The 115,343-nt window shown below is 61.6% G+C and carries 94 protein-coding genes and 2 tRNA genes (2 of these 96 running past the window's edge); 67 read left to right on the forward strand and 29 right to left on the reverse strand.

The annotated features are described in order from the left end of the window. The 9 genes from VSP_RS06910 to VSP_RS06950 all read left to right on the forward strand — a co-directional run. Positions 1-795 carry the 3' portion of an adenylosuccinate synthase gene (locus VSP_RS06910; protein WP_009959631.1) on the forward strand. The gene continues 480 nt to the left of window position 1, outside the view, so the window shows 795 of its 1,275 coding nt (coding positions 481-1,275); the start codon falls outside the window, past its left edge; the stop codon is at positions 793-795. A gap of 158 nt (positions 796-953) precedes the next feature. After that, on the forward strand, positions 954-1,667 hold the full coding sequence (gene uppS / locus VSP_RS06915) for an undecaprenyl pyrophosphate synthase (protein ID WP_009959632.1): 714 nt from the start codon (positions 954-956) through the stop codon (positions 1,665-1,667). A gap of 131 nt (positions 1,668-1,798) precedes the next feature. Continuing rightward, a complete protein-coding gene (locus VSP_RS34245; RefSeq protein ID WP_009959633.1) occupies positions 1,799-3,280 on the forward strand; it encodes a sigma-54-dependent transcriptional regulator in 1,482 nt (493 codons plus the stop codon). A gap of 122 nt (positions 3,281-3,402) precedes the next feature. Next, positions 3,403-6,756 carry a transcription-repair coupling factor gene (mfd, locus tag VSP_RS06925; RefSeq protein WP_009959636.1) on the forward strand — a complete coding sequence of 1,118 codons (3,354 nt, stop codon included), beginning with the start codon at positions 3,403-3,405 and terminating at the stop codon, positions 6,754-6,756. 2 nt (positions 6,757-6,758) lie between these two features. Next, complete coding sequence (locus VSP_RS06930; protein WP_009959637.1) at positions 6,759-7,793, forward strand: peptidylprolyl isomerase; 1,035 nt, start codon at positions 6,759-6,761, stop codon at positions 7,791-7,793. Between the two features lie 507 nt (positions 7,794-8,300). Next, the gene (locus VSP_RS06935; RefSeq protein WP_009959638.1) at positions 8,301-9,374 is read left to right on the forward strand and encodes a sugar phosphate isomerase/epimerase family protein; all 1,074 of its coding nucleotides are present in this window, start codon (positions 8,301-8,303) and stop codon (positions 9,372-9,374) included. A gap of 24 nt (positions 9,375-9,398) precedes the next feature. Continuing rightward, positions 9,399-10,316, forward strand: coding sequence for a hypothetical protein (locus VSP_RS06940; protein WP_009959639.1), 918 nt, complete (start codon positions 9,399-9,401; stop codon positions 10,314-10,316). A 98-nt stretch (positions 10,317-10,414) separates the two neighbouring features. Beyond that, positions 10,415-11,380, forward strand: coding sequence for a CPBP family intramembrane glutamic endopeptidase (locus VSP_RS06945; protein WP_009959640.1), 966 nt, complete (start codon positions 10,415-10,417; stop codon positions 11,378-11,380). Between the two features lie 173 nt (positions 11,381-11,553). Next, positions 11,554-11,635 (forward strand) — tRNA-Leu (locus VSP_RS06950). A 56-nt stretch (positions 11,636-11,691) separates the two neighbouring features. Here the strand turns inward: VSP_RS06950 and VSP_RS39000 are convergent. The 3 genes from VSP_RS39000 to VSP_RS06965 all read right to left on the reverse strand — a co-directional run bounded on the left by VSP_RS39000 (position 11,692) and on the right by VSP_RS06965 (position 16,650). Further along, positions 11,692-12,108, reverse strand: a complete 417-nt coding sequence (locus tag VSP_RS39000; RefSeq protein ID WP_009959642.1) for a response regulator — start codon at positions 12,106-12,108, stop codon at positions 11,692-11,694. Positions 12,109-12,864: 756 nt separating this feature from the next. Then, entirely contained in the window at positions 12,865-15,696 is a 2,832-nt protein-coding gene (locus VSP_RS06960; RefSeq protein WP_009959643.1) for a hypothetical protein, read from the reverse strand. A gap of 336 nt (positions 15,697-16,032) precedes the next feature. Next, positions 16,033-16,650: a DUF2239 family protein gene (locus VSP_RS06965; RefSeq protein ID WP_009959645.1), complete on the reverse strand. Its 618-nt coding sequence runs from the start codon at positions 16,648-16,650 to the stop codon at positions 16,033-16,035. 140 nt (positions 16,651-16,790) lie between these two features. On the opposite strand from VSP_RS06965, the gene VSP_RS39005 reads away from it, so the two are divergent. After that, positions 16,791-17,987 carry an FIST signal transduction protein gene (locus VSP_RS39005; RefSeq protein WP_053332316.1) on the forward strand — a complete coding sequence of 399 codons (1,197 nt, stop codon included), beginning with the start codon at positions 16,791-16,793 and terminating at the stop codon, positions 17,985-17,987. Positions 17,988-18,142: 155 nt separating this feature from the next. Here VSP_RS39005 and VSP_RS06975 read toward each other — a convergent pair whose 3' ends face one another. Beyond that, positions 18,143-18,388 carry a hypothetical protein gene (locus tag VSP_RS06975; protein ID WP_075090347.1) on the reverse strand — a complete coding sequence of 82 codons (246 nt, stop codon included), beginning with the start codon at positions 18,386-18,388 and terminating at the stop codon, positions 18,143-18,145. A 405-nt stretch (positions 18,389-18,793) separates the two neighbouring features. Next, complete coding sequence (locus VSP_RS06980; protein ID WP_009959648.1) at positions 18,794-19,813, reverse strand: hypothetical protein; 1,020 nt, start codon at positions 19,811-19,813, stop codon at positions 18,794-18,796. A gap of 230 nt (positions 19,814-20,043) precedes the next feature. On the opposite strand from VSP_RS06980, the gene VSP_RS34260 reads away from it, so the two are divergent. The 3 genes from VSP_RS34260 (at position 20,044) to VSP_RS34265 (ending at position 21,954) form a co-directional block, all read left to right on the forward strand. Further along, positions 20,044-20,655, forward strand: a complete 612-nt coding sequence (locus VSP_RS34260; RefSeq protein ID WP_009959649.1) for a SixA phosphatase family protein — start codon at positions 20,044-20,046, stop codon at positions 20,653-20,655. A 290-nt stretch (positions 20,656-20,945) separates the two neighbouring features. Continuing rightward, positions 20,946-21,194, forward strand: a complete 249-nt coding sequence (gene rpsU / locus VSP_RS06990) for a 30S ribosomal protein S21 (RefSeq protein WP_009959650.1) — start codon at positions 20,946-20,948, stop codon at positions 21,192-21,194. A gap of 202 nt (positions 21,195-21,396) precedes the next feature. Continuing rightward, complete coding sequence (locus tag VSP_RS34265; RefSeq protein ID WP_009959652.1) at positions 21,397-21,954, forward strand: GNAT family N-acetyltransferase; 558 nt, start codon at positions 21,397-21,399, stop codon at positions 21,952-21,954. A 1,227-nt stretch (positions 21,955-23,181) separates the two neighbouring features. Here VSP_RS34265 and VSP_RS39010 read toward each other — a convergent pair. Next, positions 23,182-24,216, reverse strand: coding sequence for a hypothetical protein (locus VSP_RS39010; RefSeq protein ID WP_009959654.1), 1,035 nt, complete (start codon positions 24,214-24,216; stop codon positions 23,182-23,184). A 130-nt stretch (positions 24,217-24,346) separates the two neighbouring features. Here VSP_RS39010 and VSP_RS07005 point away from each other — a divergent pair, with 130 nt between their 5' ends. The 3 genes from VSP_RS07005 (at position 24,347) to VSP_RS07015 (ending at position 30,566) form a co-directional block, all read left to right on the forward strand. Beyond that, a complete protein-coding gene (locus tag VSP_RS07005) occupies positions 24,347-24,787 on the forward strand; it encodes a 23S rRNA (pseudouridine(1915)-N(3))-methyltransferase RlmH (protein WP_029190239.1) in 441 nt (146 codons plus the stop codon). 138 nt (positions 24,788-24,925) lie between these two features. Beyond that, positions 24,926-28,135, forward strand: a complete 3,210-nt coding sequence (locus tag VSP_RS07010; protein WP_198141338.1) for a PAS domain S-box protein — start codon at positions 24,926-24,928, stop codon at positions 28,133-28,135. Between the two features lie 121 nt (positions 28,136-28,256). Beyond that, a complete protein-coding gene (locus VSP_RS07015; protein WP_044133456.1) occupies positions 28,257-30,566 on the forward strand; it encodes a PAS domain-containing sensor histidine kinase in 2,310 nt (769 codons plus the stop codon). Between the two features lie 810 nt (positions 30,567-31,376). Here VSP_RS07015 and ruvB read toward each other — a convergent pair. Then, positions 31,377-32,411 (reverse strand): Holliday junction branch migration DNA helicase RuvB, encoded by a 1,035-nt coding sequence (gene ruvB, locus VSP_RS07020; protein WP_009959658.1) that lies wholly within the window; start codon positions 32,409-32,411, stop codon positions 31,377-31,379. A gap of 204 nt (positions 32,412-32,615) precedes the next feature. Here ruvB and bamA point away from each other — a divergent pair, with 204 nt between their 5' ends. The 9 genes from bamA (at position 32,616) to VSP_RS07070 (ending at position 43,147) form a co-directional block, all read left to right on the forward strand. Then, entirely contained in the window at positions 32,616-34,979 is a 2,364-nt protein-coding gene (gene bamA, locus VSP_RS07025) for an outer membrane protein assembly factor BamA (RefSeq protein ID WP_009959660.1), read from the forward strand. An 80-nt stretch (positions 34,980-35,059) separates the two neighbouring features. Then, a complete protein-coding gene (locus tag VSP_RS07030) occupies positions 35,060-35,704 on the forward strand; it encodes an OmpH/Skp family outer membrane protein (protein WP_009959661.1) in 645 nt (214 codons plus the stop codon). Between the two features lie 132 nt (positions 35,705-35,836). Then, positions 35,837-36,895 (forward strand): UDP-3-O-(3-hydroxymyristoyl)glucosamine N-acyltransferase, encoded by a 1,059-nt coding sequence (gene lpxD, locus VSP_RS07035; protein WP_009959662.1) that lies wholly within the window; start codon positions 35,837-35,839, stop codon positions 36,893-36,895. Between the two features lie 510 nt (positions 36,896-37,405). Next, positions 37,406-38,452, forward strand: a complete 1,047-nt coding sequence (hflK, locus tag VSP_RS07040; protein ID WP_009959663.1) for an FtsH protease activity modulator HflK — start codon at positions 37,406-37,408, stop codon at positions 38,450-38,452. A gap of 51 nt (positions 38,453-38,503) precedes the next feature. After that, positions 38,504-39,622 (forward strand): protease modulator HflC, encoded by a 1,119-nt coding sequence (gene hflC / locus VSP_RS34280; protein ID WP_009959664.1) that lies wholly within the window; start codon positions 38,504-38,506, stop codon positions 39,620-39,622. Positions 39,623-40,398: 776 nt separating this feature from the next. Continuing rightward, positions 40,399-41,118, forward strand: coding sequence for a hypothetical protein (locus VSP_RS42015; RefSeq protein WP_157210774.1), 720 nt, complete (start codon positions 40,399-40,401; stop codon positions 41,116-41,118). Between the two features lie 68 nt (positions 41,119-41,186). Next, positions 41,187-41,564 carry a DUF7079 family protein gene (locus VSP_RS34285; RefSeq protein ID WP_009959666.1) on the forward strand — a complete coding sequence of 126 codons (378 nt, stop codon included), beginning with the start codon at positions 41,187-41,189 and terminating at the stop codon, positions 41,562-41,564. 371 nt (positions 41,565-41,935) lie between these two features. Next, positions 41,936-42,643: a GNAT family N-acetyltransferase gene (locus tag VSP_RS07065; protein ID WP_009959669.1), complete on the forward strand. Its 708-nt coding sequence runs from the start codon at positions 41,936-41,938 to the stop codon at positions 42,641-42,643. A gap of 264 nt (positions 42,644-42,907) precedes the next feature. After that, positions 42,908-43,147 carry a hypothetical protein gene (locus VSP_RS07070; protein WP_009959670.1) on the forward strand — a complete coding sequence of 80 codons (240 nt, stop codon included), beginning with the start codon at positions 42,908-42,910 and terminating at the stop codon, positions 43,145-43,147. A gap of 25 nt (positions 43,148-43,172) precedes the next feature. On the opposite strand, the gene VSP_RS07075 is transcribed toward VSP_RS07070, so the two are convergent. Beyond that, on the reverse strand, positions 43,173-44,351 hold the full coding sequence (locus tag VSP_RS07075) for an ISAs1-like element ISVsp18 family transposase (protein WP_009959672.1): 1,179 nt from the start codon (positions 44,349-44,351) through the stop codon (positions 43,173-43,175). A gap of 155 nt (positions 44,352-44,506) precedes the next feature. Between VSP_RS07075 and VSP_RS07080 the strand changes: the two genes are divergently transcribed. The 7 genes from VSP_RS07080 to VSP_RS34300 all read left to right on the forward strand — a co-directional run bounded on the left by VSP_RS07080 (position 44,507) and on the right by VSP_RS34300 (position 47,998). Then, positions 44,507-44,950, forward strand: coding sequence for a hypothetical protein (locus VSP_RS07080; RefSeq protein WP_009959673.1), 444 nt, complete (start codon positions 44,507-44,509; stop codon positions 44,948-44,950). Continuing rightward, complete coding sequence (locus VSP_RS07085) at positions 44,947-45,276, forward strand: hypothetical protein (protein ID WP_009959674.1); 330 nt, start codon at positions 44,947-44,949, stop codon at positions 45,274-45,276. Before VSP_RS07080 ends, VSP_RS07085 begins: the two co-directional genes overlap by 4 nt. 98 nt (positions 45,277-45,374) lie before the next feature. Continuing rightward, positions 45,375-45,641 carry a hypothetical protein gene (locus VSP_RS42945; RefSeq protein WP_009959675.1) on the forward strand — a complete coding sequence of 89 codons (267 nt, stop codon included), beginning with the start codon at positions 45,375-45,377 and terminating at the stop codon, positions 45,639-45,641. Between the two features lie 57 nt (positions 45,642-45,698). After that, positions 45,699-46,385 carry a metallophosphatase domain-containing protein gene (locus VSP_RS34290; protein WP_009959676.1) on the forward strand — a complete coding sequence of 229 codons (687 nt, stop codon included), beginning with the start codon at positions 45,699-45,701 and terminating at the stop codon, positions 46,383-46,385. Next, positions 46,385-46,687, forward strand: a complete 303-nt coding sequence (locus VSP_RS07100) for a hypothetical protein (protein ID WP_029190245.1) — start codon at positions 46,385-46,387, stop codon at positions 46,685-46,687. Before VSP_RS34290 ends, VSP_RS07100 begins: the two co-directional genes overlap by 1 nt. A 530-nt stretch (positions 46,688-47,217) precedes the next feature. Continuing rightward, positions 47,218-47,667: a cupin domain-containing protein gene (locus VSP_RS39015; RefSeq protein ID WP_009959678.1), complete on the forward strand. Its 450-nt coding sequence runs from the start codon at positions 47,218-47,220 to the stop codon at positions 47,665-47,667. 97 nt (positions 47,668-47,764) lie between these two features. Further along, positions 47,765-47,998 carry a 7(1) septoil knot domain-containing protein gene (locus VSP_RS34300; RefSeq protein WP_009959679.1) on the forward strand — a complete coding sequence of 78 codons (234 nt, stop codon included), beginning with the start codon at positions 47,765-47,767 and terminating at the stop codon, positions 47,996-47,998. A 601-nt stretch (positions 47,999-48,599) separates the two neighbouring features. On the opposite strand, the gene VSP_RS34305 is transcribed toward VSP_RS34300, so the two are convergent. Both VSP_RS34305 and VSP_RS34310 read right to left on the reverse strand, forming a co-directional pair. Continuing rightward, the gene (locus tag VSP_RS34305) at positions 48,600-49,487 is read right to left on the reverse strand and encodes an FAD:protein FMN transferase (protein WP_009959680.1); all 888 of its coding nucleotides are present in this window, start codon (positions 49,485-49,487) and stop codon (positions 48,600-48,602) included. A gap of 44 nt (positions 49,488-49,531) precedes the next feature. After that, the gene (locus tag VSP_RS34310; protein WP_009959681.1) at positions 49,532-50,089 is read right to left on the reverse strand and encodes an FMN-binding protein; all 558 of its coding nucleotides are present in this window, start codon (positions 50,087-50,089) and stop codon (positions 49,532-49,534) included. A gap of 246 nt (positions 50,090-50,335) precedes the next feature. Between VSP_RS34310 and VSP_RS07130 the strand changes: the two genes are divergently transcribed. Further along, complete coding sequence (locus tag VSP_RS07130) at positions 50,336-50,992, forward strand: RNA polymerase sigma factor (RefSeq protein WP_009959682.1); 657 nt, start codon at positions 50,336-50,338, stop codon at positions 50,990-50,992. Continuing rightward, a complete protein-coding gene (locus VSP_RS07135) occupies positions 50,989-51,831 on the forward strand; it encodes an anti-sigma factor (RefSeq protein ID WP_009959683.1) in 843 nt (280 codons plus the stop codon). Before VSP_RS07130 ends, VSP_RS07135 begins: the two co-directional genes overlap by 4 nt. Before the next feature lie 421 nt (positions 51,832-52,252). Here VSP_RS07135 and VSP_RS07145 read toward each other — a convergent pair whose 3' ends face one another. Beyond that, positions 52,253-53,200, reverse strand: a complete 948-nt coding sequence (locus VSP_RS07145; protein WP_009959686.1) for a 2-dehydropantoate 2-reductase — start codon at positions 53,198-53,200, stop codon at positions 52,253-52,255. Positions 53,201-53,329: 129 nt separating this feature from the next. Between VSP_RS07145 and VSP_RS07150 the strand changes: the two genes are divergently transcribed. Further along, positions 53,330-54,817 (forward strand): hypothetical protein, encoded by a 1,488-nt coding sequence (locus VSP_RS07150; RefSeq protein ID WP_009959687.1) that lies wholly within the window; start codon positions 53,330-53,332, stop codon positions 54,815-54,817. Between the two features lie 170 nt (positions 54,818-54,987). Here the strand turns inward: VSP_RS07150 and VSP_RS07155 are convergent, their stop codons facing one another. Then, positions 54,988-55,926, reverse strand: coding sequence for a carbohydrate kinase family protein (locus VSP_RS07155; RefSeq protein WP_009959688.1), 939 nt, complete (start codon positions 55,924-55,926; stop codon positions 54,988-54,990). 109 nt (positions 55,927-56,035) lie between these two features. Here VSP_RS07155 and VSP_RS07160 point away from each other — a divergent pair, with 109 nt between their 5' ends. From VSP_RS07160 to VSP_RS39030, 21 genes are all read left to right on the forward strand, one after another. Next, entirely contained in the window at positions 56,036-57,415 is a 1,380-nt protein-coding gene (locus tag VSP_RS07160) for an MFS transporter (protein WP_029190248.1), read from the forward strand. 123 nt (positions 57,416-57,538) lie between these two features. Further along, on the forward strand, positions 57,539-57,835 hold the full coding sequence (locus VSP_RS07165) for a hypothetical protein (protein WP_009959690.1): 297 nt from the start codon (positions 57,539-57,541) through the stop codon (positions 57,833-57,835). Between the two features lie 26 nt (positions 57,836-57,861). Continuing rightward, positions 57,862-58,209, forward strand: coding sequence for a hypothetical protein (locus VSP_RS07170; protein WP_009959691.1), 348 nt, complete (start codon positions 57,862-57,864; stop codon positions 58,207-58,209). A gap of 34 nt (positions 58,210-58,243) precedes the next feature. Beyond that, the gene (locus VSP_RS07175) at positions 58,244-59,674 is read left to right on the forward strand and encodes a radical SAM protein (RefSeq protein WP_009959692.1); all 1,431 of its coding nucleotides are present in this window, start codon (positions 58,244-58,246) and stop codon (positions 59,672-59,674) included. A 772-nt stretch (positions 59,675-60,446) separates the two neighbouring features. After that, positions 60,447-61,862: a N,N-dimethylformamidase beta subunit family domain-containing protein gene (locus tag VSP_RS07180; protein ID WP_198141339.1), complete on the forward strand. Its 1,416-nt coding sequence runs from the start codon at positions 60,447-60,449 to the stop codon at positions 61,860-61,862. A gap of 14 nt (positions 61,863-61,876) precedes the next feature. Then, positions 61,877-64,297, forward strand: coding sequence for a PVC-type heme-binding CxxCH protein (locus tag VSP_RS07185; protein WP_009959696.1), 2,421 nt, complete (start codon positions 61,877-61,879; stop codon positions 64,295-64,297). Between the two features lie 444 nt (positions 64,298-64,741). Then, the gene (locus VSP_RS07190; RefSeq protein WP_009959697.1) at positions 64,742-65,470 is read left to right on the forward strand and encodes a prolipoprotein diacylglyceryl transferase; all 729 of its coding nucleotides are present in this window, start codon (positions 64,742-64,744) and stop codon (positions 65,468-65,470) included. 160 nt (positions 65,471-65,630) lie between these two features. Continuing rightward, positions 65,631-66,050 carry an ArsR/SmtB family transcription factor gene (locus VSP_RS39020; protein WP_157210775.1) on the forward strand — a complete coding sequence of 140 codons (420 nt, stop codon included), beginning with the start codon at positions 65,631-65,633 and terminating at the stop codon, positions 66,048-66,050. A gap of 49 nt (positions 66,051-66,099) precedes the next feature. Beyond that, positions 66,100-67,113 (forward strand): ArsJ-associated glyceraldehyde-3-phosphate dehydrogenase, encoded by a 1,014-nt coding sequence (locus VSP_RS07200; RefSeq protein ID WP_009959700.1) that lies wholly within the window; start codon positions 66,100-66,102, stop codon positions 67,111-67,113. A 16-nt stretch (positions 67,114-67,129) separates the two neighbouring features. Next, positions 67,130-68,395, forward strand: coding sequence for an organoarsenical effux MFS transporter ArsJ (arsJ, locus tag VSP_RS07205; protein WP_009959701.1), 1,266 nt, complete (start codon positions 67,130-67,132; stop codon positions 68,393-68,395). An 80-nt stretch (positions 68,396-68,475) separates the two neighbouring features. Next, positions 68,476-69,510, forward strand: a complete 1,035-nt coding sequence (pstS, locus tag VSP_RS07210) for a phosphate ABC transporter substrate-binding protein PstS (protein WP_029190251.1) — start codon at positions 68,476-68,478, stop codon at positions 69,508-69,510. 108 nt (positions 69,511-69,618) lie between these two features. Next, the gene (locus tag VSP_RS39025; protein ID WP_009959705.1) at positions 69,619-70,017 is read left to right on the forward strand and encodes an ArsR/SmtB family transcription factor; all 399 of its coding nucleotides are present in this window, start codon (positions 69,619-69,621) and stop codon (positions 70,015-70,017) included. 14 nt (positions 70,018-70,031) lie between these two features. Further along, entirely contained in the window at positions 70,032-70,499 is a 468-nt protein-coding gene (locus VSP_RS34325; protein WP_009959706.1) for a DUF6428 family protein, read from the forward strand. 87 nt (positions 70,500-70,586) lie between these two features. After that, positions 70,587-71,615, forward strand: coding sequence for an ACR3 family arsenite efflux transporter (gene arsB, locus VSP_RS07225; protein ID WP_269724126.1), 1,029 nt, complete (start codon positions 70,587-70,589; stop codon positions 71,613-71,615). 23 nt (positions 71,616-71,638) lie between these two features. Then, complete coding sequence (locus VSP_RS07230) at positions 71,639-72,082, forward strand: arsenate reductase ArsC (protein WP_029190252.1); 444 nt, start codon at positions 71,639-71,641, stop codon at positions 72,080-72,082. A gap of 630 nt (positions 72,083-72,712) precedes the next feature. After that, entirely contained in the window at positions 72,713-73,165 is a 453-nt protein-coding gene (locus tag VSP_RS07235) for a hypothetical protein (RefSeq protein WP_009959709.1), read from the forward strand. Positions 73,166-73,290: 125 nt separating this feature from the next. Continuing rightward, positions 73,291-74,871 (forward strand): efflux RND transporter periplasmic adaptor subunit, encoded by a 1,581-nt coding sequence (locus tag VSP_RS07240; protein ID WP_157210776.1) that lies wholly within the window; start codon positions 73,291-73,293, stop codon positions 74,869-74,871. 20 nt (positions 74,872-74,891) lie between these two features. Beyond that, on the forward strand, positions 74,892-75,596 hold the full coding sequence (locus VSP_RS07245) for an ABC transporter ATP-binding protein (protein ID WP_009959712.1): 705 nt from the start codon (positions 74,892-74,894) through the stop codon (positions 75,594-75,596). 14 nt (positions 75,597-75,610) lie between these two features. Beyond that, on the forward strand, positions 75,611-76,765 hold the full coding sequence (locus tag VSP_RS07250) for an ABC transporter permease (RefSeq protein WP_009959713.1): 1,155 nt from the start codon (positions 75,611-75,613) through the stop codon (positions 76,763-76,765). A 4-nt stretch (positions 76,766-76,769) separates the two neighbouring features. Beyond that, complete coding sequence (locus tag VSP_RS07255; RefSeq protein ID WP_009959714.1) at positions 76,770-77,924, forward strand: ABC transporter permease; 1,155 nt, start codon at positions 76,770-76,772, stop codon at positions 77,922-77,924. A 121-nt stretch (positions 77,925-78,045) separates the two neighbouring features. Continuing rightward, entirely contained in the window at positions 78,046-78,558 is a 513-nt protein-coding gene (locus VSP_RS39030) for a hypothetical protein (RefSeq protein WP_009959715.1), read from the forward strand. Positions 78,559-79,458: 900 nt separating this feature from the next. Here the strand turns inward: VSP_RS39030 and VSP_RS07275 are convergent. The 4 genes from VSP_RS07275 to VSP_RS07290 are packed head-to-tail and all read right to left on the reverse strand — an operon-like array spanning position 79,459 to position 85,073. Next, on the reverse strand, positions 79,459-80,760 hold the full coding sequence (locus VSP_RS07275; protein WP_009959719.1) for a DUF1552 domain-containing protein: 1,302 nt from the start codon (positions 80,758-80,760) through the stop codon (positions 79,459-79,461). Between the two features lie 22 nt (positions 80,761-80,782). Next, positions 80,783-83,503, reverse strand: coding sequence for a DUF1592 domain-containing protein (locus VSP_RS07280; protein ID WP_009959721.1), 2,721 nt, complete (start codon positions 83,501-83,503; stop codon positions 80,783-80,785). A gap of 20 nt (positions 83,504-83,523) precedes the next feature. Beyond that, entirely contained in the window at positions 83,524-84,519 is a 996-nt protein-coding gene (locus tag VSP_RS07285; RefSeq protein WP_009959722.1) for a hypothetical protein, read from the reverse strand. Continuing rightward, positions 84,516-85,073, reverse strand: a complete 558-nt coding sequence (locus VSP_RS07290) for a sigma-70 family RNA polymerase sigma factor (protein WP_009959723.1) — start codon at positions 85,071-85,073, stop codon at positions 84,516-84,518. Before VSP_RS07290 ends, VSP_RS07285 begins: the two co-directional genes overlap by 4 nt. 727 nt (positions 85,074-85,800) lie before the next feature. On the opposite strand from VSP_RS07290, the gene VSP_RS42020 reads away from it, so the two are divergent. After that, positions 85,801-86,817 (forward strand): chorismate-binding protein, encoded by a 1,017-nt coding sequence (locus VSP_RS42020; protein ID WP_009959724.1) that lies wholly within the window; start codon positions 85,801-85,803, stop codon positions 86,815-86,817. Between the two features lie 33 nt (positions 86,818-86,850). Continuing rightward, the gene (gene menD / locus VSP_RS07300) at positions 86,851-88,461 is read left to right on the forward strand and encodes a 2-succinyl-5-enolpyruvyl-6-hydroxy-3-cyclohexene-1-carboxylic-acid synthase (RefSeq protein WP_009959726.1); all 1,611 of its coding nucleotides are present in this window, start codon (positions 86,851-86,853) and stop codon (positions 88,459-88,461) included. A gap of 110 nt (positions 88,462-88,571) precedes the next feature. Here the strand turns inward: menD and VSP_RS07305 are convergent, their stop codons facing one another. The 4 genes from VSP_RS07305 to VSP_RS07320 form a co-directional block, all read right to left on the reverse strand. Next, positions 88,572-89,534: a CNNM domain-containing protein gene (locus tag VSP_RS07305; RefSeq protein WP_009959727.1), complete on the reverse strand. Its 963-nt coding sequence runs from the start codon at positions 89,532-89,534 to the stop codon at positions 88,572-88,574. Further along, positions 89,531-90,811 (reverse strand): transporter associated domain-containing protein, encoded by a 1,281-nt coding sequence (locus VSP_RS07310; RefSeq protein ID WP_009959728.1) that lies wholly within the window; start codon positions 90,809-90,811, stop codon positions 89,531-89,533. The genes VSP_RS07305 and VSP_RS07310 overlap by 4 nt, the downstream gene beginning before the upstream one ends. Before the next feature lie 115 nt (positions 90,812-90,926). Beyond that, on the reverse strand, positions 90,927-92,162 hold the full coding sequence (locus tag VSP_RS07315) for a DUF1015 domain-containing protein (RefSeq protein ID WP_009959729.1): 1,236 nt from the start codon (positions 92,160-92,162) through the stop codon (positions 90,927-90,929). A 156-nt stretch (positions 92,163-92,318) separates the two neighbouring features. Further along, positions 92,319-93,230 (reverse strand): ThuA domain-containing protein, encoded by a 912-nt coding sequence (locus tag VSP_RS07320; protein ID WP_009959730.1) that lies wholly within the window; start codon positions 93,228-93,230, stop codon positions 92,319-92,321. A 174-nt stretch (positions 93,231-93,404) separates the two neighbouring features. Here VSP_RS07320 and VSP_RS07325 point away from each other — a divergent pair, with 174 nt between their 5' ends. After that, a complete protein-coding gene (locus VSP_RS07325; protein ID WP_009959731.1) occupies positions 93,405-94,607 on the forward strand; it encodes a leucine-rich repeat domain-containing protein in 1,203 nt (400 codons plus the stop codon). Positions 94,608-95,121: 514 nt separating this feature from the next. Next, positions 95,122-95,739: an alpha-ketoglutarate-dependent dioxygenase AlkB family protein gene (locus tag VSP_RS07330; protein ID WP_009959732.1), complete on the forward strand. Its 618-nt coding sequence runs from the start codon at positions 95,122-95,124 to the stop codon at positions 95,737-95,739. A 109-nt stretch (positions 95,740-95,848) separates the two neighbouring features. Here VSP_RS07330 and ilvA read toward each other — a convergent pair whose 3' ends face one another. Then, positions 95,849-97,120 (reverse strand): threonine ammonia-lyase, encoded by a 1,272-nt coding sequence (ilvA, locus tag VSP_RS07335; RefSeq protein WP_009959733.1) that lies wholly within the window; start codon positions 97,118-97,120, stop codon positions 95,849-95,851. Between the two features lie 420 nt (positions 97,121-97,540). Between ilvA and VSP_RS07340 the strand changes: the two genes are divergently transcribed. From VSP_RS07340 to VSP_RS34335, 3 genes are all read left to right on the forward strand, one after another. Further along, positions 97,541-99,007, forward strand: a complete 1,467-nt coding sequence (locus VSP_RS07340; RefSeq protein WP_009959734.1) for a sulfatase-like hydrolase/transferase — start codon at positions 97,541-97,543, stop codon at positions 99,005-99,007. A gap of 22 nt (positions 99,008-99,029) precedes the next feature. Next, complete coding sequence (locus tag VSP_RS07345; RefSeq protein WP_009959735.1) at positions 99,030-99,389, forward strand: VOC family protein; 360 nt, start codon at positions 99,030-99,032, stop codon at positions 99,387-99,389. A 659-nt stretch (positions 99,390-100,048) separates the two neighbouring features. Beyond that, on the forward strand, positions 100,049-102,184 hold the full coding sequence (locus VSP_RS34335; RefSeq protein WP_198141340.1) for a DUF5722 domain-containing protein: 2,136 nt from the start codon (positions 100,049-100,051) through the stop codon (positions 102,182-102,184). Between the two features lie 170 nt (positions 102,185-102,354). Here the strand turns inward: VSP_RS34335 and VSP_RS07355 are convergent, their stop codons facing one another. After that, positions 102,355-103,257 (reverse strand): endonuclease/exonuclease/phosphatase family protein, encoded by a 903-nt coding sequence (locus VSP_RS07355; RefSeq protein WP_009959737.1) that lies wholly within the window; start codon positions 103,255-103,257, stop codon positions 102,355-102,357. Between the two features lie 503 nt (positions 103,258-103,760). Between VSP_RS07355 and VSP_RS34340 the strand changes: the two genes are divergently transcribed. After that, positions 103,761-104,918, forward strand: a complete 1,158-nt coding sequence (locus tag VSP_RS34340; protein WP_009959739.1) for an alpha/beta hydrolase fold domain-containing protein — start codon at positions 103,761-103,763, stop codon at positions 104,916-104,918. Positions 104,919-105,148: 230 nt separating this feature from the next. On the opposite strand, the gene VSP_RS07365 is transcribed toward VSP_RS34340, so the two are convergent. Continuing rightward, positions 105,149-106,258: a DNA alkylation repair protein gene (locus tag VSP_RS07365; protein ID WP_009959740.1), complete on the reverse strand. Its 1,110-nt coding sequence runs from the start codon at positions 106,256-106,258 to the stop codon at positions 105,149-105,151. Positions 106,259-106,599: 341 nt separating this feature from the next. Between VSP_RS07365 and VSP_RS07370 the strand changes: the two genes are divergently transcribed. The 3 genes from VSP_RS07370 to VSP_RS34345 all read left to right on the forward strand — a co-directional run bounded on the left by VSP_RS07370 (position 106,600) and on the right by VSP_RS34345 (position 109,033). Continuing rightward, a complete protein-coding gene (locus VSP_RS07370; protein WP_029190256.1) occupies positions 106,600-107,679 on the forward strand; it encodes a linear amide C-N hydrolase in 1,080 nt (359 codons plus the stop codon). Positions 107,680-107,748: 69 nt separating this feature from the next. Continuing rightward, positions 107,749-107,823, forward strand: a tRNA-Arg gene (locus tag VSP_RS07375). An 82-nt stretch (positions 107,824-107,905) separates the two neighbouring features. Continuing rightward, on the forward strand, positions 107,906-109,033 hold the full coding sequence (locus VSP_RS34345) for a glycosyltransferase family 2 protein (protein ID WP_009959742.1): 1,128 nt from the start codon (positions 107,906-107,908) through the stop codon (positions 109,031-109,033). 4 nt (positions 109,034-109,037) lie between these two features. Here VSP_RS34345 and VSP_RS07385 read toward each other — a convergent pair whose 3' ends face one another. The 6 genes from VSP_RS07385 to VSP_RS07410 form a co-directional block, all read right to left on the reverse strand. Then, a complete protein-coding gene (locus tag VSP_RS07385) occupies positions 109,038-109,940 on the reverse strand; it encodes a VanZ family protein (protein ID WP_029190257.1) in 903 nt (300 codons plus the stop codon). A gap of 22 nt (positions 109,941-109,962) precedes the next feature. Then, positions 109,963-110,850 (reverse strand): hypothetical protein, encoded by an 888-nt coding sequence (locus tag VSP_RS07390; protein ID WP_009959744.1) that lies wholly within the window; start codon positions 110,848-110,850, stop codon positions 109,963-109,965. 21 nt (positions 110,851-110,871) lie between these two features. Beyond that, positions 110,872-112,113, reverse strand: a complete 1,242-nt coding sequence (locus VSP_RS07395) for an acyltransferase family protein (protein ID WP_009959745.1) — start codon at positions 112,111-112,113, stop codon at positions 110,872-110,874. Next, positions 112,110-113,423 (reverse strand): glycosyltransferase, encoded by a 1,314-nt coding sequence (locus VSP_RS07400; protein ID WP_157210777.1) that lies wholly within the window; start codon positions 113,421-113,423, stop codon positions 112,110-112,112. Before VSP_RS07400 ends, VSP_RS07395 begins: the two co-directional genes overlap by 4 nt. Then, positions 113,414-114,505 carry a glycosyltransferase gene (locus VSP_RS07405; RefSeq protein ID WP_157210778.1) on the reverse strand — a complete coding sequence of 364 codons (1,092 nt, stop codon included), beginning with the start codon at positions 114,503-114,505 and terminating at the stop codon, positions 113,414-113,416. Before VSP_RS07405 ends, VSP_RS07400 begins: the two co-directional genes overlap by 10 nt. A 102-nt stretch (positions 114,506-114,607) precedes the next feature. Then, a protein-coding gene (locus VSP_RS07410) for an acyltransferase family protein (protein ID WP_081452441.1) crosses the window boundary here: on the reverse strand, positions 114,608-115,343 show its 3' portion. The gene runs 440 nt beyond the window's last position; the window shows 736 of its 1,176 coding nt (coding positions 441-1,176); its start codon lies off the right edge, out of view — the gene reads right to left on this strand; it ends in the stop codon at positions 114,608-114,610.

The following is a 115,343-nucleotide window of genomic DNA, read 5'->3' on the forward strand; positions in this document are numbered from 1 at the left end:
GAGATCACCTGGCGCGCCGCCCTGCACAATCAGGAACTGGAGTCCGCCGGATTTGAAAAGGTGAACGTGGAAGAGGTGGTGGCCCAGATCGTGGCCGCCGCAGAGCTGCTGCGCCCCCACATCGCCAACACGGTGGTTTACCTCAACGAGGCTCTTGCCGCTGGCAAGATGGTCCTCTTTGAGGGTGCCCAGGGGAGCTACCTCGACATCGACCACGGCACCTATCCCTTTGTCACCTCCTCCAACACCACCGCTGGCGGTGCCTGCACCGGCTCCGGCGTGTCCCCGCGCAAGATCGACAAAGTCATTGGCGTGGCCAAAGCCTACACCACCCGCGTCGGCGGCGGTCCGTTCGTCACGGAAAATGAAGCCATCTCCGACATGCTCCACAACATGGGGCGGGAGTACGGTGCCACCACGGGGCGCGCCCGCCGCTGCGGCTGGCTGGATGCCGTGCTGCTGAACTACGCCGTCATGGTGAACGGATGCGATGAAATCGCCATCACGAACCTCGATGGTCTGGATGGCCTGGACGAGATCAAGATCTGCCGTGCCTACCTCTTGGACGGCAAGGAGATCCATCATCCCCCGGCTACCATTCCTGAGCTGGAGCGTTGTGAGCCGGTTTATGAAACGCACCAGGGCTGGAAACAGGATCTCAGCGGCCTCACCAACGCCGCCGACCTGCCGCCTCTCGCCAAGACCTATCTCAACCGTCTGGCGGAACTCGCTGGCGCGCGGGTGAGCCTGCTCGGCATCGGCCCGGCACGTGAACAGACCCTTGTGGTCGATTGATCTGGCCGGGACCAAGGTCAAGCGACCGCCGATGCAAACCCTGAGCCGGGGGTGCTGGGAAACCAGTCGCCCCGGTACACAGGGGGTGTCGCCCGCCCCAAGCGGAATTTCAAATCGCTTGAACCCTCAGGGGTCGTCTATCAGAGTGCGTTCCTCCCATGCCGGAAGATCTCGTCATCCCCCGCCACGTTGCCATCATCATGGATGGCAACGGCCGTTGGGCCAAGGAGCGGGGCCTGCCGCGCACTGAGGGGCATCGCCGCGGTGCGGAGTCCGTGCAGGCAGCCGTCGAGTCCTGTGGCGATCTGGGCATTGAGTTTCTCACGCTGTACGCGTTTTCCACCGAGAACTGGAAACGGCCCAAGAGCGAGGTGGACTCGCTCATGAAAATGCTCGAGCGCTTCCTGAAACAGAAGACGCCGGACATGGTGAAGAAAAATGTGCGCCTTCAGGCCATCGGTCGGTTGCACGATCTTCCCCAGTCCTGCCAGGACCAGCTTCACAAGTCCATTGAGGTCACTTCCGGCAACACTGGCCTGACTTTGATTTTTGCCCTCAGCTATGGCTCCCGTGAGGAGATCATTGATGGCATCAAGAGCCTGATCGACAGCGTGGAGAAAGGCCACCTCGACAAGGGGATGATCGATGCGGAAGTGTTCAGCAAGCATCTGTACACCCGGTACTATCCTGATCCGGATCTGCTCATCCGCACCAGCGGGGAGATGCGTCTCTCCAACTTCCTTCTCTGGCAGCTTAGCTACACGGAGTTCTACATCACCCAGACGCTCTGGCCTGACTTCCGGCGGGAGCAGTTGGTGGAGGCGGTGAGGGACTTTGGCAGGCGGCAGCGGCGCTTTGGGGGAGTATCCTGACCGGCCAACTAGCCAATCGGCTAGTCATCATCAGGTCAGAGTCATTCTGCCTTCGCTTGACACTGCGTCTGCGTTGCAGAAAGGAACGTAACCTTTGCGCATCTCCTCAATTGTGTGAAAGTGCCTTTCCGATGCTGACCAACGACACTCCTCCCGAATCCACGCGGCTGTTCATCGTGGATCCGGACACAGACTTTCTTGCTTGGGCTGTATCACACCTCAAGTCCCCCAATGTGACGATCGAGAGTTTCGAGCGTGGGGAAGAGGCGCTCGCAGCCTATATGAAGCAGCGGGCGGATCTGGTGTTGAGCGAAGCCCGCCTGCCGCAGATGAGCGGCATTGAGTTGCTCAAGCGCCTGCGCCAGCAGGATCCCAATGCCATGGTGCTGCTCTTCAGCGGGCTGGCAGGGACGAGCGCCGTCATTGAATCCATGCGCCTCGGTGCGTATGATTTTTTGCGTAAGGAACAGATGCCTTACGACCTGCGCTCCATTGTGGAGAGCGCCCTGCGTGCGGTGGAGGCCAGAAAGGTCACGCTCGCCAGCGCCCAGCCGGTTTCCTCGGAGAGCATTCAGGAAACGATCATTGGGCGCAGCGGGCCCATGCAGGAGGTTTTCAAGCTCATCGGTCGCGTGTCCCGCTCGGATGCCGCGGTGATGATCACCGGCGAGAGCGGCTGCGGCAAGGAGCTGGTGGCGCGGGCCGTGCACAAGTTCAGTCCACGCACGCAAAAGGAGTTTGTGGCGATCAACGTCACCGCCATTCCTGACAACCTGCTGGAGAGCGAGCTTTTTGGTCACGAGAAGGGTTCCTTCACCGGAGCCGTCGCCCAGCGCATGGGACGCTTTGAGCAATGTGACGGCGGCACCCTTTTCCTGGATGAGATCGGTGACATGCCTCTGACCGTGCAGAGCAAGCTGCTGCGCGTGCTTCAGGAGGGCGAATTCAGCCGCGTGGGCGGCAACTCCACCCTGAAGACGGACGTCCGGGTGCTGGCTGCCACCAACAAAGATCTGGAAAAGGAAGTCACGGAAGGCAGCTTCCGTGAGGACCTCTTCTACCGCCTCAATGTGGTGCGCATCCACATTCCGCCGCTTCGTGAGCGCCGTGAAGACGTTCGGATTCTCGCAGAGTTCTTCCTTCAGAAGATGGCCGCGCGCAAGCGCACCCCGCAGATGCGGTTCAGTGAAGATGCCCTGGCATTGCTTGAGGCCTATGACTGGCCGGGCAACGTTCGTGAGCTGGAAAATACGCTTCAACGCGCCTGTGCCCTCTGCAACACAGACGTGCTCCTGCCCAGTGACATCCCGCTGGGGAGCAATACCCAGCGGATCGCGACACCCATCCACACGCTGATGCGCATGCAGGACGCCCTGCAGTCCCTGCTGCACGGTGCCCAGGCCCTGCCGGACTTTGAGCTGATCCCCTGGCTGGACCGCGAACTGAAGAAGATGGCGTTGCGCAACTGCCATCAGGATTTGGATGAGGCCGCCAAGCTGCTCGGCATCCCAGCGATCACGCTGGCCAAGTCCGACGTGAAGCTGGGGGACGAAAAGAAGCCGGATCTCAAGCCCGCTGACCCCAAAGCGGCCAAAGCCCGCAAGGCTTCCTAGCCGGGTGAAAGGAGTCTGGTCGGGCACGCCGGACGGTTGCAGTCGTTGCGCCTCAGGTTTATCGATTTAGCAGCAGAATCTGCGCGGCTTTCCCCGCCAGCAGGTTCTGCTCCATTGTGTTCATGGCCAAGGAAAAAGAGCTGCATGTGGACGAGCACCACCTGGCGGAAAGCCTGGTGAAGGTGGCCCATGGGGCCAAACCTTTCGGGACCGTTTGGAAGGCGCTGAAGAGTGGCGGGATCATTCTGGACCATGTGGCCAAAGAAGCCTGGCCCTTCGCCACGGCGCTCGCGGCCCAGGCTCTGCCCAAGCGGCGGTTGTGGGTGGTCTGCCCAGATGCCCGCGTGCAGGAGCAAGTTCAGGGGGAGTTGAGGGTCTGGGGTTTGCCAGCGTTGTTCTTCCCCAGGCTTTCCCAGATGGGAGATGCCGCAGGGTTGCCAGACCCCGATGCGCTGGCGGAGCGAATCACGGCCCTGACGCGCTTTTCCGAGTCCATGGCTGGAAAGGGGCATGGCAAGGGCAAAGCCCGGCCTGGCGACAGTGGGGAGGCCACGGGTGGCGACGAAGGTCAACCACGGGTGCTGGTGATATGCGCGGACAGTCTGGATGAGGAGGTGCCGGCGCTGCACGAGCTGGAGGCGGGCAAGATGTCCCTCCAGACCGGCATGAAGCTGGATGTGGAGGCCCTCCTGCAGGATCTGGGGAGCGCGGGGTACGAGAGGGTGCCAGTGGTGACTGAGCGTGGCCAGGTAGCCCGGCGCGGCGGCATTGTGGATGTCTTCTCCTGGCAGGCGGAGGAGCCGCTGCGGATGGAGTTTTTTGACGATGAGCTTGAGTCGCTCAGAAGTTTCGACATCCACACCCAGACCTCGGTGCAACGCTTTCAGCGCATGCAGTTGCTGTTGCACTCTGCGGACACGACTGGGGAGACGACCACGGTGCGGCAGTTCATTCAGGAGCAGGATGCGGTGATCGCCCTGGAGGTGGAGACGCTGTCACCCGCAACCGTTACCATCACCTCCGGGGCGCGTGCTGACCTGGCTGAGGAGGACTTTTCCACGGCCATCTTCGAGAATCCCCTGGGGGTCTTCCACGCGGGGGACTTCGTGGTGCAGGAGGCCCGTCGTGAGCAGTTCACCAGGCAGGTGGAGGACTGGCGCAAGCAGAAGTGGCGGGTGGTCATGTTCTTCCACAATCCCGGGGAGCGGGAGCGCTTTGAGGAGCTGGTGGGAGGGGAGTGGTTGCAGAAACACGACCTGGAGCTTGCCCTGGGCCTGCTGCACCGGGGGTTTGTCATCCCTGCCGCCAAGCTGGCTGTCTTGACCGGCGCAGAGGTCTTCGGTCGCTACCAGAACACGCGCCGTTTCCGCGGCTCCAAGCTGGATGAGGCCCAGGTGCTGAGGCAGGCGCGGGACCACCTGCGGGAGTTGCGGGAGGGGGATCTGGTAGTTCATCTGGACTACGGGATCGGGAAGTATGGCGGCATAGAAGTGCGTGAAGGCGCCCGCCGTGAGGAGGTGATGGTCATCCGGTACGCGGAGGATGCGAAGGTCTTCGTCCCCGTGTCCCAGGCTCATCTGGTTTCCCGTTATGTCGGGGTGGGGAGCAGGGCTCCCACGCTCAACAAGCTGGGAGACGCCCGCTGGGTGAAGACCCGGGCCCAGGCGGAGAAGAGCGTGGAAGAGTTTGCCGCCGGCATGCTCAGCATCGCGGCGCAGCGCCAGACGCTGAAGGGCCATGCCCACCCGCCCGATACCAAGTGGCAGGTGGAGTTCGAGCAATCCTTCCTCTACCGGGAGACGCCGGATCAGTTGAAATCCATCGCCGAGATCAAGCGCGACATGGAGCAGGAGAAGCCCATGGACCGCCTGCTCTGCGGGGATGTGGGCTTTGGCAAGACCGAGGTGGCGATCCGGGCGGCCTTCAAGGCGGTGATGGGGGGGAAGCAAGTGGCCGTGCTGGTGCCGACGACCGTGCTGGCCCAGCAGCACCTGGCCACCTTCAAGGAGCGCATGTCTGACTATCCCGTGACGGTGGAGATGCTCAGCCGCCTGACCCCGGCGAAACGGGAGAAGGAGATTCTCAAAGGAGTGAAGGACGGGACGGTGGACATCGTGGTGGGTACCCACCGCGTGATTTCCAAGGATGTGCAGTTCAAGCAGTTGGGGCTGGCGGTCATTGATGAGGAGCAGCGCTTCGGCGTGAAACACAAGGAGCGGTTCAAGCAGCTCTTCCGCTTGGTGGATGTGCTCACGCTCAGTGCGACCCCCATTCCCCGCACGCTGTACCTGGGTCTCGTGGGCATGCGGGACATGTCCACCCTGGACACCCCGCCGCCCAACCGGCACGCTGTGCAGACGAGCGTGTGCGGCTATGACGAGCGGATCATTCGTGATGCGATCAACAAGGAGATCGAGCGGGGCGGGCAGGTCTTCTTCCTCCACAACCGGGTGATGGACATGGAGAAGATGAAGGCCAAGCTGGAGGCCCTGTCGCCCAAGGCCCGGGTCGTCATCGGCCATGGCCAGATGGATGAGACCCTGCTGGAGGACGTGATGCGCCGCTTCATCGCCGGGGAGGCGGATGTGCTGCTCTGCACGACCATCATCGAGAGCGGGGTGGACATCCCCAACGCCAACACCATCATCATCGACCGCGCGGACCGGTTTGGCCTGGCGGACCTCTATCAGTTGCGCGGCCGGGTGGGACGCGGGGGCGAGCGGGCCCATGCCTACCTCATGCTGCCCCGCGACCTCATGACCGTGGGCGACGCGCGAAAACGGGTGACCGCCATCAAGCAGTACACCGCACTCGGCAGCGGGTTCAAAATCGCCATGCGGGATCTGGAAATTCGCGGAGCGGGCAATTTGCTCGGAACAGAGCAAAGTGGGCACATTTTTGCGATCGGCTTTGATCTATATTGCCAGATGTTGAAGTCCGCCACCGCCCGCCTCCAGGGCCGCCGCACCCCTCCGCCCATGGAGGTGAGCCTGCGTGTGGACTTCCTGTGCATGAGTGAGGCGCAGTGGCTCCAGGAGGCGGATGGCACTCCCCAAAAACGGGTGACCGCCGCCACGGCCCACCGGCCGCCTGATCGCCAGAAGCTGGTCACCGCCAACGAGTGGCGCATCCCCTGCTTCATTCCCCAGAGCTACATCGAGGACGCCCGCTCCCGCATCACCGCCTATCGCCTGCTGGGGGAGGTGTTGACCCGCAAGGAGCTGGATACCCTGGAGCGCAACTGGCGCGACCAGTACGGCCCGCCTCCTCCCGCTGTGGAGAACCTCCTCGTCTGCGCTGGCATCAAGCTTGCTGCTGCACATGCCAGCATTTCCGCAGTGGAGGTCAAAGAGGGCAAGCTCATGCTTACCCGAAATGGTCAATATGTCCTGCTGAGCGGCAAGTTTCCCCGTTTGACAGCGAATGACCCAACCCTACAATTGCGCGAGTCTTTCCACCTGCTGAGAAGTTTTTGATCATGAAGTACCGTCCCCTCTTATTGAGCCTGACCCTGGCGCTCACCCTGTCTGCCGTGAGCTCTGCCGTGGCCCAAAGCTCCAACGGCATCGCGGTGGTGGTGAACGGCAAGGTCGTCACCAAATCTGAAGTGAAGGAGGCGGTGGAAGCTCAGGAGCAGCTCATCCGCATGACCGTGCGTGACCCCAATGAGCAGACCGCCCGGCTTGCCCAGCTCCGTGAAGGCGCGCTCTACGCGCTGATCGAGCGCCAGCTGGTCCTCTCAGAGTTCGACAAACTCGGTGGCTCCATCAAGCCCCAGTACATCGATGACGACATCAACGGCATCGTGCGCGACAACTTCGAAGGCAACCGCGAGAAGTTCCTCATGGAGCTGGCCAAAACCGGCATGACGCTCAAGAAGTTCCGCGAACAGCGCCAGAAGATGATGGTCGTCTCCGTGTTGCGTGCCCGCCAGACCAAGGATCTGGCTCCCCCCACACCCGCGCAGGTGGAGGAGTTCTACCGCAAGAACGCCGACAAGTTCCGCGACAAGGACTACATCAAGTTCAGCACCATCACGATCCCCAAGTATCCGATCGGCAATGTCGGTGCCTCTCCTGAATCCCAGAAGAAACTCGCCGAAGAGATCCGCGGCAAAGTGACAAACGGTTCGGACTTTGCGAATCTGGCCAAGACCTACTCCCAGGACAGCCGTGCCGAGTCCGGCGGTGACTGGGGCCTGCAGGAGCGTGCCACGCTGAGCCGCGAGATCGCGGAGGTGGCCTTTGCCCTCAAAGTGGGCGGAGTCAGCCGCGTGGTGGAGATCGGCGGCAACTACATGATCATCTACTGCGAAGCCAAGCAGCCCGGCAACATGGAGCCGCTGGAAAAGGTCCGCCCGCAGATCGAAAAATTCATCCAGAGCGAACAGGGCCGCAACGCCGTCAACCGTTGGTTGTCCGGTCTGGCCAGCAAGGCCATCATCCAGCCAGACTCCGTGCGCAAAGGCTTCCTGGCCTGGTTGAGCAAGCAGTCCGATCTGGTGCAGCCCTAAGCTGACCCAAAAGGGCCCTGCCTCCCGCAAGTTTATTTTTCAGAGCCTCGTTCCGCTTGGGACGAGGCTCTTTTTTGTGGTGGAGTGAGCGAGCCGGAGCAATGACGAGAGCGCCGTATGAAACAACTCTTTGAAGTTCGCGGCGAGGTGGATGTCGCCGGGAGGGTGCACCCCTGCTATGCGGAGCGGATGGGTGTCCCGGAGTGGATGCCAGCGACGTCCATCAGCCGGCTCCCGTTGCTGTCACTCCTCCGGGGTGAATCCCTACTATGGCCCCCCCGGGGGTATCGCTGCGCTCAACCCCCGGCTCATAGCTGGGATGCCTCCGGCATCCAACTTCCCCACCGCGCTGTCCACACTTGTTCGGTTCTTGCCGCTGTAGGGAGCCTCACTACCTGCCACGAGCGCCCCCGGGTCTTTTGTCTTGAGTCTTTCAGTCTTCTGTCTCCCGCAGAGCGGGCGGAATTCAGTTGCCAAAGCGGGGCAGTTCCGGTGAGATGTGCGGCCATGAACCGCCGCTGCTTCCTTCAAACCTCCGCTGCTGCTGCCGCCACGCTGCCTGGCGTATCCACCTTCGCTCAAGGTGGGCCGCTCAAGGTCCGGATCGGCCTGGACCACTTTGCGGTGCGGTCAACCGGGTGGAAGGCTCCTCAGTTCATCGAGTATGCCGGATCTCAGAAGGTGGACACCCTGTTCCTCTCGGAACTCCTGCCGTTTGAGAGCTTCGAGGACGCGTATCTGAAAGGGCTGAAGGAGCAGGCAGACCGCGCAGGATTGGCCTTGTACGTGGGGACCTCAAGCGTCTGCCCCACCTCCGCACGATTCAAGGACACCTTTGGCACCGCGGAGGAGCATCTCGCCCTCTGCATTCGCGTGGCCAAAGCGTTGGGCTCTCCGGTGGCGCGCTGCTACCTGGGCAGCAATGACGACCGCAAGGGGGATGGCGGCATTCAGCGGCATATCGAATCGCTGCTGAAGGTGTTCCAGGCCTGCAAGAGCCGGGCTCATGAAGCGGGCATCCGCATCTCGATCGAAAACCATGCGGGAGACATGCAGTCCCACGAACTGAAGGCGCTGATCGAGGCCGCCGGGAAAGACTGGGTGGGGGCCAATATTGACCCCGGCAACGCCACCTGGGTGATGGAGGATCCGCTGCGGCACCTGGAGGTGCTCGGGCCCTATGTGAACTGCTCCAGCGTGCGCGATTCCATGATCTGGGAGAGCGAAAATGGCGCGACGGTGCAGTGGACGGCCATCGGTGAAGGCATCGTGGACTTCAAAGCGTACACCAAACGGTTTGCCGAGCTTTGCCCGGGCGTCCCGCTCAACATCGAGACCATCTCCGGCTTTGCCAAACCACTGCCCTTCAAGAAGCCAGAGTTCCTGAAAGAGCTGGGCTATGAGAAAATGCCGTCAGAAGATCTGGCGGCGTTTGAAGCCCTGGCCAGGAAAGGGAAGCCCATCCCCCCCTTCAAGGCCCCCAACAAGGAAGCAGACATCGCCTACCAGAAGGGCGAGTTCGAGCGCAGTGTGGCGGCTCTGCGCACCTATGGAGCCGGTGTGAACGGCGGTGCCCGCTAGCCGTCAAAGGCAACCCTACCCCGCATGAAGACCACCCGCCCCCACCTTTCCTGGAGTGCCGCTCTGGTGGCGGCTGTCGTATGTCTGGGATCGCTGAATCTCGCCGCTGCCCCCATCCCGGCCAAGGGGGGCGTGGTGGTCATTGGCAGTTCCGCCAGCAGCGGGGACGAGTTTGCCACGGCGCACGAGTTTGTGTCTGTGGAGACGTTTGGCATGACCAGCACCTTCACTTTTGCAGATGGTTCGTCTAAACAACTCCAGCCACCGGTGCTGCGCAAGATGGTGCCGTACCCGAGCTACGGTCAACTGACCCTGGTGAGTGAGGAGGACTGGCAGGGGCTGGAGAAAATCGCAGCGGACGCCCGGGAGACCGCCCGGCGGTATCCCAAAGCGGTGGCCCTGATGCAGCCGCTCATCGGCCAGATCGTTGCAGCCTTGGACAAGCACCGCCAGGGCAATGTGGTGGTGGCCGGTCGTTGGATGCCGCTGCAGGAGTTTCAGCGCCAGCATGCGAATGCCAGGGCGGACTATGTGCAGGTGCTGGAAATCGCGGGCAAGACCTACAAGAACGTGCGGATGTCTGCTGTGAAAGACCAGGAGATCAAGCTCATGCATGACGGAGGCTTCTCCACCGTGCCACTGGACGATCTGAAAAAACTCCCCGACGCCCCGCGCAGGGAACTGGCCCGGACGAATCCCCGCATGGCCCCCTTGTTGGGCTTCAAGGCGGAGGACCTGGGGGCATCCGCCGGATCCATCGCCGCCGCGGCCGTCAGTGATGCGAGCCGCCCCACCACTTTTTCCTTCTCCATCAGCGGCAAGAACGTCATCATCAACCGCATTGGCGGGCAGGAGACGTATGCGCTGGACAAGGTGCCCCAGGAGTTGCTGGAGGCCAATGTGGATCTGGCCCGGGCGGTGAAGGCGGCGGGCGCGCGGTGATGCGGTGCTTCAGCAGGGCGGTGTCGCCCCCCCCCACGCGGGACCACCGATCCCGGCCAGAGCCTTGCGCCGACCGCAACTCCGGGCTACCAGCACAGATGCCCTCTTCCTCGAAGCATCGTGACCTTCTCATCATCAGCGGCTTTGTGTTGCTGGTGCTGCTGCTGGGTGCCCTGCTCACGCCCGCGTTGTTTTTTCCCGCCCAGGCCGTCATCTCCGCCGACCCGCAGGGTGGGGTGGCCCAGCTCTTGGGGGAGAAGGAGTTCCCCAGCTATTTCAATCGAGCCGCACTGCTGGCGGCCCTGATCGGGCTGCCCTTCTTGCTCAAAGCGTTGCACATGCCGTTCCGCGAGATCGTGGGCAATGTGCCCTTTGCCCGCGGCATCAGGCAGTTTGGCACCACCTTCCTGGTCGCGCTCCTCTCCGTGGGCGTGCTGGCCTGGGTGTGTCTCACCTTCGGAGTCTCCCGGCTCAAGCCAGCGCCAGACTATCTGGACTTTGGCTCCGCCCTTGCCTCCGGGCTCACGGTCGGCATTCTGGAGGAGTTCCTCTTTCGCGGGGTCATCCTGGTCATTCTCTGCCGCTCCTTGGGGAGCCGTTCCGGCCTGTTCTGGACCACCGCCTTCTTTTCCATCCTGCACTTCCTCAAGCCTCCGCTGGATGGAGCGCTGCCCAATGATCAGGTCACCTGGTTCAGCGGCTTCTGGGTCATCACCCAGCTCTTCCGGGGCTTTGGCCTCTGGCAGAATGTCGTGGGCGAGTTCCTGGTGCTGGCCGCCGTCGGCTGGGCCCTGGGGCGCGCCCGGCTCGGCAGTGGCGGGCTCTGGTACAGCATCGGCCTTCACGCCGGCTGGGTCTTTGGCATGAAGTACTTCAGCAGCCTGGTCTTCACCACCCGGATCCTCCGCAACGGGGAACTCGACCCCTGGCTGGTGCGGAACACCTGCCGCGCCATCGTCAGCCCCGTAGTGGGCATCGTACCGCTCCTCATCATCTTCTCCACCGGCATGGTGGCCGTCTGGATCGCCTCGCGGAAGAAGGAGGAGAAGGTGCTTGGTGCTTAGTGCTTGGTTCGGCGGGGTCGTCTCCAGTGGCGGAACGGCAAGCCACTGGCGGCTCAGGTCTTGTGTCTTTCGTCTTCCCGTCTTGTGTCTCCGCCGCAGGCGGCAAAAGATCCGCAAAAACCCGTTGCCACATCCGCAGGTAGCCCCTTAAATCGCCGCTCTTATTCCCGTACGCCAGAGTGGCGGAATTGGTAGACGCGCCAGACTTAGGATCTGGTTTGGAAACAAGTGCAGGTTCGAGTCCTGTCTCTGGTACGGGGTTGAGGTTCGGTCTCTTGAGGGCAGTCGAGAAGTGGTCCCTTTTGTCAGCCTCAATGGTCCCCTGCCGGGGCCGCAGCATGACCCGCCCGATGGAAGATGGCGGCTTCCAGAATGGAGTCGAGTTGTTCAAGCCCAAAGGGCTTGGGCAGGTGGTGACATCCGTCGATGAGGGCGCTTTCGACATCGCGATCCGTGGCGGCCCCGCTCATGGCCACGCGATACGGTGGGGCAGGGGCGTGTGGGCCCACGAAGAGCAGGTCCCATCCGTCTCCGTCAGGGAGATGTTTGTCGCAGATCAGCAGGTCCCATTTACCTTCAGGGAAGGTCCTCCGGGCATGGTCCATGTCACAGGCCGAAACCACGGTGTGACCCTTGGCCCTCAAGTAAAACGACAAGAGCCTGAGGATGGCTTCTTGGTCCTCCACAATAAAAATGCGAAGGCTATCCTCGGGGGTGACAGGCTTCATGATACCCTATCGTAGGCCCCTGTTGGATCTGCACAACCCCTTCATTGCCACTCAATTGAGGGGAAGGAAAGTGCTTAGTGCTTGGTTCTTGGTTCTTGGTTCTTGGTTCTTGGTTCTTGGGGCGGCGCAGGCGCGGGCGATAGGGCTGTGTCCTGGATTCAGCCCAATGCCATCAGGGAAAAGCTGGTGAGGTCGATGATTCGCCTTTGGCGAACGAGCTGAGGGCTGAAAGCCCGGCATGATAGCAGCCTTGGGCAACGCCCAAGGTTGGCGTTGGTTTTAGAGGTTGAGGGCTGTAGGCCCGGGGTCATTCAGGGATGCTCGTCGTGGGCAGGATGGATGAGGCCGGGCCTTCAGCCCTCCGATTCTCTTTCAACCCCTAACCTGGGGCGCTGCCCCAGGCTGGTATGACACCGGACCGTTGGTCCTCAGTTTCATCATGCAACGGCGTTGATCGCTCTGCCCAACCTTTTTCCCTGATGGCATTGGGCTTCAGCCAGTGAGAAGCTTTTCTGAGCCGTCTCGCATACGGGACCTCTGCCATCAGGGAAGCAAGTCGTCGCTCGTCCTCGTAGCACCTCCTTGGGGTGCAAGTGGAGGGCTGAAAGCCCGAAACAACTCCAGACGCTTGGGCAGTCGCCCATGGCTGCAACGAGTCCGGACCTTCGGTCCTTTTGGAACCTGTGATCTCACCAACTGGAACCTCAATGAGCCAGCCATGCACCCCGCACCCCTCGCCGCACCAAGCACTAAGCACTAAGCCCCCACCCTCACCACGACCACGATTTCCTCCGTGAGCCGCACCACGACGGGGTGCCCTGGTGCGGGGAGGGTCCCTTCTTTCGTGAGGACCTTGAAGATGGGCCGTTGCACGGAGACAGCGGTGCGTTTGGTAGTTTCCTCTTCCTGCCAGGGGAACTCGTAGCGCACGTTTTGAAAGGTGTCGGTCACCACTTGGGGAGGGGACAGGTCGCGGGTGAGCGTCCACTTTTCCTCGTTCACTTCGAGGCGGGTGCCCACGATCCGGTTCTGCAGGTTGATCTGATCGTCGTACTCGGAGTCCGGTGGCATCACGGCTGGGGCGTTGATGAGGGCGGCTTGATCCTCCGTGTAGGGATGGGTGCGGCCGTTGGTGAAGTAGTAGTCGGTGCCGGAGGTGAGGGTCGCGGTGTAGTCCCGGGTGCCCAGTCGCAGCACGGTGGACACATCCAGCACGGCCCGGGTGCCGGCGGCGGCCTCCGCCAGCAGTCGCTCCGCCAGGGCCCTGCTGTCACCGGGGATGGTTTCCGATTTGGGCAGGGGCAGGATCACGGCCTGGACCAGGGAACTGCGGGCGGGTGCCGGGGGCTCGACGGGCTGCACGAGAGCGGGCTGATCCTCCTTGTTCACTCCTATGACCCACCAGCGCAGACGGGATCCCGTTGCACCCGGAGTGGTGGCATCCGGCGCTGTGGACACGGCGACCACCTGCGGCTGCCTGGGCGGGAGCTTTGCGCTCAGGTGGAGCAGATCGGTGGGGAAGGCTGGGCGCCTGATTCCGGAATTGGCGGCGTTGGTTCCTGAAACTGAGGGCTGCCAGATGCCCCAGTGTCGCCAGGCGGGCGTCCCGATGGCGATCAGCTCGGCATTCACCACCGCCAGACCTGACTGCGCATCCACGGTGATGTCCATCCGTTCCTTTGCCCCCGTCGCCATCTGCTCCAGGTGGCGCATGTTGAAGTAGATGCCTTTGGCATGCGGGGCGGTGTTCACATAGGGACCGCCGTAAAAGTTCACGGGTTGGGTCGCATTCCATCGTGAGGTGTTGTCTGCGATCTGGCGGCGCGTGTTCATTGCCACCACCGTGGCCTGACCCTGTTGGGTGGCGCCCAGGAGTTGGTTGGCCAGGCTGCCGGCCTGATCGGGGGCCAGGGCCAGGGCTTTCACCATCCAGTCCAGCGGCGTGTCGATCTGCCAGACGGTGGTGTGAAGAAGAGGCGGGGCTGCTGCGGGGCCATTGTCGGGACCAAAGGGATCGCGAATCACGGGTGTCCGCGGCGGTTCTGTCGCGGGCGATTGCGGTGCCTGAGGCGGTGGGGTGCCGTCCATCACCCGCGCAAACGTGGCCAGCATCCGCTTCCCCTGTTGGCTGGTGCTGAGGAGCACCGCTTTCCCAGGCGGGAATGCCGACAGAGTCTCCAGCGAGAAGCCCTCCTCCTCGCGGTAGGGGGCGTCGGCCAGCTCCAGGTTGCCTTCGTCCTGCTCCGTTCCTTCCATCGCGTGCTTCCACCGCCTCCACACCAGGGGAGCAGAGGGCTGGGAATGGCCCAACAGGGCGAGTTGCCAAGGGATGCCGCCACCGGGAGGGAGGACTATGCCGGAGGTTTGCAAGTTTAACTCGTAGCGGCGGCTGAACTCGTCGTCCTCCGCCTCACAGGGACGGAAAATGCGGTCATTGTGTGTGGGCTCGAACCCGGTGGAGTCATTCCATTTCACCACACTCCGGACAAAGAGATCGTTGTTGTCTGTGAGGCGGCTGGATTTGCCCAGAGTGGAGGACCCGCTCATCACTGATCGGAGCCGGACTTCGCCTCCGGGTTGTGCCTTGGCCAGCCACTGCCGCAGCCTCAGGCCGTCGTCCGCATCAGAACGGCGGGTCCGCAGCCAGCCCTGAGCGGCCTGTGCTGGCAGGTCCAAGGACCAGGCTTGCCAGGCTCCTGCCGCTGTTTCCAGCGGAGGGGCGTCTCCAGTCCGCTCTGCCACATCGGGTGACAGCGTCAGTTTGCCAAACAAGACCCACACGTGCGTTGGGCTCGTCTCGGTATCCGGCTCACCCGCAGTGGCGAGCGGTTCCATCTGGGCGGCCAGCAGAAAGGGCTCGCTCAAGGGGGCAAGCAGGTGGCCCTGAAACTCCCAAGTGGGAAAGAGGAGTTTGGGCGCGGGGAAATGGGGGTGCACCCAGGCTGGCGACGGCCGCTTCACGGGCCGGGCGGCGCAGGTGACGTTGAGTTTGATCTCAACGCCGCCTTGATCGGGCTCCAAGGTCATTTCGCCCGTGGCGATTGAGCCCACCGGGGATTGGTCCAGGTTGTCCAGCATCCTGTCCCAGATCTCCGGATTGAGCTGGGGGGCATTCTCCTGCATGATCCGCGACCAAAGTTGAGAAGACTCTCCTTGGCGGATGTAGTGCTGGGGACGCTGATAGCCGGACTTGAAGGCCTCCCGCGGCCCGGCCTCCGCCCGGAAGCTCTCCACTAGCACGAGCTTCCCCGCAGCCTTCGCCTGAAGGAGCCAGCGATGCCACGAGAGGCTGCCTGCCTCATGATCCTGCTCCAGCGCTTTGGCGAACTCCACCGCTGGCACCCGCAGCATCGCCATACTCAGGCGCATCTTCTTTTCATCCACCGGGTCTCCGGGCAGGAGAAATTCCAGCGGATCCGGCACGGGCGCTCCGGGGTAGGAACGAGACAGCAGGTGACCCTGCGCCTGAGCCTCCGTCACCCAGGGAGCATGCGGAACGGCCAGGCACGCCGCCAGGGCCACGGGGATGGTCCAGCTGGGCAGATGCGAGAGCAGAAAGCGGGCAGCGTGAGCCGGTTGAGGGGTCATGCTGGCGAAGCGTATGGATTTATTCGATGGCTGTCAAGGAGTGATGGAGTGATGGAGTGATGGAGTGATGGAGTGATGGAGTGATGGAGTGATGGAGTGATGGAGCGATGGAGCGATGGAGCGATGGAGCGATGGAGCGATGGATGGGGGGCGCGGTGATGCCATTGGTTAAAGGTAAGTACTTCGCCAGGTGAGAGGGGCGTGCTGGGAGGTTTGGCCGGTGAGCCGACTAAAGTCGGTACTCCAACCCGCTTCGTTGGAGCTCAAAGGCGGGGAGTGATCAACAAAGCTTGCGCTTTGCAGGTCCCCCGCGCCCGAAACTTCAAGCACCAAGCACTAATCCCCCCCCCTCCCCACCAACCGTTCCACATGCTCCCTCACGCCCTCCGGCCAGTCGGCCATGAGTTCCGTCATGCGGGAGATGTCGCCGGCATGGAAGGCGCGTGTCACTTCCTCGAACTGGGGCAGGTCGCCGGCCAGCGCATGGAGGAAGCGGTGCACGGCCTCGGCGGCCTGGCGTTTCCGGTCGCGGTCGGCGTGGGTCTTGCGGGCGTCTTCCACCAGTTTCCGCAGGGCCACGGAGGCTCCGCCGGACTGTTGATTGAGCCATTCCCAGTGGCGGGGCAGGAGGGTCACCTCGCGGGCCACGACCCCCATCTTGGGCCGGCCGGGGCCGCGTTTCTCAGCGGTGCTTTCCTCTCCCGCAACTTCGGAGGGAGTTTCGGGAGATACACTGGCCGGGAGGAGACGGTTGGCGGCATCGGCGGCACTGCCGCGAAAGTCCACCTCCACGATCTGGCTCGTGACATCGTCGAACACCAAAACGGGGCCGACATCGAGACGCGAGGTCCAGGGGTGGGCTTCCAGGACAACTTCGGAAAGCGGGCCGGTGGCGATGCGTTGATGGCCGGCAAAGGCGATGACGGGTGATTGGGAGTGGAAGCGAGGATCCATGATGCTTATTTAACCCGGGTGAAATGGGTGTCAATAATTTATCCGGGTAAAATTGCGAGAGTAAAACCAGGCCCTGCCTCCCCCGGTTGCGGGATGCTTCCTCACTTGCCTTTGTGCCCCCATCTCTTAAGCTCCCGCACATGCCGATGGATAGCGCGATGGATGAAGCCCTTAACAGCACGGCTTTTGCAGAGTTGGTGTTGGGTGGTTTTGACGAAAAAGCCGTCCAAGCCGCGGGGGAGCGTGGCCGGGAGCGACTGGGAGGGAACGCCACGCTCGCCTTTATTTTTTGTACCTGCGATTATGCCGGTTCGCTGAAGGATCTCATTGAGCTCGTCCAGATCCATGCGCGGTGCCCCCACGTGGTGGGCATGTCGGCGAGCGGACTGGTGGGGGTGGGTCGGGAAGAGGAGGGGGAGCAGGGCTTTTCCCTGCTGCTGCTACGTCTGCCTCATGCAGAGGTCATGACCGCCTCCCTGGACTCTGATGAAGACTCCAGCGGCGAATGGTTGAGGACACGGCAGTGGAATGAGGGCGGCTGCACGGGCTGGGTGGTGCTGGGAAACCCGCTGAGCCTGGGGGAGGACTGGATGAGCGAGTGGAACACTCACGTGGGCCGCACCGCCACCTATGGCGGGCTGGCCAGTGGCAGCTTCCGTGCCGAGGATCTCTTTGTGTTCAACGAGCACGGTATTCAGAATGCGACTGCCGTGGCCGTGGGGTTTCGAGGAAACGTACGCCTCAGCGGGCTCGTCAGCCAGGGCTGTCGCCCCATTGGGGAGCCCCTCACCATCACGCGGGCCGAGCAGAACCTCATTCATCAACTGGCGTCCAAGAGCGCGTATGACCAGCTCCAGGCCGCCTTTCACAGCCTGCCGGAGACAGATCGTGAACATGCCCAGGGCAACATTCTCGTCGGTCTGGCCATGACGGAGTATCGGGAGGATTTTCACACAGGTGATTTCCTCGTACGCTCCATCCTCGGTGGCGATCCGAACCTGGGTATTCTTGCCGTGGGTGCCACTCCGCGCACCGGGCAGACGCTGCAGTTTCAACTGCGCGACCATGAGGCCGCAGACACCGAGTTGCGCGAGCTCCTGCTGCTCAAGCGGCGCGAGCTGGCCCAATCTCCCTTTGCCGGCCTGCTCTTCACCTGCGGCGGCCGCGGCGAGCAGCTCTTTGGGAAACCGCATCACGATGCCGGTCTCTTCCGCGACGCCTTTGGCTCCGTCCCCATGGCTGGGCTCTTCTGCAACGGTGAAATCGGGACCGTTGGTGAACGCGCCTATCTGCATGGCTTCACCGCCGCAGGCGTGATGTTGGTGGAGGGGGGGTAGTGAAGGGGAAGGGGTTGGGTTCTAAGGATTAACCACAGAGGCACCGAGAACACAGAGGAATGACTTTTAGACGGGTTTTCAGAATTGGGATTTGCGCCTTGAGCCTTCCTTGAAGTTTGGCGTTTGATATTTGAAGTTTGGATCCCCCAGTGGCACTACTGGACCTTGGCGTGGCGGACTTTGTGTTTGGAGAGTTCGTCTGGAGTCAGGGCTGGAGCGGTGACTTCCACCGTTTCCCATTGCAAGATTTCCAACGGCTGTTCGCCATATCTCACCTGTGGCCAGGGGCGGCCGTATCTGCTTTCTACTGCTCCGGTGATGCCGTTGACGAAGTGCCGGGCGATGGAGGATTCAGGTTCGTCCCATGAGGTATCGCCGAAATCATACCAGTCGCCGATCACGGACTGAACTCTTTCGCCCCGTTGGCCAAGGCTCTTCAGGCGCCTTTCTGCCGCAATCCCTCGCAGTCGAGGTTCATGAGCCTTCGCGGAGACGGGATGCTGACACTCGAACCCGGAGGGTTCACCATGCATAGCCACGGGTCGACCGAGTGGAGCGAGGGCTACCCGTGGTTGGCAACGGTTCACATTCTACCGCGGAGCGGTAGGCCCATCGTATTGCGAAACCCCAGACGCCAATCCCGCGAAGCATCCCATTCGCCGTTTGGCCCCGATTGGCCTACCGCTCCGCGGTAGAATTCCTGCCTCGTCTTCCATGGGTAGTCCTCGCTCCGCTCGGCCGACCCATGGCTACTCGTGGCGAACCCTCCGGGTTCATGACGTAACACGCCAACCAAGAGCCAGGCACTAGGCACCAAGCACTAAAACAACCATCGGCAACGCCACAGCGACATCCGCCAGGACATGGCTCAGTTCGGGGGAAAACTTTCTAGCCAGGTAGTGCACGACGCCCAGAAGGGCGAGGCTGGAGAGGACGGCCAGAATGTAGGGCAGCATGCCCTGGGGAGCGTCGCGGGAGACGCCGAGAGCGAGGGCGACGAAGAACCCCACGAGCAAGGCGGGATAGAGTTGCACCATCACAGGCCAGGTGTGGGTGATCGCGTTTTTGTCCCCCAGGCGGTCGGGTTCTTTCTCGTAGGAGGCGATGGCCACGCAGTTCAGCATGCAGAGCAGCCCGAGCAGCAGCGTCTCCATGGAGAGCGGGCCGGCCAGACGGTCCAGACTGTAGAAGTGGACGCTAAGTGACACCCCCAGCGCAAAGAGGTAGCCGCAGATGGCCTCCTTGGGCAGGAGCCGCAGTCCTTGGTTCGAGCGACCTACCACGGTGAGCACCGCCAGCCCCACCAGCAGAACGGTGAAGAAGAAGCGAAACAAGGGAGGGATCGGCAGCGTCCATAGGAAGAAGCTGCCCACCGCACTGGCGACGAGATTCCCCAACAGATAGATCGTGGAGTGCCCGCGTGCCGCATAGTGCAGCAGATACATACCCACAATGAAGGCCAGGCCCACCCCGCGCCACAAGATGCCCTCCGGCACTGCGGTGAGTGCCGTCCAGCCCAGCGCGGCCGTGGCGGCGGGGATCACCCCCACCAGAAAGAGCACCCGGTGCCGACGGTAGAAGGCGTGCCGCACCGTGGTCACCGATTGCGCGGCGTTGGAGAAGCTGTCCAGCACCCGGTCCAGCATGTAGATGATCCACACTGCCAGCCCCAGGGCCCAGTAGCAGCCCTCAGGCAGGATGAGCCGGCACACCCGTGCCAGAGCTGCCTGCCACAGCACCGCCACCAGAGGAGCGTCCAGGCTCAGGACATTGAGCCACAACCACCAGGGGATGCGGGGAGAGGTCGAAGAAGGCGGCTGCGGCATCGGGGAATCTGCCCTACCTAAGACGGCACCCCCCCTTCCTGTCCAGCGCTTTGCGTTATTGGACGCCACCACTCAGCGGTGGTTATCCGATGTTGCCGTGTGGGGTACGGATTCACGCTAGATTGTTTGACCTGGGCACGGTCGTTGCTTAAATCGCGCGCGAATTTGAATCCCCGGATCTGCTCATCAGATGTTCTGATCTGTCCGCACGTGCCTCTTCAGAGCCAACAATGATGAAGTATCTCACCCTGATCCGTCACGCCAAGTCAAGTTGGGATCAAGCCGGTCTCGCCGATCACGACCGCCCGCTGAATGAGCGGGGGGTGCGCAATGCTCCCGTGGTGGCGCGGTTTCTGGCGCGCACGTATCTGGGTGCCAACGGCATCCCGGCGATCATCCCGCAGCCGGATCGTCTGGTGAGCAGCACCGCCTTGCGGGCCCGGTCCACGGCCGAGCTAATGCTGACGGACTTGGGAGTGGATGCAGGCCGCCTACTGCTGGACGGCCGGGTGTACCATGCCGAGCCCCGGGCGCTGCTCCAGGTGGTGCGCGAGTTCGACGACGCCTGGAATCACGTCATCATGTTCGGGCACAATCCAGGCATGAGCGACTTTGCCGACCAGCTTCTACGGCGTCGGGCCATTGATGAGATGCCGACCTGCGCCGCCGCCGTGATCGAGCTGCCCTGGGAGACCTGGGGGGCTGCCACGTGGAATCAGGCCCGCCTCATCGGCTACGTCACCCCCAAGCTCATCGAGAAGCGCTTTCCGGATGGCCATGAGCCCCGCCCGATGGAGCCACCGCCGGATTTTCGCGTCAACGATCCCCGGGAGGGCTTGTAACCAGTGCGTCGGTGCGTCAGGGGGCAGTGCCTCAAGGTATTGGGGCTGAAACTGTAAGGAGTAGAGGCTTCAACCTGAGGGAGTTGGTTCTCGGCGCGATTCGGTCGCGCGACTCCCGATGCCTGGAACTCAGGATCATGTCTGGTGTCTGGTGTCTGGTGTCTTAAAGTCGTCTGTCTCCGGCGAAGCCGGGTGCAATTTCGTTTGACGCTTGCGCCAATGGGACTAAGTTCCATGCTCGTTTTCCAGAAATCCGTAATCCCCGCAATCCCAAACCAAGTCAGAGTCCCATGCCAGAAATTCAGGTCAAAAAAGGTGAACCCGTTGATCGCGCCCTGAAGCGCCTCAAGACCAAGCTCGAATCTGAAGGGATTCTGGACGAAGTGCGCCGCCTTCGTGCTTTCGAAACGCCGAAGGAAAAGACCCGCCGCAAAGCTCGCGCCGCCGCGAAGCGTGGCAAGATCCGTTTCCGCTTCTCCATGCACAAGCCTGCTGACAAGGCCGCTGCTGCTGCTGAAGCTTCTGCTCCTGCTGCCTAAGGAATCTCCGGATTCGTTTCGAATTCTCCGATTCCCAGTGACTGGCCCTGTGCTGTCCTGGGGGGGGAGTTCTGAAACTCTTTGATTTCAAGACCTCTCTGCCCTGTGCGGAGGGGTCTTTTTTGTGGGTCGATAAATGGGGGGGGGTAGGCGGCGCGTGCGAGATGGGTGTGGATCGACTCGTAACGACCTTTCGTCCGCCATGTCACACTCTGATGCCGTGATCTCCGCAGCCACATTCACCTCACAAACAGCCGACGCGTCCTTCCGGCTCCGTTCCGCCGTTTGCGGGGATGAAGCCGCAGTGCAGGCTCTCGTGTTTGGCGTCCTGCGATCTTACGGGCTGAGTCCTGATCCTGAACTGACGGATGCGGACCTGGCCGATCTTGAAGCTGCGTATGCCCTCCAAGGGGGCAGGTTTACCGTGTTGGAAGCTGCCTTCGGAGGGGCAGGTCAGAACGGCTGGCAGATCATTGGCACTGTCGGCTTGCTGCCTCTGCCCGGGCACCCGGCTGTGGGTGAACTACGCAAGATGTATCTGCATCCTGATTGGCGGGGGCGTGGACTGGGGAAAAGGCTGCTGGAGCGGGCGCTGGCAGATGCGCCGGAGCTTGGGTTTCAGGAAATCGTTTTGGAGACCGCCTCCGTCCTGGCTGAGGCGGTGGCCCTGTACCGGCGCTACGGCTTTGAGCCCCTTGATGTCTTGCCTGGCCATGCCCCGGCGGCGCGATGTGACATGGTGTTGGGGAGGAAGGTCTAGGGCGGGGTCCGGTGACCTTGTTTCCTTTACCCCATGGCGGGACCGGAGCGGGTTGGAGTAGCGGTCTCAAGCCTGCCCTGGGGCAACGTCCAAGGAATAGATGACTCCTTGAACCTTGAGAGCTGAAGATCCGGCCTCATCAAATCTGCCCACGACGAGCCTCCCTGAATGGCCCCGGGCCTACAGCCCTCAACATCTAAAACCAATGCCCACCTTGGGCGTTGCCCAAGGCTGCCATCACTCCGGGCTTTCAGCCCTCAGCCCCTGCGTTGCAGAGAGATCATCGGCCTCACCAGCTTTTCCCTGATGATTGGTCCCGCATGCGGGACAATGCATCAGGAAAACGCATCGTCTTGCTGTTTTGCCTTGGCGCGCCTCGGAGCCGCGATGGTGCAACCGCCACGACTGTAACTGGTGAGCGCCTTTCAGAAGGGCCGAAGGTCCGGGTTCATACCAGCCTGGGCAACGCCCCAGGGATAGATGGCCAAACTACCCATGAGGGCTGTAGGCCCGGTGTCATCAAGTCTGCCTATGACGAGCATCCACGAATGACGTCGGCCTACAGCCCTCAACCTCTAAAACGAGCGCCTACCTTGGCGTTGCCCAAGGCTGCAATGATGGCGGACCTTCGGCCCTCAATACTTTCACAAAAGGGAGATGCTCGACCTCTCCACTTTTCCCTGATGGCATTGGCCTTTAGGCGGCTCAGTCGCCGGAGGAAAAACGCCCTTCCACGAACAGCGCACACACGGCCCCATTACAACCTCCGCCTTAAGGCCAATGACATCAGGGAAACGGAGAGTCCTGCCGCTGAGTCCTGGAGTCCCTGAATCGCGATGTTGTCTCCTCGTTCTGTAGGAGGCAGCCATGCCACTTCAGGAGCGCCGAAGGTCCGGCCTCATCAAATCTGCCCACGACGAGCCTCCCTGAATGGCCCCGGGCTTTCCCTTCAGCCCGAACGCTGCAGGGAGATCATCGGCCTCACCAGCTTTCCCCCGATGGCCTTGGCCCAAAAAGCGGCCCTCCAACCCTGTGGCGGGGCATGAGGAGTAGTCCGACGGTCCCCGTCGGTTGCGGGAGCGAAGAGTGAAGCGCAATTCAAGCGCTGATTGTTCTCGCCCCTTGCGGTGTCAGTCGGCTCAAGTCACAGCGCACCCATCGGGTTCAAGCCCCTCACCATGGCCCCCCCCGAGCCCACTGAATTACTGGGTTACCGAATTACCGAATTCACCGGCTTTCCGGCGCAGGGGCGGGCTTGCTGGAGGCCATGTCTTGTGGGGGCACGCGGAAGAGCTTGCCGGTGTATGGGCATTTCACTTCCATGCCTACAGGCAGGCCGGTCACATCCACGAGCTGGTGGGCGGCGGCGTAGGGGCTGTTCACATAGCCCGGGCGGCCTTGAATGGGGCTGCCATAGGGAATCTCAGGCGCTGATGCGGGGGCGGCTGTCGCTGATGCCGGTGCTGGTGAAGTCGGGCTGGCCGGCGCAGAGGGATTGGCTGGCCCGCCTGCGGTGGATTGAGGAGAGGGGCCCTTGTTCGTGCTGGTGCCAGAAGCCTGGTTCGAGGCGGAAACGGAGTTCGAGGAAGGACCGCTGGCGGGGCCGGCCATGTCCTTCAGCGGGAGAGGGGCGGGTTTGGCGTCTTCTGTTTTGGCAGGGCTGGGCTTTGGGCGTGCCAGCGGGGGCTCTGGAGTCGCGGGAGCATTGCGGGTGCGATCCACCAGTTCCGTTTCCGGGGTGGCCTTGGGCTCGATACCAGCACCGGCGGGGATGATGAAGGGTTTGTTCGTGTACGGGCAGACCATGGTGCTGCCCGGAGTGCTGCGCTTCACATCGATGAGCCGCGGCGGATTGGTATAGGGGGAGCGCACATAACCCGGCAGCCCCGGCACCGCATGAGCGGTCAAAATGCCTTCGGGCGGAGCTGTGAGGGTGTTGGCGGACCCACGGCCTTCCGGCCGTGTGGTGCTTGTCTTCTGGGAGTTCGCCGCCGCTTCCGGCGTCTGGGCCATGAGCGGGCGCGGTTGGGAAGGCGTGTTGACGATCGGCTTGGACGCCGGGCCCAGGGGTTTCACCGGCCCGGGTGCATCCAGCGGACGACGCGGAGTGCGCATTTCATACGAGATATAGGCGAACAGACCGTCGTGGCGGATCTTCTGCCACGCCTGCTTGGGCGGCAGCGCGCAGGAGGAGAGGGTCAACAGGGCGGTGATGGCGCACCCGACTGGGGCCATGTTGCGAAGGCGGTGGGCGCTGCTCATGATGACGCGATTGACTCGATGGCGGTGCTAGGCAACTGATTGTAAAAACCCGGCACCCTATTTGCAAGCCCGGCAGTTGAGAGTAATTCAAGTTTTTTTTAAAAATTGCAGTGAGCGGGTCTTTTTGTGGATGAAATGGCAAATCATATCAGTGGGCAAGCCAGCTCTTCCCTGGGCCAGGGCGGGTGTGGAAGAATATTCCAAGCGTTTACGGCGCATGGCGCAGGTGGACATGGTCACGCTCAAGGAGGGGACGCCGGAACAGGTGGGGGATCGTGCGCTGGAAGCGGCCAAGGACAGCTGGTGCATCGTGCTGGATGAAAAAGGTCGTCATCTCACGAGCATGGAGCTCGCCAAGTGGATCGAGAAACAGGAGCTCTCCGGCAGGAAGCGGGTGTCCTTTCTCATCGGGGGGGCGGACGGACATGCGCCCAAGGTCAAGGCGGCTGCCAATGAGCTGTGGTGCCTCTCTGCCATGACCCTGCAACACGAAGTAGCACTCGTCTTGCTTTTGGAACAAATTTATCGTGGTTATTCGATCCTCAGGGGGGATCCTTATCACCGGGAATGAAGCGGTGGATTTTTAAAATTTTCTCACGGTCTGGCCAATTAGATCTTGCTTGAGAAGGTTCGCAAAATTACTATCCGGGGCTGAACTTTCAGGTGGCGTTAATTTATGGGGAATCCGCAAGCATCCATTCTTCGGCAGGTGATCGAAGGTCACTCTCAGCTCACGTCGGATGCCCCAGAATCATTCCGCGAGGCCGCTCCGGGGGCGGAGGCCAGCCCCTCTGCCGCTGTGAGTGCCGCGTCTGGATCGGCAACACCTCCCGCGGGCAAGGCCCCGGCTGTGCATGCGGGGCACATGAAGCTCCTTTTTGAAAATGCGCCGGTGGCCATGGCGATGTTTGATCAGCAGATGCGCTATCTCCTGGCCAACCGCCGCTGGCTGGAGGACTTCAAGCTTACTCAGGTGGATGTGGTGGGGAGGAGCCAGTATGAGTTGTTTCCCGCGCTTCATGCGGGCTGGCGTCACGTGTATGAGCGGGCTCTGGGCGGGCAGGTGGTGCGCAGTGACCGGGACGCGATGACCCAGGACGGCCGCCCCGTGGTGTACCGCTGGGAGGTGCGGCCCTGGCGGCACATCGACACCAGCATTGGCGGTGTGATGATCAGCTGTGAGCATCTCTACGCCAGCCCTGGCGGTGGCGAGAGGAGCACCCAGGAGGATGCCGCGCGTGTTGACTCCTCAGACCCAGGGGCCGCGCTCTGGCAGGCCAGTCTGCCGCTCATGGCCCTGGACGCCGAGGGGCGCATCCTGCGCATGAGCCGAGGTATTTCCAGCCAGCTGCTCTCTGAGGGCGTCGTGGCCGGGCGGACTCCCATGTGGGAGGCCTTTGGCGAAAAGATGGAGCGCGGGCCGCTGCAGCAGCATGTGCTGGCCACCATCAGATCTGTGCTGGAGGGCGATCATCCGCACGCGGTGATCAATGTCTATGGCGATGCTCCCGGCGCGCCGCAGAACGACGATGCGCCGCCGGATCGGTGGCTGGTGTCCCGTGCCCCGGGCGGTCCCCTCGGCATGGAGGGGGATGCTGTGCTGGCCGTCGGGCTGGCTGGTCTGTCGGGCCTGGAGCCCCGTGGGTTGCAATCCTCTGTTGTGCCGCCTCCCGCCTCCGTGATCTTTGGCGAGACCAAGTTGCCTCCCCGTCCTGCGGCGGTGGTGCCAGCCGTGGCTCCCGCTCCGCCTGCGCCCACCCCACCGCCGCAGAGCCAGGTGGTGGCTGCGGTGGATGAGGCCGTGCAACGCCGCCTCGCGGAGGAAGTGGCCCGCATGCGCATGGCCCTGAAAGAGGCTACCGATTCCGAAGGCGTGTCCCGCCAGCGCGAGGCCCGCCTGCGTGCCGTGCTGGAACTCGCCCCGTGCGGTCTTCTCGTGCTCGACGAGCGCGCCCGTCCCCTCTACTGCAACGCCCATCTTCACCTGCTGCTGGGCCGCCCCCTGGCGGACGGTCGCACCATGGAGGAGTGGCTGGCTGAGGCCTGCCGGGATGAGGCCCACCGTGAGCAGGTGCTGCGACAGTGGCGCGAGGGCATCTGGCGCAAGCAGCTCACGCTCGCCATGGCTCTGGTCAGTGCCGAGGGCGTGGTCAAGGACATCGAGATCCGGCCCGTTTCCCTGCCGGGCGGTGGGTTGCTGGCCATGCTACAGGATGTGACGGATACCCGGAGGAGTGAGGAAATGCTGCGCTCCACGGAGGCCAAGTTCCGCACGCTCGTGCACGAAAATCCCCTGCCGGTACTGCTGGCGGACCGCTTGGGTGCGGTGTTCGATGCCAACCCTGCTGTGGAGTCTCTGCTGGGCTACACCCGTGCGGAGCTGCGGCGCATGCGGCTGGATCGCTGGCTGGATTCCGAAAGCCTCACCCGTCGCGCCTCCACCCTGCGGGATCTGCTGGAGCGCGGGGAGCGCTCTGCCTGGACCACGGTCACCGTGGTGCCGCGGGAGGGGGATGCTCAGAAGGTGGACCTGCGTCTCGCCATTGTGCCGGATGCGCTCGGCCAGCCTCTTTTCACCATCCATTTCTTCCAGCCCAAAGTGGAGCCGCCCGCCGCGCTGGACCCGGTCCCTGCCATGGACTGGACGCACCCGCTTTTCATCAACGCCCTGTCGGCTCCTGCCGCCCCCGGTGTCCAGCCAGAGTACGCCCCGGCCCCGCCCGCTCCGGTGGAGTATCGCCCGCTGGTGCTGCTTACCACAGACCTGCATGGGCGTATCTCGGACTGGAGCCCAGAGGCTGTGGAACAGTTCGGATTCGAGGAGACGGAAATCACCGGGCGAGGCCTGCACTGCCTCTTCCGCCCCTCAGACGCCACCGGTTTCTATGGCGAACTCGCTGGCCTGCCCAGTGATCCTGATGGGGAAGGGCACCTCTGGGCCTTCTACCATCGCGACCGTGGCCGCCAGGAAGGAGTGTTCAAGATCCAGAAGCATCCGGAGGACGGTGACCTTGCCGTCTCTCTCCTGAAGGACCTGCCTGTTCCTGCGCCAGGGGTGGCCAGTGCCGCCGGGCTCTTCACGGCTCATCCCGGGCATGCCGGTGCCTTGGGGGATGGCAGCATCACCACGACGGCATCCCCCGGAGACCGTGTTCATGGGCAGGCGGGGACTGCCGGCGTGGCCATTCCCAAGGTCCGCATCCCCGCCTCGGCCTTTACCCCGCGGGCGGAATCGCCGCCGGAACCTCCTGCACCTCCCGCCGCTCCGGCGAAGCCCAATGCAGCGGAGTTGAAGCGGGAACGCATCATCCTTGGGGAATCCTACCGGCGGGTGAAAAACCACCTGCAGATCATCACCTCCATGCTCAACCTCCAGTTGAGCACCTTGCGCAATGAAGAAGCCCGCGTTGCCCTGCGCTCCAGTCAGAACCGCGTGCGCTCTCTTGCCGCCCTGCACCAGCACCTCTATGCCCTGGCCAGTGGTGAATCCAGCGGCTTCCACGCTTTTGCGGAGGGGCTCATCTCCCACCTCCGGGACTGTTACGAGGTGACGGTGGAGCAGGTGCGGCTGAATTTGCGCGTGCAGGATGAGCTCCTGCCGGAAGACTGGCTCATGCCTCTGGCCCTCTCACTTAATGAGATGGTCTCCAACGCCTTCCAGCATGCCTATGGCGATGGACGGAGCGGACAGATGACGGTCGAGCTCTACTGGGATGAGCAAAAGGCTCATCTTCTGGTGAAAGACGACGGGGCCGGTATGTCGCCTGACTTTGACGATCATCGTGGCAATGGGTTGGGTATGAAGATCTTGCGCGTCTTTGCCGGCCAGCTCGGCGGCGAGGTGAAGGTGCAGGGACAACCGGGTGAGGGGGTTAGTTTTCACTTGGAGTTTCCGGTGTCAGACGCGCGCGGTTCCTAGTGCCAAGCGGCACGGAAGTGCTCAGGGGGGTGCGTTTTCAGTTGCAACAGGGGACAAATTACAGTGATATTAACTATCGCTGGAAACTATGGTCCCCTCTGCCCCTATCCGTGTTCTTCTCTTGGACGAAAGACTCCAGTCCGGTGGCGGTGTGGCGGGGGAACTTCGCGCCCTTGGGCATGAAGTCGTGGGAGTGACGTCGGCCGAGACGGCGGTAGGTCCCGAGCCCATGAAGCTGGCGGAGGAAACCTCACCCGATGCGGTGGTGGCCTCGCTTTCGGCCGCGACGGCAGAGCGCACGCTCCAGGTGACCGGTGATCTGGCGCTGAGCCGCCGACTGGCCGTGGTGCTGGTGGTCGCGCCGGAAGTAGATGTTAGCCTGCTCGTGGCGGCTCAGGATTTACCCTTCTGCCAGATCGCCTGGGAGCCGCTCCGCACGGGTGAGCTGCGTACCGCGCTGGATCTGGCTGTGGCCCGGCAGCAGAGGGCTCTGCTCAATGAGCGGCGGGAGCACCTCGTGGTGCAGGCGTTTGAGAGTTTGAACGAAGCCGTCATCGGCACTGACTTTACCGGCCGCATCCGGTTTATGAATGACGAGGCCGAGCGCCTCACGGGTTGGGAGGAGGCGGCTGCCTGGGGCTGCGCTCTGGATGAAGTTTACCAGGCCACCGTGAAGACAGGTGGGGAAGTGCCTTCACCCCTGATGCGCCGTGTCGATCTCCGTCACCGCAGAGGCGGGGCCACACTCTGTGAAGAGCGCATGTCCCCAGTGCGGGATGAGCACGGCAGCATCAATGGCATGATCATCACCCTGCGCCAGCTCAGCGCCCGCAGCTCCGCTGTGACAGGCGTGGGTGAGGGAGCGGGCAAGGGCCGCCCGGCGGGCCCGGTCACCGGCGGGGAGCAGCCCGCTCCGCTGGCGGACATTGTCGAGAGCATCTCCGATCCCCTCGCGGCTCTGGACGGCCGCTGGACCTTCACCTACGTGAACAGCAGCGCCGCCCGTCTCTTTGGCCGGGAGAAAGCGCAGCTCGTGGGCCAGAGCCTCTGGGAAGTGCTGCCGCCCAGTGTGAAGGCCGCTCATGAGGAGGAGCTGGACAAGTCCCTGCACCAACGGGTGACCGCCACCCGGGAGATCTTTCTGGAGGAGACCCAGACGTGGTTTGAGGCTCGAACTTACCCCTTCGGCAGTGGATCCCTGCTGCTGCTCAAGGACATCACCTCCCGCAAGCTGGAACTGGAGCGCAACCACCGCATGGACCGGCTCGAGTCCCTTGGCCTGCTGGCCCGCGGGTTTGCGCACGATTTCAACAATCTGCTCACCGTGCTGCTGGGCAATCTCTCCCTGGCGGAGATGCGCTTTGCCTCCTCTGGCGAGAAGCTCATGGAGCTGGCCACGGCCAAGCAGGCCACCTTCCAAGCCCAGAGCCTGGTGCAGCAGCTTCTCACCTTTGCCCGCGGCGGGGCACCCATCAAGCGCATGGTCTCCCTGGCAGATCTGGTGCGCGCTTTCTTCTACAACCACCAGCGGGTGGATCGCGTGAACTACTTCGTGGAAGTGCAGGAGGACATGCCTGAGGTGGCCCTGGATCCCAACCAGTTCCGCCGTTTGCTCTCGAACTTGGTGCGGAACTCGGAGCAGGCTGTGCGCGCCACCGGAGGCGACATTCGCGTGCGCTGTGAGGCGGCGGATGCCGCACGCATGTTCCCCAAGGAAACGCTTTCCGATGAGCCTGGCTCCCTGGCAGGTGTGACGCTGGAGATTCACGACAATGGCGAGGGCATCCCTGCCAAGAATCTGGGCCGCATCTTTGAGCCGTATTTCACCACCCGCACGGACGAGAACGCCACCGGCCTGGGACTGACCGTTTGTGAATCCATCGCCAAGGCTCACGGTGGGGCGATCTCCGTGAGCTCGCATGTGAACACCGGCACGATGGTGCGTTTCTTCCTGCCGGTGGATTCCGAGGCCGAGGTGGAGGAGAACGAGGCCGTGGACCTCACCGCCTGCTTCCTGCCCGGCCCGCCCGCCACACCGCGTATCCTGCTGCTGGAGGATGATCACCTGGTCCGCACGCTGATTCTGCGCGGCCTCGAGCGTGAAGGGTATCAGGTTGAGGAAACGCTCGATGGCAATGAGACCGTGCGGCTGTACCAGCAGGCGCTCTCGGATGGCAAGCCCTTCGACCTCGTGGTGTTGGACCTCAGCATTCCCAATGGGATGGGGGGCCTCCGCACCATGGAGAAACTACGCGCCCTGGACCCTGGCGTGCTCGCCATCGTCAGCAGCGGGTATTCGGATGACCCCGTCATGGCCCAGCCCGCCTCCGCCGGTTTCGCCGCCGTGCTGCCCAAGCCCTATGAACCCCTCGAACTGCTCCGGATCGTGAGGTCTGTACTCTCCACGCGACAGGGCGGGATGGGACGGTAGGTCGGTAAATTAGTAATTCGGTGATTCGGTAAATCAGTGGGGCTGCGTGCGGTGGTCCGGTATCGAGGTGGAAGTCTCTCGAATCGCCCATCAACCGTGCGATGGGAAGCCAGCTGCACCGCTTGAAAGCGGAATTCACACCCTCTCCGTTCCACATGCGGGACGGTCAGGGCACAAATTCCCAGCGCGTCCCTCTCGCGATGGGCTTCAGTGTTGGAGTTCCGTCCCGCATGCGGGACCAATGCCATCAGGGAAAACGCATCGTCTTGCTGTTTTGCCTTGGCGCGCCTCGGAGCCGCGATGGTGCAACCGCCACGACTGTAACTGGTGAGCCCCATTCAGAAGGGCCGAAGGTCCGGGTTCATACCAGCGTGGGGCAACGCCCCAGGGATAGATGGCCAAACTACCCATGAGGGCTGTAGGCCCGGTGTCATCAAGTCTGCCTATGACGAGCATCCCTGAATGACCCCGGGCCTACAGCCCTCAACATTTAAAACGAGCGCCTACCTTGGGCGTTGCCCAAGGCTGCAATGATGCCGGACCTTCGGCCCTCAATGCTTTCACAAAAGGGAGATGCTCGACCTCTCCACTTTTCCCTGATGGCATTGGCCTTTAGGCGGTCAGGGCACAAATTCCCAGCGCGTCCCTCTCGCGATGGACTTCAGTGTTGGAGTACCGACTTCAGTCGGCCGAAGCTCCTCAATCGCGCCCTGAGCCGACTGGAGATACTCCAACCCCGGTGCGGAGCGGAGGCGCGCCATCCCACCACCCACTGGTACCGAATCACTGAACCACTGAATTACCGGATCACTAAAAGAGATCTCCTTGCGTATCCCGCGTGGCAGACAGCGGTACGGGCAGTCCCAGCTTCTTGTAAGCGCTGGGCATGGCCACGCGGCCGCGCGGGGTCCGTTTCACATAGCCCTGCATGACCAGATAGGGCTCATGCACATCTTCCAGGGTGCTGGCGTCTTCATGCACAGCCACGGCGATGGAGTTCAACCCGACGGGGCCGCCGGCGAACTTGTTGATGAGCGCGTCGAGGATGCGCTTGTCCATTTCATCCAGGCCGTCTTCATCGATGTCCAGCATGGAGAGGGCGGCGGCAGCGACCTGGCCGCTCACGGCCTGATTGGCGGCGCGGACCTGCGCGTAGTCCCGCACCCAGCGCAGGAGGTGGTTGGCCACGCGAGGGGTGCCGCGGGAGCGCTTGGCCACCTCCCGGGCACCGTCCGACTCCATCTGCACCTGAATGAGGCCGGCGGAGCGCAGCAGGATCTTTTGCAACTCATCCACGGTGTAGTAGTCCAGGCGGTTGGGGATGCCGAAACGGCCTCGCATGGGCGCGGTGAGCATGCCCGCACGGGTGGTGGCCCCCACGAGGGTGAAAGGGGGGAGGTCGATTCGGATGGTGCGGGCCTTTGGCCCCTGGTCAATGATGATGTCCAGCCGGAAGTCCTCCATGGCCGGGTAGAGGTACTCCTCAATACTGGGATGCAGACGGTGGATCTCATCGATGAAGAGGATGTCACGCTCTTGCAGGTTCGTCAGGATGCCAGCCAGGTCCCCGGCGCGCTCAATCTGCGGGCCGCTCGTGGAGTGGAGCTTGGAGCCCACGGCCGTGGCCACGATGTTTGCCAGGGTCGTCTTTCCCAGACCGGGCGGTCCGCAGAGCAGCACATGGTCCAGCGTGTCCCCGCGTTGCCGTGCCGCCTCCACCATCAGTACCAGCCGTTCTTTCACCCGCTCTTGCCCCGTAAATTCGGAAAAGTCCGGTGGGCGCAGGGCCACATCGTACGGAGATTCCGGTGCCGTGGTGGTCTGGTCGTAAAAGGTCTGGCTCAAGCGGCGGGCAAGTTGATGGGACGGGGCTCGGGCACGGGAAGTGCTGTCAGGTACAGGAATAGGGCAAAACCGGGCCAGGCACGAAGCTGGTTCCGCGTGACGAAGACTTAACCGACAACCCTCCCATTTTCCACCATCAATAGTTTAAAGCAGCCTTCTGATTCCTGCATTTCCGGCTTGACGACGCGGGCTCTTCTAAGCGATATGCGAGTCTCTCTCAACATCCTCAAAGGCAACCTCCCGTCTGGTATGACACTCAACAAGTTGATTCGATGCACGCACACCGCAGTTTTGGCGGGTGCTCTCTCCGCGATTCCGGCGTACGCGCAAGTCCCGGGGGCTGGTCCTAAGAAGCTGGTCAAGGAGGTGCAGATCATCTCGGTGGGAGGCGCCAAGATTGATTCCAGCCGTATCATCGCCAACATGGCCACCCGCGAAGGCACGACCTTCGAAGAGGAAGCCGTGGATCGCGACATCAAAAACCTCTACACGACAGGTCTGGTTGAGAGCGTGGATATCTCCACGGTGGACGTGGGTGGTGGGGTAAAGGTTGTCGTCAAAGTGACTGGCCGCGGTGCGATCGGTGAAGTGGCCTTCGTGGGCAACTCCGTGATCGACAGCGAGAAGCTGCGCAAGTCCGTCGAAGTGAAGGTCAACGAGCCCGTGGACGAAGCCAAGCTCTTCGCCGGTGCCACGAAGATCCGTGAGAGCTACGCCAAGAAAGGCTTCGCTGATGTGGGCGTGGAGTACAAGATCGAGTCTCTGCCCACCGCAGGCTTTGTGCGTGTGGTGTACAGCATTGCTGAAGGCCAGCGCGGCATCATCAATGACATCCGTTTCGAAGGCCTGACCGCGGTGAAGGAGAGCACCCTGCGCTCCAAGCTGCAACTCAAGGAAAAGCGCCCCTGGCACCTCTGGGGCAAGAGCGGCAAGCTCAACAACGACGGTCTGCAGGAAGACATCCGCACCGTGGAGCGTGCTGTGCAGGACGAAGGCTATGTTTACGCCAAGGTGGTGCAGGTCCGCCGCGAGCCCGTCAAGGATGACCGCGTGGACCTCGTTTTCGTCCTCGACGAAGGCAAGCAGTACAATGTTTCCGAAGTGGCCATTGAGGGGAACACCGTCTTCACCCACGACGAGTTGACCCCGGCACTCACCCTTGAGACCGGAGCGGCCTACTCCGCCACGGACATCTCCAACGACGAGAAAATGCTCGGCGAGTACTACGGCTCCCGTGGCTACGCTGACGCTCGCATCGACACCAGCGTGGTGCCTGCCGGCCCCTCCTCGGTGAAGATCCTCTACCGCATCGCGGAAGGGGAGAAGTCCTACATCAACAAGATCAACATCGAAGGCAATACCAAGACGAAGGACAACGTCATCCGTCGTGAGCTTGCCTTCGCTCCGGGCGAAGAGTTCAACACCGTCCGCATCGAGAAGAGCCGCAGCCGTCTGTCCAACATGGGCTACTTCAGCCAGGTGGACTTCCGCAACAACCCGACGGGCACCCCCGGCTACAAGGACATTGACATCAGCGTCACGGAGCAGTCCACCGGTTCCATCAACATCGGTGCGGGCTTCAGCTCCATCGACAGCCTGGTCGGCTTCTTCTCCCTCACTCAGACGAACTTCGACATCACCAACTGGCCGAACTTCACCGGTGGTGGCCAGCGCTTCAACCTGGACGTCCGTTACGGTGACAAGCGCCGTGACTTCAGCTTGAGCGTGGTGGAGCCCTGGTTCCTCGGCCAGCGCCTCTCGCTCGGTGGTGAAATCTTCTACCGCGACCTCTACTACCTCAGCGACGAGTATGATCAGCAGAACTACGGTGCTGCGATCAACCTCCGCAAACCGCTGGGTGAGCACGCCTACGCTGAAATCTCCTACACGATTCAGAACGTCACGATCGACAACATCGACGAAGAAGCTTCCCAGGCGATCAAGGATGAAGAAGGGGAGTACCTCCAGAGCAAGATCGACCTTTCCCTGGTCCATGACACCCGTGACTCGGTGTACATCACCCGCAAAGGTCACAAGATCTCCGGTGGTGCCCTTGTATCCGGTGACTTCCTCGGTGGAGATGTCGGCGTGTATGGCCTCAGCTTGGAAGCTGCGCAGTACGTCAGCCTCCCGATGGACATGATCTTCAGCGTGGAAGGTGCTGTGCGCACGGTTGACACCCTCGGTGGTGGCGAAGACGGCGTGCCGATCTTCGAGCGTCTCTTCCTGGGTGGTGCCAACAACTTGCGCGGCTTTGACTACCGCGATGTGGGTCCGAAGGACGAGAACGGTGAGCCCCTGGGCGGCAAGACCTCCGCTTATGCCACGTTTGAACTCAGCTTCCCCATCATTGAGAAGGTCCGCGGTGCGGTCTTCTATGATGTGGGTGTCGTCAGCGGCGACAGCTACGACTGGGGTGGCGATGTGAACTCCGACGTGGGTGTCGGTCTCCGTCTTTTCTTCCTGCCTACCGGCCCAATCCGCCTCGACTTCGGTGTGCCCATGCAGGCTGACGAAGAGAACGACTCCGGCGGCAAGTTCAACTTCAACCTCGGCTACCGCTTCTAAGAAACACTTATCACTGATGAAGGGGCCGCTGCGCAGGCGGCCCCTTTTGCTCTCCGCCTCCACACTTGCCAGCTAGTATCATGAAATACCTCCGTATCATTGCCGTCATCTGTTCCCTTGCCGCCCTGGCTCCCGCCGCCGAACTCAAAATCGGTGTGGTGGACCTCAGCAAGGCCTTCGCTGAATACTACAAGACCAAGGGTGCCCAGTCCCAGCTCAAGGAAAATGCCGACAAGGCCAAAGAGCAACTGGCTGACCGTTTCGCCACGCTGAAGAAGCTGGCTGACGACATCGAGAAGATCAAAAAGGAAGCCCAGGACCCCGTTCTCAGCGAATCCATCCGCGCCAAAAAGCGCTCTGAGTTCGAGAGCAAAGCTCAGGAGATCCGCTCCCTGGAGCGCGACATCAATGAGTTCCGCCAGCTCCGCGAGCAGCAGCTTCAGACGGAAGGCATGCAGCAGCGCAAGGGCCTCTATGAAGAGATCCTGAAGGTGGTGAACGACAAGGCCAAGGCCGACCAGTATGACCTCGTGTTTGACAAGAGTGGCATGGGTGCCATGGGTCTGCCCTTCCTCATCCACGCCAAAGAGGGTACCACCCAGGATTTCACCGCCGAGGTGATTGTGGAGCTCAACAAGGATGCCCCTGCTGGCGGTGCCGCAGCTCCTGCTGCAGAAGAGAAGCCCGCCGCGGCTCCGACCAAACCCAGCACCAAGAAGAAGTAATCTACCGCGCCTCCCGCAGGCAGGAGAGCTTCTCCGGTAAAACCTACTTCCGCCCTGCTTTGAACTTGCGTTCAAAGCAGGGTTTTGCTTTTTAAGCGCATCGTTACCCCAAACCGTTTGTCTTCCCTCCCCATGAACATTTCGCTCCAGGAACTGGCCACGCTGCTCGAAGGCAAGATCACCCACGGCGATCCCTATCTGCTGGTGACTGGCTTTGGCTCGATCCAGGAAGCGGAGCCGGGGCACATCACCTTTCTGGGTAATCCGCGGTACGCTCCGGCGCTCAAAAAATCCCGTGCCAGCGTGCTGCTGACGGGCGAGGATTTTCAGGACATTCCGGAATCCATGGCCGTTATCCGCGTGGCGAACCCGACGTTGCAGTTCTCCATTGTGATCCAGAAGTTTGGCCCGCCCAAGCGGGAGATCCAGACCGGCGTTCACCCCACAGCAGTCATCAGCGAGACAGCAAAGCTCAACCCTGAGCGAGTTTACATCGGCCCCCATGTAGTGATCGAGGACGATGTGGAGATCGGCGATGGAACGGCCATCTACGCGGGTTCCTTTATCGGCCACGGTTCCCGTCTAGGGGAGGGGTGCTTGCTTCATGCCCATGCCGTGATCAAGGACCGCTGCATCCTCGGTGACAGGGTCATTATTCACAGCGGGGCCATGATTGGTACGGACGGTTTCGGTTACGAGTTCAGCAATGGCCGTCACCTCAAGATCGACCAGGTGGGCATTGTGCAGCTGGATGACGACGTGGAAGTCGGATCCTGCACCACCATTGACCGTGCGCGCTTCGGTCGCACCTGGATCGGTGAGGGGAGCAAGATCGACAACCTGGTCCAGATCGCCCACAACGTGATTACGGGGAAGCATTGCCTTATTGTCTCCCAGGTCGGCATCTCCGGGAGCACCCGCCTGGGCGACTATGTCACCATGGCGGGACAGGTGGGAGTGGCCGGGCATCTGAAAATTGGCGACAAGATCACGGTGATGGCCAAGTCAGGGATCACCAAGGATCTCTCGGAGTCCGGCGTCTATACGGGATACCCCGCCAAGCCTCTCATGGAGGGGCGTCGTGCTCTCACCTACCCCGGCCGCGTGCCGGAGATCCTGGACCGCCTGAAAGCGATGGAAAAAAGAGTCCAGGAGCTTGAGGCCAGACTGGGGGCTGGCCAGGAGGCGTGATCTTGGAAGGTGGAAGTGAGTTTTCGGAAATAGCGAACTGTCTTTGACCTCACACAAAGGCACGACGGCACAAAGAAAGGGCAGCCAAGGAACGTCCGCAGTGCAGATGCTCGGTCGAAGCTCTTCCTTGAAGAGGATCGGGCTATGAGCCCTGCCTTGACGAGGCTCAAGCGAGTCAACCCTGGGTGCCTCCGCAGAGGAGGATCAGGTGGGAAAGCTGACAATATCCGCTCTCTCCATCGCTACCTCCATGTCTGCAAGTTTCGCCTGCCCAGCTGATTTCACTCAATTTCGACAGTCTCCGGTTATCCCCGGGTTCGCCGCGACATTCTGCCGCAGTGCGGCTTGTGAGGTGGCGCCGTTCTGTTCTCTCCTGTACCGCAGATCGGCTCCCGGCAGCCTTCCTCCGCTGTTTCCCCATCCTTTGTGCCATCCTGCTCGGCTGGGAGAAAACGGCCCTCCCTGCCTCTTGCCCTTACTTTTTACCGTTTCCTGCGCTAAACTCCCACTATGACTCGATCCAACCAACCTCCCCAGCTGCCGCAGTTCCCGCAGATGCCCCAGATAAAGGTCAGTCTTCGCACCCTTGGTCTTGGGGCGGTAGGGCTGTTCCTCGTGATCGGCGTGCTGACCAGCTTCTACACGGTGCCGGCGGAGTCCGTGGGCGTGGTGCAACGGTTCGGCCGCTACCTGGAAACGAGCGGTCCCGGCCTGCGCTTCCGCATACCCTTCGGCGTCGATCGCGTCACGGAGGTGCCGGTTCAGCGCCAGCTCAAGATGGAGTTTGGTTTTTCCACTGGCTACACCACGAATGAGTACCAGAGCTCCAGGGAGTCCGAGGCGGAGAAGAACATGGTCACGGGTGACCTGAACGCCGCAGAGGTGGAGTGGGTGGTGCAGTACGGTGTGACTGACGCGCGCGCCTACCTCTTCCATCTCCGTACGCCGGAGGCCACCCTTCGTGATGTGGCGGAGAGCGTGATGCGTGAGGTGGTGGGGGATCGCACGGTGGATGAGGTGCTCACCTTCGGACGTGAGGACATCCAGATGGAGGTGCGCAAGCAGCTGGTGACCGTGGTGGACCGCCTGGGCATGGGCCTGCGCGTGGAGCAGGTGCAACTGACCAACGTGCGCCCCCCGCGCCCGGTGCAGCGCTCGTTTGATGAAGTGAGCCGTGCCCAGCAGGAGCGGGAGCAGTTGATCAACCAGGCCAATGGGGAATACAACAAGGTGGTGCCCCGGGCTCGTGGCGAGGCCGAGCAGAAGGTCAGCGAGGCAGAGGGCTACGCCGTGAAACGCGTGAACGAAGCCGAGGGCGACGTCGCCCGCTTCAATGCCCTGCTGACCCAGTATGAAAAGGCTCCTGAGGTGACCCGTCAGCGCATCTACCTGGAAACCATGGCCGAAGTCATTCCCAAGTTGGGCGGCAAGATCATCCTGGATGACGCGGCCAAACAGTTCCTGCCCCTCATGCACCTCCAGCAGCCGCAACCCCAGGTGCCGGTGCCTTACCAGCAGCCCGCTCCCCAGCGTCAGGTCACCCAGCCGGTGCGTTGATCCTGAAACCTCCGGCAACTTTTCATCCGTTTTGTCCCCCATCTTTTTCTCATGAAAGCTTCCATTTACCTCCTGTCCCTGGCAGGTGCCGTGCTGCTGCTCTTTCTCTTCTCCGTCAGCGCCTACACCGTGGGTGAGACCGAGCAAATCATCATCACCCAGTTCGGCGAGCCCGTGGGTGGTGCCATCAACAACCGGCTTGAGAAGAATGAGGCCGGTCTTCACTTCAAGGCACCTTTCATTCAGCAGGTACACCGTTTCGAGAAGCGCATCCTCGAGTGGGACGGTCCTTCTGACTCCATGTCCACCCGTGAGAAGCTCACCGTCGTGGTGAATGCCTTCGCCCGATGGCGCATCGCCGATCCCCTCCGCTACTACCAGAGCCTTCGTGACGAGCGCAGCGCGCTTTCCCGCATCACCGACATCGTCGGCAGCGCCACCCGCGGTGTCGTGGCCAAGCACGACCTTGTAGAGGTGGTGCGCAGCGACAAGACGCGCAAGGTGGAGGTGGAGAAACTCTCGGTGCAGGGCATCGCTGTGGTGACGCAGCTCCCGGCCATCCAGTACGGTCGCTCTGTTCTGGAGAAGGAAGTCCTGGCTGCCGCCGCGGAGAGCGCCAAGGCCTGGGGCATCGAGATCCTGGAGGTGCAGTTCAAGCGCATCAACTACAACCCGGCCGTGAGCGACAAGATCTATGACCGCATGACCTCTGAGCGCATGCAGATTGCCGAACGTTTTCGCTCTGAAGGCGAGGGTGAGGCCGCCAAGATCATTGGTCGCAAGGAGAAGGACCTCCGCGAGATCGAATCCAGCGCCTACCGCAAGGTTCAGGAAATTCAGGGTGAGGCCGACGCCAAAGCCACCGAGATCTACGCCCAGGCTTACAACACCAGCACCTCCGCCGCCCAGCTCTACCAGTTCGTCAAGACCCTGGAGACCTACAAAACCACCCTCGGCCGCGACAGCACCCTCATCCTCACGACGGACAGCGACTTCTTCAAGTACCTGAAGTCCATGAACCCGGAAGGGAAGACGGAACCGGTGGTGACACCCGCAGCGAAGCCAACGCAAGCCAAAGCGTCGCCTGCACCCGCCGTAATGCCAGCACCTGCCCCAGTGCCAACCCCTGCGCCTGCGTCAGCGCCTGTGCCGACTCCGGTGGCGCAGTGATTTGGTGAAACAGCTCCTGGTGGTCTTTGAACCACCGGGGGCAGTGGAGGAACGGGGGGTGTTGTGTATTTCATGGAACCCACGAAGTTGTTTCTTGGCGAGCGCCGGAGCCCCGCTGGCGCATCCACAAACCGGTGGCGGGAGTGCCACTTCAGGAGGGCCGAAGGTCCGGCGTGATACCAGCCTTGGGCAACGCCCAAGGAAAAGATGCCTAACCAACCCCATGAGGGCTGAAGGCCCGGCCTCATCAAACCTGCCCACGACGAGCATCCCTGAATGACCCCGGGCCTACAGCCCTCAACATCTAAAGCTAACGCCAACCTTGGGCGTTGCCCAAGGCTGGGTATCACCCCGGGCTTTCAGCCCTCAGCTCGTTCGCAAAAAGGAGATCATCGGCCCCGCCGCATTTTCCCTTATGGCATTCGCCTTCAGGCGGGACGGCTCAGTGACCAGGAGATCTATGAACACCTGCTGGCCAAAGCCCCAGCCTGGGAAATGGAGTCGCCCGCACTGACCCTTCGCATTGTCCGATTCATGTGGATGTATGTCGATGCCTATACGGAGTAGTCAGGTTCCTCAAACACGACCTGCGCCACTGAAGTGACACAGCCGTCCCGGCTGTGCGTGCTACCGGCGTCCCGCCGGTTTTGTCCGCCGCTCCCGCTAGCACATTTCATGAGCGAGCTGAATTAGTTAGTAGTGCAAGCTTCCGCGTGATTCAGGTGGGCCTATAAGTAAAAAAGGGATTTTGAGTGGCTAGGGTAAAGAGTCAATTCGTGGATAAACCTCTTCAGGGTTTGGGAGGTCTTATCTACAGGGTTGCAATATCAATATGCTACAAAAAAACTAAACAGCGCAAAAAGTGTTCGTTTTCCTCATGCGTAAAAAAGTTCTGCGACAAGTTGAAAAAAGACAATCTTACGCTAGCGATTCACAAAGGAACCTTAGATATGGCGAGGACAAAAAGAGCGCAGAATAGGTGTAAGGATTGCGGTTACACCTGGTACCCCAAAGGCAAGAATCTCTCTCGTCGATGCCCAAGTTGTGGTGGTAGCAACGTTACGTATGCTGGATGTGGATGTCTGGGGCTTGTCGTTGTCGGCATTGGTATCGCATTTTTTGCTTCTATGCTTTCAGGCCCCCGTGAGAGTGCTCCCCCGGCTCAACTTCCGGAATCTCTGTCTCCCTCAAATCCAAGTACTGCTGTTCCAACATCTGGTCATGATTTTGCAGTTGGTACAAAGACTATGGGAACGACAGGAAGCTCGACGGCGACCGCCTTGCAGGCGACATTGGCAGTTCCGACTGACACGCGTACCTGGCGCAGCATCGATGGGCGCGAATTGATCGGAAAGGTTACAGGAATCGACCTTGAGAAAGGGGAAATTACCATCGTCCGTGCAGATGGTCAGGTGTACTCATCCTATCCATTGTCTAAATTGCATCCGGATGATGTTCAATTGATCGCTCCACAATACAGTGTTCCGAAGAAATAGTGGGAACGGTCTATTTATAAGCCCCTTCCTCGGCTTGCCTGTATCAGGCAATTCGCCTACAATAGGAAATGCCCACGGAGAATCAGATACTCGAGTGCATGCCCGTATGGGAAGCGTTGTCAGAGCTCTTCCTGGATGACGAACTGTCTCAGGAGGATTGCCAACGCACGGCGTCGGTTCTTGCGGGGAGCAGATACAGCGTCAAAGAGCTTCAGGAAATACTCCTGCATGAGGTCTATCCGGCCTGCGCTCTGAATTTGATTTGCGTGGCGGGCGCCTGGGGAGCTTGGGGTGAAGATTGGATTCGGGAGCACATCGCTCCGCGATACAACCAGCGGCCCCTTGTTCATCTTCCAGCTTTCCAATGGGGTGCCATTGAAGGGCCGTGGGGCGTCGTGAAAACCCTGCTGAGCGAGCAACGCCAAGAAACAATTTGCGCCAGTTGACGCCCCCAAGCCTCTTGCCTGAAAACGATGCCCCAGCAAGTTCGCCCACATCAGCTCTCCACTTCGTCTCCAGCTTCATCGTGGGAGCTGATAGTGTGGCTGGTTGCCGGAGGCTTCTGCCTGTTGGGCTTTTGCCTGGGTGCGCTCATGTTGTACGTGGCTTGGGATCACAACCCTCAGGGAGAGTTTCGCGACGAAACAGGTGTTCACTGGCTGGCCTGGCTCGGCATCGGTTTCAGCTGGTTCATTGCCGTCGCGGGTATTCCCTGTCTCATGCCCGCTTCCGTTTCGTGCATCTTGTTTCTGGTCAGACGGAGATGATCTGAGTTTGACGAGATGCCGAAGCTGCACCAAGGGCGGTGATTGAAGCAATGCTGAACCCATCCGTCGTCACCATCGCCAATGCCTACTTGGCTTCTCATCTGGGTTGCTCGCCGCACAGTCTGTTTGCTGCTCCATTGAGTATCCAGATCCACGGTGGTGACCTTGCAGACTACTGGGGTGCCTTTGCCATGTTCCGGCATGGGGCGGCGATCGTCTCGTTGCCATCGACCTGTGCGGACAAACTCAAAGGGCTGCTGGCAAAGGTGGTTTCCGATTGCTCACCCGCGAGCTTTGCCAAGGCGCTCGCATCCGTCGCTTCGGTGGTCATCGGTCCTGCGTCCATCGGCTATGCAACCGCCGTCATTCCACCGGAACATCCCGTCAGGTCACTCGTTCCGGGCGACGTTGTTGCCTTTCACGCTTTGCAGCAGGGCTGCGATGCCACGGAGTGGGAACACGGAGGCTGCGTCGCCGGCTCTCCTGCGTCGGGCGTATTCACCAAGGACCAACTGGTGGCCGTGGCGAGTTATGAAGTGTGGGGCGGCACGATCGCCCACATCTCGGTCATCACCCACCCGGATTTCAGAGGGCAGGGCCTCGGCCGCAGTGCGGTGGCGCATGTCGCCCGGCGCGCGATCCTCAGCGGCCTGCTTCCGCAGTATCGCACCCTGGAGTCCAACGCGGGTTCCATTCGTATTGCGGAATCCCTCGGCTTCCAGCAATATGCTACGTCTATGGCGGTACGGTTGAAGTAGTTGATTCTAAGGTTCGAGGCAACGTCTTTGTGGGCGATCCTGCCTGGGGCAGCATTTGGACTGGCTTTGACGCCAAGGGCGGTTATGGTAGTGCGGTGGTACGGTATGGCGAGTGATCGGGGCACGAATTTTGCCCAGTCCAATAACAGGCACTGGGCATGTGCTTTTCCGCGCCAGCAGCCCAGAGTGGTGGTAGGCTTTAGCCTTCCTGCGAGCGACGAGAGTCGTGCGAATGAACGATCCATGCAAGAAAACAGCAGCCCAATGCCCCCTCAAGACAAGCGGTACTACTCTGGAGAGGCGGTGCACGCTGGTGATGTAGTTCGCTTCAACGGCGTGCCGACCATTGTCGTGTTTGTGAATGACAATCGGGAATATCAACCGGGGTTCAGCGCGGAGGAGTGGGCCCACTTGGGTTCTGGGTTCATGTTGCAGGTGGAGAATGGTGCTTTGGTCTTTCTGGAGGAGGCGGACGAAGATCTTGATTTTGTTTGTCGGGCTTGATGGCGTAAACTGAACGGACCAGGGCTTACGCATCTAAATTTACTCCAAGCAAGGTTTGGAGATAGTCTGTACTGAGTCCGGCTTCGAATCTGCGTTGGTTGACCGATTTTTTGGAGTTTGGGTTCTCTCGCTTGATCATTGCATGAGTCAGGCGTCGAAGGGTGGCCAGATTCTCCGCGCTGTAACCTCTTCTAGACCGGCTCTCATCTTCGCCAAAGGTCACATCTAGAACCCAGTGCAGCGAGTTTTCAATCCCCCAGTGAGCGCGTACTGAGGCTGCAATGAGCGCGGCATCGGCTTTCAAACTGCTGATGAAGTAACGCCTTTGCACCGTGGTCTGACCCGCCACGGTGCGCTCGCATTCCACCGCAGCCACGCTGCGCAGTCCCGCCCACTTTTCTGCCCCCTGCAGCCAGCATTCCACTTCCTCACTCACCCAACAGCGACGCACTTCATGCCGGCCGTGCCCATCGCTTTCCTCTTGATGAAAGTTGCCTTCTGCCCTGGCCAGGTCCTCCCCCGTGTCCAAATAGTGGCTGACCTGTTGATGGAGGCTTTCCTGGTTGCTTTTGAGGGCCAGGATGTAGTCCCCCTTTTGCTGGATGATTTTCCTGGCCACCTCCCTCTGGCAGCCCATGGCGTCGATGGTCACGATGCAGCCTTTCAACGCCAGCATTTCCAACAACTCCGGCATCGCGCCAATCTCATTGCTCTTGTCAGCAACCTTGACCTGTCCAAGGCACAGGCTCAATTCACTGGCCCAAGCCCCCACGATGACCGCAGGTGCCTGCCCTTTGTCGACGGCCCCGCGCAGTGCCTTTCCATCAATGGCGATCACCCCTTTGAGACCGCTCTCAAGCCCCTCGCTGGAGAGTTGGCGCAATACACCTTGGGTCCAGAGACTGAAGGCTTCCATGAAGCGCTTGGGATCAAGCAGGCTGAAGACTTTACGGAACGTGTCGTGACTGGGAATGCCGTTGGGCAGGGCAAGAAAGCTCTCCAACCAAGTGCGCTTCAGATTGCCGAAGGCTTCCATATGGGTGTAATGCCCCTGACCGCACAGCATGGCGCAGGTGGCAATCACCAGGATGTCGGCCAGATCATGTCGCTGGGTACGCTGCACCCTCCAGTCATCAATGCTCTGAAAAACTTCACGAAGGTTGCTGTCAGGAGATGCAGAGGCGGAAGACATGCCCCACTTCATTCACACATCTTAACTAATTTCCACGTGCTTTGTAAAAACTAGATGCGTAAGCCCTGCTGAACGGACGCTTTATGCGTTGAAGTCATTAACGACGCGCAATCAATCTCCCTGAGATCCCGCAGATTCAAGATTCCTACCGCCAACCTTTCGTATTGATGCAACCCATCGAGTTCCACCATGCCTCCGAAGAAGAAATTGAGAAACTCGCCTCAGCTTTTTGTGACCAGCACGGAGATGAAGCGAACGGCATCATTCCTGATGAAGAGTACGACAAGCTGTTTGATCACCTGGCTGCCACACTTCGTAAACATGCCACCTTCACCGAAAGCAGTCTGGATGCCGATGCAGCCTTCAGCGGCTACCGCTATGTGGATCAGATCCCTTGGATCACCATCGTTCCTCGGAAGGCGGCCGGTCCATCCGTAGCCTTGGCGGCAGCACTAGAGGCCGTCAGCGCTGCCTATCGTCCTTTGGCAGTTTCGTTCGACTTCGCTTCAGGGGCGTTGCTTGTACTGCCGCCCAATCGCGTTTACACGACCTTCGCCGCATCTGTACTTGCCCCGATAGTTGAAAGTAGTTCCCAACCATCGCACTCATGACGCTCACCAAACTCCAATTGCGGTCGCTGAAAGTCTATTTGGGCTGGCACACTCAGCCACCCACTTTCTGGGTTCTTGCTCGATCAAGTCTTCGGTCCTGGTTGGCATTGGCCGTCGTCGCGGGGCTGGGGTATCTGGTCGTAGAATCGGGCTATCCAGAGGCGGGTTGGTTGGTCATTGGCATCATGGGTGGAGCTTTCTTGCGCGACATCGGGCGTTACCGAGTTTTGCTAAAGGTGTGGCCAGCTCACGATGACGTTACAGACTGGGAACGGGTGAAATCTGTGCTCGAGGAACAGGCTGGAACAACGAAGAACCACGGCTAGCCGCAGCGCCGGGTTTGAACGTTTTGGCAGGCTGACTCCAGCCGGTGCGATTGGGCTCAACTACGTGGAACGATCTCCTGACTAGCAATAGATACCCGATGAACTCACCGCAGGCACGGCTCGAAAGCGCCCTTCGCGAAGCTGACCCGGCTCGAGCAGTGCTCGTCTTGGCGCGCTGCTTTCGTGATGAAGGGATGAGTCAGCTCGAACTTTATCGCTTGTACGACTCGTTTCGTGCCCTTCATGAAAACGACAAGAATGAAAGGCTGTATGATGCCATACTGGATATGATGGATTGCATCTCTGGATGGTGCAGTCCCGGCAATCGCCTCTATGAGACGGACCTATCGGCTGGCGAATTTTGAAAGGGAGACTCCTGGCGCTGCCGCCCATCTATCCGCTAATATGCTGTTTGAAAAATAATGCCCCGCCTTTGCATCAGCGCCGACACCCACGGCAAGCACAGGGATTTGACCATCCCTGAATGCGACTTGCTGATTCATTGCGGAGACTTCTGCAACATCGGACAGCAAGAACAGGAGACGTTCGAAGACGTTGACGCCTGGTTTGCCGAGATTCCCGCTGGTCAGATCATTTGTATCGGTGGAAATCACGATGCCCTGCTGCAAAACCGGGAGTTTCGCTTTTCTCAAGCCATCTACCTTGAAGATGAAGGCATTGAGGTGGGAGGGTTGAAGGTCTATGGATCACCCTGGTGTCCCGACCTCGCAGGATTTGCATTTTATGCTAAAGAGCAGGACTTGATGACGAGATGGAGTCAGATCCCTGAAGGCATCGACATCTTGTTGACGCACACGCCCCCGTTTGGAGTATTGGATGTGGCCAGTGCAGGCGATGTCCATCTCGGCTGTCTGCACTTGCGGAGGGAGGTGGATCGCATTCGCCCGCAGATTCATGCGTTCGGCCACGTGCATGCCAGCAGCGGTGTTTTGACGGAAGGCGGGATCCATTTTGTGAATGCTGCCGTGGTAGGTGGTCCAGCTGGCAAGGTTAGGAGCAAGCCGGTGAGTGTCGATGTCGTGTGTGCTCGGGGTAGTGTTCAGCTCTCGAATCTCCTGCTCGAGAGAGGAGGCGAGGGGAACCGGTGATGTCGATAACGCCTACTCTGGCTACCAACTACGGCAACTTCTACGCATTCCTGACAGGTGTGCCTGTCATGCTTCTGGTATGCAGCTTGGGTGTTATTGCTCTGGTGTGGAGGCTTCGTGCCTTGGCCGTCATATCGAGGTTGCTGTTTTTTGCGATGACAGTGTGGTTCCTGGCTTCGCTTGAGGATGCGCGCGAAGTTGACGTGAACGCTACGATTATGGTGGCAATTGTGGCAGCAGGGATGGGATTGACGCTGCTGGTTTGGAAACGTGCGTCGTCACGAGCAGGCGGCGGAGATTGAGCATGTGGCTGCGTTCGTGAGAACGCGGTCAGGCTGGGTGAGTTGGAGGGGCGTGGCGAAACATGTCCCTGGATGGCTTGAACGATTCCGCATTCTCACGAATGCAGCCACGACGTCCTCGCTTGTCACCTCTATCCCACCGACAGGCGCTGGGGACGGTGCCGCTCGAAGGTGGTCACATTGAGGTCGTGAAAGTGGGTTCTCGCGCTCCCTATACGAGGAACGTAGGAAGCAAGTCTTGCTGACCGCCGTGAGTGCGGCACAGAGAAGGACAATGCTCTGGCAAAAGAGGCTCGGGTGCAGATTGGCGAGTTGCTGGCTTTACATGAGGGGAGGTCAAGCAACGGTTGGTTGGACGTGAATTGACACCGGACGGTGCAGCTCCTCTTTGGTCAGAACAACACAGCCGCAGTTTGAAAAGTTGGAGTATTCCGCGACGGTTACGGTTAAGTTCGAGCTCAAATAGTCCGGCACATTGCTTGATCCCGGATTCGATTGTTCCGATAAACCTGATGGTGACACGAAGACCAATGAATTCCATCCAAGGATACCACCTCATTACCCCCGCAGACCTCGCCTGGCGTCCTTCCAACCTGATGCGGATTCCGAATGCCGACTACCTGGAACGCACGGGCAGCGAGAACTTGGGAGCGCGGCTCTGGCGTCTGCCTCCCCAAAGCGCCAACACTCTGCACAAACACGTGCGGACCGAGGAGTTCTACTTTGTGCTGGAGGGAACCGGTCGTATTCGGGTCGGTGAGGACACTCTCACTGTGCCGAAGCACGGTGGCGTGCTCGTAGGACCAGAAATGCTACGGCAAGTGTTCAATGACACGGACGAAGAGGTGTTGTGGCTCATCGTAGGCGCGCCTGAACTCGAGCTGGAACCTGATCAGGTGGGCGACATGAGTCTCTATTACCCAGTGGAACCCACCCAGTTGCCTCCTGAACTCGACGGGGTAAACTGGCCGCCGAAGTAATTAGCTTGCTACGCTCCCCATCCAGATAACGGCTCCGCCATCGAATTTCTGGATCAGCCATCCGGCTTTCCAATAAGTTGTATCTCCTTCCGAGCCCATGAAACCCGATCCACGATCTGTGTATGGCAAAGTCCGCTTCGTCGCGTTTGGCGAGGACTACAAGGTGCGCGTGGTGAGGGTGGGTGGAGATCTCAGTGTGCGAAGGGTCAGCATGGGGGCTTTTAGCCCTGGCCTGTGGGAGGAGGTGAAACTGGGGGAAGACTTCAGGATTCGTATCGTAAAGATGGGTGAGGATTTCACGGTGCGCTATGTGCGGCTGGAGGGCGCGTGAAGTGCGGGAGGGGGCGGTTGCCAAGACACGGGTGGAACCTTGTGGCTGCGTTCGTGAGAACGCGGTCCGGGAGGGGGAGAGGATGCTATGGCGATGAATAACATTGCGGGGTCGCTTGGGCGATTCCGCATTCTTACGAATGCAGCTACGAGCAACAAGTTGCGACCTCAGGGGGGCATAGGCGTGGGAGGAAGCTTGTGGCTGCGTTCGTGAGAACGCGGTCCGGGAGGGGAAGAGGATGCCATGGCGATGAATAACATTGCGGGGTTGCTTGGGCGATTCCGCATTCTTACGAATGCAGCTACGAGCAACAAGTTGCGACCTCAGGGGGGCATAGGCGTGGGAGGAAGCTTGTGGCTGCGTTCGTGAGAACGCGGTCCGGGAGGGTGAGAGGATGCCATGGCGCTGAATAACATTGCGGGGTTGCTTGGGCGATTCCGCATTCTTACGAATGCAACCACGAGCTACGAGCTACGAGGTGCGAGCATCAGGCCACGAGCAACCTGCCACAAATCTCGCTCCTCATTGAGCCCGCCGGGAACTTCAAGCTACGACACGCCGACCAAACGAAACTTCAAAAACCACCAAGAACCAAGAACCTCTAAGCCGCCTTCCCCGTGAGAGGCACCACCTCTTGGTGCTTTCCTAAAACCCAGCCGCTCGCGCGATAAGTTTTCAGGAGACGGGCGGAGTCCTCTGCGCGGGCGAACCATGCCACTTTGGTGAGGGCATCGGCCAGCATGGCGGTGGGAGCGGCGACGGTGACGCTGCGGCTGCCGGGATTGGCGCGGCGGGTGTGGGGATGAATGAGCGGGGCCACCCAGGCCCCTTCGGGCAACTTTTTGCGGCTGAAGTAACTGCCGGTGGTGGCCAAGGCACCATCCTTGAGCTGGATGGCGTGGTGGGAGGTGCCGGGTTCCGACGGATCACGCAGGTTCACCAGCTGCGACTTGGCACCAAACACCCGCAGATCGCCGCCCGCGTTGACAATGCCGCTTAGACCACCGATGCCGCGGAGGATGTCCACGGCCTTGTCCACAGCGAAGCCTTTGGCAATGCCGCCCACGTCCACATAGGCACCGCCGTAGAGCCGGGCCTGGTGATTGTCGTAGAGCTTGATGATGCCGAAGCGGCACAGTGGCGGCACCTTGGTGCCCTGCCCGGGGAGATAACCCAGATGCAGCAGCGAGCCGGCAATGCACACGTCAAAAAGTCCTGCCGTGTCGTTCTTCAAATTTTCAGCGCAGCGCAGCACCTCGATGGTCCACGGGTGCAGCGGCACGGGGCGGCCGCGACCGTCTGTATTGAGACGGGAGATGTCGCTGTGCGGATCGTGAAAGCTCATGAGCCTGTGCACCCGTTCGATCTCGGTGAAGGCGGCTCCCGCCAGGGTGTGCAGCGTTTTTTCGTCCCGCTTGCCCTCCAGCGTGATCTCCACCAGCGTCCCCAGCAGAGGGCGGGCGCGTTTGATGCGGTTGTACTCCGGCATGGCAGTGAGAGAAGAGGGGAGGCGGGAAGGACGGTGACGAAGTCTCAGCACACCGTGAATGCGGTGGCCGGCACAGGCGAGGGGCTCGAGAAGGCAATCGCGTGCGTGTGCAGCAGGCGGCGCACGCCGTCGGTGATGCTGCCACAGGAGAAGGTGGCACCACTCAGGTGGCGGATGTCCCCGCCCACCGTGAGATCAGAGTGCACCGTGGCCCCCACGAACTGCTTGCGCCAGGAGGCGTTGCGCACCTGCTGGCCGTAGGCCTCGCGGTACGCCATCACCTCGATCTGCTTCACCTGCCCGCTGGTGGCGATGCCGCAGGCATAGGTGATCTCCTCGTGTTTACCTGTCACCGTATCGAGGAGAAACAATCCTCCACCCGGGGTGCGCCAGGCGCGGACATGGCGGTCCCTCACCTTCACCCCAGAGGCCTGTTCCACTTGGCGCTTCTGGCGTTCGGTGAGGATGAGGGATGCTTCCGCAAGCGTCTCTCCGGGAAATATCAGCCGCTGGGCCTGTTCCAGGCTCAGGAACACCTCGGCATGGCAGACCAACGGGGCCGCGGGCAGGCTGGCGACGCTGGCGATAAAGCGGACAGTCATGACGGAGGGGGAACGCTCGAACGCTGAAGTGGAGGGCAGGTTATTTATTGAGATGGAATCGCAAGAGTAGTGCGCGAAATCGAAGCTGCAGTCAACTGTTATTTGCGAACAAGTCTCAACAGCGCGCGATTTAAAGCGACAGGGCCGGGGATTTCCATGGGGGAAGTGCCGCTAGTCGATAATTCCAGCATCCAAGCGCAACCTTTCCGCGCAAAAAGTTGTGTGACCGCGCCAACCCTGCTAACGATGTCTCTCGCCACTTACGGCGGCGTGGTCACGAGGCGTGACTGGGCCGGGTGGCCTGCCAGCGGGGACCGGGATGTCCCCTTGTTTGAGTGTCCCATGGATCAGGAATCGGATGAAAACCTCATGCTACGTGTTGCCGCGCGGGATCAAGCCGCGTTCGGAGCACTGTACGACCGGTTTTCTGGCTCTCTTCACGCGTTGGTGAGGCGCATTTTGGAGGACGATCAGGAGGCGGTGGAAGTACTACAGGAGGGGTTTCTCTACCTGTGGGAGCACGCGCCGTCCTACGACCCCACTCGCAGCAAAGCCTTCACCTGGGCTGTGGTTGTTTTCCGGCACAAGGCCATCGACCGCCTGCGGGCTCTGCGTCGTCGCAGCCGTGTGGCGGACAAGGCGGCAGAACTGCTGCCTCCTCTGGATGATAGCGCGGAGCGCTCGGATCAGGCTGCAGACCGCCAGGAGCGTGCGGAACTGGTGCGTCAGGCCCTGCTGGCCCTGCCTGAAGACCAGCGCAAATACATTGAATGGGCCTTCCTTAAAGGTTACACCCATCATCAATTGGCAGAACTTTTCGGAGCCCCCTTGGGCACAGTGAAAACCCACATCCGCCGCGGTCTGGTGCGACTGCGCGACTTGCTGAAAGGAGGTCTGTCATGACAGATCGTCAGGAAGAACAGGCCGCCATGTACTCGCTGCATGTGCTGGACGAGCATGACAAGCGCATCTTGCGCAGTGAGATGAAGGTGGACGCCCGCCTCCGCGAAGCCGTGGCCGAGTTTGAGGAAACGGCCGCCGAAATCGCCCACCTGCTGCCAGAAGAAGCCCCTCCACCGGAGTTGCGTGCACGTCTCCTTGCAGAGATCCGCCGTTCCAAGCGCTCGAACATCGTTACCGGGGTCGTCTTTGGGTTCATTCGCAGTCCGTGGGTGGCATGGGCTGCTGCGGCGGGACTTGCCTTTGGTGCCTTCCGCCTGTGGGAGGAAAAGCAGCAGATCGCCGCCCAGATTCCGGCTCTTCAGGCGAGTGAAGTGCGGGCCAAGGAGGAGACTCAACTGGCCGAGCAGGCCAAGACAGAGCTTGAGCAGAGACTGGTTGCTGCCACGTCCAACACCGCGGCTCTCACGGCTGAGGTGTCCCGGCTCAAGCAGGCCAATGCCGTCTCCAGCATGGAGATCGCGACGCTGCGCTCCGGGATCAAGCGCTATGAAGAAGGCGTGGCCGTGGTGGTCTGGGACAGCAACGCCCAGCAGGGCCAGCTGAAAATGGACAAGATGCCGCCTGTGCAGCCCAACAAGGATTACCAGCTCTGGGTCATCGACAAGGCCAAGACCAAGCCTGTGGATGCCGGGGTGGTGAAGGTGAACGACCGTGGGCGAGCCACCATCACCTTCAAGCCTGTGCAACCCATCACCGACGCCTCCCGCTTCGCCCTAAGTGTGGAGAAGGAAGGCGGCGTGCCTGAAGGGGAAGGCAGCATCATCATGATCAGCCCTTAGGTCCAGTGCGCCAGTGGGCGGTGCGTCAAGGTGTTGGGGCTGGAGTCGTACTTGGTGCGGGTTCCAGCTTCCACAGTGCTGGAGCGGTCAGTATAAGGAGCGAGGGACATTCCTGTCCCGGGCCCTGAACGTCCTGTCTTGCCTGAATGGTTGTCCGCCCTTTCCAACACCAACGGAGAGGGTTGGAGTTCCGCGTTTACGCGGTGAGGCCGCGCCCCATCGCATGACTCTACTCGCTGGGGCGGCATTCAGAGGGCGCACGGCAACGCTGAAACTTCAACGACCAACAACTTCCGCAAGCTGTCCGACATACCAAGTACTCGGGTGCCCCCCCCAACACCTTGACGCACTGCCCACTGACACACTGACGTACTGGCTCAGACGCACCGACGCACTGGCTCAGACGCACCGACGCACTGGCTCAACCAAGCTTCCGCTTCAGCAGGTAATACAGCGTCTCCAGCCTCCCCACCTCGGCTCCGGCGTTGGCCGCACGGCGGAGGGGCTCACCCCAGATGGCGTCGAGCTCGACTTCACGACCTTCTTCGTAGTCGATGAGGCTGCTGGTGCGGTAGCCGCCCATGGCCTTGGTGGATTTGATCATGTCATCCGCCAGGGAGGAGGGGATCTCGCAGCCCAGCTTGCGCGCGGCTCCGATCACCTCGTGCATGAGGGCGCGGACGAGGTAGGTGAGGGAGTCGTCGGCGAGCATCTGGGCGGTATCCAGGCCGGTCCGGCCTTCCCCCCCAACGATGGAGAGGCCGTTGAAAGGGATGTTCCACACCAGCTTGCGCCAGCGGGCGGTGGCCAGGCTCTCCTCCACGTTGCAGACGATGCCGCACCGCTTGAACTCGGAGGCGATCTCATGCGTGCGCGGTTGGGGCCAGCCGGAGTGCTCGCCCAGGGCAATCAGGCCCTGCGCGAGGTGCTGGATCACCCCTGGCGCGGTGCGGTTGATGCACACGTGGCAGAGGCCGCCCAGCACCCTTTCTGCTCCGTAGTGCCCGGCCAGCAGTTCCTCGTTTCCCAGGCCGTTTTGCAGCGTGAGCAGCATGGACTTTTCATGCAGGAGCGGCGGGATGATCTCGAGCAGCGCCTCGTTTGAGGTGGTCTTGAGCGCGATGATGACCAGGTCACACGGGCCGATCTCATCCGCGGTGCGGTGCACCTTGACCCCCTGGAGATGGGCGTCGCCCTGCTTGCTCAGGATCTTTAGGCCATGGCGTTTCACCTGGTCATAGTCGCTGCGCATGAGGAAGTGCACGTCCCGCCCGTACTGGGCCAGACGACCGCCGTAGTAGCAGCCAACAGCGCCGCTTCCGACGATGGCGATGCGGTAGTCGGGCAGATGATGATTGAAAAGCGCCATGGGGGAACTGGGGAAAAGGGCGAAAGGGATGGGGTGACGACCCATCCGGGGATGAAGCCGCCATTTTGCCTACGCCTCAAGCGGTTCCCACGTTGCACCCGCGCCGGGGCGTGGCATGATCCAGTGCAAATGTCGGAGCCACCCCGCCGCCGTCGTCGCAATCCTGTACCCGAGCATCGCTGGTTCGATGAGGACGAGGAGCAGGACGTCGTGGTGCCACGCCGTCGTGGGCGCGCTCGCGATGAGGAAGGCGAGAGGGACCCGCCCCGTGAGCGGGGTCGGCCCCGCAAGGAGCCCTCGCCGTCCGACAATGAGCCACGGCAGGAGAGCCAGACCGGCTGGGGCCCGCCTTCCAAGTTGACCTGGTTGCTCTTTGCCCTGCTGGCCACCGTGCTGGGGGTCTTTGCGTATCTGCGGGATGAATCTCCCCCGTTCGACAGCGATGTCATGCCCGGGCCGGCGGAAGGCAGCCCCCCCTCAGACATGGCGGCTGTACGTCGCCTGAAGGCCATGCTCTCTGCGGCGCAGTCCGTGCGCCGGGAGGGCCTGCCGCAGACTCCTGTGTGGCAGTGGGACACGCCCACCCTTTCCGCCCTGCTGGAGCAGCACAGCGCGGTGCTGGATAACTTCCGCGATCTCCTGGAGGAAAAGGATCTGGAGTGGCAGCCGCGCTCTGTGGAGTGGAAAAAGGCCGACTTCGGCGCGGACCGGGCCTGGCCTGCCGTGGTGCTCATGAAACAGGTGGAGAGCGCCTACCTCTCCCGTCGTGGGCAGGAGGAGGCGTCGTTCCTTGCCGCCATCGACTTGGCCGTGCTCGGCGGGCTGCTGGAGCAGCTCGATGCCTGGCCCTCCCTGATGGACCGCTCCCTGGCATTTCACGAGGCGTCAACCGCCTCCCTGGCCGAACTCCTGCGCAACACCCAACTGGATGCGGGCCGGCTTAAGCGGCTGCAGGAGGTGGAGTTCAAGCCCTTCACGCCCTCCATGGAGCGGTTGCGCGCCGCCATGAAGGGCTTCTATGCGTACGAGCGGAAGCTCCTCATCGGTCCCGCGCAGGATGAACCCCCACTGCCGCCCTATTACCTGCCTGCGCGCACCGGGTGGATTTTCTTCAAGCCTCACGCCACGCTCCGCCAGTTCGCTGACAGCTTCCGCGAACTCCAGAAAGAGCCCGTGCTGGCGGCCTATGCGCGGGGTGGCAAGATGTCCTCCCGCCTGGAGCACCGCCTGCCCACCCGGCGCCCGCTTTTTGACCCCAACTGGTCCGGCACGGAGTACTACCAGTCCCGCATTGGGTTCTATGAAACGCTGCCTGACCGCGTGCATCTGGCCCGTTTCCGCCATGAGGCGGTGATGACTCTCTTTGCCATCCGGCGCTATGTCATCACCGAGGCCCGCCTGCCCGCTACTCTGGACGCGCTGAAAGGCAGCTACATCGACTCCGTGGGCATCGACCCCTACACAGGCGAAGCCCTCCGCTACAATCCCGAGAAAGGCTGCCTCTACTCCATCGGCAGCGACTACCGCGACGAGGGCGGCAAACCCGGCCCCGTCGCCTTTGCCGACGCCACAGAGCCCACCGTGGCGATTGGCATTGGCATGGCCCGGGCGGGGTGAGGACGGTGAATCAGTGCGTCAGTGCGTCAGTGCGTCAGTGCGTCAGTGCGTCAGTGCGTCAGTGCGTCAGTGTTGCACGTTATGTCATGAACCCGGAGGGTTCGCCATGGGTGCTCCACGCCAACCAACTCCGTCCCTGATGCTCTCCCAAGGTCCACTGGTTTACCGTTTTACTGAATTACTGAACTACCGATTCTCCGGATCGCCTCGCGCCCGCCCACATGCTTGGCCGTCTCCGCCGCCATCTCACTGGCCACGCGGGCGCAGCGGCGGGCGGGCCACTGCTGCATCCAGCCGTGCAAAAAGGCTCCATGGTACACATCCCCGCAGCCCGTGGTGTCCACCACGTTCTCGACCTTTACCGCGGGTTCATGAAATGATGGCTCCCCCCGTGGCCAGATCCAAGAGCCCTTCACGCCATCGGTGATGACCAGCAGCTCCGGATCATCCTTGCGCAATATCTCCGCGGCGGACTCAAGGCTGCCCGCCCCGGTGAAGGCGCAGGCAAACTTGCTCGCCAGGATGCGCAGGCCGCTGCCCAACACCAGATCGCGAATGGATTCGCGATATCTCCCGGCCCCGCCGTCGAAGGACACCGGCACCCCGGCCTCCTGCGCCCACGTCAGGGCCTGTCGCGCCGCCGTTTCATGCCGGCCGTTGAGATGCACCAGACCCACTTTGCCAAAGGATTTGCTTAGGATCACCTCAGCATCAGGTTCGGGGCAGTTCGCAGGGTGGAAAAAGATGTGACGGGCCCCGTCGCGCTGTCGCACGAGGATGTGGGCCAGGGCCGAACGAGCGCCCGGGTGGATGGCGATCGACTCGGTTCGCACTCCCAACATTCGCAGCTCCTCCAGGATCGCCTGTCCGACGGCATCGTCCCCCTGAGTGTCCAGCAGCCGTGCGGGCGTTCCAAGGGCCGCCATCACACACAAAGCCGTGGCCACCGGTCCGCCGCCCTGTTCGTGCAACTCCAGAGCCTGGGTGACGCCATCCCCCTGGGGGAACTCTGGAACCACCACAAATCGATCCCAGGTGGCAGCGCCCACGCCCAGCACCTCTTTTGCGGGAAGTTCCGGGCTGGCAAGGGGGGCGGGAACGTAAAACATGCCCTGGATCTTAAGTCGAAAAGTGAAAAATGATAGCCCGCCGGAATTGCAGCCGTAGCCCTCAATTCTTGGTTGTCATCCTACTTCACCTCTCCCAAACTCCGCGCCCATGAGTCAAAGTCCTGTATTAACTTCAGATAACACCCCATGGTGGAAGGGCCTCACGAGCTACCACTGGTTCGTCTTCGCCATGGCATCCCTCGCTTGGATGTTCGACTGCCTTGACCAGCAGCTCTTCATTCTGGCCCGTGGATCGGCGATGAAAACCCTGCTGCCTGAGGGGTATGACGCCAGCCTTTATGGTGGCTATGCGACATCCATCTTTGTGGCAGGTTGGGCGACAGGGGGGCTGATCTTCGGTTCTGTGGGCGATCGCATTGGTCGCGCCAAGACGCTCACCATCACGGTGCTCATGTACTCCGTTTTCACAGGTCTCTCGGCTTTGTCCAAAGGCTGGATTGACTTTGCCATCTACCGTTTCATCACGGGTCTCGGAGTAGGCGGCGTCTTCGGCCTTGCCGTGGCTCTCACCGCTGACGCTCTTCCTGACCACGCCCGTGCGGGTGCTCTCGGCACGCTACAGGCACTTTCCGCGGTGGGGAACGTCGCCGCAGGTCTCATTAGCATGTGGGTGGGCGGCCTGGTGGAATCCAAAGCCATCAGCCCTGATTTCTCCTGGAAATTGATGTTCCTTGTCGGGGCCGCGCCAGCGTTCCTGGTGGTGTTCATTCAGCTGAAGCTGAAGGAGCCTGAAAAGTGGGTTAAGGCCCGTGAAGCTGGTCGCGTGGCCGGGGTGGCCTTTGGGTCGTATGCTTCTCTCTTTGGCGTCGCTCGCTGGCGTCGCTCCGCCCTCTTGGGCATGGTGCTCTGCGTAGCCGGAGTGATTGGCCTTTGGGGTATCGGGTTCTTCAGCCCGGAGCTGGTCGGCGGGGTGATCGAGAAGTCCCTGGTCGAGGCCAATGTGCCAGCCAATGAGATCGCTGGTGCCAAGGCTCGCTGGATTGGGATCAACTCCATTGTCCAGAACATCGGTGCATTTATCGGCATGATCCTCATGACGAAACTGGCACAGAAGATGGGGCGCAAGCCGGCCTTTGCCATCGCCTTTGTGGCAGCCTTGCTGGCCACGGTTGGCTTCTTCCAGTTCTTCGGTGGCAAGGGTGATGTGTGGATGAGCGCCATCATGGGCGGGTGCCAGCTTGCGCTGTTTGCCGGCTTCGCCATTTATCTCCCGGAACTCTTTCCCACCCGTCTGCGTAGTACTGGTGTCAGCTTCTGTTACAACGTCGGTCGTTTCGTGGCGGCAAGTGGTCCCTTCACGCTGGGTGCCCTTCAGGCGCACCTCAAGGCCGGGGCGACCACGACGGAAGCAAAGCTGGATGCCTTCCGCAATGCGGCAACCTACATGAGCGGCATCTTCCTCCTTGGATTGATCGTGCTCTTGTTCCTTCCCGAGACCAAAGGCAAACCCCTGCCGGAAGACTCCTAGTCCTTATTCCTGTTTCTGAATTTTAAGGGGAGAAGGTCTCACGGCCTTCTCCCTTTTCTTTTTTTTGCAATCCACCGGGTGATCACACTCGCAGAACGAGGCGGGATACGCTAGCCTGCCGCCATGACTGCCCAAGAACTTGCCGCCTCCGCCAAGAGCGATCCAGCTCCGGCGGAAGATCTCTCGGAAGAGGCCAAGGCCCTCTGGTTCGCCAAAAAAGGGGACTGGCACGAGGCTCACGAGATTGCCCAGGAGATTCACACCCCCATGGGCTCATGGATCCATGCGCTCTTGCACCTCATTGAGGGAGACATCAGCAACGCCGGCTATTGGTACGCCAAGGCCCGCAAGCCCAGCAAACGTCCGGCGGAGATCGATGCCGAGTGGAACACCATCGCACGGGAGGTGCTGGGATCATGAGCGCCGGTGAAATTTCTCCTCCACCCATGCCGCCACCCTCCGGCGGGGGGCCGCCGCTGCTGCCCGGGCACGTGCCCATGAAGTCCCGCTGGATCACCTGGGTGCTGGTCTCGGTGCTCCTGCCAGGTCTGCCGTGGCTCTTTGCGGATGAAGACAAGGACGGGTCCATTCTCTTCGGACTCACGGCTATTGCGCTGCTTTCCCAGCTTGCCGCCTCCATCTGGGTGGCGGTGGGCCTCTCGCGAAACCGCGGCATGGGGGTCGGCGCCGCGATTGGCTTCTCCATCGTCTTCATGCTTGCCAGTGTGGCCATCGGCACCGCTGTCTGGTTCGTCGCCTGCATTGGGTTCCTCTCCACGCAGAACTGGCACTAGTCCTCCCCCCCGCCCTTTTTCCTCATTCCCTCCCATGTCATCCCGGACTCCTGCGGGCTCCAGCATCCTGCTGAAGGAAACCACCTCCCGTTGCCCGGTCTGCGGGATCAAGTGCCCTGCCCGCGTGGTGAAGCGGGCTGGCCAGGTGCACATGGAGCGCACCTGTGCCCTGCACGGTGACTTCAGTGCCTGCCTGGCCAGTGACGAGCGCTTCTACTGGCTGGCCCAGGGCAGTGATGAAAACCGGGGTGGTGCCTGCTGCTCCGGCGGGGCCTGTTGCTCGGCAGAGGGGGCACCCGCAGGCACGCTGGGGCGCAATGCCGCCGGCCGGGAGGAGGGCCCCTTTGAGGTGCTCTCCACCTGTCTGGCGCTCATCGAGATCGTTAACTCCTGCAACCTGGCCTGCCCCACCTGCTATGCAGACTCGCCCATCGGCACCGGCATGAAGGTGGATGCGGTACCGCTGGAGGAGATCCAGGCCCGCGTACAGGGGGTGGTGGACCGGAAGGGCGGCATTGAGATTCTCCAGCTCAGCGGAGGGGAGCCCACCCTGCACCCGCAGCTTTTTGAGCTTTGCGCCTGGCTCAAAGCTCACCCTAAAATCGACTTCACGCTGATCAACACCAACGGCGTCCTTCTGGCGAAGGACCCGGATTTTGCGAAGCGGCTCAACTCAGCCTTCCAGGGCACAGGGGTGCAGCTCTACCTCCAGTTTGATGGCGTGCAGAGCGCCGGTCAGAAGGCCTTGCGCGGCGGGGACCTGCGCGCCATGCGGGAGCAGGCCCTGGCCCACTGTGCCGCCGCGGACCTGCCTGTCACGCTGGCCATGGCCGTGACGCCGGACAACCTGCCCAACCTTTGGGACGCCGTCAGCTACGGACTGGGCCAGACCTCCGTCCACGGCATCACGTTTCAGCCCGTGTTCGAGAGCGGTCGTGGGTTCGCCGCCTCGGCCCGGGGGCATGCGACGGGCGTTCCAGCCTCCCCCTTCCAAAAGACCGTCCGGTCCAGGACGGACCGGCTCAACACGGCAGACATCCTTCTCAACGTCGTCGCCCAGTCGGGCGGAAAACTCAAGTTCGAGGACTTTACACCGCTGCCGTGTGGCGATCCCAACTGCGCCACCATCGGCTACCTCATCCGCCAGGGGGCCAACGTCTGGCCGGTGAGCCAGTTTCTGGATTTCACCCAGCTTCAGGGCTTTCTGCAGGACAAGATGCACTACACCCTGGACGACCTGGCGAAATGTGGATGCGACAACACCGAGCTGGGCGAACTCCTGAAACTCATGGAGCGCACCCGCAGCATGGCCTTCCGCATCATGGTCAAGCCCTTCATGGATGCCTGGACCTGGGATGAGGACCGCATCGACCGCTGCTGCACCCATGTCATCCGCCCGGATGGGAAGCTGGATTCGTTTTGCCGGTACTACTCGGGATTCCCGGATGCCAAGCCAGCACCGTGAGGCCCGCTGCGCGGGAGACAAAAGACTGCCAGACACCAGACGCAAGACTTGAGGCCTGGGTAGTCTGGAGATCAGGGATGCGGTGAACGAAGAGCCTGACCGATCAAAAGCGGAACTCCAACCTCTCCGTTTCGCCAGCAGGGTTGGAGTTCCGTCCCGCATGCGGGACCAATGCCATCAGGGAAAAGCTGGTGAGGTCGATGATTCGCCTTTGGCGAACGAGCTGAGGGCTGAAAGCCCGGCATGATAGCAGCCTTGGGCAACGCCCAAGGTTGGCGTTGGTTTTAGAGGTTGAGGGCTGTAGGCCCGGGGTCATTCAGGAATGCTCGTCGTGGGCGGGATTGATGAGGCCGGGCTTTCTGCCCTCCGATTCTCTTTCAACCCCTAACCTGGGGCGCTGCCCCAGGCTGGTATGACTCCGGACCGTTGGTTCTCAGTATCATCATGCAACGGCGTTGGTCGCTCTGCCCAACCTTTTCCCTGATGGCATTGGCCTTTAGGCGGTCAGGACACAAGGACCCAGTGCGTCTCTCTCACAACCGTCCTCAGTGTTGGAGTACCGATCTTCAGTCGGCTCACGGTCCGCATGATCCAGCGTGGTGCATTTCAGATGAGATTCGGTTTCCCCGTGTTATCGCGACGTCAGATCACCGCCACCGCGCGGCATAGGAAAGAACTCAATCCCGCCCATGTTCATAAAATGATCATTTGGCGGTTCTAATTCATCATATTCTCCTCCCAAGATTTCCCCTGCCAGAGCCGTAGATCGTAAATGAAACGGCGCACACTCATTTCCTTGGCCTTGGGGGCGTCGGCTTTGTCGGCGGCGGAGCCTGACGCGGACTTCTTCATCGAAGGGTACGCCGGAAAGCTCAGCGTGGCTCAGGGGGAGGAGGTGCCGTTGCACATCACCACCAGCGAGGCCGCCTGTGAGATCGAGGTGGCCCGGCTCGGGGCCAAGCGTGAGGTGGTCTGGCAGAAGTCCGGCGTTGCTGGCAAGCGGCAGATCGTGCCGGAGGATGCCTCTGCTAAAGGCTGCGGCTGGTCGGAATCGATCCGTGTGCCGGTGGGGGCGGAGTGGAAGTCTGGCTACTATGAGGTCCGCTTGAAGATCGCGGACGCCGGGGGCAAGTGGACCCTGCACAACCGCCGCACCGCGGAGTCGTCTGCCTTCTTCATTGTGCGGCAGGCCCGCCCCGGCAGCACCTCCAAGATCCTGCTGCAACTGGCCACCAATACTTACAACGCCTACAATAACTGGGGCGGCTTCAGCATCTACGCCTACAACAGCCTCTCCAACAATGCAGGTCACCGGGTGAGTTTTCAGCGCCCGGCCGCTTCGCAGTATTCCCGCTGGGAGCTGCCTTTTGTGCAGTGGGCGGAGGCGAATGGTTATGTTCTGGAGTTTGCGGCCAATAGTGATCTGGAGCATCACCCGGAGATGCTCGCCAGCTATCAGCTCGTGCTGAGCGTGGGCCATGACGAGTATTGGTCCACCCCCATGCGGGATCATCTGGAGGCATGGATCGGGAAGGGGGGTAACGTCGCCTTCTTCAGCGGGAACACGTGCTGCTGGCAGGTGCGCAATGAGGATGGCGGCGATGCCTTCACCTGTTGGAAGCAGAATTATCACCTCGATCCCGTCTTCGCCTCGCGGGAGTTCAAGACCCTCAGCACGCTGTGGAGCCACCATCTGGTGCAGCGCCCGGAGAATCAACTCACCGGTGTGGGCTTCCTGTGGGGCGGATACCGGCGCAGCCACGGCCAGTTCATGGAGGAGCCTGCGGCCTACAAGGTGCATCGCCCGGACCACTGGATCTTTGCCGGCACCGGCCTGCGTCGCGATGATGATCTGGGCGGCAAGGACACCATCGTGGGTTATGAGTGCGATGGCTGCGAGCTGGAGTGGAAAGACGGTCTGCCGTTTGCCACCAGTCGCGATGGCACACCCAAGGACTTCGAGGTGCTGGCCACCTGCCCGGTGCGCTGGCATCCGGATGATGCAGAGTGGTATGAACGTTGGGAGAAGGGGCGCATCGGTGCGGCCTGCATGGGGCTCTACACCCGCGGTGGCACCGTCTTCACTGCGGGCACCACGGACTGGGCTCATGGCCTGCAGGGTGGGGATGTGGCGGTGCAGCGCATCACTCGAAACCTCCTGGATCGCCTTTCGCAGACAGCTGGCTAAACCTCTCGCGGGCCGTGAAACACTACATTGCACTCTTCATCACCGGACTGGGTTTCGCCATGTCTGTGGCCGCGCTCACTCCTGAGCAGGCATCAAAGATCGCCCCGCTGCCTGAGTCGGCTAAACAGGGCGGCCTGCTCTTTGCCGATCTCAATGACGATGGTCATGAGGATCTCATCGTCTCCAATCCCCGGCGGTATGGTGTTTACCTCTATAACCCGGTGGAGAAGAAGAATGTGCAGTGGAGCCGGGGCTGGACGGAAGTGCTGCGCGAAGGCGCGGCGGGGGATCCCCTCAGCCTGCCGCTGCTGGTGGATGGCGAGGGCAAGGCCACCGGCGTGGTGCTCGACACGGGCGGTCTGAAAAATGCCCAGGGCAAGGTGCTCCTGACCCGCCAGGAACTGCTGCGCGTGCCGGGTCCGTCGCCCCTGTCTGCGGAAGAATCGCTCAAGAAGCTCCTGCTCCGCGCCGGCTACACGGTGGCTCTGGCGGCGAAGGAGCCTCTCGTGCAGGACCCGGTCTTTGTGGACTGGGATGAGAAAGGTCGCATGTGGGTGGTGGAGATGGGCGACTATCCCTTTGCCCCCGGGGAAAAGACCACCGATGGGCGGGGGGATGGGGGCACGGTGTCGCCCATGCAATCTGGCCGCATCAAGATCCTGGAGGATACGGACGGGGATCATGTGTACGATCAGGCCACGCTCTTCCTGGACGGATTGCGTCACCCCACGGGGCTGGCCTTCTGGAAAGGCGGCGTCTTCATCTCCGCCATCCCCGATATCGTCTATGCGCGGGACACGGATGGGGATGGCAGGTGCGACCAGCGCGAGTCGTGGTTCAAGGGTTTTACAGCAGGCAATCCCCAGCATCTGGTCAACGGCTTTGCCTGGGGGCTGGACGGCTGGCTCTATGGAGCCAATGGTGACAGCGGGGGTGAGGTCACCAGTGTGAAGTCCGGCCGTAAGGTCAACCTGGGCACCTATGATTTTCGCTTTCATCCGGACACAGGCGAGTTCCGGCTGGAAACGGGCCGGTCCCAATATGGCAAGTGGCGGGACGACTACGGCAACTGGTACGGCAACAACAACAGCACCTTGGGCTGGCACTATCACATTCCCATGAGCTACATGGAGGCGCATCCGGAAAAGGTGCCCGCTTCCATCCGTACCACGCTCAATCCGGATGTGAAGGTCTTCACCATCAGCCCGCCGGTGAAGCGCTTCAACCATGCAGGCGCCACCCATGTGCTCACTGCTGCGTGCTCGCCCATGCCGTGGCATGATGGCGCATATGACGCCCTGCTCATCTGTGAGCCGGCCAACAATCTCATCCGGCGGGACGTGTTGGACTACGAGGCGTTTCCGCTCACCAGCCGCCGCCACCCGGATGATGCGGAGTCAGAGTTTCTCGCCAGCAGGGACAACTGGTTTCGCCCCACGCAGGTGCGGGAAGGGCCGGATGGCGCGCTCTATGTGGTGGACATGTATCGCATGGTCCTGGAACATCCGGAGTGGATCCCGGCTGGTATCACGCGGGGCATCGATCTGCGGGCGGGCGAGGAACTCGGGCGCATCTATCGCATCAGCGGTCCCGCCGTGAAGCCGGGCGCGCCTGCACGCGCTCTGGAACCCCAGGCCGCCATGCGCTCCAGCATCCGCTGGCAGCGGGACACGGCGCAGCGGCTGCTGCTGGAGAAGCGGGATCTTGCCGCCTTGCCCTGGTTAGAGGAAATGGCTGACGATCAGGCGCTGACTCTGCCGTGCCGCTTGCAGGCGGCCTGGACTGCCGCCTTGCTGGATGAATCGCAGCGGCCCGCGTTGATCCGTCTGCTGGAGTCCGCTCATCCCAAGGTGCGCGGAGCAGCCCGGCTGGCCGCGGGCAGCCAGAATGTTCATCCTGATGAACTCGCGGCCTGGTTCCCGGCCCGGCGGGTGCATGATGCGGCTTCCTCGAACCTGCCCGTCCTCACTCGCAGCAATCCTGATCGTGCCAGGGTGGTGAAGGAGTATCTGGCAAAGGTTGCCGGGCTGGAGGGCAATGCCGACCGCGGAGAAAAGGTCTATCAGAAAGCCTGCATCGCCTGTCACCAGCTCGGCCTTGCCGGTGTGGAAGTGGGCCCGAATCTCGCCACGGTGGCGGCCAAGCCTGTGGAGCAGCTCATGGAGGCCATCCTGGATCCCAACCGGGCGGTGGAACAGCGCAATGCGACCACCCAGGTCACCAAGAAGGACGGCAGCATCCTGGCCGGGCTGATCGCCGCCGAGACACCAGGAGCCATCAGCCTCCGCCTCCCCGGCGGCGTGGATCTGCCCGTGCCAAGGAGTGAGATCGGTTCGATAAAAACCCTGCCAGTCTCATTGATGCCCGATGGCCTGGAGAGCATCGTGTCGCCCCAGGACATGGCGGATTTGCTGGCGCGGTTGAGGAAGTTGTGAGTGAGCCGCCGGGAACTCTGCATCGGAGCGAAGGTGTGTGCATTCTCCTGAACTTAAGCTTCGGGCGAGCCGCCCTCGCAGCAGGCGAGCCGCCTGCGCTCCCCAAGCTTCCCATCGCGTCCACCCAGCCACCAACTCCCGCCGCAGGAAAGGTAGAAGAGCCGTCCCGGATCTTGGACTCCATATGCAAATGGCCGATTGCATGTTGCGGTCCGGTTGACGTGCCTGCCGACCACATTGCTTCCTCGGTCCCAAGACCGGCTGCTCCAGCCGCAACCAAGAGCCGAGACGGCTCTTCTACCTTCCCCCAAGCGTGCGCTCCCCACTGAAAAATCCCAAGACACATCCAACGAATGCGCGAACATTCGCCCGAATAACGCCCACTCACGCTCCCCATTCCTAATTCAACATTCCCAATTCCTAATTCCTAAGTCCTAAGTCCCCGTGCACTGGTCCGACTCCCTCAGCGCCTCACCTCCCTATCGCTGGACACTGCTGGCAGCGTTGGCGCTGAGTGCGACGTACTGGTGGATCCGCTCCCGGAAAAACCCTGCCATGTTGCCGGTGTATATCGGTGCCCTGGGGGGCGCGTTTTTGGGGGCGAAGGTGCTCTACCTCCTGGCGGAGGGCTGGCGGGACTGGGACATGGCCGACCGGTGGTTCCGTCTGGCAACAGGCAAGACGGTGGTGGGCGGCCTGCTGGGTGGGTACGCCGGGGTGGAGTTCATGAAGTGGGCCATCGGCTACCGAAAGTCCACGGGGGATGCCTTTGCGCTGATCGCCCCGTTGGGGATCGCGCTGGGGCGGGTGGGGTGTGTGCTCCAGGGCTGTTGCCTGGGGCAGCCCACCACGAACCGCCTGCTGGCCATGCGCGATCCCGAGGGCGTGCCCCGCTGGCCCTCCGCTCCGGTGGAGTTGGTGTTTCAGCTGGTGATGTTTGGCCTGCTCTTCGTGCTGCGGAAGCGGCCGGAGTGGCAGGGGCGGCTCTTTTTTCTGTATCTGCTGTGCTACGGCGTGTTCCGGTTCCTGCATGAGTGGATGCGGGTCACCCCCAAGTTGGCAGGGGTGATCAGTGTCTATCAAATCGCCGCGCTCGTGATGGCCGGGCTGGGAGCTTTAATGTTAGTGCGTCGGAGGAACGCTGAAGGCATGGCACCAGCGGAGAGCCGGTGAGTCCTGGAGCCGCGTGAACGGCCGTCTATTGCCAGACCGCTCGGCACTATCGGGCTGGAAGGGGGCTTGGGTGGATGTGCGGGCGAGGTCTGCATTGTGACGAAATCGGCACTTGAGCTAACGGGTGGGCCAGTTCATATCGTCATAGCCCGATATGACGATGCAAACACTCTTGATTCTCGGAAAAGCTTTTTCAGAACCCGTGCGCGTGCGGATCATCAACTTGCTGAAGCATGGGGAGCTGTGTGTCTGTGAACTTTGCGATGTCCTGGACCTGAGGCAATCCACGCTGTCCACGCATCTGCAGTTCCTTCGGCAGTCGGGATTGGTAAACACGCGACAGGAGGGCAAGTGGGTTTACTACACCCTGGCGAAGCCCATGATGGCGGCCACGCGGGCGATGTTCCGCCTTCAGGAGCGGGAACTCTCTGAGGATGCCGTGCTCAAGGCGGATGCCAGGCAGCTGAAGCTCCGTCTGGCCAAACGCGGCAATGACGGGAGCTGCTGCGTGGGCTTTGTGAAACCTGCTGTAGCGGGCGGCAAGCGCCCGGTAAAGCGCCGCACCTGCTGCGCCTCCTGAAAAGACATCACGGAAGCCCGCGAACCCTTTCATTTTCAACCACACCACCATGGCAATTAGAATCGGCATCAACGGATTTGGCAGAATGGGCAGGCTGGCCTTTCGCGCGGCTTGGGGCTGCGACGAACTCGAGTTTGTGCACATCAATGAAACCGGGGGCGATGCAGCGGTCTCCGCCCATCTGCTGTATTTTGACAGTGTGCACGGCCGGTGGAACCGGGAGACCAGCGGCAGTGGCACCACCCTGACGGTGGACGGCCAAACGCTCTCTCACTCCAGCAACAAGGAGCTGGGTGCGACCCCGTGGGGTGACATGGGGGTGGACATCGTGTTGGAGGCCAGCGGCAAGTTTCGCACCCCCGAGCAGCTTGATGCTTACTTCAGAGCAGGGGTGAAAAAGGTCATCGTGGCTGCACCGGTGAAAACCGGGGCGCTCAATGTGGTCATGGGGGTCAATGACCATCTGTATGATCCTGAGACGCATCACTTGCTCACTGCTGCCTCCTGCACCACCAACTGCCTCGCTCCCGTGGTCAAGGTGATTCACGAGGGGCTGGGCATCAAGCATGGCATGATCACCACGATTCATGACATGACCAATACTCAGTCCATCCTGGACACTCCGCACAAGGATCTCCGTAGGGCCCGGGCTTCCAGCCTCTCCCTGATCCCCACCAGCACGGGCTCGGCGACGGCCATCGGCCTCATCTTCCCTGAGCTGCAAGGCCGGCTCGACGGTGTGGCGGTGCGGGTGCCGCTGCTCAATGCCTCTCTGACGGATGCGGTGTTTGAGGTCAACCGTCCCACGACGGTGGAGGAGGTGAATTCGCTTTTGCAAACTTCAGCACACGGCCCGCTGGCCGGGATCCTGGGCTTTGAGACCCGGCCCCTTGTATCCGTGGACTACAAGGATGATCCCCGGTCATCCATTGTGGACGCCCTTTCCACCATGGTGACGAATGGCACGCAGGTGAAGATCCTGGCGTGGTATGACAACGAATGGGGCTATGCCAACCGCTACGCAGAGCTGGCGCGGAAGGTGGCTCGCAGCCTGCAACCCTGAGTTCGAGGAGACAGACATGAGCTCAGCCCGCACCAGTCAGTCCTCCGTCCGCAACTACGCGGTGGTCACCCTCGCGTATTGGGCAGACACGCTGGCGGACGGTGCCATCCGCACGCTCGTTCTGTTCTACTTCTACAATCTCGGCTACAGCGCCTGGCAGGTTGCGTCATTGTTTCTTCTTTACGAGTTCTTTGGCATTGTCACGAACCTGCTGGGGGGCTACCTCGGGGCGAGGTTTGGGCTCAAGTCCACGCTTTTTCTGGGATTGGGTACTCAACTGGCTGCCTTGGCCATGCTGGGGGCCATGCCGGCCGCCGGCCTCACCGTCGTGTGGGTCATGGCCTCCCAGGCGCTCTCGGGCATTGCCAAGGACATGACCAAGATGAGCAGCAAAAGTGCTGTGAAACTTGTTGCCGGTGACGGGGAGGGGAGGCTTTACAAATGGGTGGCAGTCCTCACGGGCAGCAAGAACGCGCTCAAAGGTGTGGGGTTCTTTCTCGGAGGATTGCTGTTGTCACTGATTGGGTTCCAAGCCTCGGTCTGGACGCTCTTTGGCGTGGTGGCGGCTGCATTGGTGGCCGCAGCGGTTCTGATGAAGGGAGGTTTGGGCGCGGCCAACAAGAAGGCAAAGTTCTCCCATCTCTTCTCCAACCAGCGTTCCATCAACCTGCTCTCCCTCGCCCGTCTCTTCCTCTTTGGCGCGCGGGATGTCTGGTTCGTGGTCGCGCTGCCAGTCTTCCTGCGCGGCGTGCTCGGGTGGCCGTTCTGGCAGGCGGGTGGTTTCCTCGCCCTCTGGGTCATTGGCTACGGGTTTGTCCAGGCTTCAGCTCCAGCCCTGATGCGTGGGGGGCGGGAGAACTCTTCTGGAAGCGGTCCAGACGGTCGCACTGCCCTGTGGCTGGCGATCGTGCTGGCGGTGGTGCCCGCCACCATTGCCCTGTGTCTGCGGCAGGGCGGCGATGCTTCCCTGGTGATTGTGTCTGGCCTGATCCTCTTTGGGGTGGTTTTTGCATTGAACAGCGCCGTTCATTCCTACTTGATTCTCTCGTACGCGGATCACGACAAGGTTGCCATGAATGTAGGGCTGTACTACATGGCCAATGCTGGAGGCCGTCTCGCTGGCACGGTTCTCTCGGGCTGGCTCTACGAGGTCGGGCTCCGCCAGGGTGAGCGCGGCGGCATGATTTTGTGTCTCCTTGCCTCCAGTGTCCTCGTGGCCGTGACAGTGGGACTCTCTTTGGCGCTTCCGCGTCGCACCCTCTTGCGGGAGGCCGCATCCTAGGTGCGGTCAGCGCACGCCGTCATGCGCTTTCCATGTTCAGTGCCTTCCCGTTGCAGAAGATCAACCCGATAAGTTATACCATGAACCACGCATTCCCACGCAATATTCCTGCCATCGGTGCGCTTGCCGTCCTGGCCATTTTTGCCACGCCATCTTTGGTCACAGCCCAGGTCATGCTCAAAGGAGCCGGTGCCACGTTCCCGTACCCCGTGTATTCTCGATGGTTCAGCGAGTACCAGAAGCACGACGTGAGCGTGAGCTTCGAGTATGGCTACATCGGGTCCGGGGGAGGCCAGAAGGAGATCCTCGCCCGGAATGTTGACTTCGGTGCCTCGGACGCGCCGCTTTCAGATGAGCAGCTGGCCAAAGCTGATGGCAAGATCCTGCACATCCCCACTGTGGCCGGGGCCGTGGTGGTGGCGTGCAATGTGCCCGGTGGGGATGCCATCGTATTGAATGGAGACGCCGTCGCGGCGTTGTTCTTGGGAAACATCACCCGCTGGAATGACCCGCGCATTGCCCAGCTCAATCCCAAACTCAATCTTCCAGACCTGCCGGTGACTGTGGTGCATCGGTCGGATGACAGCGGTACCACCGCCATTTTCACCGAGTACCTCGCCAAAGTGAGCCCTGAGTGGAAGGACAAGCTGGGGCATGGCAAGTCCGTTGCCTGGCCAACCGGACAAAAGGGTAAAGGAAACAAAGGAGTGGCCGAGGTTGTCAAGGCCACACCGGGTGCCGTGGGCTACGTGGAACTGGCCGCCGCCCTGCAGGAGAAGCTGCCCCATGCCGCCTTGATCAACAGCGAGGGCAACCCCGTCAGGGCCAGTGTGGAGACCATCCTGGCGGCCCTGACCACCGCCAGGGTCGCTGAAGATTTCCGCTTCAGTGTGACCAACGCCCCCGGGGAGTCGGCTTACCCGATTGTGGGGGCCACCTGGCTCCTGGTTTACCGTGATGGGAAGGACCTCGCCAGAAACCGCAAGCTGGTCCAGTTCATCCGGTGGGCGCTGACCCGTGGAGATGACCTGGCCATCAACATGCACTACGCGCCCCTGCCGACGCCGCTGGAGCAGCAGGTGTTGACCGCGCTGAAGAAAGTCAAGGTTCCCTGATCCGGAGGCCAATGAGCCGGCAAAATAGAGGTGCCGCAGCAGGGCCGCTGGACAATATGAAAAAAGACGATTGACGTAACGAAAAAACTCGTTACGATTAAAGTCGTCATGAAGGCCCTCGTCGCATTTGCCCATGCGCTGGCGGATGAAACCCGCCTGCGCATTGTTCACCTGATCCTGAATGAGGCCCTTTGCGTATGCGAGATCGCAGACATTCTGGAGATGCCCCAGTCGTCTGTTTCAAGTCACGTACAAGTCATCAGGAAGGCCGGCCTTCTGAACAGCGAAAGGCGGGGGAAATGGGTCTATTACAGGATGGAGTCCCGCCATCGCAAGCTGGTGCAATCCCTGGACACGTTTTTTTCAGTCTCAAACACCCTGGATTCCGTGCTTCGGGCGGACGCAGCCAGTGCCGTTGCCCGTCTTGCTCTTCGTGAGCAGGATTGCTGCCCTGCTCCCCTTGAACTCGCCACGCGAAAACCGGCGGGCGCTCTGAGCAAATGTTAACCCCACTGAATGTCATGAACCTGCTCGAACTTAAAACCCTGCTGAAGAGCCACTCCGACAAGCTCTTTCAAATCCAGCTCCCCAACGGTACCGCCGTGCCAGTCTCCTTCCATGTCACGGAGGTGGGGCGCGTGCAAAAGACCTTCCTCGACTGCGGTGGCACGCTCCGGGAAACCCTGGCCTGCCAGCTCCAGGTGTGGGTGGGTGAGGATTACCATCACCGCATTGAGACGGGGAAGATGGCCGCCATTCTGGAGAAAGCCCGCCCTTATCTGCCAGATGAGAGCATCCCGGTGGAGGTGGAGTATGAAGATGAAGTTATTTCCCAGTACGTCATCGAAGACCACGACGTGCGGGCCGATGCGGTGGTGCTGATCCTGGATCACAAACACACTGCCTGCCTGGCCATGGAGCTCTGCGGATTGCCGGCCGCGGGAAGCGGGGACAAAGAGGCCTGCTGCGCGGGCACTGGGTGCTGCTAAGTTCGTTCTGCCGGTGGGGGCAGATGCAGAGGATGGTGCATTGGACGTCAATTCAGTCTTGGAGCCATGGAAAGTGTTGCTAAAAAAATGTCCTTCCTGGACAGGTACCTCACGGTCTGGATCTTCGCCGCCATGGGGGCGGGGATCTTGATCGGGAGCTTCGGAATCCGTGATGCAAAAACCTTTTTCGAACCCCTGACGGTGGGAACCACCAATCTGCCGCTGGCGGTCGGTTTGATTCTCATGATGTACCCTCCCCTGGCGAAGGTGCGGTACCATGAACTAGGGAAGGTTTTTGCCAACACCCGGATCCTGATCCTGTCTCTGGTGCAAAACTGGGTGATTGGTCCGGTGTTAATGTGGGGGCTGGCGGTGCTGTTGCTGCGTGACCACCCGGACTACATGGTCGGCTTGATCCTCGTCGGCCTCGCACGTTGTATCGCCATGGTTCTGGTGTGGAACGATCTGGCCAAAGGAAGTGCCGAGTACGCCGCAGGGCTGGTAGCGCTCAACAGCATTGCGCAGATCTTTTTCTACAGCGGGTACGCCTGGCTGTTCATCACCGTCTTGCCAGAGTGGGTGGGCATCAAGGGGGTCGCCGTGAATGTGGCGATGTCGGACATCTTCTGGAGCGTGATGGTCTATCTGGGCATTCCTTTCGCGGCCGGCTTGTTGAGCCGGATCTTTCTGGTGCGCTGGAAGGGGGCGGCATGGTATGAGGGAACATTCCTGCCTAAAATCTCGCCGCTGACGTTGGCTGCGCTGCTGTTCACCATTGTGGTGATGTTCACCTACAAAGGTGACACCATCGTACGGCTGCCCTTCGACGTGGTCAGGATCGCCATCCCACTCGTGATCTATTTCGCAGTGATGTTTCTGGTGAGTTTTGTCATGGCGTCTCGTCTGGGGGCGGATTATCCGCGCACCGCCAGCATCGCATTCACTTCATCCGGCAACAATTTTGAGCTCGCCATTGCGGTGGCCATTGCCGTGTTTGGAGTGGAGTCTGGCGTGGCCTTTGCCGCCGTGGTTGGCCCTTTGATCGAGGTCCCCGCATTAATTGGCCTTGTGCACGTGGCGTTCTGGTTGCGAAAAAGGGTGTTTGGCCTCAATTGAACCTCCGCGCCATGGGCCCCATCATGTCTGAACCCCTCATTCTCGTCCTCTGCACCGGCAACAGCTGCCGCTCCCACCTTGCCGAGGGCATACTGCGCCAGGCGCTCGGTGAAGGCTATCAAGTGGCCAGCGCCGGCTCCAAGCCCGCCGGCTATGTGCATCCTCTCGCCATCAAGGCCATGGCCGAGATCGGGCTCGACATCTCCGCACACGAGTCCAAACACCTGGATGGTTTCCTGAACCAGCCGGTGGAGACCGTCATCACCGTCTGCGGCGGGGCCGACCAGGTCTGCCCCATGTTTCCCGGCAGGGTGAACCGGCACCATTTCCCCTTTGATGACCCTGCCCATGCCACCGGCACCGAGGAGGAGCAACTGGCCGTGTTCCGTCGCGTGCGGGATGAGATTCGCGCCGTGTTTGAGGCGTATGCTGCGGGGCGCAAAGATGAAATGCGCCGATCAGCTTGATCATCCACCACCAGAAGCTCACTCCCTATGAATTCCAGAAAGCTGAAAGTTCTCTTTGTTTGTGTGCACAACAGCGCTCGCAGCCAGTTAGTGCCTGCCAAGGAACCTGCGAGACCGACGTGGGGGTGTTGATGGCGGTGGGGAGAAAGCAGATGCAGTCGGCCTTCCCACCTGATCGTCCTCCGCGGAGGTACCCAGGGTTGACTCGCTTGAGGCTCGTCCAACCCTGGGCTGTGTTAGAAATCCCCTTCGGGGATTGGCTCTGCGGACTGAGCCGGGATCGGTTCCTTGGCGGCCACCCCAAAAACGCGCGCGATTGGTTCGTTCTCCTTACGTCGACAACTACGGCCGGTATTGTTGATCAGTCGACAGAAGGCAGGATGAAACACCCTCTGTATCCGCACATACGCTGATGGCTCACGCCCAAAACACCCACCCACGGGTGTTTGACCACCATCCGCCCAGCGCCAGTGTAGTTGTCGACGTAAGGAGGCACTAACTGAAGCGTCTTCCAGCCCACCTTCGCCCCTCATCTCCAAGTCCCAACAGACCTTTGTGCCTTCGTGTGAGCAATCCTTCATCTCACCCCGCCCTTGCATTGTCTCCACCGTCCCCTTAGAATAGCTGTACATGGCGCGCCGCGTTCGAGCACTGATCTTGCTGCTGCTCTCCACCATGCTCTTTGCATTGCAGGGGCAGACGGTGGTGCAGTGCCTGTGCTCTGGAGCCATTGCCTTGGGCCAGGCCCCGGAGGCCTGCTGCGGCGAATGCCCGGATGAGTCTGCCGGGGCGCAGATGACTGCAACCTCTCCAGAATCGCCTCAACAAGCTGTCTCCGCCATCCTGTTCACCACGGAGGATTGTTGGCGCATGGCCTCCACCGAAAGCGATCAGGCCTTCCCAGCCACGCCTCATGTGGATGCTCCGCTGCCGACCGTGGCGTTGCTCGCGGAAGACCCCTTTATCATTGATCGCGCAGCTTTAGGCGATGCGCCCACCCCGGCATGGACCCGGGACAGTTCGCATCACCCTGAACCTACAGGGCCGCCCTGCGCCATCCTCTATGGTGCGCTTTTGATTTGAGAAGAGACTGGCCTTCCCTGTGAAGCTGGTGCGCTGCGCTGCGGAGATTGCAGCCGGCACCTGACCGTGGTTGTTCGCGTTGCATGCATGCTGCGTGACGCGCCCCATTTCAGATCTCTCATCCCGTGTCTTTATCCGAACTTTATCAATCGTCAGGCCCCGCTGCCTCTGTCGATCTCTCCGCCGCTGCCCCCGTCGCGTCTTCATCACCAGAATCGCGAAGCCTCTGGCGACGTCTGCTCCGTCTTCCCGCATGGCTCCTGCCATTGAGCCTGATCGCGGCCTTCGGAACGGTTTTCGCCGTGGTCTATCGCGATCAGTTGCTGCCTGCGCCAGTCGTGAAGGTGAGCCGCGCCGTGCTGTTGGCAGATCTGGATGCCGTCCCGCCGACCGCCGCTGGCCATACCTCCGACCATGCTGCGGTGGCTCCGCGCACCTCTTCCGTTCCTTCGCCATCGCTTCCAGTTGCTGGTACTGCCAAGATGCTCTTTCAGGCTGGCGGTTGGGTGGAGCCGGATCCGTTGCCTATTCATGCGGTCGCATTGACAGATGGTGTCATCGAGAAGGTGAACGTCCTGGAAGGGCAGGAGGTGAAAAAAGGCCAGGTCATTGCCGAGCTCATTTCAGAAGACATCCGGCTCACTCTCAAGGCTGCGGAACGCACGCTCGCGGAGACCGAGGCGGCGGTGTCTCTGCAGACCGTGCAAGTGGAGGTGGCGATTGCCGAGGCCCGGGCTCTGCAAGATCAGGTGACCGTGGCAGAGGCCAGGCTGGCAGAGGAGAAGGACAACCTCGCTCGACTGGAGCGCATCCCCACCGGTTCGGTTTCAGAACAAGACAGGGCTCGGGCGCGTTTTGTGGTGCAGGGGCAGGTGGCTGAAGTTGCTGCACGGCAATCCCAGCATTTTGCCGCCGTGGCCAAGGTGCAGGCCGCGCGCGCCCAGACCCAGGTGCTCACTGCCGCGGTGGCCTCCGCCCGCGTCATGGTGGAGAAGCAGCAACTCGCGCTCACCCGCATCCAGATTGTCTCCCCGGTGGACGGGGTCATCCTCGCGCTGAAGGCCGCGCCCGGGCAGAAGAAGGTGATGAACATGGATGAGCATGACTCCTCCGTGGTCGCCACGCTGTTTGAGAAAGGGCACCTGCAGGTGCGGGTGGACGTGCCCCTCTCTGAGGCCCGTGGGCTCACCGTGGGCCAGCCAGCCATCATCACGTCCGACTTCCTGCCGCAGGTGGAATTTAAGGGGGTGGTCACCCGCATCGTTGGTGCCGCGGATCTGCAGCGCAACACCCTCCAGGCCAAGGTGCAGGTGCAGAGCCCTGACGCACGCCTCCGACCGGAGATGCTGTGCCGTGTGAAGTTCCTCGAACCCGCTTCCGGTGCTGCCATCAGCGCTGAGGCTTCTTCCAAATCCGGCAGCGTGCCTGCCCAGGCGGCACCTGAAGCCGACCGGGGAGACCGGGTGGTCATGGTGCCGGAGTCGGCGGTGATTGCCGCCTCTGATCTAGATGGTGAAGTCTCCCTCTGGCTGGTGGCTCCGGATGGCCACACCGCCATCCACCGGACGGTGCAACTGGGCAGACATCGCATCCAGGACCATGTCGCGATCGCCTCTGGGGTGTTGGCAGGGGACCTGGTCATTCTGCCGCCGCATGGCGGCCTCGTCGATGGACGGCGCGTGCGTCCTGAAAAAGTAACTCCGTGAACCCCAAGCCCTCTTTCCCAATGACCTCACCCGAATCCTTCATCCGCTGCCGTGGCGTCACCAAGACCTACCACAAGGGCAACACCCCGGTCACTCCGCTGAGCGCGCTGGATCTGGATGTGCCCCGCGGCACCTTCCTGGCCCTGATGGGCCCTTCAGGCAGTGGCAAGACCACGCTGCTCAATCTCATCGCTGGCATCGACAGCCCCACCTCCGGATCGCTGCATGTGGGCGGGGTGGATATCGCGAAGTTGAAGCGCGGCCAGCTTACGAAATGGCGTGCCTCCCACGTGGGCTACATCTTCCAGCTTTATCATCTGGTGCCTATTCTCTCGGCGTTTGAGAATGTGGAGCTGCCACTGCTCCTTGCGCCGCTATCGAGGAAAGAACGCCACCGCCAGGTGCAGGTGGCGCTGGAGCTCGTGGGCCTGGGGGATCGGTCAGACCACCGGCCCTCTGAGTTGTCCGGTGGCCAGGAACAGCGCGTCGCCATTGCCCGCGCCATCGTGGCCAATCCCGCACTGCTGGTCGCGGATGAACCCACAGGGGACCTGGATCGCGAGTCTGCCACCCAGATCCTCAACCTGCTGCGGGAATTGGTGAGGGAACACGGCAAGACCATTGTCATGGTCACGCATGACCCTCGTGCCGCCGCTGCTGCGGACACCGTGCTGCATCTGGAGAAAGGGAGGCTGGTGGATGCCTCTGAACTTCAAGCCGCCTGAACCCCGCACTCCTCATGATCGCAAACACCTTCAATCTGGTGCTCCTGGCGCTCAAGCAACTGACGCGCCATCGCATTCGCTCCCTGCTCACCATCCTGGGCGTGGCCGCGGGCATGTTCTTGTTTGCTACAGTGGAGACCATGCAGGGCAGCTTGCGGCGGGCCACCCAGACCACGGCGGATGACACCACGTTGGTGGTGTATCGGGATAACCGCTTCTGCCCCGCCACCAGCCGTCTGCCGGAGCACTATGAAGCGACCATCCGCAAGATCGAAGGCGTGCGGGAGGTCATCCCCATCCAGATCGTGGTGAACAACTGCGGTGCGAGCCTGGACATCATTGCCTTCCGCGGAGTGCCTCCCGACGGCCTGACGAAGTACGCGCCGCAGATCCAGGTATTGGACGGCTCGGTGGAGTCGTGGAAACAACGCAGCGATGCTGCCCTGCTGGGCCGGCACTTCGCCGCCCGGCGTGGCTTGAAGGTGGGGGATCGCTTTGATGCCGCCGGCGTCGTGGTGCACGTGGCGGGCATCATTGACAGTCCGGAGCCGCAAGACAACAACGTGGCCTACGTCCATCTGCCCTTCCTCCAGCAGGCCTCCCGAGCAGGGCTGGGCGTGGTCACGCAGTTCAATGTGCGAGTGACTTCTGCGGAGCGGTTAGATCCAGTGGCCAAGGAGATCGACGAATACTTCCGCAGTGAGCAGGCTCCCACCCGCACCCGGCCGGAGAAGGCCTTCTTTGCCGATACCGCCCAGGAGCTGGTGGAGCTGGTGGGCTTTACCCGTTGGCTGGGCCTCGGGGCCGTGGCGGCCGTACTGGGCCTGGTGGCCAATGCCGTGCTCCTTGTGGTGCGGGCCCGGGTGAAGGAGAATGCCGTGCTCCAGACCCTCGGCTTCGGCCAGCGGGCCATCGCCCTGCTGGTGGCGGTGGAAGGCGTGCTGCTGGGACTGGCTGGCGGTGTCTTGGGCGTCCTATCAGCCCTGGCCTTCCTGCGCTGGCAGAGCATCACCATTGGCAATGAAGGCGTCACGCTCGCCATCATGCCGGACCTTGAGGTTGTCCTGCGCGGACTCCTTACCGCCCTCGCCCTCGGCCTGCTGGCCAGTCTCTACCCGGCCTGGCAGGCAGCCCGCCGCCCCATTGTTTCCTCACTCCGCTCCGCCTGATCTCATGTTGCCCCTTTCTTACGCCGTTCGAAACCTGTTCCGGGTGCCCGCCCGGCTCCTCCAGATTGTCCTGGGGGGCGGACTGGTGATCCTGCTGCTCATGCTGGCCGCCGCCTTGTCGGAGGGCATGGACGGCGTGTTGCGCTCTTCAGGATCGGAGAAAAACATCATCGTCCTCGGCACCGGCAGTGAGGAGAGTGTGGAGCGGAGTGAGATCAATGCCTCCGTCCCCTCGGAGCTGGAGGCCGCTGTGAGCGGACTGGAAGAAGTGCTGGGGCGGGCAGCGGTCTCGCCGGAGATCCACTACAACGGGCTGCTCACCTTGGGCGGCGGCGCTGGGGACTCGAGGCAGGCATTGTTTCGTGGCGTGACCCCCGCAGCCCTGCTGGTGCATCCGGAGGTCCGTCTCGTGGAGGGCACCTTTCCTCGGGCCGGAGAGGTCATGGTGGGGCAGTTGGCCGCGCATCGTCTCGGGGTGGGGGAGGCTGCTCTCAAACCGGGCACCCTGGTGAAGGTGGGCAGCACCAGCCTGCGCATCTCCGGCATCTTCCAGGCTCCCGGTACCGTCATGGAGGCTGAGCTCTGGGCGGATCTGAACGATCTCAGGGCCATCGGTCAGCGCGACACCATCTCCTGCGTGGTGGTGCGGCTGGACTCTGCCACCTTCGACGATGTGGAGGTGTTCACCCTTCAGCGGTTGGATCTCGAACTCGCCGCCATCCGGGAGAGCGACTACTATGCAAAGCTCGCTGCCTTCTACACCCCGCTGCGAATCATGACCTGGGTCACCGCCGGTCTCGTTGTAGCCGGGGCCGTCTTTGGCGGCATGAACACTCTCTACGCCGCCTTCGCCTCCCGCGTGCGGGAGATGGCTACCCTACAGGCCGTGGGTTATTCCCGGAAGGCGCTCGCCGTCAGCCTGCTGCAGGAGTCCCTGCTCGCCTCCCTGCTGGGTTCGCTGTTCGCCGCCGTCATCGCCCTGGCCTTTGCGGATGGGCTCTCCTTTCCCTTTTCCATCGGGACCTTCCTGCTGCGCATCACCCCGGGCATCCTCGGGCTCGGCGTGCTCGGCGGCCTGGCTCTTGCCATCATCGGCACGTTGCCGCCGGCCTGGACGTGTTTGCGTCCTGAGTTGCCCGCTGCGCTTCGGTCGGCGTGAAGTGAAATTTAAAATGCCAAACTTCAAAACGAACTCATCACTCGCTACACCCAACTCTTAACTCTTAACTCTTAACTCTTAACTCTTAACCCATAACTCATAACTCATAACTCCATCGATCATGAAAAAGACATCGTTCCTCTCCTTGTTCGTCCTCACCGCTCTTTCCTTCACGCTGCCTCAGGCCATGGCTGCCGATCTGCCTGAAGGCCTGCTCGTCACCACCGCTCCGTCAGGGGCCGTCACTGTCGCTGCGGCCCGCAAAGAGCCCGCCAAGGCCGGGGCCGAGATCGTGCTGCGTGGTCGCATCGGCGGGCGCATGACATCGCTGATCGACAAAGCGGCCATCGCCGTGCTGGCAGATGAAAAAGCCATCACCGCCTGCAACGACATGCCCGGCGACGCGTGCAAGACCCCCTGGGACTATTGCTGCGAAACTCCGGAGAAACTTAAAGCCAGCATCGCCACCATTCAGGTGCGGAGTGCGGATGGGAAGATTGTCAAAGCACCTCTCCGCGGCTTGGGCGGGCTGAAGGAGTTGAGCACCGTCGTGGTGAAAGGGACGGTGGATGCGGCTTCTGGAAAAGACGTGCTGATCGTGAACGTCACGCAGATCCAGGTGGAGAAGAAGTAAGGGGTGGGCTTGATGACGCTCAGATAGACTCACACGAAGGCACCAAGGGTTTCGGTCTGAGGCGCAGACGCAGAAACGGGCTGGGGGCTGAAAGCCCGGAGTAGTCCCAGCCTTGGGCAACACCCAAGGCTGGCGTGGGTTTTAGATGTTGAGGGCTGCAGGCCCGACGTCGTTCAGGAATGCTCGTCGTGGGCAGGCTTGATGAGGTCGGGCCTTCAGCCCTCAGAGTCAATGGGGCATCTATTCCTCGGGCGTTGCCCGAGGCTGGTATGAAGCCGGACCTTCGGCCCTTGTGATGGGGCATTCCTACTTTCAGCATGGTGGGTGCATCATCGCGGCTCCGAGGTTTACCAAGGCAGAACAGCAAGAAGATGCTTTCCCTGATGGCATTGGCATAAAAGCGGAACTCCAACCCTCTCCGCTCCCCTCAGCAGAATGACAGCTCCTCAAGCGGGGTTGGAGTTCCGCCTTTAGGCGGTCACGGAACAAAGGCCCATTGTGTTCGCATTCACTTGCCGTCCTCTCACTTCCCACTATCGGGCTCCGACCCATTCGGCCTACATTCCCATCACGACAGGTACTCATACAGGGTTGGAGTACCGACTTCAGTCGGCTCAGGATGCAAGCTACGCAGAAGAACTTTCTGCACCTGGCAGCCAGACCGCCGCAACTCCTTCGGAGTAAGAATCACATCCTCTCTATCCCAACGCAGACTCGCTCGAAGCTCGTCAACGTTGGGCTTGAAGCGACATCCTCGTCGAGGAAGACCTTCGGCGCAGCGGCGTAAGGAATGGAGTCTCACCAAATGCTCAGACCACCTCGGGGGACAAGCGCCGTACCGTCCCCTCATTCATCCCACCTTCGTGCCTTTGTGCCTTCGTGTGAGAATAACGAACTACCTCACGCCATCAACTCCTTGATCACGCCGGTGCTGTCTCCATGCCGCTCCGCGTCCACGCCCACACCATGAAGCAGTGTCAGCCACGCGTTGCACAATGGGGTGTCCTTTGACACCACCAGGTTTTCGCCCAGCTTGATCCCCGCGCCGCCGCCGGTGAGGAGGGTGGGGCAGTTGTCGAGGTAGTGCTCGGACCTGAGATTGCTGCCGTACGCGAGGGCCACGTGATCAAACAGACGGCTGCCATCGGTTTCCTTGGTGGCCTTAAGCTTGTCGATCAATCCCGCCAGAAGCTGGCTCTGGGCCACATCGCGTCGTTGTGAGGCATCGAGCTTCTCGCCCATGGTGGAGTGATAGTGGCTCATGTCGTGCGGGGCCACCTTGATGTCCATACTGGTCAGCAGCGTGCTCACGGGCTGGCGATACGTGAGCACGCGCGTGCTGTCGGTTTGCATGGCCGCGACGATGATGTCGTACATGATCTCGATCTCCTTCTTCCCGGCAAGGCCGGGGGCGGGTTCTGCCATGTCCGTCTTCGGGCGGGGGACGCCAATCCACTGCTCGTCTTTGCTGAGGCGGATTTCGATATCGCGGATGCCCTGATAGTATTCTTCGAGTTTTTCGCCGTCATTGCGGCTCAGGCCGCGTCTCAGATCGCGGGCGTTCTCCATCACCGTGTCCAGCACGCTGCGACGCTGCGCCAGCATGGCCTTCTGCTGCTCGATGGGCGTGGCGTCGTTCGAAAAGAGGCGATGGTAGGCGGCAAGGGGGCCATTGTGCCCAGCCACGGGTTTCCCGCTTTGGTCCCACGCCATGGAGAGGCCGGGGCCATGCCCGGAGGATTCGGCATTCTCCGCCCCGTTGAGCTGGAGCGAGGCAAAACGCGTGTGCAGACCGAACTGTGCTGCGGCCACCTGATCAGCCGAGATGCTGTTGTGAAAGCTCTGCCCCGGTTGCGCATAGCGATTGGCCCCGGTGAGCCACATGGTGCTGCCGGCGTGGCCCATGTTGGAGAACTTGTTCCACAGCCCCTGCACCACCGTGAAGTCCGCCCTGTGCCGCTCCAGCGGCTTCAGGCCCGCGGGCATCACGTAGTCTTTGCCAGGTTGATTGATGTCCGGATACCACGACTCCTGGGTGATGCCCCAGCCAAAGCCCAGGAACACCAGGCGCTTGGGCGGAGTGGCCGGTGTTGCTGCCGCAGCGGACGCGAAGCGGCGAATACCGAGCGACTCCAAGGCGGGCAGGGCGATGAGAGCGGTGCTGGAACGGAGGAAGTGACGCCGGTTGAGCGGTTGTTTCATAAAGCGGGCGATTGAAAAGGAGTTACTTGGTGTGGAAGGCCTTGCTGAGCACGAGGGCGTGGATGAACTCGCGGGCAGCGAGATTCTTGCCCCGGGCCTGGGTGATCATGGCGTTCACCAGGGGCTCGTCACTGAAGCCGCAGGGGCGACCGAGGGCGTACTCGATGAGCGCACTGCTGTAGCCGCGGGCAAAGTCATCCGCCCGTGTCGCGATGATGTCGCGCAGCTCTTGGTAGTCTTTGAAAGCGGGCCCGTTGTGCAGTTTCGCCGCTGGATCGATGGTCCAGGTCTTCCTGGTCTTGGGGTCGGGACGGCCATTGGCACCCGTCACCATGTAGCTGTCTTCCGTGCGCCAGAGACCGGCGGCGTCGAAGTTTTCCAGACCGAAGCCGATGGGGTCGATCTTGCGATGGCAACTGGCGCACTGGGCATCTTCCTGGTGGGCCAGCATGCGTTCTCGAGTGGTCAGGACTTTGCCTGCCAGTCGCGTCAGAGCAGGCACGTTCGCGGGTGCCGGAGGCGGTGGATCATTGAGCAGCTTCCGCAGCACCCAGGCCCCGCGTTCCACCGGGCTGGTGTGCTCGCCGTTGCCGCCCATCAGGTGCACGGCAGCCATGCCCAGCAGACCGCCACGCGGAGAGCCTGCGGGCAGGGGCACCTTGCGAAACGCATCGCCATGCACGCCCTCGATGCCGTAGTAGTTGGCGAGGAACCCGTTGATCACCACGTAGTCCGACTTCAAGAGATCCCGCAGGCTGGAGCCCTGGCGGAGGATCTGGGAGATGGTTTCATAAACCTCGTCCCGGGCGGCGAGCTTCATGCCGTTGGTAAACCTCGGGTGCAGCACCTGGTTCACCTGGAAGAAGTCCAGCCGGTCCATGCCCAGCCATTGATAGACGAAGGCATGGACGAACTCCGCCGAGCGGGGGTCATTCAGCAGGCGGTTGGTCTGCGCCGCCAGCACCTCGGGGCGGGCAAGTTCACCCTTGGCAGCCAAGGTGCGCAGTTCCACATCAGGAGGAGCGCTCCAGAGGAAGTACGAGAGCCTCGTGGCCAGCTCCACGCCTGTGAGCGGGCGGCGGATCTCATCCGTGGCGGGCTCTGCCAGATAGAGGAAGCCGGGCGAGGAAAGCACCACGGCCAGGGTCTCCTTGAGAGCAACACCGGGTTTGTCACCGGAGCTGCGACGCATTTCATAGTACTTCACCAGTCCATCCAGATAGCTCGGCGGCACGGTCTTGCCGCGGAAGGCCATCGCGGCAAACCGGGACAGGCCGGTACGCAACGTTTCACGATCAGGTGCAGGAGCCTTGTCATCCAGCGGCAGATCCAGTGCGGCGAGGGCGGGCGGCGGGGTGGCGGGGGAGGGCATCCTCTCGATCTCCATCCAGTCCACCCACAACGCCATCTCCGGCCCCAGGCCATTTCGTTTTCTCGCCTCCTGGATGATGGTGGACATGCGTTCGTTGGTGTCTGCCGTGCCCCGCTCGCGAATGAAGAGCATGCGATCCGCGCGGTCGGTGTGCTTCCGCGTCATGGTCAGCGGGATCTCGATCACCTGGGGATTCTCCATGGTGCCGGTCACCTCATGTGTGCTCAGCGGCAGGCCGTTGTTGTTCGGGTTGATGCCGAATTCGAGGAAACGACGGTCCGGGGTGGCGTGTTCATTGCCCGCGATGCGGATGCGTACGGTGTAGTCCCCCGCAGGCCAGTTGAACGGCACCAGCATGGTGATCCAGCCGATCTGCAGCAGAGAGGGATGGGTGGTCTGGATGGAAAGATAGGCTCCCTTGTCGATGGCCGGATAGGTCAAGTAGTGCTGGTGGTAAGGCAGGTAGTAGGGGTTCAGTGCGGCATTGGCCTTGTCCGAGTTGTTCTCCTTGGTGACGAAGCCAAACGACTCAGGCGAAGGTGCACCGGGAATCTCTGCCCAACTGCGCCGGAAGATGGCGTCGTTCTTGGAGGCCTTCCGGATTTTCGCCACGATCCCTGCGTTCTCCGGCTTGGCCGCCGCTTCCTCCACGCCCTTCACCCAGCGCTGGGCGCGTTCTCGGGCATCGATCTCGCCCGCATTGAACTTTTCAACGATCGGCGTGAAGACCTCGGCTTCATAGCGGAACTTCTTTTCCACTGCGGCGTTGGCCAGCCGGTCAAAGGCCTCATCCAGGGCGTCCCGACCCAGCGAAAGGTATTGCTCAAACTGGTTGCCTGACATGAAGAGGTTCGAGCCCACGGTGTCGAAGCCGCCCGTGCCGGTGTCGGCGGGCAGTTCGCTCACGTTGATCTCCACCCCCAGCAGTTCGCGCAGTGTGTTCTGATACTCGCGCCGGTTCAGCCGGCGCATGGTGATCTCGCCCTGCTGGTCTGCCAGCGTACGCCGGGCGGCCACCATGACGTGCGCCAGGTCATCCAGGAAGTTGGCTTTGGCAGACTTCTCAGGTTGCTTCTCATCCTCCGGCGGCATGTCGCCCGAGTTCATCTGATCCAGCACCTGCTGCCAGCGTTCTGCAGCCTGGCCGTTGTTGACGGCGAAGGGGAGATCGTCCAGACGGATCCCGCCTTTCTTTTTGGTCTCGTTGTGGCAGCTCAAGCAGTTCTCCTTGAGCAAGGCACGATGCTGATCACCCATCACCGGCTGGGCCGGATCCGCCGCGGCGGCTGGCTGGAGCGGGAGGGTCGCGGAGATGCCTATGGTTAACAGCGCGAACCCTGCGCAGATTGAGGAAGCCTTGGGAGAGATCATTGAGGAAGGGGACAAAGGGATCACGGCAGCGGCGGGCGGTGGGTGAGCGTCACGCGGACGTCGTCCAGGAAGAGACCGCCGAACTCGATTGGCTGCGGTTTCTTGTAGTCCTTGGCATCCAGACGCCATTCATGCAGATGCAGCATGAGATACCTTGTGCCGGTGGGGACCAGAAGCTCCGCCCGCCCGGTGTGCCAGCCCTCATTGGTGGACTGGTAAACTGATTGACGTGAGGTGCTGGCCAGGATGTTGGCAGAGGGTTGGGGCCCGTCTCCTTCACTGGGGGCGGCTTCACTGCGGGGTTTAAGGAAAAACTCATGCCGCTGATCGGCAGTCGGCAGCGTGTTCAGCGCGTGGATGGTGATGCTGCTGTGCACGCGTCCCTGGTAGTCCTCTGCCAGCGCCCGGAAGCGGGCTTCCACGCTCACCCAGGCGTCGCCGCGGTCCACATCGCAGTCTGGGCGGCTGAGATCGATAATGCGGTAGATGTCGGCGATGTAACCGTCTCGTCCCGGTTTGCCCTCGTAGTCAGCGCGCACGAGGCGGAGCATCTTTTCGCCGCTGGCTGGCTTGACCCCGCGGTATGCTCCCACGATCTCTGCGTAGTCACCGCTCCAGTGGCCGGGTTCGATGGGCACACCGGTCACTTGAGGGGCCTCACCCGTTTCAAAACTGTCTCGCAGCAGGTTGACGGCCCGGCTGGCATAGGTCCCAGCATAGCCCCACACGAGGGAGGCGCTGAAGAGGCCGATGACGAGCCCGGCCGCGGCTGCCACGGCGGGGCGCCATTGCAGCCATGCGGAGCGGGGCGGTCTCACTTCGTGAAGGATGGGTTGAGCGAGGGGGCGGAGCTCACCAAGCGAGCACTCATTGTCCTGGTAGAGGAACCAGAGCTGGCGGGCTTCAGGGTGTTCTTTCAGCACCTGCGCGAGGCGGCCCTTTTCCTCCGCTGTTGAGGTGCCGTTCAGCGCCGCATTGAAGAGCCGGTGCCATTCGTCCGGAACGGGGTAGTTCATGAGGTGGTTTCCGTGATCCGCCGCTGCACGCACTCGGCCAGGGAGCGGCGGATGAAGTTGAGTTTGTTGTAGATGGTCTGGACGGCGCGTCCCTCCTGCTGTGCCAGCGTCGCGGCGTCGATGCCGCGGGTGTAGATGGCGTCCACCAGGTCCCGGCTGGCGGAGGGCAGCTTCTCCATGCAGGCCTCCAGCGCCTCCATGCGGGGGCTCCACTGCTGCACGTGTTGCATGCGTTCGGCAGCCAGGGTCTGCATGAGGTCATCATCGAACTCCACCCGGGAGCGACCTGTCACCCGCTGGAAGTTGCGCACCTCGTAAAACGCCACGGTGGTGGCCCAGGCGACAAAGTCCGTCCCGGCCTCGAAGGTGGCAAACCTCCGCCACATCACCACGCTGGCGCGCTGGAGCACATCCTCCGCATCATGCCGGTTGGCCACCAGCGCCATCACGTACCGGAGAAGGAGAGCGTGCGCACCATTGAGCAGCCGCACAAATTCCTCCTGCCGCTCCGGAAGGAGCGCGGCAGGCAGGTCGGAGGCGGATGAATCGTCCATGGGCACGGTGAGGGTATGTTCGCAAGCCGGGCTGATTTACCGATCCGGTTTCGCGATGGATCAAAATAAGCGGCCAGGGCGGGGAATCTTCCCGGTGACACGGGCTTCCAGCCCGTACGTGTTACCGGCGTCCCGCCGGTTCAGGGGGCATCAGACGAGGGAAGGGGAAGAGATTCCCAAAGTGTCTGGAGACTCCCTCCACGAATCCGATCCGGCGTCCCTCCGGGACGCGAGGCGGGTGGGGCGGTCAATCCGGTGGTTGGCACCACCGGCTACTGTCCAGCGTCCCTCCGGGACGAGTGAGCATTCCACCCCCCCCCAACTTCCAATCACGCCGAGGCTCAGTGTTGGAGTTCCGCGTTTACGCGGTCACGCCACAAGTTTCCCAGCACGTCGCCGTGTCTCCAACGGTACCAAGAAACGAAGTGCAGCCATAGCCCTCCCGACGCTTCCTGTCACGGAACACCCCATCCGCGCCTACGGTCACCCCCGGCGGTTGTGCAAGCACAAACCGCCGCTCCTTGGACAAGAGTCGCCCCGCAGCGTGCCCCGCTCCCTCACTACCGGAACCCCAGCCACCCACACCCCCTGCGTCCCGGAGGGGCGCCGGATCTTCGCGGTCCGATCTGCCCGTTGCCCCCCTCCATTCCGCCACGACTTCCCCCACACTCCACCTCCCGGTTTGCACTTCCCGGCATCCCGCGCAAAGTGCAGGCCGAACTCAGTGATGATGGATCTCGCATTATTCAGGCTTCCAGACGGAAAGGCATGGATCGGGGAGGGGCCGTTTGCGGAAGCAGCGGAGCCGCCGCCCGGTGATGCCTTCTATGTGAACGACTTCGCACTTTCCAGCCCGACCCCTTGGAAGATTCCCTCCCGCCTCACCGAGGTGCCCGCCGGAGCGTTGCCGGAGCACTTTTCTGTGACCAAAATCCAGCCCCGAATCGTGTGGCAAAAGCCCGCCACAGAGTGGTTCAAGATGGCATTCCGCCGCATCCGCAAGGACGTGCTCTCCCACAAGCTGCGCAAGATGGTGCCCGTGCTCACGGAGTCCGGTACCGTGATGGGGCAGAGTGGTCAAGCAGACCTCACCCCCCTGCTCAATCGCGTGATGGATGCCCCCCTGGGCCTGTGGGGATACGCCCGGATCGAAGGCAAAAAGGGCTTTCTCGGAGCCACCCCTGAACTCCTCCTGCGCAAGGAGGGCTCCCGCCTGGAAACCATGGCCCTGGCGGGTACCGCCAAGCCCAATGGCCGCGAGAGTTTTGTCACCGACGCCAAGGAGATCGAGGAGCACGAACTCGTGGCCGGTTTCCTCCAGGACGCCCTGGCCCCCCTGGGCAAGGTGCAAAGAGGGCCGCGCCAGACCAGCGAGGCTGCCGGGCTCACCCACTTCCGCACCGAGGTGGCCGTGGAACTGGAGGGCAATCCCGATCTCAACAGCCTTGTTCGCCGCCTGCATCCCACGCCTGCCGTGGGCTGCCTGCCGCGGGATGCCGCGAGCCTGGAAAAGCTCAGCGAGTACCGTCGCCAGCTTCAGGCCCCGGAATTCTTCGGCGCGCCTTTTGGCCTCAAGATTGGCAACACCTTCCATGCCGTGGTCTCCATTCGCGGCATTGGCTGGGATGGCGACAAAGTCATGCTCTCCAGCGGCTGTGGCATTGTGGGCGGCAGCGCCTTTGATCACGAATGGCGGGAACTGCGCCTGAAGCGCGAGTCCGTGGCCCGTCTCCTGGGGCTGTAGGCCCGTCGTTTCCTCCCATCTCCACCCACCTGCATGGCTGATCCCGCCACCTCTGGCTCTGGCAACGCGAACGCCCGCGTGGTCGCTCAGTTGCTGGCGGAACTGGATGCGCTGGGCGTGGCGGAGTACTGCGTGGCCGCCGGGGCGCGCAATGCGCCGTTGCTTGCAGTCATTCTGGATCGCGCTGAAGCGCACAACCTCACGGTGCGCCACTTCTTTGAGGAACGTTGCGCCTCCTTCTTCGCGCTCGGCCGCGCCATGGAGACCCGCAAGCCCGTGGCCGTCATCACCACCAGCGGCACTGCGGTGGCTGAGCTGTACCCCGCTGTGATGGAGGCCTGTTACCAGGGGGCACCCCTCGTGGTCGTGACCGCCGACCGCCCCTCGCGATACCGTGGCAGCGGCGCTCCCCAGGCCGTCGAGCAGGAGGGCATCTTTGCCAGGTACGTGGTGCGCACCGTGGAGCTCGAAGATCGGGCCGATGGCAGCTTCGTGCAGGCGGAGTCCATCTCGGCCCGGCCGGGGCCGGTGCATTTCAATGTCTGCCTGGAGGAGGATCTGATCGCAGATCTCCCCGAGGCCAGCCCGGCGGCTCCGCCCTATGAAGCGCCCGAAGCGCTGGCAATTCTTGTGGCGCATGACTGGGACGCGTTCTGGGAGGCTCATGGCTCCCTCGCCGTGGTGGCGGCGGGCATTCATCCAGATGACGTCCCGGCGGCAGTGGAATTCCTCGCCGCACTCCAGGCTCCGATCGTCGCGGAAGCCACGTCCAACCTCCTCGGCGAATCCCGCCTGACACCCTGCCTGCAGCCCGCCAGCGAGCGGGTGCTGAAGCAGCTCAATCCGCAGCGTGTCCTCCGGCTCGGTGCCGTTCCCTCCTGGCGCTGGTGGCGGGACCTGGAGGACCGGCCTGAAGTGCGCGTGCTCAACGTCAGTCGAGCCCCCTTCCGCGGCCTGGCCCGGACGGAGCATGTCTCGCTGGTGCCGTGGGAGACGCTCGCTCTCCCCATCCCGGCCCCGCCTGAAAACACGATCCATCAGCCTGCTGTCCCAGCGATCGATAGTTTCCTTGAATCCCTCCCGCTCTCAGAGCCCGCCTGGATGCGGCACCTCGCCAATCAGGTCTCACCGGGGGCCACCGTATTCCTGGGCAACAGCCTGCCCATCCGTGAGTGGAACCTGGCCGTGCCCACGCTTCCTGCCGGATGCCGCGCCTGGGCGAATCGAGGAGCCAACGGCATCGATGGCCTTGTGTCCACCTGGCTGGGCGTCGCCGCAGAGGCGGCAGAGTCCTGGCTTATCATCGGTGACCTCAGCACCCTCTACGACCTCAGCGCCCCCTGGATTCTCGCCCAGCTTCCACCCGCGAAGCGCCGCCTCGTCATCATCAACAACGGAGGCGGCAAGATCTTCTCCCGCGTGGCCTGGCTGAAGAACGCTGGCCCCGAGGCCCGTAAGGTGATGGAAAACTCCCACTCCCTCACCTTCGCCCCCTGGGCCCAGATGTGGGGCATGGGCTACAAGCTAATCACCCGTCTCGAAGACCTGACAGCTGCACAAAACACGGCGGATCCGTCAGCGTGTACGGTGTGGGAAGTGCGTCCTGATGCGGAGCAGACGGCGGAGTTTTGGAAACAATTATGAATGATAAATTAGAAATTAGAAATGGGATGCCGCCGGACTGAAAGCTCTTCAGAGAGATGCTCCATTCCTAATTCCTAATTTCTAATTTCTAATTTCTAATTTCTAATTTATCATTTCTTCGCTCCGCTCCCATTCCCGTTGCCATTTGTCGCGAGAATGATCCCCAGCAGCGCCTGTTGCGTCAGCACGCCCACGGCTTCGCCTTGATCATTCACCACGGCTGCGATGGGTTCGCCACGTTTGCGCAGGGCTTGCAGGCAGCGCAGGGCGGACTCTGAGGTCTTCATCTGGGAAAGGGGGCGCATGAACTGGCGCACCATCTTGTCGGGCTGGATGCGGGAGGGCAGGGCGGCGACATCCAGCCAGCCGAGCAGGGCCCCGTTGGTCCCCATCACGGGACGCCAGGAGTGGTTCTGCTCCCGGCACAGCACCAGCGCGCTGGTGACGGCCATCTCGGGAAAGAGGGCGGTCACTTGCTTGAGGGGCATCATGGCATCCTGGGCGCACACCTCCTGCAGGCGGCCCGCTTTGTGCAGCATGCTCCCCACCAAGGGACGCAGCACACAGAGGGATTCCACCGTTTTGGCCAGGGAGGCCATGCTGCGCTGGTCACCCTCTTCAGGCACGTCATTGAGCACGCGGGACTGGAAGAGATTACCGAGTGAGAGCCATGGCCGGGCGATGGTCAGCAGCAGCTTCAGAGGCTTCGTCAGCAGTCGCAGCACGCCCAGTGGATAGCGGTAAAAAAGCTGCTTGGGCAGGAGTTCCAGCAGCACGAGGAAGAGCGGCGTCAGCACCACCACGGCCGCCAGCCAGCCCCAGCCGTCCAGGTGGCGCACCAGCTCTCTCACGCTCAAAAGGTAGGCCAGCAGGGTGAAGCAGTGGTTCAGGGCGGTGACGGTGTGCAGAAGCTCCACGCGGTGCTCCAGCAGCACCAGCAGTCGGGCGGCAGACTTGTCCCCTGCCTCGGCAGAGTGACGTACGCGCACACGACTGATGGTGAGGAGGGCGCTCTCCACCCCGGAGAGGATGAAGGCCAGGACAATGCTGATGACGATGACGAACGCGATCATGATCCTTTCCCCCCGCCATCTTCTTCCGTTGTTTCCAATACCTGCAGTTCCAGCTGCAGGATGCGGGCACGTGAGGTGCGCTTCACCTTGATGACCACCTGCTCCAGCGTGAGCTGTTCGCCGGGCTTGGGCGGGTAGCCAAACCGGTTCATCACCAGGCCGGCCACCGTGTCCACACTTTCTGAAGGCGGGAGGGTGATGCCCAGCTCACGTTCCACTTCCTCCAGGCGGGTGTGGCCCTGCACCAGATAGCGGTCCGGGCCGATGGGCTGGATCCCGACGGTGTTGCCAGGGGCGGGTGCGGCTTTGGAAAGGAGCATTTCCACGAACTTCTCGCGGGTGAGCAGCCCCTCGAACCCGCCGTACTCGTCCACCACCACGGCGGCCGAGTCTTCCGCAGGCAGATGCTGACGCCAGGCTTCCACGAGCAGGATCGTCTTGGGTACGAAGGTGGGTTCCACCGTCAGTGTGCTCCAGTGGGGGCGGCCAGCCAGCTTCCAGCGCTGCACATCCACCAGGTAGGCGATGGCGTCCTGCTTCTCATCGTACACGGGGACGAAGCGCTGGCGACTGCTCTCCAGGGTGTTCAGGGCTTCCATCTCGCCCGCATCATGCGGCATGAGCAGCAGATCCACCCGTGGGGTCATGGCATCACGCACCGTCAGGCCGTCGAGATCGATCACCGCCCGCAGCAGCGCGGCTTCATCCGTTCCCAGTGCGCCCTGCTCCTCCCGCATGTCGATGAGGGTCTCCACCTCCTCCGGCAGGAGGTTATGGCGGGGCTTCACCTTCTTGGGGGCGAAGAACGTGGCCAGTCCCTCGCTAAACTGCCGCAGGTGCCGGGTGACGGGCCGGCAAAAACCGCGCACGGCCAGGAAGAGCGGCAGGGTACGCCGCAGGGTGCGGGTGGGGGAGCGCAAGGCCAGCGCATTGGGCAGGAATTCCACGACCACAAAGCCGGTGCCAAAGAGGCTTAGGCCGCTGACCCATGGGTTGCCACCCAGTCCGCGCAGGGGACCCAGGACCAGCCAGAGGCCGATGGTGGCCAGCACGAGATTGCAAAAGCTGCCGAGGAGCAGAACCTCCGGCAGGGCGGAGAGGGGGTCCTTGATCTCTGGCGCATGCTGGGCCCGGCCTCGCACGCCCGGCACACCTTCCGCAGGGGGGCCTTTCTTGCGCAGGACAAACAATGCCGTCTCCAGCGCCGAAAAACTGGCTGCCACATAGAGCAGCACCACGAAGGCGAGGGATAGTATGACAGGCACCAGCAGACTCATCGCAATGCAGGGACGTCCTCAAATGAAGGCCATCCCGGGAGAGACATCAGATGCCGGATGTGGGCCAAGGCGGTGGCAAAAATGCGGTGCCACCGCCTTGGCGCGAAATCCGGCGTCAGCTGTCGAGGGTGTGAATGAAGAGGCCCGAGCGGAGTTTGGGCTCGAACCAGGTGCTCTTGGGCGGCATGATCTGGCCGGCGTCGGCGATGTCCATGAGCTGCGAGACCGTCGTGGGGTACATGCTGAAGGCCACGGCATGGGAGCCGCTGTCCACCAGCTTTTCCAGCTCCGCCGTGCCGCGGATGCCGCCGATGAAATCGATCCGGTCGCTCGTGCGAGGATCGTCGATGCCCAGCACCGGGGCCAGCACCCGCTGCTGCAGGATGCTCACATCCAGGGCGTCTTCCGGCGTTGCGTCCGGGGTGGGCTCCCAGTTCAGCGCGTGCCACACGCCGCCGAGGTACATGCAGGCCTCGCCCGCCTTCTCTGGCGTTTTTTTGCCATTGGGGTCCATGGAGAAGATGGAGCCGATCTTTTCCAGGAACTCCTGCAGGCTGTGGCCGTTGAGGTTCTTCACCGCCCGGTTGTAGGGGAGGATCTTCAGCTCGCTGGCGGGGAAGAGAACATTGAGGAACCAGTTGTAGTTCTCCTCGCCCGTGTGATGGGGATTTTTCTCCCGGCGCTCCTTGCCCACGCGGGCGGCGCTGGCACTGCGGTGGTGACCATCCGCCACGTAGGCGAGGGGGATCTCCTCGGCGAAGTACTTGCTGATCGCGTCGCAGGTTTCTGCGGGCAGGCGCCATACTTGGTGACGGATGCCATCGGGTGCCACGAAGTCGTTGATCGGGGCGTCTTCGGTCTCGTGTTTCTTGGTCAGGCCCAGCACGCCTGCATGGTCACGGTAGGTCAGGAAAATGGGGCCGGTGTTGGCGCTCAGCTCGTCCACCAGGCGGGTGCGGTCGTCCTCCTTCACCTTCCGCGTTTTCTCGTGCTTGCGGATGATGTCGTTCTCGTAGTCCTCGATATTGCACACTCCCACCAGGCCAGTCTGGGCGTGCTCACCCATCACCTGACGGTACAGGTACATGCAGGGGGCGGCTTCACGGACGAGCACGCCGTCGGACTGCAGCTTTTTGAAGTTCTCGACCGCCTTGGCGTACACGGCGTCGTCGTAGTCGCCCACGCTGTCCGGCAGGTCGATCTCCGCACGGTCCACGTGAATCAGGTTGATCGGGTTGCCCTCACCCAGTGCCTTGGACTCGGCACGATTGACGACGTCATAGGGCACGGCCGCGACTTGAGGCGCGAGTTCGGGAGTGGGCACAAGGCCCTGGAAGGAGCGAAGCTGCATGGGGTGTGACGGAAAACGAATCGACTGAAAGGGAGTCTGTAGCGGTGCCAGACTCAATGTGCAAGCCGGGGGCGCTGACAATCCTGACCCCGGGATGCGCAGAAGCCAGCCCGGCCGGGGCTGGCTTGCAGGGGAAAAGGGATCAGGCTGAGCGACTTACTTCGCCGGCTTCGGGTAGCCCTCCAGCTTCACCACGGACACCTGCTCCTTCGTGGGGAAGTCCGCCGGGACCGCTGCCGTGGCCTCCACTTTGCCCTTTGCGGCCCACTCAGTGCCGCGCTGGAGCAGGGTGTAGAAGCCGCGATCCAGCATGGAGTAGTCGGCATGGCCCAGCGTGGTGTGGAAGACACGTCCCTTGCCATAGGTCAGCACCATGGAGTTGGGCTCCAGCACGCCCGTCAGGTCAGATTTGGAGGCGGTGAGGATTTCTACATTCTCCGCCGGGCCGCGCAGCTTGCTGTACAGCTCGTCCTTGGCGTGCATCCAGGTCTTCGGCAGACCGTTGGTGATCGGGTGGTCGGCGTTCTGGGTCTCCACCAGGAACTCATGCTGAGGGCCATGGGCACCGCCGTTGCCTGCCGTGGTGTCGCGGAAGAGCTTGCCATCCTTCACGTAGAGCCAGGGGCCGCTTTTCTCGTTCCGCCCTCCCCAGCCACCCACGCCGATCATTTCGTTGTAGGCTTTCCAGTTGGGGAAGGAGTTGTTGGCCGCATGCACAGAGACGAAGCCGCCGCCGTTCTGCACGAAGGTCTCGAAACTCTTCTGCACGTCCTCCGGCCAGTCGGCCCCGTTGTAATTGCTCACCACCACCGCGTAGTCGGCGAACTTCGGCTGCCACGTCTTCCAGGCCTCGGCGGGCGAGTTTTTCACTGGCGCGGTGGAGACGGTCACGGTGAAGGCCCCGCTGCTCTCCAGCGCGTGCACCAGCACCGGCGTGGTGTTTTGCCAGTTGTGGTTGTTCTGACCGTCCACGATCAGGACCTTGAGTTTGTCCGCTGCGGTGGCGGTGACGGCGACCAGCAGGGCCGCAGCGAGAGTGAAGGTGTGCAGAAGGCGGTGCAGTTTCATAGGAGGATCGGGGCACAGGTACGACGGCCCGGCCCATGTCTTGCAGAAGGGTGGCGCAACTTCTCCCAAAGCGGGAACCCCCGAGCTTTCGGGGGTTCCGGCGGATATGTATAAGAAGCGCCAGGGGAGTGGAGTTTTTCTGTACCTTTGCCTCGTCTCGCATCCCACCCTCTCATGAACTTCCAACTCCGTCGTCGCTCTTCCGTGCTCGTGGCCTGCTCCCTGGCCGCCTTGGTCTCTGTTTCTCCGTTCGCCTTTGCCGCACCCGGAGCTGCCCTCGCTGGAGTGAAGACGCAGACGGATCTGGACAAGGTGATAGCGGAGACGGCGGATGCGAAGCTCAAGCAGGCCATCAAAGACAACGCCGCCGCCATTCTCGCCGCCGCCAATGAGAAGACGCACGTGGAGGCCATCCTGAAGGCCATCGAGATCTCGCCTGGAAAGGTGGAGAAGATCAATGCCACGCCCGACAGCCTCAAACAAGCTGCGGGTGGGGACATCGCCCTCTTCGACACTCTGAAGACAGTGGATCTAGGCATCCCCAACGCCGGTCCACATGACCACCGCAAGACCGATCCCTATGATGCGGCCTTCTTCGAGCACGTGGGCCAGCTTTCCAAGATTGAGTCGCTCAACATCATCGCCACGAAGTGCAGCGATGACTGGATCGCCCCTCTGGGCAAGCTCAAGACCCTGAAGACGCTCAAGTTCACGAACAACGGCAAACTCAGCGACGCCGGTCTGGAGAAGCTCGCCGGACTGAACCAGCTCGAAGCGTTCTCGTTTGTCGGCACCGGGATGCAGGGGCATGCGTATGCCAAGTTTGAGGGGTGGACAGCCCTTACCCGCGTGAGCCATCGCGGCAGCAGCATCGATGACGAAGGCCTCACCCTGCTCTGCGCGAAGTTTCCCAATCTGGAGAGCATCAGCCTCGCCCACGCGAAGTGCGGGGATGCCGGCGTCGCCCAATTGCCCAAGCTCACCAAGCTGAAAGGCCTGGAGCTCGGCAGCAAGAACGCCACTCCCGGCAGCCTCGTCCACGTGGCCAAGATGTCTCTGGAGTACCTGCAACTGGGTGATGGTCTCGATGCCCCGGAAGGCATTGCCGCCATCAAAGGCATGACCACCCTCCGCCGCCTCACCCTGACCAACGCCAAGTCCCTTGGTGATGCCGACCTGCAGGCAGTGGCCGGCATCAAGGGCCTGGAAAGCCTCGAGCTCAACAGTGTGGAACTCACCGACGAACGCCTCCCTCTGCTGAAATCCTTCTCCCATCTCAAGGAGTTGCGCATCGTGAATCGCCCCAAGGGCTACACCCCTGAAGTGCAGGCCAAGGTGAAGGAACTCCTGCCCAAGGTGACGCTGAAGTTTGAGTAGGCAGATGACGCGGTTCGATCTAGGAACCAACCCCTCTGAACTCCAACCTGTGACTTCCAACGAAGCGGGTTGGAGTTTCGTTTTTAAGCGGTGAAGCTCGACCCACATCTGGCGGCGCTCACGCTCACCTCAAACTCACCACGCCAAGATGTCGTCGTAGCGGGTTGGAGTACCGACTTCAGTCGGTCGTAGCTCCTCAGTCGCACCACCTCACGCGCCCACCACCCTCATGGGTCTCCAAGTCTGCCGGAGAATCGTAGAATAATCCGTCGGCTTCCGCACCTGAAGCTCTATCCCCAGAGAACCCAAGGTTGACTCGCTTAGGGCTCGTCAACCTTGGGCTGTGCTACGTATCCCTTTCAGGGATAAAATACGGATCTCTCTGCGAGTTTGCGTCACTCCCAGATTCAACTCGATACCTCCGCAAGCCGAGCCCGTATCCTCCGTCCAATCCCACCCTCAGCACCTTGACGCACTGCCCACTGACGTACTGACGTACTGACGTACTGACCCAATGGACCTCTTCGCGCCCGACCCCTCTGCCAACCTGCTGCCCTGCGATGGCATCACGCTCTACCACGGTCGCATCTTCACTCCCACCAACGCGGACCATTACCTCACTGCCCTCACCGCCACCCTGCAATGGGCGCATGACGAAGTCGTCCTCTACGGCCGTCGCATCACCACGGCTCGCAAGGTGGCCTGGTATGGCGAGGCCCCCTTTGCCTACACCTACTCCGGCACCACCAAGACCGCTCTTCCCTGGACCTCCGAGCTGCGCGAAATCAAAGCCCTCGTCGAAAAGACCACCGGCACCACCTACAACTCCTGCCTGGCCAATCTCTACCACACTGGCGAGGAAGGCATGGGCTGGCACAGCGACGATGAAAAGGTGATGTGTAAGAACACCTCCATTGCCTCCATCAGCCTCGGGGCCGAGCGCAAGTTCGCCTTCAAACACAAAGCCCGCCCCGACCTCGGCACCATCTCCCTCCTCCTGGAACACGGCAGCCTCCTGGAAATGAAAGGTGCCACCCAAACCCACTGGCTCCATCGCCTGCCGCCGACAAAGAAAGTGAGTGAGCCGAGAGTGAACCTCACCTTCAGGACCTTCGGTGCGAATTATAAATGATAAATGATGAATTATAAATGAAGTTTCCTCTATCCAGTCGGCGCCAGGCAACCTGGATGCTGGTTCGAAATTTATCATTTATCATTTCAAATTTATAGCTCCTGCTTTCCTACGCCGCGAACAACGGCCTTTCCGCACCCGCCAGCTCCACGCCTGCCTCTGCCAGCCGGGCCTGCACCTCTGCGATATGCCCCCGGTCCCGGGTTTCCACGGTGCATAGTACGTGCACCCGGGACAAGTCAGGTCCTGCGAAGGTGCGGTTGTGCACGATCTCCGTGACATTGGCCCCGGCTTGGGCCAGCACGGATGAGAGATGCACCAGCCCGCCGGGGCGGTCGCTGATGAGCGCGTCGAAGCGGTAGATCCGCCCGTCCGCTGCCAGGCCGCGCTCGATCACCCGGCTGTGGGCGAGGGGATCGATGTTTCCACCGGTGAGCAGCAGCACCACGCGCTTGCCCGCCAGATCGGGCAGCAGTCCTGCGAGCATGGCGGCCAGCCCGGTGGCGCCTGCTCCTTCGATGACGCACTTGTCCAGCTCGGCCAGGCGCAGCATGGCCAGGGCCAGGGCTTCCTCCCCTACGCTGACCATGCGATGCACCAGTGGTTTCGCGATTTGCAGCGTGTTCTTGCCCGCCTCGGCCACCGCCAGGCCATCGGCCAGCGTGAACCTCGTGGAGATGTGGACGGGTTCGCCTGCCTGGAGCCCCGCGGCAAAGCAGGCGGCATTGGCAGGCTCCACCCCGATGATCTGGAGATCCGGCTTCAGCGCGTGCAAGACCGTGGCCACCCCGGCCAAGAGACCACCTCCACCCACTGGCACGATGATCGCGTCCGCATCCGGCACCTGCTCCAGGATCTCAAAGGCCAGCGTACCCTGGCCGGCGATCACCTGCGGATCATCAAAGGGATGCACGTACTTGAGTTGCAGCGCCGCCGCCATCCGCATGGCCTCACTGCGGGCCTCGTCAAAGGTGTCGCCATGCAGCACCACATTGGCCCCAAACCGGCGGCAGCGGGCCACCTTCACCAGCGGGGCGAATCTTGGCATCACGACCGTCACCGGGATGTTCATCTGGCGACCGTGCCAGGCGAGGCCCAGAGCGTGGTTGCCGGCCGAGGCGGCGATCACCCCTCGCTGGGTCTCCTCCGCCGTGAGTTGCGCCAGCGCATTGCGCGCCCCTCGTTCCTTGAAGCTCCCCGTCCGCTGGAGGTGTTCCTGTTTGCAATAGACATGTGCTCCAGTCAGCTCGCTCAGTGCGGCCGACTCCACACAGGGCGTCCGGGCCACCGCCCCCTGGATGCGCAGACGGGCGGCAACGATCTCCGAAAGGGAAACGCTGGCGGCTGAGGAGGCGGGTTTGGCAGTGGAGGAAGGATTCATGATGGGAGGAAAAGTCTGGGCAGATAAACAAAAAGCCCCGGGTGGAACACCCAGGGCTGCGGAGGAGAGTCGTGATCGAAAATCAGTGCACGCTCAGCCCTGCCCCGGATGGGAGCCAATAATGATCGCAATGATCATGATCGAGGCAGGTGAAGTGAGCGCCATTTGTGCCGGAAAAGTTCCCCAGATTGCCCTCTTGTCAAGCCCGCCCCGCTGCGCGGGGAGACACAAGACTAGAAGACGTCAGACTCCAGACCTGATCCTCCAAACGACGTACAACCGCATTGGGGAGCGCAGTCGGCTCGACTGCCACAAGGGTGGCCCGCCCGCGTAGCACCTCCACCAACACCTGCCACGAACTTTCCGCCCCACCGATCTTGAGCCTTGAAGTCTCGCCCCCTTTTGTGCGTCAATACTCCTATGCCTTTGCTTAAAACCGCCAGCTTCCTCGCCCTGGGCCTTCTCTCGCTCACCCTGGCCCAATCCTCCGCCCAGGACACCCCCGGCACCAGCAACCGCCCCAACATCGTGCTGGTGATGGCCGATGACCAGGGCTGGGGGGACATGGCCTACAACGGGCATCCCCATCTCAAGACGCCCAACTTCGACGCGCTGGCGGCAGAAGGGGTGCGCTTCGATAACTTCCACGCCGCCGCTCCGGTCTGCTCCCCCACCCGGGGCAGTGTCATGACCGGGCGCACGCCCAACCGCTTTGGTTGCTTCTCCTGGGGCAACACCCTGCGGCCGCAGGAGGTCACGATTGCGGAAGTGCTCAAATCCGCCGGATACCGCACCGGGCACTTTGGCAAATGGCACCTGGGCTCCGTGCAGAAAGACAGTCCGGTGAATCCCGGCAACAGTGGGTTCGAGGAGTGGATCTCGGCCCCCAACTACTTCGACCTCAATCCCGTGCTCAGCGATCAGGGACGCGCGGTGCCGTTCGAAGGAGACAGCTCGGACGTCACGGTGGACCTCGCCCTGAAGTTCATCCGCAAACAGGCGGAGGCCAGGCAACCCTTCTTTACAGTCGTGTGGTTCGGTTCACCGCACGCACCTCATCAGCCACTGGAGTCGGACCGCGCTCTTTATGAAGGCCTTGACCTGACCAAGGCCCAGCAGAACTTCTACGCAGAAATCACCGCCATGGACCGCGCCTTCGGTCGGCTTCGCAGTGAGATCAAGGATCTGGGCCTGCGGGACAACACCATCCTCTGGTACTGCAGTGACAACGGGGCCCTGCCCAAGGTTGGCTCCACGGGCGGTCGCCGCGGCAACAAGGGCAAGATCTATGAAGGCGGTCTCGCCGTGCCCGCGCTGCTGGAGTGGCCCGCCCGCTTTGCCTCGCCCAAGATGGTCAAACTGCCCTGCGTCACCTCCGACATCTATCCCACCCTGCTGGATGTTGTGGACGTCACGGTGCCCAATCAGCCCGTGCTGGATGGCATCAGCCTGTTAGGAGTGATCAGCGAGCGGGACAAAGAACGGGAAAAGCCCATCGGCTTCTGGGATCGAGGAAAGAAAGGGATCCAGACGCCCTCGAAACTCTGGATGGATGAACTGCTCGCCGCGCAAAAGGAAGGCCGCGAGCCCAACGATCCCGCCCGGCTCAATCCCGATGCCGGCGTCATTGGCGAGCCCGAGCCGTCCAACCAGTTCCCCGGTCACGCTGCATGGCTCGATGGCCAGTGGAAACTCCACCGCATCGAGGACCCCCAGACCCACGATGTCACTTGGGAACTCTACGATCTGGAAGCCGATCCCAAAGAAAGCCGCGTCCTCTTTGCCGAGCAGCCCGATCGCCTGCCCGCCATGCAGGAAGCCCTCAACGACTGGCTGAAATCCGTGGTCAAGAGTCTGAATGGCGGCGATTATCCGAAGGGACTGTGAACTCGTGCTTGGCTTTTGACGCATGAAATCCGCCCTCCGAGGCATCTTTCTCACTTCCGAAGATCCGCCCGCCACCGCCGCGTTTTATCGTGATGTGGCGGGTCTGGACTGGGAGGAAGTGGGCACCGGAAGCGGCTATGTGTACTGGAAGCTGGATCGCGATGGCGTGCAACTCGCACTCCATGATGCCAAAGCTTTTGCCACCCACACTCATCCCGCGTTGCGTGAATCCAACCTAACGCACCTCTACTTCCAAATCTCTGATCATAAGACCTTCCTCGAAAAGCTCGTGGTCATGAATGTGCCGGTGGACTCCCAGGATGACGTGGTCATCACCGTGGTGGATCCCGACGGCAGAAGGGTCATGTTCGGGACGGCGTGAAGGCAGGGGTGCGGTCTCGATTGAGGGAGGAAAGGTTGTGGGAAACGACACACTGAGCCGACTAAAGTCGGTACTCCAACGCCTCCGGCGCAACGGAGAGGGTTGGAGCACCGCCTTCAGGCCAATGCCATCAGGGAAAAATTGACCAGGCTCAACGACTGGGATGCCTGGGTGCGGCAGGCTCACTCTACAAGCCCAGGTTCAATCTGGCAGCAGGGCCCCGCTCAGGAGGGCCGAAGGTCCGTCATCATACCAGCCCTGGGCAGCGCCCAGGGTTTGGAATTCCCAATTGGATTCAGGGCTGAAGGCCCGGACTCATCAAACCTGCCCACGAAGAACAACCCTGAATGACTCCGGGCCTTCAGCCCTCAGCATCCTTTTCTGCCCCCAAACCCTGGGCGCTGCCCAGGGCTGATATCACTCCGGGCCCTTGGCCCTCAGCTTCTGCTCCGCCACTGCGAGTCAGGCCGCCGGGTAAATTCCATGTATCAGTCAGGTACTTGATTTGATGCGATGACGGGCCCCAAACTCTATTTCCCTGATGGCATTGGCCTTCAGGCGGTTCACGCTACAAGCTATCGAGGATATCCTCCATTGGCTTCGCTCGTCGCGAGGGAGTGAATCAAGGAGCCGTCATTGAACGTATAACTGGGGTTCACATGCCCATTCGTTGTCCCATTTCCTCCTCTCTGGCTACCCTTTGGATGGGTGTTGCGCTCCTTTTTTGGTCTAGCCTGGACATCCTTCACGCCGACGTCACCCTCACCCCGCTCAAAGAGGGAGCCAATCAAGTGGAACTCACGCCCCTGGAAAACGGCGAGTGGGAGGTGCGCACGACGGGGCCGGACCCGTATTTTCACGTGCGAGTGGAAGGGGAGGGGCTCGACCTGGTCAAGGAGTCCGTCTTGTCGTTCGAGTACATCAGCCTCACCGGCGTGGGGCGCATGCTGGTGTTTGTCGGCCCGGTGCTGGACATCCCACATCTGATCATGCACCAAGGCGTGGGGCGCAGGGAAGGGTGGGGAGCACAGGCCATTGATTTGCGAGACACCTCCGCAAAACCTGCCCTCCCGGTCAAAACGTTGCGCCTTACATGGGGAGAGGCACCCGGATTGGTGGCTCGATTCCGCAATCTCAAAGTCCGCGCGGCCACGGCTCAGGAGGCTGAATTGGCTGCCACTCGGGAAACGCGGTTCCAGAATGATCGGGCGTTGGCGAAAAGGTTGAGGAAATACCTTGGCCAGGACTTCCCTCAGCAGCTCTCCTCCGTCTCAGCAGATCCCTCTCAGATCAAGATTGAAGGACGCATTACCGGGAGCGCGGAAGCCTTGTGGCTCGCGGAGGTGCCCATGTGGGAGGACATCACCGCCCTCAAACAACCCGCCTCGCTTCACGCGATCAATGCCGATGCCCAAGGCGCTTTCACCGTCAGCGTTCCGCGTGATGCAGTGAAGGATCGGGATCTTCTGCTCTCCGGTTGGGCCGTGGTGCAAAGGACGGCGGAGGGAGTGGTGCCTGTTTCGGCGCTGCGATACGTGGAAAAACAGACGCCGCGTGCCGATTTGCCTCTCATGCGGCCCCGGTCCAAGAAGGGGCTCGGCGGGTGTGACTTTGATCATGAAGACATGGACAGGCTGGGGATCACCTCTGTGACCCTCAACATTCTCTTGAATCATCTGCTCTTCACCTCGCCGGGAGAGGGCAGAACTCCCTACACCTATGCCGGTCGCACGTGGTATGTGAACGAAGGCGTGCTGGCGGGCTATGACCGCTACATGACCCTCGCTGCCAGGAAGCAACTGATGGTCTCTGCCATCATCCTGCTGCCTCAGGAGCGTGAGGCCGCAGCGGGATCGTGGATCAAAGTGGCCGGGCATCCGCATGCCGAGCCAGTCGGCCTCTATGTCATGCCCAACTTCACCACCCAGGAGGGGGTGCAGGCGTACGCCGCGGCCATGAACCTGATCACCGAGCGCTACAGCCGCCCGGATGGCAAGTACGGCCGCGTGCACCACTGGATCATGCACAATGAGGTCAATAGTGGCTTCTACTGGACCAATGCCGGCGACAAGACGGATCTCACCTACCTTGGCCTTTATCAGAAATCCATGCGCGTCGCCTGGCTGCTGGCGGGCCAGTACGATGCCCATGCCAAACCCCTCATCTCCCTGGAGCACGGTTGGACGCTGAAGCTCGATCCACGGGCTTATGCCGGTCGCGCTTTGCTGGAGCACCTCGTCCAATTCAGCCGAAAGGAGGGTGATTTCCCCTGGGGCATCGCTTATCACCCGTATGCGGAAGACCTCCGCAATCCCCGGGCGTGGGAGGATCCCGGCGCGACCTTTGATTTCAATGCCCCTTTCATCACCTTCAAGAACATGGAGGTGCTGGATGCCTGGGCCCGCCTGCCGAGGGTGGCCTATCAGGGGCAGCCTCGCGAAATCCAACTGACCGAGCAGGGGCTGAATTCCCCCGACTACTCCGAGAAGACTCTGGCCGAACAAGCCGCCGGCATGGCCTACGCGTGGAAGAAGATCGAATCCCTGCCCACCGTCACCGCTTTCCATTATCATCTCTGGGCCGATGACCGGTCGGAAGGCGGATTGCGCCTGGGTTTACGGAAATTTCGCGATGACGCCGAAGACCCCCTGGGCATCAAACCCATCTGGCATCTCTACCGTGCCATCGGCACCCCTGAGTGGGAGAAGGCGAGTGCGTTCGCCCTGCCCATCCTGGGCATCAAGAGCTGGGAGGAAGTGCCGCATAGAGGGGAAATTATGAATTATGAATTATGAATTATGAATTATGAATTATGAATTATGAATTATGAATGAGGAATGAGGAATTATGAATTATGAATGAGGAATGAGGAATGAGGAATGAGGAATGGGGCTTCTGGCGCAGCATCGGGAGAAGATGCGGCACTAAACGCAGACGCGTCCATTTATAATTCCTAATTCCTAATTCATAATTTGGATCGGAGTTCCACGTCCACCCACACCGCCGCATGATCACTCCACGGCACCGTCGGATCGCTCTCCAGCTTCCCGTTTACCTTTCCCTGGTCAACCACCTGCCACTCCCAACCTTCTCCGCTGCCAAACACGTGATCAACTCGCGGCTGGTCCGTGGAGAGTAATTTCCACGCTCCCGCTTCCATGAGCGGGCTCAGCACATCGCCATCTGGCGTGTTGTTCCAGTCACCCGTCCACAAGGCTGGTGCACCCGTCTCGCGAACCTTCTTCACCCACGGGATCAGTTGTGCTGTCTGCGCCAGTTGCGTGGCGTGGTAGCGGTTCTCCTTGTAGCGCGCATGCAGGTGCGTGTTGCCGAAGGAGAGTCGCCGCCCTTCACCCAGGTCCAGGGTGCAGAGGGACAAGCCCTTGCCCGCCCACCAGTCGCCATGTTGCAGTGCCTCTGGACGTCCATTGCTGGCATAGCGGATGAACCCTTCCGCGAGGACGGGATAGCGACTCACCATGAGCAGCCCACTGCCCACGAGGCCGCTGTGAAAATAGCGGGAATGTTCCAGCCCCACCACTTGCAGCGCCTGCGTCAGCTCCGCCCGGTCTGCCTCCACGAATGCTTCCTGAAACCCGACGATGTCCGGCTTCAAGCGGGCAACCTCCTCGGCCACCTTGCGAAGTCGTTCCGAACGGAGTGGTGTGATCCAGTGCAGTCCCCAGACGTTCCAGGTGACCACGCGTAGTTTGAGGGGAGGGGATTTTGTCCAGGCGTCCAGATCAATCTTGCTAAAGACGGCCGGTTCCAGGACGGCAGGGGCCCGCAGGTTCCAGAGCAACAACGCGCCCACGATCAGGCAGACCCCGATGGCGAGTTTGAGGAGGCGACGGAACCAGTGTTTCACAAGGGAGGGTAGGGGGCAGAGTTGGGAGCACAGATCAAGCGGCAAGTTGCACCTGCGTGGCGCGGATGGGGATTTCGATCGCCGAAAGACAGAAGGCACCCGATGGGCCTACCGCTCCGCGGTAGAATTACTCGCGCAAACTATCCATGGGTTGCACTCGCTACGCTCGCTTCACCCATGGCTACGCATGGCGAACCCTCCGGGTTCAATGCACAATGTGCCAACGTACAATGTTTCTAGGTTTGTCATGGTGAACATCAAATGTTGCATCGACAAATCCGCTCTCCGAACCCGGAGGGTTCACCATGATTAGCCATGGGTCGGCCGAGTGAAGCGAGGACTACCCATGGAAAACGGCCAGACCGCTTCTACCGCGGAGCGGTAGGCCCATCGCATCCATCGTCTCCGGATTTTCGCACCGCTCCCAGGTCCCAATCTTCGCTCACGCCGAAACCTTTCCTCCCCACGCTGGTTGAACCCCAAACACCTTTCCGCTCGCTCACATGGGACCTATCCTCCGTACCACGCTCCGTCCGCTCTTGATGGTCATTGCTGCCGCAGCCACCTTGCAGCCCCTCTCGGCACAGACTTCCCCTGGCGTCACTGCCCACCGCGATTTGGAATACGTGGCCGATGGCCACGAGCGTCACAAACTGGACCTCTACCTGCCCGCGAAAGTGGACGGCAAAGTTCCCCTCATCATCTGGGTGCATGGCGGTGGCTGGCAGAATGGCAGCAAGGACGGCTGTCCGCCTCTGCGCGAAGGGTACGTAGCCCGGGGCTACGCTGTGGCCAGCATCAACTATCGGCTCACCAGTCACGCGGTGTTCCCGGCCCAGATCGAGGACTGCAAGGCCGCCGTCCGCTGGCTGCGGGCCCATGCGGCAGAGTATCGTCTGGACCCGGACAAGTTCGGTGTCTGGGGCAGCTCCGCCGGCGGACACCTCGTGGCCCTGCTCGGCACCAGCGGGGAGGTCAAGGAGTTCGATGTAAAAACAAATCTCGACCAGTCCAGCAAGGTGCAGGCGGTCTGCGACTACTATGGCCCCACCGATCTCGCCGCCTTCGTCACCCGGCCAGGCTATGAGCGGCATGCCGATTCCAATTCTCCCGAAAGCAAACTGCTGGGCGGTGTGGTGATGGAGAACCTGGACAAGGCGGCAAAGGCCAACCCCATCACCTACGTGGACAAGGCCGATCCTCCCTTCCTCATCGTGCACGGTGACAAGGACCCCACCGTGCCGATCAACCAGAGCGAACTTCTCTTTGATGCCCTCAAGAAGACCGGGGTGAGCGCCCACTTCCACACCATTCACGGGGCCGGGCATGGCGGCCCGGGGTTCTCGGGAAAGAACATCGAAGACATGGTGGCCAAGTTCTTCGACCAGCGTCTGAAAGAGGGCCGCAGCACGGTGGATGCCCTGGCTACTGACAGCACGGCCGAGGAAGCCCGCGGGTCCGAAACCTTGCCAGGCGGTCGCCGTCGCATCCCCTGGGAGTTCATCACCCGCAAGGATGACAAGAACCAGGACGGCAAAATCACCAAGGAGGAATTCTCCGGCCCGGCGCCGTTGTTCCAACGACTGGACCGCAATGGCGACGGGACCCTGACCCGTGAGGAACACGATGCGGCGATCACGGAGCGGCAGGGTTCAAGGTGAGAACCGCTCAAACGTTTGGGGAGGCTTCGCCGGAGATTGTAAGAATGCAGTGGCAGGCTTTAGCCTGCCGTTGGGCGTGTAGGGCAGTGCGACTGAACAGGCTGAAGCCTGTGACTGCATTGGCCGGCGCAGCGCCTGCATCGGTGTCGATGTCACCCTTGCTCCGCTCTCACTGAACCGGCGGGACGCCGGTAGCCCGCACCGCCGGGACGGCTGTGTCACTCCCTCCCTCACCCCAGCACAAACGCCGCCTTCGCCAGTCGCTGCCCGTTCACTGCGACCTCCACCACGTGCTTCCCCGCATAGTGCACGCGGGTCGTGAAGTCCTTGATCTGCTGGCGTCGTGTCAACGTCACGGCCTCACCGGGTGCCAGCTCCAGCTCCTTCCACTTGAAGACCTTCTCCGCCGTGCCGCCGGACTTCTTCACGTAGTGGATGACGTAGTCCACCACCAGTCGCTGGGCCCTTTTTGCCGCTGACTTGAACTGCAGCTCCAACGTCAGGTGCTGTCCCAGCTCCAGCTTCCTGGGGTTGAGGGTAAAACTCTGCACCTCCACTTCCGGCGGCTCGCCTGCCCCCACCAAGCCCAGCGCCCGTGCATCGCCCTGCTTGATCAGCGTGCGCAACGCCCGCTTCGCGATCCATGCCGTATGCACTTCCCCCAGAGGCCATCCTGCGAGCCGGTCCATCATCCATTCCGGGTGATCCTTGGCGATGTCGTTCAAATGATTGGCGACCGACTTGCGCACATACAGGCTGGAGTCCGCCTTCAGGTTCTCCAGGATGGGCAGGGTGGGGGAGGGATCCTTCACCAGTTCCTCCAGTCGGAACGACCACGGTAGCCGCGGCCGCGATCCTTCACTGGCCAGCCGGCGCACGGCTTCATGCTCGTCTTCGGACCACTTCTTCATCACCTTCAGAGTTCGGGTCAGATCGCGCTTCAAAAACTCGCGCACGGCAAACTCCGAGGAGCCATACACCGTGAAGTCCTTGAGCGCCGCCATGGAGGCGTCGAAGTCCTCCAACCCATACAGACCCACGTAGTCCGGCAGCACCAGCGTCACAAAGTTGTGGTCGATCCGCGGAGCCAACTGTCGCAGCGCGTCCAAAGACTGCCGATAGCTCCCCGGAAGCCCCGCGTGGAGGCTCTCCGTCATTCTCCGCAGCCGCTGCATGAGGCTCAGATCCTCCAGTCCGGGCAGGGCCTGGGCCAGATACGCCTTTTGCTTGAAGGCGGGCAGCACCGCCCCCATCTCCTGGCCTGTGCGACGAAACCTCGCCTCGTCGAACCAGTCTTTCAGGGCGGGAGCGGCAGCGGGAGAGTCGTCGGTGTCAGACATGCGGAGAGAGGGAGGAGCGGGCTGGAGACGGGTGGGGTTTCGAGGCAGTTTGCTTCAAGTCACTGACATTCCTATGTCAGGGGGGGCGGGGCATTTTCTTTTTTTGTGCTGAACGCGCCTCACCTCCCAAAGAAGAATCTTGTCTTCAAATCGAAAAACGGATACCTTGGATCCGACTCCGGGAAACGTAACATTTCAAGCTTCTTCCGTCCTCGTAGAACCCGCCCTGACAACAGGAGGTTACGTCAAAAAAACCGCGGAAGGAAAGACCTCCCCCGCAAGCCCGCGCTTTCACCCAGGGGCCTATGTCCCCCTGTGCTCCAACTCAACCCGCCTCCTCGATGAAGCCACTTCGGAAAACACTTTTTGGCATTCTTGCACTTTTCCTCCTTGCACCCGCGAGTCATGCCTGCACCCGCGTTGTCTATGTGGGGGAGGGGGGGCTCGTGATCACGGGCCGCTCGATGGATTGGGCCGAGGACATGTATTCTAACTTGTGGGTTTTCCCCAGAGGCATGAAACGTGACGGTGCATCAGGCCCCAACACGGTCACCTGGGTTTCCAAGTATGGCAGTCTCGTGGTCTCTGGTTATGAGGCAGGCTCCGCCGATGGCATGAATGAGAAGGGGCTCGTCATGAATGGGCTCTACTTGGTGGAGTCAGACTATGGCAAGGCCGATGGCCGCCCCAGCCTTTCCATCATGGGATTTGGCCAATACGTCTTGGACAACTTTGCCACCGTCGCAGAGGCTGTGAACGCCTTGCAGAAAGATGCCATCCGCATCATCGCGCCCGTGCTGCCCAACGGACGCGGCGCGACGCTCCACATGTCCCTGTCCGATGCTTCTGGCGATTCCGCCATCATCGAGTGGCTGGGGGGCAAGGTGGTGGTGCATCACAGCAAGGACTACCGCGTGATGACGAACTCGCCGATCTTCGAAGAGCAGCTCGCCATTGAAAAGTACTGGAAGGGCGTGGATCCCCTGACCTTTCTCCCCGGCTCAAACAACGCGGCCGACCGGTTTGCGCGAGTTTCCTTCCTGGTGCAGGCCATTCCGACCCGGCTTGATCCCCGGACGATCAAGGCCGTGCCGGGTGCCACTTATCAAAATCAGGCCGCCGCGGCGGTGCTGAGCGTCATGCGTTCAATCAGCGTGCCTCTGGGCATCACCCACCCTACGAAGCCCAACCTAGCCTCCACCCTCTGGCGCACCGTGTACGATCACAAAAACCAAGTGCTCTTCTTTGACTCCGCCACGAGTCCGAACGCCTTCTGGGTACCAATGTCGGAACTGGGTTTCGAAGAAGGCGCGCCGGTGATGAAGCTGACCGTGGCCTGGGGCAAGGTCTATGCTGGCAATGCCGCGAGCAGGTTCGAGCCCGCCGAACCGTTCCCCTTCCAGCCCGTGGATCCCCGCTAGCCCGGTCTCACCTGCTCCTGAGGAACTCCTTGCCACGTGCGAATCGTCGCGCATATTCCCCGCTCCCGTGTCCCCGTAGTTCAATGGATAGAACGAGGGTTTCCTAAACCTTAAATGCAAGTTCGATTCTTGCCGGGGACGCCACTTCAGCCTGGGCTGGCGTAAGAGGTAATTTTGAAGCGAAAAAGACTCGCGTCAGTTGCCAAACTCCCCAGATTGCCGCGCCGTGGATCTGACGTTTGTTTTCCCCTGTCTCAACGAAGAAAAATCCCTGGGTGAGTGCATCACCAAGGTGCGCCAGTCGCTGGAAAAAGCGGCCGGGCTCCGCTATGAGATTGTCGTGGCCGACAACGGCAGCACCGACCGTTCACGGGAGATTGCCACCTCGTTGGGAGCCCGGGTCGTGCCGGTATCCAGGAGGGGCTATGGTGCCGCGCTCAGTGGCGGCATTGAGGCGGCTGAGGGAAAGTATGTGATGTTCGCTGATGCGGACAACACCTACCTTTACGAGCACGCGCTGCCTCTCTATGAGGCGACCTCCACCGCCGGGGCGGACATGGGCATCGCTTCCCGTATCAAGGGTGACATCAAGCCTGGAGCCATGCCCACGCTGCACCGCTATCTGGGCACCCCGGTGCTCACCTCCCTGATCAATCTTTTCTTCCAGGGGCGTCTCTCAGACTGCAACTCCGGGTTCCGCTGCCTGCGTAAAACCTCATTTCAGGCCTGGGCGGTGCGTTCTTCCGGCATGGAGTTCGCCTCTGAGTTGCTCATCAAGGCGCTCAAGCACCGGGCCCAATGCGTGGAGATCCCCTCCGGTCTGAACCCCAACCCGCCGGATCGCGTGCCTCATCTGCGCACCTGGCGGGACGGCATGCGTCACCTGCTCTTCATCTTCTCAGAGCGGCCCCAGATGTTTGAGTGGCTCGGCCTCATCGCTGTTGTCTTTGCCACCCTCTTGCAGATCCTTGCCGTCATCACTGGCCCTGTGAACTTCTTGGGGCTCAATATCTTTGACCTCCACAGCCAGGCTCTCCTGCTGCTGGCCGGGCTGGTGGGCACGCAGTTCTACATGTATTCCTGCATGTGCTACCTGCGCTCCAGTGATAAGCCGTCAGGCATCACGCGCTGGCTGATCAACATGGACGAGGGCACCCTTTTCTTCCTGCTCTCGGGAGTGATGCTGGCCATCGCCCTGGTGGTGCTTTCCGTCTTTGTCATCTGGGCAGGCTCCAGCTTTGCGGGGCTCAATCTTACCCACACCCTGGTGGCCATTGTCCACTTCCTCAGCGTGCCGCTCCTCTTGTGCCTTGGCCTGCTGGGCCTGCACACGCTCAAGCGGTACGAGCAGTGAGGGACTACGGGAGGAGTGAGATCCTCTCAATCCACAGGCGACCCGGAGTGCCGGGGTCTTGAGAGAACAAGGTCAGTTTGTGGACAGCGCGGAGCACTTGCCCCGCATCACCCTGATCGGGGAACCGGATCAGCAGTTCATTGTGACCGGGGATGACCGTCGCCTGGAATCGCAGACGACGGGAAGAATCCTGTCCATCTACCCGCACTCCCAGCACGAAAGGCGAGTTCGCTCCTGACCGGCACTTGATAGAGAGCCGGGTGAAGCCTGACCAGCATGCGGTCGGGGGCCAATACTGCAGACTCGTATGGCCGCGCGGTTCCACTGGCCAGACCACGATGCCCGCCTCGTATTTAACGGGGCGCTCCATGCCTTCTGTTTCCATCGCCCAAAATGGCGTCGTCCCCAGCCAGGTGAAGGGAGTCAGATGAGGGAAAGCCGCCTTCCCGGGAATCAATGCGCCTCCATACCAGATCAACGGCCAGGAGGCGGTAAGCACGAGCAGCACAGACACTGCGAGCAGTCCCCACTTTCGATGGCGCGACTGATGCCAGGCCAACCGGAACAACAAGCCCGCCAGACCTCCAAGCATGCCGTGGAGTCCGTCGCGCCAATCCGGATTGCGGGAGGTCAGTGCCTGCATTCCTTCCATCAAAAAGGGAAGCAATACCAGGCACGACACCGCGAGGAACCAGCGGATCCCTTTGTCTGGCTTCCCCCGACGGGGCGCGAAACTCCATCCCAGTGCGGCAAAGAGGGGCACATGACCCCAGTCCCAAAGGAGCGGTCCCCAGCCGGAGTCTCCAGGTTGGGGGAGGGGGAGCAGCAATGCCGCACTGATGCCCAGAACCAACACCCAAGGCCCGAGGGTTCCCAGCCGGGAGGATGAAGAGGGGCCTTGCTCCATGGGGGGAGGCGTGATGGTGAAGTCAGATCGGAATGGGCGCTGTTTCGGTGCCCATCCCGCGTCGTGCTGGCCGCCGGAAGGGGAGTGTCAGCAGGAACTGCAAGTTCTCCTTGAGCCATTCATCCCGCCTGGGTCCCGTGTAGTGTCGGCAGACGGTGTGGGCCTCCTTCGGCAGGTCAATGGTGTATTGCTCGTAGGGCAGGAACTGGAAGTCCCGTAGAGCCAGCGCGTAGGCCGTTTGTTCCACAAAGTGGGCATTCAGACGGCGATCCAGATCAGCGGATTCAAGGAAACTTTCCAGGATGTTGCGGTCCAGCTGGGGCCGGCGATACAGCACCACCCCGGAATTCACCCGGGAGCATTCTGGCGGGAACCCCGGATGGTCTCCGAACTCAAAGGGACTGTCCCCATTGCCCCGGGTCACCAGAGGGTGAGGGCAGCCACGTTCGAGGTGCTCCACCATGAGCTGGGGGCACTGGAACCACAGAATGTCTGAGTCCAGGATCAAGATAGGTCGGGAGCTGGCCAAGCAGTAGGGATCCAGGATCTTTTGCAACAGGACCGACTTCAGTGAGTACCGCACCCGGGCTGCCACGGGCAGAATGGCTGTCATCGCCTCGCGGATGCTGGGATCGACGTTGGAATGCACGCGCGCCCCGGTGAAGCGTTTCTGGAGGAAGGCAATGTCCGAAGGCTCCAGGCTGCCATCACTGTGGATGTGGAGCCCGAATGGCGCTCCTGTCCACGCCTTGCAAAAACTCATGAGCCCGGCAGTGGCCATCGGCACGTCCTTCCTACAGCAGAGCAGGTGAACATCGAAGTCAGACTGGGCGGCATCCATGGCCACGGCTATGGGTGCGGAAAGTGAGAGCCAGCTGCGGAGGAATTTACGCAGAAGATCCAGAGACATGATTCTTGGCAGGAGCCAGAGTTACGAGATTTGGTTGGGCGGGGGCTCTGGAGTGGGGCCAGCCTTCCCGGGTGGCGGGGATTCAGGGGGGCCAGGGGTGCCCAGCGCCGTGGTGGAGGCGGGGAAGAGCCGGTTCCTGAGTTGCAGGAAGGGTACCTCCACGAGGCGGGTCATGATAAAGCCGACCGCAATGGCCAGGCCCAGGGCAAAGACGACCTTGGCGGCAAGCGGATAGGGCAGGGACTGGAAAAACGGCAGCTTGGCCACCACTCGGTACACCGGTATGTGGACCAGATAGATGCAGTAGGAGGCCGTTCCCACCGAGGCCAGACCTTTGAGCAGGGCATGGCTGCGGCCCTGCCACACCAGGGCCCCATAGACCACATAGCACGTGGCGAGAGACACCAGCAGGTACAGCCAGGTCACCTTGTGGAAGCGGTCAATGCTGCTGCCTCCAGTCAGTGCCACCAGCAGGAAGGTGGTCAGCGTCAGCGTGATCGCGGCCACCTTCCAGACGGGCTGGCTCAGCAGGCGCGAGGTGGTGCCCTGCCAGTGCAGATAGGCCAGAGCCGCACCAATGAACAGCGCATCAATACGGTGATGGGTGTTTTTCATCGTGTTGTCCAGCGAGCCCGGCGCGTAGGGGGCAAACTCCACGATCCGAAGCACGAGGCACGCCAGCGCAAAACCCGCTGCCAGCCAGGGCAGGAAGCCAAACACCCGCACGGTGGACGCGGGTGTTGCAGAATCCAGACCGCTACCTGATCGACGCCGCAGACGCAGACTGAGCCATACCACGGCGGCAAAGAGGAAATAAAAATGCTCTTCCACCGCCAGGGACCACGTCACATCCATAAGCCCCCCGGAGCCGTAGTTTTGGAGGAAGAGGATCTCCCGCATCAGCCGTTCGGGTTCGGGGCGGGAACCTCCGGCCACCATCAGCAGGATGTAGCCCGCCAGCAGAATGTAGAATGGCGGGTAGATCTTGAAACCCCGGCGGACAAGGAACCTCCCGATGTTGACGGAGCCGGTCCGCACATGCTCCTGGATCAAAAGGGAGCCGATCAGGAATCCCGAAAGGACAAAGAAGACCGGCACCCCCACCCAGCCCGGGATGAAGAGCGGCGCATAGGGGGCAAAGGAGGCCTGCTCCACCCCGCTCACGCTCAGGTTCCCATCGATGTGATGCACCAGCACGATGAGCACGGCAAACGCCCTGATGACATCGAGCATCAGATTCCGCTGGCTGGAGCTCGTGATCATGATGAGCGGAAGTTCCCGGCAGGGGGCACAAGGTTCAACGGAAACACAGCGGGAAACTCACGGTGCAGCCCCTCGTACAACGGGCGCAGTTCCTGCCAGTCCTGCTCCCGCACATAGCCGGGATAGGGATTCCAGCACATGGCCGCCAGATCCCGCGTCCAGCGCTGGCCCAGCCCGGCTGCATGATGTTTGAGCTCGTGGTTGAGCCTGGTGATCGCGTGGTGGCAGGAAAGGTGGTCCACTGCCCACTGGCGTGGCTCCAGATGCGGGGCGGCCTCCAGTAGCGCCGCCAGTTCACGGTGAATGCCCCGCCGGGGGCTGAGGAGCCGCCCGGTCTGTTTGTTGATATATTTCCTTGATCCCACGTGGGCGTCAGCCCGCATGCCCACCGGCGTGTTGGCAAAGAGGGCCTCCATCGCCGCCACACAACTCCCTTCGCGCCGGCTCATCAGCACCGCCGTCTTGCTGTCGCATTGGATCTTCCGCACTTGAGGGATGGGCAGGCTTTCAAATACCTCCATCTCTTGTTTCGCCCCCAGGCTGCGTGCCGTGGCGGTGATGCTCTGGGCCGTCCGCCCCGCCTCCTTTTGACCGATGAGGGCAACCTTGAGCGATGCCGGCAGTTTCGCGAGCGCCGCGAAGAGTTCGTAGTGCCGTTTGAATGGTGCCCAGTTGGCCACCATCAGGATGTCATACGTGCGGTCCGCGTGGGGCTTTGGGGTGAAGTTGTCAGGATGGATCCATTCGCAGGGCATGGTGCTGACGCAGCGGATCCTCGGGTGATAGGCCTCCAGCTTGGCGATCTCTGCTGGGTTGCCGGCCTCCAGGTAGAGGGTGCCCGGCACCATCCGCAGCGCCCATTCCAGCAATCCGTAACTGGTGGGGGACCAGCTTGTGGAGAGCACTACATTGTACCGGTTCAGAAGCGCGGCCGGTTCGGCCAGCCCTCGCAGCAGGCGGTACAGATTGTATTCGAAGGCCACATAGAGCACGCCTTTTTCACCGTCAGGTCCTGGTGGTTTCAGGATCAAACTTCTCGAGAGCACCGGATCGCCCTCGTAGATCTGCCGGTAGCGCCCCAGCAGGGGTATCACAGCCGCTTCATTCAGGAGCGCTTTTCCATCGCGGTGGGGATTGACGCGCTTCTCGATCCATGGGGACTCTGCACCCTGATAGGCCAGCAGGTCCTGGACCGGGTCTCGGCGCACGACTCCTGCCGCATGCTGCAGCAGGGCCTTGGCGTTGCGCAGACCGCGGTGATGCGTCAGTCCGTCTTTCAGCCTGGTTTGCAGGAGCTGCATCAGTGACATGATTTCTGCGGAGCCAGCAGGTCGGCGTATTCCCGGGTCATGCGTTCCAGCGTGAAGTGTTCGAACGCCCGTTTTCGCAGGCGGGCGGCCATTTCATCTGGAGATGGGGACATGTCACCCCGCAGCACTTTCTCCAGTGCACTTGAGAGTCCGGAGACGTCCTTTTTCTTGAAGACGACGCCGTCGGGACCCATCAGTTCCGGGAGTGAACCCGCATCAGAGGTGATGACAGGCCGTCCTGCGGCCATGGCTTCCAGTGCGGAAAAGGCACAGGCCTCGTCCCACTCGCTGGGGATCACCACGCAACGTCCGCTCATCATCAGTTCCGGCACATCCTGTCGCTGCCCCAGAAACTCCACCTTGCCCGCGAGCGGGCTGTCACGCATCTCCTGGATGAGTGGCTCCTTGAGCGGGCCCTCGCCGGCGAACTGAAGCGTGGGACAGTCCGGCCATCGCTCCGCCAGCAGGCGGAAGGCCTGGAGCAGAGTGGTCACCCCCTTGTAGGAGGCCATCTGCCCGGCAAAGACAATCGCGTCCCGCTGTGCTCCGGGAGCAGGGGGAGTCTGGAAACGCTCCAGGGGCACCCCGTTGTAGATGCGTTTGAGGCGTTCTTCCGGTATCCCCAGTCGGCTCGTGAGCCGGCCTGCCTTGAAGTCGGAGACGGTGATGATCTTTTGGTATCGCCTGGAAAACACCCGCCCTCGCAGCCGGGTCGCCAGCCCCTTCCATCCCATACGCTGCGGGATTTCCAGGGAGCTCTGGTCTATGTAGTAGGCCTCGGTCACCGGACGCATTCTCACGGTGCTCAAGACGGTCGGACTCAGCATGGGATAGAAGCCCACCACCACCGTGGTGGGCTGGAGCCCTGTGATTGCCGCCTGAACTGCCCGTTTGTCGAATCGCCCGCGCAGTACGGGGTTCGACGTCAATTTGCCTCCTACAGCTTCCAGTTCTTGCTGAAACCACTCTGGCCCGGCCTCTGGGAGGAGCAGGCAAAGCTGACTATCTCTCGATGTCAATGTGGCTGCAAGATCCAGCAACCATGCCTCCCAGGTGCGACGACCGCGAGGAATGAGATCCATGACCAGCAGCACACGGTGCCGGGCTCTACGGGGGTGGGATGAACTGGGCATCAGCTAGCGGGACGAGGTGAACAGCGTTAAAAGCACCATCGGGCAGGTGGCTCAAGCCGTGCGTGCCTGGAAAAAACGGTTGCGCAGGGCGAGGAAGGGAGTTTCCACCAGCCTTGTGGAGATGACCCCCAGGAGGATGGCTCCAGCCCAGTAGATGGCGGTGAGCGTCCACCAGTCCAAGCTGCCCCCCTCCTTGAGCCCGGGGATCAATCCCAGCCACCGTGGCAGCGCCAGATGCCAGAGGTAGATCCCGTAGGAGTTTCTGCCCACAAAGGTCAGGGCAGCCACGGCCCACTGCTTGCCCGGCTTCATCGTCGCCAGTCCCAGCAGCAGCGCTCCGGAGGCCAGGGCCAGGAGGGTGAGTCCGGCGGTGTACATCAGCCAGTGAGTTTGGCGGGTGATCAGGAAAAAGGGCAAAAAGCCCAGACTCCCGGCAAGGATGAGCGGCAGCGTGTGCTTCTGAGCCCAGGCGGGGAGCCTGGAGTCTGGCCGATGCCAGTAGCTGGCAATGAGCACTCCGAAAGCCAGGGTATCCAGCCGCAAATGAGTCTTGTACAAGTGCAGGTACTCAGCGAATTCCGGATGCAAAGACGCATTGTAGATCCGCACCCCAAGGCAGATGGCGCAGACTGCCAGGAGCGACGCAGACAATGCCTTCCCATTGTGCCATGGCTTCCGTTTCCACAGGCACCATGCCGCCACCAGAGCCACAAGGGTGTAGAAATGCTCTTCCACCGCCAGGGACCAGGTGTGTTGCCAAAGCCGGTGATAATAGTTCTGTAGAAAC

The sequence above is a fragment of the Verrucomicrobium spinosum DSM 4136 = JCM 18804 genome (assembly GCF_000172155.1).
In the GTDB taxonomy this organism is placed as follows: domain Bacteria; phylum Verrucomicrobiota; class Verrucomicrobiia; order Verrucomicrobiales; family Verrucomicrobiaceae; genus Verrucomicrobium; species Verrucomicrobium spinosum.

Excerpts from the sequence above, each read along its gene's own strand:
- VSP_RS34265 (WP_009959652.1), top strand. The coding sequence starts at position 21,397 with ATGTCACACTCTGATGCCGTGATCTCCGCAGCCACATTCACCTCACAA.
- ilvA (WP_009959733.1), bottom strand. The coding sequence starts at position 97,120 with ATGAATCCTTCCTCCACTGCCAAACCCGCCTCCTCAGCCGCCAGCGTT.
- VSP_RS07180 (WP_198141339.1), top strand. The coding sequence starts at position 60,447 with ATGAAACGGCGCACACTCATTTCCTTGGCCTTGGGGGCGTCGGCTTTG.
- VSP_RS07230 (WP_029190252.1), top strand. The coding sequence starts at position 71,639 with ATGTCTGAACCCCTCATTCTCGTCCTCTGCACCGGCAACAGCTGCCGC.
- VSP_RS07150 (WP_009959687.1), top strand. The coding sequence starts at position 53,330 with ATGTCGGAGCCACCCCGCCGCCGTCGTCGCAATCCTGTACCCGAGCAT.
- VSP_RS07065 (WP_009959669.1), top strand. The coding sequence starts at position 41,936 with ATGCTGAACCCATCCGTCGTCACCATCGCCAATGCCTACTTGGCTTCT.
- VSP_RS07235 (WP_009959709.1), top strand. The coding sequence starts at position 72,713 with ATGGCGCGCCGCGTTCGAGCACTGATCTTGCTGCTGCTCTCCACCATG.
- VSP_RS07400 (WP_157210777.1), bottom strand. The coding sequence starts at position 113,423 with ATGTCACTGATGCAGCTCCTGCAAACCAGGCTGAAAGACGGACTGACG.
- VSP_RS34285 (WP_009959666.1), top strand. The coding sequence starts at position 41,187 with ATGCCCACGGAGAATCAGATACTCGAGTGCATGCCCGTATGGGAAGCG.
- VSP_RS39000 (WP_009959642.1), bottom strand. The coding sequence starts at position 12,108 with ATGAAGCCTGTCACCCCCGAGGATAGCCTTCGCATTTTTATTGTGGAG.
- lpxD (WP_009959662.1), top strand. The coding sequence starts at position 35,837 with ATGAACATTTCGCTCCAGGAACTGGCCACGCTGCTCGAAGGCAAGATC.
- VSP_RS34300 (WP_009959679.1), top strand. The coding sequence starts at position 47,765 with ATGAAACCCGATCCACGATCTGTGTATGGCAAAGTCCGCTTCGTCGCG.
- VSP_RS39025 (WP_009959705.1), top strand. The coding sequence starts at position 69,619 with ATGAAGGCCCTCGTCGCATTTGCCCATGCGCTGGCGGATGAAACCCGC.
- arsB (WP_269724126.1), top strand. The coding sequence starts at position 70,587 with ATGTCCTTCCTGGACAGGTACCTCACGGTCTGGATCTTCGCCGCCATG.
- VSP_RS39010 (WP_009959654.1), bottom strand. The coding sequence starts at position 24,216 with ATGAGCAGCGCCCACCGCCTTCGCAACATGGCCCCAGTCGGGTGCGCC.
- VSP_RS07160 (WP_029190248.1), top strand. The coding sequence starts at position 56,036 with ATGAGTCAAAGTCCTGTATTAACTTCAGATAACACCCCATGGTGGAAG.
- VSP_RS42020 (WP_009959724.1), top strand. The coding sequence starts at position 85,801 with ATGATGGATCTCGCATTATTCAGGCTTCCAGACGGAAAGGCATGGATC.
- VSP_RS07100 (WP_029190245.1), top strand. The coding sequence starts at position 46,385 with ATGTCGATAACGCCTACTCTGGCTACCAACTACGGCAACTTCTACGCA.
- rpsU (WP_009959650.1), top strand. The coding sequence starts at position 20,946 with ATGCCAGAAATTCAGGTCAAAAAAGGTGAACCCGTTGATCGCGCCCTG.
- VSP_RS34325 (WP_009959706.1), top strand. The coding sequence starts at position 70,032 with ATGAACCTGCTCGAACTTAAAACCCTGCTGAAGAGCCACTCCGACAAG.
- VSP_RS39020 (WP_157210775.1), top strand. The coding sequence starts at position 65,631 with ATGCAAACACTCTTGATTCTCGGAAAAGCTTTTTCAGAACCCGTGCGC.
- VSP_RS07075 (WP_009959672.1), bottom strand. The coding sequence starts at position 44,351 with ATGAAGTGGGGCATGTCTTCCGCCTCTGCATCTCCTGACAGCAACCTT.
- VSP_RS06940 (WP_009959639.1), top strand. The coding sequence starts at position 9,399 with ATGAAGACCACCCGCCCCCACCTTTCCTGGAGTGCCGCTCTGGTGGCG.
- arsJ (WP_009959701.1), top strand. The coding sequence starts at position 67,130 with ATGAGCTCAGCCCGCACCAGTCAGTCCTCCGTCCGCAACTACGCGGTG.
- VSP_RS07315 (WP_009959729.1), bottom strand. The coding sequence starts at position 92,162 with ATGCAGCTTCGCTCCTTCCAGGGCCTTGTGCCCACTCCCGAACTCGCG.
- VSP_RS06965 (WP_009959645.1), bottom strand. The coding sequence starts at position 16,650 with ATGGATCCTCGCTTCCACTCCCAATCACCCGTCATCGCCTTTGCCGGC.
- uppS (WP_009959632.1), top strand. The coding sequence starts at position 954 with ATGCCGGAAGATCTCGTCATCCCCCGCCACGTTGCCATCATCATGGAT.
- VSP_RS07200 (WP_009959700.1), top strand. The coding sequence starts at position 66,100 with ATGGCAATTAGAATCGGCATCAACGGATTTGGCAGAATGGGCAGGCTG.
- VSP_RS07130 (WP_009959682.1), top strand. The coding sequence starts at position 50,336 with ATGTCTCTCGCCACTTACGGCGGCGTGGTCACGAGGCGTGACTGGGCC.
- VSP_RS39005 (WP_053332316.1), top strand. The coding sequence starts at position 16,791 with ATGCCGATGGATAGCGCGATGGATGAAGCCCTTAACAGCACGGCTTTT.
- VSP_RS34340 (WP_009959739.1), top strand. The coding sequence starts at position 103,761 with ATGGGACCTATCCTCCGTACCACGCTCCGTCCGCTCTTGATGGTCATT.
- VSP_RS07325 (WP_009959731.1), top strand. The coding sequence starts at position 93,405 with ATGAACTTCCAACTCCGTCGTCGCTCTTCCGTGCTCGTGGCCTGCTCC.
- VSP_RS07245 (WP_009959712.1), top strand. The coding sequence starts at position 74,892 with ATGACCTCACCCGAATCCTTCATCCGCTGCCGTGGCGTCACCAAGACC.
- VSP_RS06945 (WP_009959640.1), top strand. The coding sequence starts at position 10,415 with ATGCCCTCTTCCTCGAAGCATCGTGACCTTCTCATCATCAGCGGCTTT.
- VSP_RS07145 (WP_009959686.1), bottom strand. The coding sequence starts at position 53,200 with ATGGCGCTTTTCAATCATCATCTGCCCGACTACCGCATCGCCATCGTC.
- VSP_RS07330 (WP_009959732.1), top strand. The coding sequence starts at position 95,122 with ATGGACCTCTTCGCGCCCGACCCCTCTGCCAACCTGCTGCCCTGCGAT.
- VSP_RS34290 (WP_009959676.1), top strand. The coding sequence starts at position 45,699 with ATGCCCCGCCTTTGCATCAGCGCCGACACCCACGGCAAGCACAGGGAT.
- VSP_RS06935 (WP_009959638.1), top strand. The coding sequence starts at position 8,301 with ATGAACCGCCGCTGCTTCCTTCAAACCTCCGCTGCTGCTGCCGCCACG.
- VSP_RS07320 (WP_009959730.1), bottom strand. The coding sequence starts at position 93,230 with ATGAAACTGCACCGCCTTCTGCACACCTTCACTCTCGCTGCGGCCCTG.
- VSP_RS07135 (WP_009959683.1), top strand. The coding sequence starts at position 50,989 with ATGACAGATCGTCAGGAAGAACAGGCCGCCATGTACTCGCTGCATGTG.
- VSP_RS06960 (WP_009959643.1), bottom strand. The coding sequence starts at position 15,696 with ATGACCCCTCAACCGGCTCACGCTGCCCGCTTTCTGCTCTCGCATCTG.
- VSP_RS07085 (WP_009959674.1), top strand. The coding sequence starts at position 44,947 with ATGACGCTCACCAAACTCCAATTGCGGTCGCTGAAAGTCTATTTGGGC.
- VSP_RS39015 (WP_009959678.1), top strand. The coding sequence starts at position 47,218 with ATGAATTCCATCCAAGGATACCACCTCATTACCCCCGCAGACCTCGCC.
- VSP_RS07370 (WP_029190256.1), top strand. The coding sequence starts at position 106,600 with ATGAAGCCACTTCGGAAAACACTTTTTGGCATTCTTGCACTTTTCCTC.
- VSP_RS07175 (WP_009959692.1), top strand. The coding sequence starts at position 58,244 with ATGTCATCCCGGACTCCTGCGGGCTCCAGCATCCTGCTGAAGGAAACC.
- VSP_RS07395 (WP_009959745.1), bottom strand. The coding sequence starts at position 112,113 with ATGATCACGAGCTCCAGCCAGCGGAATCTGATGCTCGATGTCATCAGG.
- VSP_RS39030 (WP_009959715.1), top strand. The coding sequence starts at position 78,046 with ATGAAAAAGACATCGTTCCTCTCCTTGTTCGTCCTCACCGCTCTTTCC.
- VSP_RS07365 (WP_009959740.1), bottom strand. The coding sequence starts at position 106,258 with ATGTCTGACACCGACGACTCTCCCGCTGCCGCTCCCGCCCTGAAAGAC.
- VSP_RS07345 (WP_009959735.1), top strand. The coding sequence starts at position 99,030 with ATGAAATCCGCCCTCCGAGGCATCTTTCTCACTTCCGAAGATCCGCCC.
- VSP_RS06980 (WP_009959648.1), bottom strand. The coding sequence starts at position 19,813 with ATGCCGCAGCCGCCTTCTTCGACCTCTCCCCGCATCCCCTGGTGGTTG.
- VSP_RS07070 (WP_009959670.1), top strand. The coding sequence starts at position 42,908 with ATGCCCCCTCAAGACAAGCGGTACTACTCTGGAGAGGCGGTGCACGCT.
- VSP_RS34260 (WP_009959649.1), top strand. The coding sequence starts at position 20,044 with ATGATGAAGTATCTCACCCTGATCCGTCACGCCAAGTCAAGTTGGGAT.
- VSP_RS07275 (WP_009959719.1), bottom strand. The coding sequence starts at position 80,760 with ATGAAACAACCGCTCAACCGGCGTCACTTCCTCCGTTCCAGCACCGCT.
- VSP_RS07170 (WP_009959691.1), top strand. The coding sequence starts at position 57,862 with ATGCCGCCACCCTCCGGCGGGGGGCCGCCGCTGCTGCCCGGGCACGTG.
- VSP_RS07310 (WP_009959728.1), bottom strand. The coding sequence starts at position 90,811 with ATGAGTCTGCTGGTGCCTGTCATACTATCCCTCGCCTTCGTGGTGCTG.
- VSP_RS07385 (WP_029190257.1), bottom strand. The coding sequence starts at position 109,940 with ATGGAGCAAGGCCCCTCTTCATCCTCCCGGCTGGGAACCCTCGGGCCT.
- bamA (WP_009959660.1), top strand. The coding sequence starts at position 32,616 with ATGCGAGTCTCTCTCAACATCCTCAAAGGCAACCTCCCGTCTGGTATG.
- VSP_RS07280 (WP_009959721.1), bottom strand. The coding sequence starts at position 83,503 with ATGATCTCTCCCAAGGCTTCCTCAATCTGCGCAGGGTTCGCGCTGTTA.
- VSP_RS34245 (WP_009959633.1), top strand. The coding sequence starts at position 1,799 with ATGCTGACCAACGACACTCCTCCCGAATCCACGCGGCTGTTCATCGTG.
- VSP_RS07285 (WP_009959722.1), bottom strand. The coding sequence starts at position 84,519 with ATGAACTACCCCGTTCCGGACGAATGGCACCGGCTCTTCAATGCGGCG.
- VSP_RS07005 (WP_029190239.1), top strand. The coding sequence starts at position 24,347 with ATGAAATGGCAAATCATATCAGTGGGCAAGCCAGCTCTTCCCTGGGCC.
- hflK (WP_009959663.1), top strand. The coding sequence starts at position 37,406 with ATGACTCGATCCAACCAACCTCCCCAGCTGCCGCAGTTCCCGCAGATG.
- menD (WP_009959726.1), top strand. The coding sequence starts at position 86,851 with ATGGCTGATCCCGCCACCTCTGGCTCTGGCAACGCGAACGCCCGCGTG.
- VSP_RS42945 (WP_009959675.1), top strand. The coding sequence starts at position 45,375 with ATGAACTCACCGCAGGCACGGCTCGAAAGCGCCCTTCGCGAAGCTGAC.
- VSP_RS07340 (WP_009959734.1), top strand. The coding sequence starts at position 97,541 with ATGCCTTTGCTTAAAACCGCCAGCTTCCTCGCCCTGGGCCTTCTCTCG.
- VSP_RS07305 (WP_009959727.1), bottom strand. The coding sequence starts at position 89,534 with ATGATCGCGTTCGTCATCGTCATCAGCATTGTCCTGGCCTTCATCCTC.
- VSP_RS34335 (WP_198141340.1), top strand. The coding sequence starts at position 100,049 with ATGCCCATTCGTTGTCCCATTTCCTCCTCTCTGGCTACCCTTTGGATG.
- VSP_RS07290 (WP_009959723.1), bottom strand. The coding sequence starts at position 85,073 with ATGGACGATTCATCCGCCTCCGACCTGCCTGCCGCGCTCCTTCCGGAG.
- mfd (WP_009959636.1), top strand. The coding sequence starts at position 3,403 with ATGGCCAAGGAAAAAGAGCTGCATGTGGACGAGCACCACCTGGCGGAA.
- VSP_RS07030 (WP_009959661.1), top strand. The coding sequence starts at position 35,060 with ATGAAATACCTCCGTATCATTGCCGTCATCTGTTCCCTTGCCGCCCTG.
- VSP_RS07165 (WP_009959690.1), top strand. The coding sequence starts at position 57,539 with ATGACTGCCCAAGAACTTGCCGCCTCCGCCAAGAGCGATCCAGCTCCG.
- VSP_RS34305 (WP_009959680.1), bottom strand. The coding sequence starts at position 49,487 with ATGCCGGAGTACAACCGCATCAAACGCGCCCGCCCTCTGCTGGGGACG.
- VSP_RS07255 (WP_009959714.1), top strand. The coding sequence starts at position 76,770 with ATGTTGCCCCTTTCTTACGCCGTTCGAAACCTGTTCCGGGTGCCCGCC.
- pstS (WP_029190251.1), top strand. The coding sequence starts at position 68,476 with ATGAACCACGCATTCCCACGCAATATTCCTGCCATCGGTGCGCTTGCC.
- VSP_RS07390 (WP_009959744.1), bottom strand. The coding sequence starts at position 110,850 with ATGTCTCTGGATCTTCTGCGTAAATTCCTCCGCAGCTGGCTCTCACTT.
- VSP_RS07405 (WP_157210778.1), bottom strand. The coding sequence starts at position 114,505 with ATGGATCTCATTCCTCGCGGTCGTCGCACCTGGGAGGCATGGTTGCTG.
- hflC (WP_009959664.1), top strand. The coding sequence starts at position 38,504 with ATGAAAGCTTCCATTTACCTCCTGTCCCTGGCAGGTGCCGTGCTGCTG.
- VSP_RS06930 (WP_009959637.1), top strand. The coding sequence starts at position 6,759 with ATGAAGTACCGTCCCCTCTTATTGAGCCTGACCCTGGCGCTCACCCTG.
- VSP_RS34310 (WP_009959681.1), bottom strand. The coding sequence starts at position 50,089 with ATGACTGTCCGCTTTATCGCCAGCGTCGCCAGCCTGCCCGCGGCCCCG.
- VSP_RS07080 (WP_009959673.1), top strand. The coding sequence starts at position 44,507 with ATGCAACCCATCGAGTTCCACCATGCCTCCGAAGAAGAAATTGAGAAA.
- VSP_RS07250 (WP_009959713.1), top strand. The coding sequence starts at position 75,611 with ATGATCGCAAACACCTTCAATCTGGTGCTCCTGGCGCTCAAGCAACTG.
- VSP_RS07155 (WP_009959688.1), bottom strand. The coding sequence starts at position 55,926 with ATGTTTTACGTTCCCGCCCCCCTTGCCAGCCCGGAACTTCCCGCAAAA.